This is a genomic window from Kordia sp., assembly GCF_050633145.1.
Classification (GTDB): domain Bacteria; phylum Bacteroidota; class Bacteroidia; order Flavobacteriales; family Flavobacteriaceae; genus Kordia.
Genome location: NZ_JBOEFY010000023.1, coordinates 57,672 through 173,014, shown reverse-complemented (window position 1 = coordinate 173,014; position 115,343 = coordinate 57,672). Strand labels below are relative to the sequence as shown.

Annotated in this window: 100 protein-coding genes (2 of these 100 cut by a window edge); 54 read left to right on the top strand and 46 right to left on the bottom strand. The window is 34.0% G+C overall.

Translation table 11 applies throughout. From position 1 onward, the window contains the following. Both ACRBBL_RS12115 and ACRBBL_RS12110 read left to right on the top strand, forming a co-directional pair. Positions 1 to 30, top strand: the final stretch of a protein-coding gene (locus ACRBBL_RS12115) for a sensor histidine kinase (RefSeq protein ID WP_431369320.1). 1,035 nt of this gene lie to the left of the window's left edge; only the last 30 of its 1,065 coding nucleotides appear in the window; its start codon lies off the left edge, out of view; its stop codon occupies positions 28 to 30. Then, positions 20 to 724, top strand: a complete 705-nt coding sequence (locus tag ACRBBL_RS12110; protein ID WP_431369319.1) for a LytR/AlgR family response regulator transcription factor — start codon at positions 20 to 22, stop codon at positions 722 to 724. Before ACRBBL_RS12115 ends, ACRBBL_RS12110 begins: the two co-directional genes overlap by 11 nt. 37 nt (positions 725 to 761) lie before the next feature. Here ACRBBL_RS12110 and ACRBBL_RS12105 read toward each other — a convergent pair whose 3' ends face one another. The 3 genes from ACRBBL_RS12105 to ACRBBL_RS12095 form a co-directional block, all read right to left on the bottom strand. Continuing rightward, positions 762 to 1,262 (bottom strand): hypothetical protein, encoded by a 501-nt coding sequence (locus ACRBBL_RS12105; protein WP_431369318.1) that lies wholly within the window; start codon positions 1,260 to 1,262, stop codon positions 762 to 764. Positions 1,263 to 1,330: 68 nt separating this feature from the next. Beyond that, positions 1,331 to 2,044 (bottom strand): alpha/beta fold hydrolase, encoded by a 714-nt coding sequence (locus ACRBBL_RS12100; protein WP_431369317.1) that lies wholly within the window; start codon positions 2,042 to 2,044, stop codon positions 1,331 to 1,333. 217 nt (positions 2,045 to 2,261) lie between these two features. After that, complete coding sequence (locus ACRBBL_RS12095; protein ID WP_431369316.1) at positions 2,262 to 5,120, bottom strand: VPS10 domain-containing protein; 2,859 nt, start codon at positions 5,118 to 5,120, stop codon at positions 2,262 to 2,264. A gap of 641 nt (positions 5,121 to 5,761) precedes the next feature. Here ACRBBL_RS12095 and ACRBBL_RS12090 point away from each other — a divergent pair. From ACRBBL_RS12090 to ACRBBL_RS12080, 3 genes are all read left to right on the top strand, one after another. Further along, positions 5,762 to 6,319 (top strand): carboxymuconolactone decarboxylase family protein, encoded by a 558-nt coding sequence (locus ACRBBL_RS12090; RefSeq protein ID WP_431369315.1) that lies wholly within the window; start codon positions 5,762 to 5,764, stop codon positions 6,317 to 6,319. 87 nt (positions 6,320 to 6,406) lie between these two features. Next, positions 6,407 to 6,763 carry a hypothetical protein gene (locus tag ACRBBL_RS12085; RefSeq protein WP_431369314.1) on the top strand — a complete coding sequence of 119 codons (357 nt, stop codon included), beginning with the start codon at positions 6,407 to 6,409 and terminating at the stop codon, positions 6,761 to 6,763. A gap of 72 nt (positions 6,764 to 6,835) precedes the next feature. Then, positions 6,836 to 7,216, top strand: a complete 381-nt coding sequence (locus tag ACRBBL_RS12080) for a plastocyanin/azurin family copper-binding protein (protein ID WP_431369313.1) — start codon at positions 6,836 to 6,838, stop codon at positions 7,214 to 7,216. Between the two features lie 92 nt (positions 7,217 to 7,308). Here ACRBBL_RS12080 and ACRBBL_RS12075 read toward each other — a convergent pair whose 3' ends face one another. The 5 genes from ACRBBL_RS12075 to ACRBBL_RS12055 all read right to left on the bottom strand — a co-directional run bounded on the left by ACRBBL_RS12075 (position 7,309) and on the right by ACRBBL_RS12055 (position 11,371). Further along, positions 7,309 to 7,899 (bottom strand): hypothetical protein, encoded by a 591-nt coding sequence (locus ACRBBL_RS12075; RefSeq protein WP_431369312.1) that lies wholly within the window; start codon positions 7,897 to 7,899, stop codon positions 7,309 to 7,311. A 34-nt stretch (positions 7,900 to 7,933) separates the two neighbouring features. Continuing rightward, positions 7,934 to 8,554, bottom strand: coding sequence for a hypothetical protein (locus ACRBBL_RS12070; protein WP_431369311.1), 621 nt, complete (start codon positions 8,552 to 8,554; stop codon positions 7,934 to 7,936). Positions 8,555 to 8,751: 197 nt separating this feature from the next. Beyond that, on the bottom strand, positions 8,752 to 10,044 hold the full coding sequence (locus ACRBBL_RS12065; RefSeq protein WP_431369310.1) for an aminopeptidase P family protein: 1,293 nt from the start codon (positions 10,042 to 10,044) through the stop codon (positions 8,752 to 8,754). 121 nt (positions 10,045 to 10,165) lie between these two features. After that, positions 10,166 to 10,726, bottom strand: coding sequence for a hypothetical protein (locus ACRBBL_RS12060; protein WP_431369309.1), 561 nt, complete (start codon positions 10,724 to 10,726; stop codon positions 10,166 to 10,168). A 60-nt stretch (positions 10,727 to 10,786) separates the two neighbouring features. Further along, the gene (locus tag ACRBBL_RS12055) at positions 10,787 to 11,371 is read right to left on the bottom strand and encodes a Crp/Fnr family transcriptional regulator (RefSeq protein ID WP_431369308.1); all 585 of its coding nucleotides are present in this window, start codon (positions 11,369 to 11,371) and stop codon (positions 10,787 to 10,789) included. A 241-nt stretch (positions 11,372 to 11,612) separates the two neighbouring features. Here ACRBBL_RS12055 and ACRBBL_RS12050 point away from each other — a divergent pair, with 241 nt between their 5' ends. Continuing rightward, a complete protein-coding gene (locus tag ACRBBL_RS12050) occupies positions 11,613 to 12,218 on the top strand; it encodes a hypothetical protein (RefSeq protein WP_431369307.1) in 606 nt (201 codons plus the stop codon). Positions 12,219 to 12,350: 132 nt separating this feature from the next. Here the strand turns inward: ACRBBL_RS12050 and ACRBBL_RS12045 are convergent, their stop codons facing one another. The 3 genes from ACRBBL_RS12045 to ACRBBL_RS12035 all read right to left on the bottom strand — a co-directional run bounded on the left by ACRBBL_RS12045 (position 12,351) and on the right by ACRBBL_RS12035 (position 15,174). Beyond that, on the bottom strand, positions 12,351 to 13,196 hold the full coding sequence (locus ACRBBL_RS12045) for a helix-turn-helix domain-containing protein (protein ID WP_431369306.1): 846 nt from the start codon (positions 13,194 to 13,196) through the stop codon (positions 12,351 to 12,353). A gap of 124 nt (positions 13,197 to 13,320) precedes the next feature. After that, entirely contained in the window at positions 13,321 to 14,613 is a 1,293-nt protein-coding gene (gene brnQ, locus ACRBBL_RS12040) for a branched-chain amino acid transport system II carrier protein (RefSeq protein ID WP_431369305.1), read from the bottom strand. Then, positions 14,614 to 15,174 carry a hypothetical protein gene (locus ACRBBL_RS12035; RefSeq protein WP_431369304.1) on the bottom strand — a complete coding sequence of 187 codons (561 nt, stop codon included), beginning with the start codon at positions 15,172 to 15,174 and terminating at the stop codon, positions 14,614 to 14,616. 9 nt (positions 15,175 to 15,183) lie between these two features. Between ACRBBL_RS12035 and ACRBBL_RS12030 the strand changes: the two genes are divergently transcribed. Together ACRBBL_RS12030 and ACRBBL_RS12025 are read left to right on the top strand one after the other, a co-directional pair. Further along, positions 15,184 to 16,005 carry an alpha/beta fold hydrolase gene (locus ACRBBL_RS12030; protein ID WP_431369303.1) on the top strand — a complete coding sequence of 274 codons (822 nt, stop codon included), beginning with the start codon at positions 15,184 to 15,186 and terminating at the stop codon, positions 16,003 to 16,005. Positions 16,006 to 16,251: 246 nt separating this feature from the next. After that, positions 16,252 to 16,491, top strand: coding sequence for a hypothetical protein (locus ACRBBL_RS12025; protein ID WP_431369302.1), 240 nt, complete (start codon positions 16,252 to 16,254; stop codon positions 16,489 to 16,491). 335 nt (positions 16,492 to 16,826) lie between these two features. Here the strand turns inward: ACRBBL_RS12025 and thiL are convergent, their stop codons facing one another. After that, positions 16,827 to 17,885 carry a thiamine-phosphate kinase gene (thiL, locus tag ACRBBL_RS12020; protein ID WP_431369301.1) on the bottom strand — a complete coding sequence of 353 codons (1,059 nt, stop codon included), beginning with the start codon at positions 17,883 to 17,885 and terminating at the stop codon, positions 16,827 to 16,829. Between the two features lie 89 nt (positions 17,886 to 17,974). Between thiL and ACRBBL_RS12015 the strand changes: the two genes are divergently transcribed. From ACRBBL_RS12015 to ACRBBL_RS12000, 4 genes are read left to right on the top strand one after another with little or no spacing between them, the layout of a single operon-like run. Beyond that, the gene (locus ACRBBL_RS12015) at positions 17,975 to 19,402 is read left to right on the top strand and encodes a choice-of-anchor B family protein (RefSeq protein WP_431369300.1); all 1,428 of its coding nucleotides are present in this window, start codon (positions 17,975 to 17,977) and stop codon (positions 19,400 to 19,402) included. A 35-nt stretch (positions 19,403 to 19,437) separates the two neighbouring features. Then, positions 19,438 to 20,691 (top strand): choice-of-anchor B family protein, encoded by a 1,254-nt coding sequence (locus ACRBBL_RS12010; RefSeq protein WP_431369299.1) that lies wholly within the window; start codon positions 19,438 to 19,440, stop codon positions 20,689 to 20,691. A 3-nt stretch (positions 20,692 to 20,694) separates the two neighbouring features. Beyond that, the gene (locus ACRBBL_RS12005) at positions 20,695 to 22,086 is read left to right on the top strand and encodes a hypothetical protein (protein WP_431369298.1); all 1,392 of its coding nucleotides are present in this window, start codon (positions 20,695 to 20,697) and stop codon (positions 22,084 to 22,086) included. After that, positions 22,086 to 22,844 (top strand): MbnP family protein, encoded by a 759-nt coding sequence (locus ACRBBL_RS12000; RefSeq protein WP_431369297.1) that lies wholly within the window; start codon positions 22,086 to 22,088, stop codon positions 22,842 to 22,844. The genes ACRBBL_RS12005 and ACRBBL_RS12000 overlap by 1 nt, the downstream gene beginning before the upstream one ends. Before the next feature lie 10 nt (positions 22,845 to 22,854). On the opposite strand, the gene ACRBBL_RS11995 is transcribed toward ACRBBL_RS12000, so the two are convergent. Together ACRBBL_RS11995 and ACRBBL_RS11990 are read right to left on the bottom strand one after the other, a co-directional pair. Further along, complete coding sequence (locus tag ACRBBL_RS11995) at positions 22,855 to 23,463, bottom strand: response regulator transcription factor (protein ID WP_431369296.1); 609 nt, start codon at positions 23,461 to 23,463, stop codon at positions 22,855 to 22,857. Positions 23,464 to 23,470: 7 nt separating this feature from the next. Then, on the bottom strand, positions 23,471 to 25,333 hold the full coding sequence (locus ACRBBL_RS11990; protein ID WP_431369295.1) for a tetratricopeptide repeat-containing sensor histidine kinase: 1,863 nt from the start codon (positions 25,331 to 25,333) through the stop codon (positions 23,471 to 23,473). A gap of 195 nt (positions 25,334 to 25,528) precedes the next feature. Between ACRBBL_RS11990 and ACRBBL_RS11985 the strand changes: the two genes are divergently transcribed. The 5 genes from ACRBBL_RS11985 (at position 25,529) to ACRBBL_RS11965 (ending at position 33,501) form a co-directional block, all read left to right on the top strand. Then, complete coding sequence (locus tag ACRBBL_RS11985; protein WP_431369294.1) at positions 25,529 to 26,143, top strand: T9SS type A sorting domain-containing protein; 615 nt, start codon at positions 25,529 to 25,531, stop codon at positions 26,141 to 26,143. 95 nt (positions 26,144 to 26,238) lie between these two features. After that, positions 26,239 to 27,249: a hypothetical protein gene (locus ACRBBL_RS11980; protein ID WP_431369293.1), complete on the top strand. Its 1,011-nt coding sequence runs from the start codon at positions 26,239 to 26,241 to the stop codon at positions 27,247 to 27,249. 165 nt (positions 27,250 to 27,414) lie between these two features. After that, positions 27,415 to 29,934 carry a T9SS type A sorting domain-containing protein gene (locus tag ACRBBL_RS11975; RefSeq protein ID WP_431369292.1) on the top strand — a complete coding sequence of 840 codons (2,520 nt, stop codon included), beginning with the start codon at positions 27,415 to 27,417 and terminating at the stop codon, positions 29,932 to 29,934. A gap of 151 nt (positions 29,935 to 30,085) precedes the next feature. Further along, a complete protein-coding gene (locus ACRBBL_RS11970) occupies positions 30,086 to 32,875 on the top strand; it encodes a sensor histidine kinase (protein WP_431369291.1) in 2,790 nt (929 codons plus the stop codon). Beyond that, a complete protein-coding gene (locus ACRBBL_RS11965; RefSeq protein ID WP_431369290.1) occupies positions 32,872 to 33,501 on the top strand; it encodes a response regulator in 630 nt (209 codons plus the stop codon). The genes ACRBBL_RS11970 and ACRBBL_RS11965 overlap by 4 nt, the downstream gene beginning before the upstream one ends. Positions 33,502 to 33,570: 69 nt before the next feature. On the opposite strand, the gene ACRBBL_RS11960 is transcribed toward ACRBBL_RS11965, so the two are convergent. Continuing rightward, a complete protein-coding gene (locus ACRBBL_RS11960; protein ID WP_431369289.1) occupies positions 33,571 to 33,759 on the bottom strand; it encodes a class I lanthipeptide in 189 nt (62 codons plus the stop codon). Positions 33,760 to 33,948: 189 nt separating this feature from the next. Here ACRBBL_RS11960 and ACRBBL_RS11955 point away from each other — a divergent pair, with 189 nt between their 5' ends. Next, positions 33,949 to 35,019 (top strand): cytochrome-c peroxidase, encoded by a 1,071-nt coding sequence (locus ACRBBL_RS11955; protein ID WP_431369288.1) that lies wholly within the window; start codon positions 33,949 to 33,951, stop codon positions 35,017 to 35,019. A 213-nt stretch (positions 35,020 to 35,232) separates the two neighbouring features. On the opposite strand, the gene ACRBBL_RS11950 is transcribed toward ACRBBL_RS11955, so the two are convergent. Further along, a complete protein-coding gene (locus tag ACRBBL_RS11950; protein ID WP_431369287.1) occupies positions 35,233 to 36,261 on the bottom strand; it encodes a LamG-like jellyroll fold domain-containing protein in 1,029 nt (342 codons plus the stop codon). A 448-nt stretch (positions 36,262 to 36,709) separates the two neighbouring features. On the opposite strand from ACRBBL_RS11950, the gene ACRBBL_RS11945 reads away from it, so the two are divergent. The 5 genes from ACRBBL_RS11945 to sufD all read left to right on the top strand — a co-directional run bounded on the left by ACRBBL_RS11945 (position 36,710) and on the right by sufD (position 41,240). Continuing rightward, positions 36,710 to 37,039 carry a HesB/IscA family protein gene (locus tag ACRBBL_RS11945; RefSeq protein WP_431369286.1) on the top strand — a complete coding sequence of 110 codons (330 nt, stop codon included), beginning with the start codon at positions 36,710 to 36,712 and terminating at the stop codon, positions 37,037 to 37,039. A gap of 168 nt (positions 37,040 to 37,207) precedes the next feature. Then, positions 37,208 to 38,656 (top strand): Fe-S cluster assembly protein SufB, encoded by a 1,449-nt coding sequence (gene sufB, locus ACRBBL_RS11940; RefSeq protein ID WP_431369285.1) that lies wholly within the window; start codon positions 37,208 to 37,210, stop codon positions 38,654 to 38,656. 20 nt (positions 38,657 to 38,676) lie between these two features. After that, complete coding sequence (locus ACRBBL_RS11935) at positions 38,677 to 39,126, top strand: hypothetical protein (RefSeq protein ID WP_431369284.1); 450 nt, start codon at positions 38,677 to 38,679, stop codon at positions 39,124 to 39,126. Between the two features lie 32 nt (positions 39,127 to 39,158). Further along, on the top strand, positions 39,159 to 39,911 hold the full coding sequence (sufC, locus tag ACRBBL_RS11930; RefSeq protein ID WP_431369283.1) for a Fe-S cluster assembly ATPase SufC: 753 nt from the start codon (positions 39,159 to 39,161) through the stop codon (positions 39,909 to 39,911). Positions 39,912 to 39,920: 9 nt separating this feature from the next. Next, entirely contained in the window at positions 39,921 to 41,240 is a 1,320-nt protein-coding gene (gene sufD, locus ACRBBL_RS11925; protein WP_431369282.1) for a Fe-S cluster assembly protein SufD, read from the top strand. A gap of 67 nt (positions 41,241 to 41,307) precedes the next feature. On the opposite strand, the gene ACRBBL_RS11920 is transcribed toward sufD, so the two are convergent. From ACRBBL_RS11920 to ACRBBL_RS11905, 4 genes are all read right to left on the bottom strand, one after another. Next, a complete protein-coding gene (locus ACRBBL_RS11920) occupies positions 41,308 to 41,844 on the bottom strand; it encodes a hypothetical protein (RefSeq protein ID WP_431369281.1) in 537 nt (178 codons plus the stop codon). A 53-nt stretch (positions 41,845 to 41,897) separates the two neighbouring features. Next, the gene (locus ACRBBL_RS11915) at positions 41,898 to 42,716 is read right to left on the bottom strand and encodes a hypothetical protein (protein WP_431369280.1); all 819 of its coding nucleotides are present in this window, start codon (positions 42,714 to 42,716) and stop codon (positions 41,898 to 41,900) included. A 66-nt stretch (positions 42,717 to 42,782) separates the two neighbouring features. Then, positions 42,783 to 43,319: a DUF2589 domain-containing protein gene (locus ACRBBL_RS11910; RefSeq protein WP_431369279.1), complete on the bottom strand. Its 537-nt coding sequence runs from the start codon at positions 43,317 to 43,319 to the stop codon at positions 42,783 to 42,785. Positions 43,320 to 43,697: 378 nt separating this feature from the next. Then, a complete protein-coding gene (locus tag ACRBBL_RS11905) occupies positions 43,698 to 45,041 on the bottom strand; it encodes a serine hydrolase domain-containing protein (RefSeq protein ID WP_431369278.1) in 1,344 nt (447 codons plus the stop codon). A gap of 295 nt (positions 45,042 to 45,336) precedes the next feature. Here ACRBBL_RS11905 and ACRBBL_RS11900 point away from each other — a divergent pair, with 295 nt between their 5' ends. Beyond that, positions 45,337 to 45,606, top strand: coding sequence for a hypothetical protein (locus tag ACRBBL_RS11900; RefSeq protein WP_431369277.1), 270 nt, complete (start codon positions 45,337 to 45,339; stop codon positions 45,604 to 45,606). 18 nt (positions 45,607 to 45,624) lie between these two features. Continuing rightward, positions 45,625 to 45,891, top strand: a complete 267-nt coding sequence (locus tag ACRBBL_RS11895; protein WP_431369276.1) for a class I lanthipeptide — start codon at positions 45,625 to 45,627, stop codon at positions 45,889 to 45,891. A 61-nt stretch (positions 45,892 to 45,952) separates the two neighbouring features. Here ACRBBL_RS11895 and ACRBBL_RS11890 read toward each other — a convergent pair whose 3' ends face one another. The 8 genes from ACRBBL_RS11890 to ACRBBL_RS11855 form a co-directional block, all read right to left on the bottom strand. Then, a complete protein-coding gene (locus ACRBBL_RS11890) occupies positions 45,953 to 46,813 on the bottom strand; it encodes a helix-turn-helix transcriptional regulator (RefSeq protein WP_431369275.1) in 861 nt (286 codons plus the stop codon). 151 nt (positions 46,814 to 46,964) lie between these two features. Beyond that, positions 46,965 to 47,876, bottom strand: coding sequence for a hypothetical protein (locus tag ACRBBL_RS11885; RefSeq protein WP_431369274.1), 912 nt, complete (start codon positions 47,874 to 47,876; stop codon positions 46,965 to 46,967). A 221-nt stretch (positions 47,877 to 48,097) separates the two neighbouring features. After that, positions 48,098 to 50,689 carry a DUF4132 domain-containing protein gene (locus ACRBBL_RS11880; RefSeq protein WP_431369273.1) on the bottom strand — a complete coding sequence of 864 codons (2,592 nt, stop codon included), beginning with the start codon at positions 50,687 to 50,689 and terminating at the stop codon, positions 48,098 to 48,100. A 9-nt stretch (positions 50,690 to 50,698) separates the two neighbouring features. Beyond that, positions 50,699 to 51,091 carry a hypothetical protein gene (locus ACRBBL_RS11875; RefSeq protein ID WP_431369272.1) on the bottom strand — a complete coding sequence of 131 codons (393 nt, stop codon included), beginning with the start codon at positions 51,089 to 51,091 and terminating at the stop codon, positions 50,699 to 50,701. A gap of 113 nt (positions 51,092 to 51,204) precedes the next feature. Then, the gene (locus tag ACRBBL_RS11870) at positions 51,205 to 53,085 is read right to left on the bottom strand and encodes an OmpA family protein (RefSeq protein WP_431369271.1); all 1,881 of its coding nucleotides are present in this window, start codon (positions 53,083 to 53,085) and stop codon (positions 51,205 to 51,207) included. Positions 53,086 to 53,106: 21 nt separating this feature from the next. Continuing rightward, the gene (locus tag ACRBBL_RS11865) at positions 53,107 to 54,024 is read right to left on the bottom strand and encodes a PorP/SprF family type IX secretion system membrane protein (protein ID WP_431369270.1); all 918 of its coding nucleotides are present in this window, start codon (positions 54,022 to 54,024) and stop codon (positions 53,107 to 53,109) included. Between the two features lie 51 nt (positions 54,025 to 54,075). Further along, a complete protein-coding gene (locus ACRBBL_RS11860) occupies positions 54,076 to 58,347 on the bottom strand; it encodes a gliding motility-associated C-terminal domain-containing protein (protein WP_431369269.1) in 4,272 nt (1,423 codons plus the stop codon). Positions 58,348 to 58,439: 92 nt separating this feature from the next. After that, a complete protein-coding gene (locus ACRBBL_RS11855; protein ID WP_431369268.1) occupies positions 58,440 to 59,402 on the bottom strand; it encodes an endonuclease/exonuclease/phosphatase family protein in 963 nt (320 codons plus the stop codon). Positions 59,403 to 59,486: 84 nt separating this feature from the next. On the opposite strand from ACRBBL_RS11855, the gene hflX reads away from it, so the two are divergent. Beyond that, positions 59,487 to 60,698: a GTPase HflX gene (gene hflX / locus ACRBBL_RS11850; protein ID WP_431369267.1), complete on the top strand. Its 1,212-nt coding sequence runs from the start codon at positions 59,487 to 59,489 to the stop codon at positions 60,696 to 60,698. Positions 60,699 to 60,761: 63 nt separating this feature from the next. On the opposite strand, the gene ACRBBL_RS11845 is transcribed toward hflX, so the two are convergent. Next, entirely contained in the window at positions 60,762 to 60,959 is a 198-nt protein-coding gene (locus ACRBBL_RS11845; RefSeq protein ID WP_431369266.1) for a hypothetical protein, read from the bottom strand. A gap of 408 nt (positions 60,960 to 61,367) precedes the next feature. Between ACRBBL_RS11845 and ACRBBL_RS11840 the strand changes: the two genes are divergently transcribed. The 4 genes from ACRBBL_RS11840 to ACRBBL_RS11825 all read left to right on the top strand — a co-directional run bounded on the left by ACRBBL_RS11840 (position 61,368) and on the right by ACRBBL_RS11825 (position 62,393). Continuing rightward, positions 61,368 to 61,544: a hypothetical protein gene (locus ACRBBL_RS11840; protein WP_431369265.1), complete on the top strand. Its 177-nt coding sequence runs from the start codon at positions 61,368 to 61,370 to the stop codon at positions 61,542 to 61,544. A 175-nt stretch (positions 61,545 to 61,719) separates the two neighbouring features. Next, positions 61,720 to 61,881: a hypothetical protein gene (locus tag ACRBBL_RS11835; protein WP_431369264.1), complete on the top strand. Its 162-nt coding sequence runs from the start codon at positions 61,720 to 61,722 to the stop codon at positions 61,879 to 61,881. 44 nt (positions 61,882 to 61,925) lie between these two features. Further along, on the top strand, positions 61,926 to 62,096 hold the full coding sequence (locus ACRBBL_RS11830; RefSeq protein WP_431369263.1) for a hypothetical protein: 171 nt from the start codon (positions 61,926 to 61,928) through the stop codon (positions 62,094 to 62,096). 105 nt (positions 62,097 to 62,201) lie between these two features. Next, positions 62,202 to 62,393 carry a hypothetical protein gene (locus tag ACRBBL_RS11825; protein WP_431369262.1) on the top strand — a complete coding sequence of 64 codons (192 nt, stop codon included), beginning with the start codon at positions 62,202 to 62,204 and terminating at the stop codon, positions 62,391 to 62,393. A gap of 59 nt (positions 62,394 to 62,452) precedes the next feature. Here ACRBBL_RS11825 and ACRBBL_RS11820 read toward each other — a convergent pair whose 3' ends face one another. From ACRBBL_RS11820 to ACRBBL_RS11810, 3 genes are read right to left on the bottom strand one after another with little or no spacing between them, the layout of a single operon-like run. Continuing rightward, positions 62,453 to 63,766, bottom strand: a complete 1,314-nt coding sequence (locus ACRBBL_RS11820; RefSeq protein ID WP_431369261.1) for a hypothetical protein — start codon at positions 63,764 to 63,766, stop codon at positions 62,453 to 62,455. Between the two features lie 29 nt (positions 63,767 to 63,795). Next, the gene (locus ACRBBL_RS11815) at positions 63,796 to 64,512 is read right to left on the bottom strand and encodes a response regulator transcription factor (protein ID WP_431369260.1); all 717 of its coding nucleotides are present in this window, start codon (positions 64,510 to 64,512) and stop codon (positions 63,796 to 63,798) included. Continuing rightward, a complete protein-coding gene (locus ACRBBL_RS11810) occupies positions 64,512 to 65,906 on the bottom strand; it encodes a sensor histidine kinase (protein WP_431369259.1) in 1,395 nt (464 codons plus the stop codon). The genes ACRBBL_RS11815 and ACRBBL_RS11810 overlap by 1 nt, the downstream gene beginning before the upstream one ends. A 364-nt stretch (positions 65,907 to 66,270) precedes the next feature. On the opposite strand from ACRBBL_RS11810, the gene ACRBBL_RS11805 reads away from it, so the two are divergent. Further along, on the top strand, positions 66,271 to 68,670 hold the full coding sequence (locus ACRBBL_RS11805) for a DUF5916 domain-containing protein (RefSeq protein WP_431369258.1): 2,400 nt from the start codon (positions 66,271 to 66,273) through the stop codon (positions 68,668 to 68,670). A gap of 9 nt (positions 68,671 to 68,679) precedes the next feature. Here the strand turns inward: ACRBBL_RS11805 and ACRBBL_RS11800 are convergent, their stop codons facing one another. The 9 genes from ACRBBL_RS11800 to ACRBBL_RS11760 form a co-directional block, all read right to left on the bottom strand. Continuing rightward, entirely contained in the window at positions 68,680 to 69,912 is a 1,233-nt protein-coding gene (locus tag ACRBBL_RS11800; RefSeq protein WP_431369257.1) for a tetratricopeptide repeat protein, read from the bottom strand. Positions 69,913 to 70,042: 130 nt separating this feature from the next. Then, a complete protein-coding gene (locus tag ACRBBL_RS11795) occupies positions 70,043 to 70,981 on the bottom strand; it encodes a DUF3078 domain-containing protein (RefSeq protein ID WP_431369256.1) in 939 nt (312 codons plus the stop codon). A gap of 246 nt (positions 70,982 to 71,227) precedes the next feature. Next, the gene (locus ACRBBL_RS11790) at positions 71,228 to 72,151 is read right to left on the bottom strand and encodes a DUF3078 domain-containing protein (RefSeq protein ID WP_431369255.1); all 924 of its coding nucleotides are present in this window, start codon (positions 72,149 to 72,151) and stop codon (positions 71,228 to 71,230) included. A gap of 196 nt (positions 72,152 to 72,347) precedes the next feature. After that, positions 72,348 to 72,863 (bottom strand): DUF2480 family protein, encoded by a 516-nt coding sequence (locus ACRBBL_RS11785; RefSeq protein ID WP_431369254.1) that lies wholly within the window; start codon positions 72,861 to 72,863, stop codon positions 72,348 to 72,350. 4 nt (positions 72,864 to 72,867) lie between these two features. Beyond that, positions 72,868 to 73,194: an iron-sulfur cluster assembly protein gene (locus ACRBBL_RS11780; RefSeq protein WP_431369253.1), complete on the bottom strand. Its 327-nt coding sequence runs from the start codon at positions 73,192 to 73,194 to the stop codon at positions 72,868 to 72,870. 1 nt (position 73,195) lies between these two features. Next, positions 73,196 to 73,618, bottom strand: a complete 423-nt coding sequence (locus tag ACRBBL_RS11775) for a SufE family protein (protein ID WP_431369252.1) — start codon at positions 73,616 to 73,618, stop codon at positions 73,196 to 73,198. 51 nt (positions 73,619 to 73,669) lie between these two features. Continuing rightward, positions 73,670 to 74,128 carry a hypothetical protein gene (locus tag ACRBBL_RS11770; RefSeq protein ID WP_431369251.1) on the bottom strand — a complete coding sequence of 153 codons (459 nt, stop codon included), beginning with the start codon at positions 74,126 to 74,128 and terminating at the stop codon, positions 73,670 to 73,672. 93 nt (positions 74,129 to 74,221) lie between these two features. After that, the gene (locus tag ACRBBL_RS11765) at positions 74,222 to 75,277 is read right to left on the bottom strand and encodes a zinc metalloprotease (protein ID WP_431369250.1); all 1,056 of its coding nucleotides are present in this window, start codon (positions 75,275 to 75,277) and stop codon (positions 74,222 to 74,224) included. Positions 75,278 to 75,545: 268 nt separating this feature from the next. Further along, positions 75,546 to 76,757 carry an aminotransferase class V-fold PLP-dependent enzyme gene (locus tag ACRBBL_RS11760; protein WP_431369249.1) on the bottom strand — a complete coding sequence of 404 codons (1,212 nt, stop codon included), beginning with the start codon at positions 76,755 to 76,757 and terminating at the stop codon, positions 75,546 to 75,548. A 263-nt stretch (positions 76,758 to 77,020) separates the two neighbouring features. On the opposite strand from ACRBBL_RS11760, the gene ACRBBL_RS11755 reads away from it, so the two are divergent. From ACRBBL_RS11755 to ACRBBL_RS11650, 22 genes are all read left to right on the top strand, one after another. Then, a complete protein-coding gene (locus tag ACRBBL_RS11755) occupies positions 77,021 to 79,504 on the top strand; it encodes an O-antigen ligase family protein (RefSeq protein ID WP_431369248.1) in 2,484 nt (827 codons plus the stop codon). Positions 79,505 to 79,886: 382 nt separating this feature from the next. After that, the gene (locus tag ACRBBL_RS11750) at positions 79,887 to 80,465 is read left to right on the top strand and encodes a DUF4255 domain-containing protein (RefSeq protein WP_431369247.1); all 579 of its coding nucleotides are present in this window, start codon (positions 79,887 to 79,889) and stop codon (positions 80,463 to 80,465) included. Then, positions 80,462 to 81,280 carry a hypothetical protein gene (locus ACRBBL_RS11745; protein WP_431369246.1) on the top strand — a complete coding sequence of 273 codons (819 nt, stop codon included), beginning with the start codon at positions 80,462 to 80,464 and terminating at the stop codon, positions 81,278 to 81,280. The genes ACRBBL_RS11750 and ACRBBL_RS11745 overlap by 4 nt, the downstream gene beginning before the upstream one ends. Before the next feature lie 52 nt (positions 81,281 to 81,332). After that, the gene (locus ACRBBL_RS11740) at positions 81,333 to 82,913 is read left to right on the top strand and encodes a phage tail sheath family protein (protein WP_431369245.1); all 1,581 of its coding nucleotides are present in this window, start codon (positions 81,333 to 81,335) and stop codon (positions 82,911 to 82,913) included. 77 nt (positions 82,914 to 82,990) lie between these two features. Beyond that, a complete protein-coding gene (locus ACRBBL_RS11735) occupies positions 82,991 to 83,455 on the top strand; it encodes a phage tail protein (RefSeq protein WP_405300167.1) in 465 nt (154 codons plus the stop codon). Then, positions 83,445 to 83,882 carry a phage tail protein gene (locus ACRBBL_RS11730; protein ID WP_431369244.1) on the top strand — a complete coding sequence of 146 codons (438 nt, stop codon included), beginning with the start codon at positions 83,445 to 83,447 and terminating at the stop codon, positions 83,880 to 83,882. Before ACRBBL_RS11735 ends, ACRBBL_RS11730 begins: the two co-directional genes overlap by 11 nt. Positions 83,883 to 83,994: 112 nt before the next feature. Then, the gene (locus ACRBBL_RS11725; RefSeq protein ID WP_431369243.1) at positions 83,995 to 84,165 is read left to right on the top strand and encodes a DUF5908 family protein; all 171 of its coding nucleotides are present in this window, start codon (positions 83,995 to 83,997) and stop codon (positions 84,163 to 84,165) included. A 12-nt stretch (positions 84,166 to 84,177) separates the two neighbouring features. Continuing rightward, the gene (locus ACRBBL_RS11720; RefSeq protein ID WP_431369242.1) at positions 84,178 to 84,849 is read left to right on the top strand and encodes a hypothetical protein; all 672 of its coding nucleotides are present in this window, start codon (positions 84,178 to 84,180) and stop codon (positions 84,847 to 84,849) included. Positions 84,850 to 84,854: 5 nt separating this feature from the next. Then, positions 84,855 to 86,651 (top strand): type VI secretion system tip protein VgrG, encoded by a 1,797-nt coding sequence (gene vgrG, locus ACRBBL_RS11715; RefSeq protein ID WP_431369241.1) that lies wholly within the window; start codon positions 84,855 to 84,857, stop codon positions 86,649 to 86,651. A gap of 247 nt (positions 86,652 to 86,898) precedes the next feature. Beyond that, on the top strand, positions 86,899 to 87,198 hold the full coding sequence (locus ACRBBL_RS11710) for a PAAR domain-containing protein (protein WP_431369240.1): 300 nt from the start codon (positions 86,899 to 86,901) through the stop codon (positions 87,196 to 87,198). Further along, positions 87,191 to 87,622: a GPW/gp25 family protein gene (locus tag ACRBBL_RS11705; RefSeq protein WP_431369239.1), complete on the top strand. Its 432-nt coding sequence runs from the start codon at positions 87,191 to 87,193 to the stop codon at positions 87,620 to 87,622. Before ACRBBL_RS11710 ends, ACRBBL_RS11705 begins: the two co-directional genes overlap by 8 nt. A gap of 8 nt (positions 87,623 to 87,630) precedes the next feature. After that, entirely contained in the window at positions 87,631 to 92,376 is a 4,746-nt protein-coding gene (locus ACRBBL_RS11700) for a hypothetical protein (protein ID WP_431369238.1), read from the top strand. Then, positions 92,376 to 95,258, top strand: a complete 2,883-nt coding sequence (locus tag ACRBBL_RS11695) for a hypothetical protein (protein WP_431369237.1) — start codon at positions 92,376 to 92,378, stop codon at positions 95,256 to 95,258. Before ACRBBL_RS11700 ends, ACRBBL_RS11695 begins: the two co-directional genes overlap by 1 nt. Further along, positions 95,251 to 99,465: a contractile injection system tape measure protein gene (locus ACRBBL_RS11690; protein ID WP_431369236.1), complete on the top strand. Its 4,215-nt coding sequence runs from the start codon at positions 95,251 to 95,253 to the stop codon at positions 99,463 to 99,465. The genes ACRBBL_RS11695 and ACRBBL_RS11690 overlap by 8 nt, the downstream gene beginning before the upstream one ends. Before the next feature lie 136 nt (positions 99,466 to 99,601). Next, positions 99,602 to 101,965, top strand: coding sequence for a hypothetical protein (locus ACRBBL_RS11685; RefSeq protein WP_431369235.1), 2,364 nt, complete (start codon positions 99,602 to 99,604; stop codon positions 101,963 to 101,965). Between the two features lie 18 nt (positions 101,966 to 101,983). Beyond that, positions 101,984 to 102,841 carry a hypothetical protein gene (locus ACRBBL_RS11680; RefSeq protein ID WP_431369234.1) on the top strand — a complete coding sequence of 286 codons (858 nt, stop codon included), beginning with the start codon at positions 101,984 to 101,986 and terminating at the stop codon, positions 102,839 to 102,841. 46 nt (positions 102,842 to 102,887) lie between these two features. Beyond that, positions 102,888 to 103,811 carry a hypothetical protein gene (locus tag ACRBBL_RS11675; RefSeq protein WP_431369233.1) on the top strand — a complete coding sequence of 308 codons (924 nt, stop codon included), beginning with the start codon at positions 102,888 to 102,890 and terminating at the stop codon, positions 103,809 to 103,811. Next, positions 103,801 to 105,156: an ATP-binding protein gene (locus ACRBBL_RS11670; protein WP_431369232.1), complete on the top strand. Its 1,356-nt coding sequence runs from the start codon at positions 103,801 to 103,803 to the stop codon at positions 105,154 to 105,156. The genes ACRBBL_RS11675 and ACRBBL_RS11670 overlap by 11 nt, the downstream gene beginning before the upstream one ends. A gap of 12 nt (positions 105,157 to 105,168) precedes the next feature. Then, a complete protein-coding gene (locus tag ACRBBL_RS11665; RefSeq protein WP_431369231.1) occupies positions 105,169 to 105,675 on the top strand; it encodes a hypothetical protein in 507 nt (168 codons plus the stop codon). Positions 105,676 to 105,707: 32 nt separating this feature from the next. After that, a complete protein-coding gene (locus tag ACRBBL_RS11660; protein WP_431369230.1) occupies positions 105,708 to 106,865 on the top strand; it encodes a DUF4157 domain-containing protein in 1,158 nt (385 codons plus the stop codon). A 103-nt stretch (positions 106,866 to 106,968) separates the two neighbouring features. After that, positions 106,969 to 108,741, top strand: a complete 1,773-nt coding sequence (locus tag ACRBBL_RS11655; protein WP_431369229.1) for a DUF4157 domain-containing protein — start codon at positions 106,969 to 106,971, stop codon at positions 108,739 to 108,741. Between the two features lie 83 nt (positions 108,742 to 108,824). After that, on the top strand, positions 108,825 to 109,661 hold the full coding sequence (locus ACRBBL_RS11650; protein ID WP_431369228.1) for a DMT family transporter: 837 nt from the start codon (positions 108,825 to 108,827) through the stop codon (positions 109,659 to 109,661). Here the strand turns inward: ACRBBL_RS11650 and ACRBBL_RS11645 are convergent. From ACRBBL_RS11645 to ACRBBL_RS11635, 3 genes are all read right to left on the bottom strand, one after another. Continuing rightward, a complete protein-coding gene (locus tag ACRBBL_RS11645) occupies positions 109,654 to 110,304 on the bottom strand; it encodes a response regulator (RefSeq protein WP_431369227.1) in 651 nt (216 codons plus the stop codon). The genes ACRBBL_RS11650 and ACRBBL_RS11645 overlap by 8 nt on opposite strands. A gap of 11 nt (positions 110,305 to 110,315) precedes the next feature. Further along, on the bottom strand, positions 110,316 to 112,235 hold the full coding sequence (locus ACRBBL_RS11640) for a tetratricopeptide repeat-containing sensor histidine kinase (RefSeq protein ID WP_431369226.1): 1,920 nt from the start codon (positions 112,233 to 112,235) through the stop codon (positions 110,316 to 110,318). Between the two features lie 159 nt (positions 112,236 to 112,394). After that, positions 112,395 to 112,577 carry a hypothetical protein gene (locus tag ACRBBL_RS11635; protein WP_431369225.1) on the bottom strand — a complete coding sequence of 61 codons (183 nt, stop codon included), beginning with the start codon at positions 112,575 to 112,577 and terminating at the stop codon, positions 112,395 to 112,397. A gap of 371 nt (positions 112,578 to 112,948) precedes the next feature. Between ACRBBL_RS11635 and ACRBBL_RS11630 the strand changes: the two genes are divergently transcribed. Continuing rightward, the gene (locus ACRBBL_RS11630) at positions 112,949 to 113,899 is read left to right on the top strand and encodes a hypothetical protein (protein ID WP_431369224.1); all 951 of its coding nucleotides are present in this window, start codon (positions 112,949 to 112,951) and stop codon (positions 113,897 to 113,899) included. 15 nt (positions 113,900 to 113,914) lie between these two features. Here ACRBBL_RS11630 and ACRBBL_RS11625 read toward each other — a convergent pair whose 3' ends face one another. Continuing rightward, positions 113,915 to 114,724: an endonuclease/exonuclease/phosphatase family protein gene (locus ACRBBL_RS11625; RefSeq protein WP_431369223.1), complete on the bottom strand. Its 810-nt coding sequence runs from the start codon at positions 114,722 to 114,724 to the stop codon at positions 113,915 to 113,917. A 201-nt stretch (positions 114,725 to 114,925) separates the two neighbouring features. Further along, positions 114,926 to 115,343 carry the 3' portion of a DUF2911 domain-containing protein gene (locus ACRBBL_RS11620; RefSeq protein WP_431369222.1) on the bottom strand. It continues 158 nt past the right edge of the window, so only the last 418 of its 576 coding nucleotides appear in the window; its start codon lies beyond the right edge, outside the window; it ends in the stop codon at positions 114,926 to 114,928.

Genomic DNA, 115,343 nt, shown 5'->3' with positions numbered 1-115,343 from the left:
ACATTAAATACTGTAGTTCATGAAAGTTAAATGCTTGCTTGTAGACGACGAACCGTTGGCAATTAAATTGCTAGAGAATCATATTTCAAAAATTACTTCTTTTGAAGTAGTTGCTACCTGTAATAATGCTATGAAAGCATTGGAAATACTGAACACGCATGAAATTGATTTGTTGTTTTTAGATATTAAAATGCCAACCATTACAGGAATCGATTTTTTAAAATCCTTACGCAATCCGCCAAAGACTATTTTTACAACTGCGTATCGAGAATATGCTTTGGAAAGTTATGATTTGGACGTTGCCGATTATTTATTGAAGCCCATCACTTTCGATCGTTTTTTTAGAGCTGTGGAACGATTTTACAGAGATATCAAACCGACACAAATTACCGTTGCTACTCCTAAAGAAGCAACAGAAACCTTGATTCAAATTAAGTCAGGAACAAAATATCACAAAGTGGCAGTTTCAGACATTTGTTATATAGAGAGTTTAAAAGATTATGTAAAGATTCACACACCTTCAAAGTGTATTGTTTCCAAACAAAAAATTAGCGATTTGGAAGCCGAACTTTCTAAACATGCTTTTTTACGTGTACACAGATCGTATATAATTAATAGCAAAAAAGTAACGGCTTTTACGCCACATGATATTGAACTCAACGATGTAGAAGTTCCTATTGGTGCGAGTTATAAGGAATATGTATTGGCTGTTTTGAAGGAGTAGATATATTGATACTCATAATAAGGAATATCACAAAACTTTACCTTTCTTCTTGCTCCACAAACTTCGTACTCAAATACACTTGTTTCCATTTTCCATTTTCATAGCTTCCTACTTTGAAATTATAGGTTGCATCATCTACATATTCCCACATATCGGTCACAACCGAATTCCCGTATTTATATTGATACACAATGTTTTTTCCTTCTGCAAAAACGGTTCCTTGCGTCAATCCGCCAAAGACATCAAACTCCCAAAACTTGATGGTTTTTGTTTCCTTATCAAATTGTCGGATACCATGATTTCGCGGTCCTAATTTGGTTTGCGCTTTGTCTACAAATCCAATCGATTCTGCAATGACTAACTTTTTATCTAAGGAATATGTAAATGTAATTTCTTGCATGAATTTAGTTCCATCGCCCCATTCTCCTTCTGCTTTCCATGTTTTTGAAACTAGATTATCAAATATGGAAAGTTCTGATTTTTGTCCGAACGATAGTGTGGAAATAAAAAACGTTATAAGTACTAGTATTGTTCTCATGCTATATGTTTATGTAGTAATTAAAGCTATAATAATTTCATCCAAAATCAAAGTAATATCTAAAATCTTCAATATTTTAAAAAAAACCGAAGCATACTTTCTCGCACCAAATTAGGCATTTCTAACGGAATCATGTGTCCGCAATTTTTAAGTACCGTAATTGTCGCTTTTGGTATGTTTTGTTGTGTATACTTTACATCATCAATCTTCACTAATGCATCTTCTGTAGCAGCAATCACATGAATTCGAGTTTGTACTTGTTGTAGTTTTTGGGTTAAATCGATTCGTAATGAAGTCGCTTTCAATTGGCGAATCAACACTTCTTTTCCTAAGTCAGCATCCATGTCTTTTATGACTTGAATCAACTCGTTATTTTGATGATTTTTAGGATGGAGAAACTGCAATGCTCTTGCCGTAGAAATTCCTTTGTATTTGTGTTTCTCTAGAAAGTCAATTGTGTTTTTTCGGAGTTGTAATTCTTTTGCACTCAAACCATTTGCAGAAGCCGCAATGACAATCATTTTCTGAATTCGTTTTGGATGTGAAACTGCAAAGTGCATTGCCGCATACGCGCCCATCGAAAAGGCTACTACAAAAGCGTTTTCTTCTAAAATATCATCTAACAACACAGCTATTTCATCAAAAGAAGTTGCTGGAGTTGTGTCTATGAATATACAATCAAACTGTGTTAATTCTGCCACAACAGCATTCCACAAAAGTGGTGTACACATGGTTCCAGAAAGGAAATAGAGTTTTTGTTTTGTCATTTCTATAGCTTTCATTTTTTTCTTGATAAAAAAACGAAACAAAAAAATCAAGTTTGAGATAGGAAATTGCTCCGCATCGTTCACATCTGAAGTTACATGCTTGAAGCTACGCTTCGCAATTCCACTTCGCTGTTCTCTATTTCTGACTCAAACAATAAAATCAAACAACAGTTAATCTATTGAAAGAAAATTTAGAAAATCATATATAAATTTCTGTACCTTACTTATAAATTTACTCTATCACTAATTCAGTACTATCTTTTCCTCCATTTCCAGAAATTTCAATAGTATACGTTCCTTTTGGCAAGTAATACGCACCGTTTTTCTTTTTTGGAATAGAAGCATCTTCATTCTTTTTCAAGTACTTTTTACGTCCTTTTTCCGTAATACTCAAATCGTAGTTCCAAGTGTTAAATCCTGCATCAGCATTCATTATATCATCGTTCATGACAACACCGCTATCAGAAAGTACTTTTATGGTAAGTCTACCCGCATTTTTCGTATGGAAATAGATGTTTTTTTCTGGCACATTTGGTTGTAACCATTTGCTCCAAGTTGATCCCCAAAATGGACGATGACGAATATTTTCAGTTTCAAATACATGTATATCTTTTGCTGTAATTGCATCGTCTACTTGTTGTAAAACGGCAATGTTTGCTTTGTAAATAGAACGTCCGTGTGTTCCAATAAGTAAGTCTTTTGCTTGTTTTTGCACTACAATATCATGCACTGCTACATTTGGTAAACCTTTATGAAAAGGTTGCCAAGAAGCTCCCATGTTTAAAGAAGCATACGCGCCATTGTCTGTACCAACATATAAGATGTTCTCGTTTGTCGGATCTTCTTTAATGACGTTTGCTGGCGAATCTGGAATTCCGTTTGCAATGTTTTTCCATGTTTGTCCGTAATCATCAGACATGTACGCATAACTTGCAAAATCGTCCCAACGATAACCATTTAAAGTCGCATATACACGTTCTTTTTTGTGTGATGAAGCAATGACACGCGAAACCCATAAATCTTTCGGTAATCCGTTAGAAATATTTTGCCAATCGCCACCGCCATTTTTTGTTACGTGAATCAATCCGTCATCACTTCCAACATAAATTAATCCGAATTGGAAAGTTGATTCAGAAATACTTGTCAAGGTTCCGTACGCTACATTTCCTTTTTTTCCACCTTGTGTTAAATCGCCCGAAATAGTTTCCCAATCGTCTCCTTTATTTAAAGATCTGTGCAATTTGTTTCCTCCTAAGTATAAAATATCTTGATTGTGAACCGATAAATGAATTGGTGTTTGCCAGTTGAATCTGTATGGTGATTCTCCAAGTTCGTGTTTTGGTTGAATGTATGTTCGACCACCATTTTCACCACGATCAATTCTGTAGTAATTTCCAAATTGATATCCTGTGTATACAATGTTTGGATTGCGATTATCTACTTGCACTTGCATTCCGTCGCCGCCCATAATTCGTTCGTACGGATATTTTCCTTCTTCATGCCACTTTACAGAAGCTTTGTAGTTATTTGGACCTACCCAAACACCATTATCTTGCAATCCACCATATACTTTATAAGGAGTTTGTTCGTCTGCATAGATTGCATAAAACTGTCCAACAGAAGGCGAATTACACTTGATCCAACTGTCTCCATTATCATACGAGATATTGACACCACCGTCATTTCCGTTAATCAAATGATTTGGATTGTTTGGATTTACCCAAAGTGAATGATGATCTACATGCACATTTTCTCCATTGATAGATTTGAATGTTTTTCCACCATCTTGCGAACGCAAAATTGGAACACCTGCAATGTATATTTGAGCTGGATTTTTTGGGCTTACTCGAATCATTCCGAAGTAATACCCATACGAATACACAACGTCATCTAAATAACCGTCATGTGTTTTTTTCCATGATTTCCCACCATTTGTGGTTTTAAAAATTTGCGCTCCAATTACTGGTGTATCAAATAATAATGAGTTTGCATTTTCTAGATATTTTGCTAAATCAACAGGTTTAATAGTTCCTGCTCTTACCAATTGTTTTACATTTTCGGCTCTGTATTTTTCTTGAAAACCGTTCATTTTCAAGTATGTGTTTAGTTTTTTATCTACTAGGTTTAAAAACGTTGAAGAAGACATGGTTTTAAAGTCATCTTTTGTCAATGCTTTAGAATCGCTTTTCTTTTTCTTTTTGGCTTCACGCCTGAATTGACTGTCGTGAAACGCATATACCGTTTCATCATTGTATACTGCCAATCCAATTCTTCCCACGCCATCACCTTCTGGAAAACCAGCTTTTTCGCTTACTTTTTTCCATGTAGTTCCTGCGTCTGTACTTTTATAGATTGCTGAATTGATTCCGTTCCCCACAAAATTCCATGCTTTACGATCGCGTTCCCATGAAGACGCATATTGCACATTGAAGTTATTTGGAGAAACTGCTAAGTCTACAATTCCTGTATCGTTATTGATGAATAATGTTTTGTTCCATGTTTTTCCGCCATCGGTTGTTTTGAAAATTCCGCGTTCATTATTTGACGAATATAAATGACCTAAAACAGCAACTACAACTTCGTCTCCATTATTCGGATTGATTACGATTCTACTAATATGATGCGAATCTAATAATCCCATGTTTGACCAATTTTTTCCGTTGTCCGTACTTTTTAGGATTCCGATTCCTGCGTACGACGAACGCGAAGAGTTGTTTTCTCCTGTTCCTACCCAAATGGTTTTTGAGTTCCAATCGACTGCAATATCACCGATGTTTTGTGTTGGCGAACTGTCTAAAACAGGTTCAAAGGTTGTTCCGTTATTTTTCGTGTACCACAATCCTCCTGAAGCATACGCCACATAGAATTCGGTTGTATTGTTTGGATTTACATCTAAATCGACCACACGACCACTCATTATTGTGGGACCAATGTTGGTGAATTCGATATTCTTTACGGTAGAGTTTTCCGTGAGTTTTGCTTTCTCTTTGAGCGCATCTTGCACTTTAGCTGCCGAAGTCGGGTTGCTTTGTGCAAAGCTAAATTGTACTAAAAAAAGAAATAATACGGTGCGTAAAATTTTAGGTTTCATGGTTGGGTATGGTTTAGACTTTCAAAGTACTCAATGTTGTAAACTTGGCAAAATTTTGCTTGTTATTTTAACAAATGAAGAGGTATTGTTTTGAATTTCATGATAGACTTACTTAGACTTCTTTGATTATTAGACTTGCTAGACATGTCTTTGCGAAGAGTTTACGACGTGCAATCTGTTTCTATAGTAGCAGATAGCTACACTTTGTTCGCTATGACGTTTCGTTCACGCTTTTTTGAGTTTTTAAATTACATCATCTGAGCTTGACACATATATATTATACCTAAAAATCTACGTGCAAAACACATCAAAAAGGCTAAAAATCCAATACAAAACCTATTTGTCCAATTCTTAGGAACTTTTGTCCATTTCTTGACATGTCTTTACGCCGCATCTTTGTACTGTAATTAGAAATCAACGTTTCGACAATGCTAAAAGCAAGACATTATAAGATTCAATTTTTACAATGTTTAGTCGAAAGAAAAATCAAAAATTATGAAAGACATACAAAATACAGTTTGCCCAAATTGTTGGGGATATCAAGAGTACGATGAGCAACATCCAGAAAGACAAATCTGTAATTGCAAAAATTAAAACAAACACATTTAACAAAATAAAAAATTATTAAAAACATAGAAATTATGAGCACACGAATTGAAACATTAAACCCAGAAACAACAACAGGAAAGTCAAAAGAATTATTTGATGCAGTACAAAAGAAATTAGGATTTATTCCAAACCTTATTAAAGTATTTGGAAACTCTCCAGCAACTTTACAATCATACTTAAGCTTAGGTGAATTGACAGCTAGTGGAAACTTTAGCAACAAGTTTAGAGAGCAATTGGCATTAGCAATCGCAGAAGAAAACTCATGTAACTATTGCTTATCTGCACACACTGCAATTGGAAAAATGAACGGATTGACAGAAGAGCAAACTGAAGCAAGTCGTCAAGGATTGGCAAGTGATGCAAAAATACAAGCTGGTTTACAATTCGCACAAAGCGTAACAAAGAATAGAGGAAACGTTTCTAGTGAAGAGTTGGCAGCAGCAAAAGCAGCAGGATATAATGACGGAGATATTTTAGAAATCGTATTAAACGTAGTTTCTAACACATTGACAAATTATGTAAATCATATTGCTGAAACAGAAGTTGATTTCCCATCAGTAGAAGCAGGAAAATTTTCAGTAGCACACTAACAATAGTAAAGTGAATTTCCTGAGTTTTTAGGAAAAGATTCAGGAATTCACATTTAAATAATTAATAACAATAAAAAACAACTAATTATGGAAGACCAAATAAAGAAGAATTTAAAACACGTTCACGAACTTTTATCAAAAGGCGCTTTTATTGAAGCAATGGAAACATATTTACACGATGATGTAGAGTTGAGAGAAGCGAATGGAACACCGAAAAAAGGAAAGAAGTTTAATGTAGATTTTGAACATGATTTTATTAACAATCAGTTAGAAGAGTTTGTACGATATGATGTAAAAAATCTTGCTGTAAACGGAAACCATTCTTTTTACACAGCAGAAATGGAGTTGAAGATGAAAGACGGAAGCACAATGCTTTCTGAGCAAGCAGTTGCTACTGAATGGAAAGACGGAAAAATTTACAGAGAACGTTATTACCACGCATAAAAACAGTATTTAAAAACTAGAATACAATTCAATAATTACACAAAAAAAATAAATTTTAAAAGAAGAATTACAATGAAAAAATTAATCGCAATTTTAGTAGTATTCGTAGGATTTTCAATAACTACGCAAGCACAAAATAAAATGATGAAGAAAAACGTGAAAACGGTTTCTTTACAACAAACTAAAGGAGAATTTACACAAAAATCAGTTACACTTTCACCAGGAACGTATGTTTTTGAAATCGAAAATACAGGAGTTGGACATGATGTAGGATTTGTGTTAGCGCCTAAAGGAAAAACAGACGCAGCAAACCACATTAAAAACGCTTATGTAACGGAAGTTGTAAAGAATGACACAACTGGACACTCAAAAGAAGTAACGCTTAAAAAAGGAGAGTACGTATATTTTTGCCCGCTTAACCCTACACCACAATACACCTTAATAGTAGAATAACTATTATTGTTTTTTCATGATTGATAGTGAAAAGCACGCCAATTGGCGTGCTTTTTTTATGTATTCAAAATTAATATACTGAAGTAATTTGCTTATTTTTCTATATGAAGTTGAATGTCAAATCCGTTTAATTTTTTGCGAACCTCATCAATCTTTTCTTGCAATGTTGTTGGATTGATTTTTAAGTCGGGAAATATAGTAGCGTCAGGTTTTATAGTCAATTTTGTATAATCTTTATTTTCATCGCTTCCGCAGATAGATCTCGTTTCGGTTTTTCCTTCCTTAAATAAAAACTCTCCTTTTTCTCCGTTTGAATAGGTGCGCAATTTGCACCATTCGGAAGCGGCGTTGATTCGTATCAAACCAATCAATTCACCTAGACCAGATTCCTGAGCGCTTTTCTTCCAAAGCGGTACAGATTCGGTAATTTTCAACAAAGTAGCTTCAGCTTGAGTTATATCTCCATCATAATCTTCATAAATTTCTAAAGACATTCCTACATTAAATTCAATAGAAAAATGATCAACATACAAGTTCACCGAAATATTTGTGCTGTTTTGATCAATTGCATATTGAATAATTTCTAGCGGAATAGAATCGAGTGTTTTTTCCTCAAACAACGTTTTAAAATACATTTGCGGACGCATGCGAATGTGCTCAGATGGTTCAATGTGACGAATCATACTATATATCTTTTTTTCATATACTAATTATGTATTAAAATCGATTGTGCTTTTTTAGAATAGCATCATCAAAAGCAATCATGGTGTATATTGGATCGAAGTTTAAGTTTTCAATTTCTGGTAAAGCTTCTGGATCAGGTTCTTCAATAGCTAGTATGCGAACAGTTTTATCTTTGAAACTTAAAATTACATCCGACAGAAAAGGGATATCATCAATTTTCTGCATTAAAAAGTGAATGTCTTCAATTTGTTGACCAATGAATTCTTTCCAACCATCAGATGTGGAAGCATCAACCCATTTTGAATGACTATCGGGTGTGTAACGTCCAGAGCGTTTTAAAAAAGTAAGAACTGCTTCTTCTCTATTTTTTATGGCTTTTTTAGCGTCATCAAAATACAAATGATAGCAATAAAATACCGTAGGATCATCATCCAACCAAACCCAACTGATCCATTGTTCATTGGAAAGCTGTATTAATACCGCTTCATCTACTAAATGGAAACCATTAGATTCATGAGGACGATTTGGATAATTGGCAATGACATAATGCACTTTTTCAATCGTTTGCCCAATGACATCTTTTTTCTTCCTTTCTATGGATAAAGAGGTTTCTTGATGAATTGAAATTGCATTTTCTAAATGTGTTATTGCCATAAAATTAGTGTTGACTTTTGAGTTTCAAATTAGTGAAATTCAAGAAAAAAAACAGTCTTTAATATCAAATATTTGATATTAAAGACTGTTTTAAAATTTTTCACAAAAGTAGTTTATTGCTATTTAGCAGTTCTCGATACAATTTTCATGGGAAAATCACTCGAACTGACGTTTTGAGGATCAAAACTTACAAACAACTATCGATTCATTAAATCTTCAATTTCGTCTACTTCGATAGGAATGTTACGCATTAGGTTAAATGGCTCTCCAGTTTCCTGAATTACTACATCATCTTCTAAACGAACTCCAAAACCTTCTGCTGGAATGTAAATTCCTGGTTCAACTGTAAATACCATATTTGCTTGCATTGGCTCCGTTAAAATTCCGTAGTCATGTGTGTCTAATCCCATGTGGTGAGAAGTTCCGTGCATGAAATATTTTTTGTATGCTGGCCAATCTGGATCTTCGTTTTGTACATCTGCTTTATCTATCAAGCCAAGACCTAACAACTCGGAAGTCATTAATTTTCCAACTTCTACATGATACGCAGCCCAATCTGTTCCGGGAACCAACATTTTTGTTGCTTCATTTTTCACACGATTTACCGCATTGTATACTGCTTTTTGACGCTCAGAAAAACGACCAGAAACTGGAATTGTTCGTGTCATATCACTTGCGTAATTTCCGTATTCTGCACCGACATCCATTAAAATTAAATCGCCAGCTTTACATTGCTGATTGTTTTCAATATAGTGCAATACATTTGCGTTGTTTCCAGCTGCTACAATTGGTGTGTAAGCGAATTTTTTAGAACGATTTCTTAAAAACTCATGCATGAATTCAGCTTCAATTTCATATTCCCAAACACCCGGTTTTACAAAGTTTAAAATTCTACGAAATCCTTTTTCGGTAATATCGCAGGCTTTTTGTATTAAATCTAATTCTATTGGGTCTTTTACAGAACGTAAACGTTGTAAAATAGGATTGCTTTTTGCTACGTTGTGTGCAGGATATTTTCCTGTTAACCATTTTGTAAAACGATCTTCGCGTGTTTCTGTTTCTACATTGGCACGGTAATGTTCGTTTGTGTTTATATAAACCGTATCACATTGCGTCATGATTTCAAACATGATTTTTTCCATGTCTTGCAACCAATACACCGTTTTAATCCCAGAAGTTGCCAAAGCGGCTTCTTTTGTTAATTTTTCACCTTCCCAAACGGCGATATGTTCGTTGGTTTCTTTTAAGAATAAAATCTCGCGATGCTTTTCTTTTGGACAATCTGGAAATAAGACTAAAATACTTTCTTCTTGATCTACACCACTTAAATAAAAGATATCTCTGTGTTGCTCAAACGGCATGGTGCTATCTGCGCTAATTGGGTAAATATCATTCGAATTAAACACAGCCAAACTACTAGGTTTCATCTGTGCCATGAAATTCTTTCTGTTTTTTATAAACAAGTTGCGGTCTATTGGATCGTATTTCATTTCAGTAATTTTAATTGATTTACCTCAAAATTAACCAAACAAAAAAATAATCATGTAGCCAAATGGCACTTTTTTATTGTAACGATATGTTAATTTGAAATTACTGAATTTGATGATTTAACTATAATAGTGTCAGTTTGCAATATCCTTTGATAGTATAGTTCACTTCATCTTCGAGTTCTATTTCTTGATAGAGTTCCTCAGTATTTACAACTTGTAGCGTGTTTGAAGCTATCGATTTAAAATCTTTATTTCGAATAAACGCATGATAAATAGGATTATTATCACCCATAATCCAGCATTCATTGACACCAATATCTTTCGCTATTTCTGTATGTATTGAAATTAATTTTTCTAAGATTTCTGGGTATTCTATAATTGCTAAGTTGGCTCTGACAACACTCCATATTTCGAATCCATCATTTCTAAACCTCAGCACAATACCTTCCGATAATTCTAGTGCAGCATGTATAGTAGGTAATTTGGGTCTTTGTGAAACTTTTTCATCATTCAAATACCACTGAGGAAGCGCTTTTGGAATTTCTAAAAAACCTTCTGATAGCATTGTGTTATAGCATTCTTTTATAGAAGTATATTCTTGATTTTCAATTTTATCAATTACATGACTCATTGTTTCGTGAAACTCATTCAGTGGAAAAATTGCGGTAATGTTTACGCCCATAGTTTTTATAAATTCTATTTAGTTATTTTTTGCAGTTATCCATCAATTGAAACTGCAAATTTACTTCACAGATTTCCGAATACGACTCATGTGTCGCGATGAAATTCCTAAAAAGGAAGCTAAATAATGTAATGGTACTTCTATGAGTAATTTTGGCTCATTACTAAGCAGTTTTTTATAGCGTTCTTCTGGAGTTAAGGTCAATAAATCGATGCGATAATCGTCAATTCTGTAGATTTGATTTTCTATTAAATTGTAGTAAAATTTATTAAAAGCGATATTATTTTTTAATAAATACTGAAAATCTTTTTGCTCAATAACAAACAAATCACAATCACTAATGGCTTTCATGTTTTTGCGTGATGGAATTTGATGCATAAAACTTTTCAATGCCGCTGTGGCGGAATTTTTTAATGCGAGATAGGTTGTTTTTTCTTCACCTTCAACCAAAATAGTATGCTGTAAAATGCCGCTTTCAATAAAGCAGAAGTACTTGCATATTGTTCCTTCTTCTACAAAAAGTGTATTCTTTTTTAGATGCAAATAGTTGAACCTTTCCAAAATCACAGGAATTTGGTCATTCAAAGATGCATCTTTAATGAAGGTTTTTAAGTATAGTTCAAAATTTATGGTAGATACGCTCATATATTTTAAAATAGGAGCGTAAAATACGAACTATTTAATTTGAAAATGAATTTGTAATAAAAAATAGTGTTGAGAATTGAGTTGTGAGTATTGAGAAGTTTCTTATGAAGTTCAGTAATAAAAAGTAAAGACTAGCACTAATTTTAACTTTTAAGCAGACATCAAACCGAGTAAAACGTAGCTTTAATTCATGTCAATTACAGCAAGATCATTATTTTAGCACAAGAAATTATTATTACAGATGAGAATATTATTAATTATACTAATCATATCATTTTTTTCTAGTTGCAAGACAAATAAACAAAGTTTTACAGGTAGTATTAAGTTTTCTACTCAGTTTTTACCTCCTAAAAAGCCTTCTAAAGATCTTACAATTTTAAGAGAGATGTATGGCGATAGCTTACTTATGGTGTACCAAAAAAATGGAGATTACATACGAAAATATCTAAATAATATAGACCCGAATATTTATCTTCAATCTTTTGATGCCGCTATTGGTAAAGTATATTATAAAAATAAAAAATTAGAGGTGACAGATTCTGTAGATGTAACTGTTAATGGAGTAGAATTGATAAGTGTTAAGAAAATTGACAATGAATTGATAATGGGATATGATTGTGACTGTTATGAATACATTGCGTTTTTCAGTATGATTAATCAAGACATAATTTTAAATTTTTGTTACAGTTCTGAAACACCTTATTTGAATCCTAAATTATATAAAAAGCATGTAGACTTCTTTATAAGTGACTTTTTTGAAAAATCAAATAGACCTTACCTGAAGTTTTCTACGGAAACCGAAGAATTTAAAGCTATATATACTGCTACATCTATCAATACTAATTGATTTAAAATGAATTTGTAATAAAAAATAGTATTGAGAATTAAGTAAAGGTCGTTTTAGTTTAGAAGCAGATTGCTTCGTCATACTTTCTCGCAATGACCTTTCTAACAAATCTAACAATCCAAGAAGTCTAATTTACTTCTTATGTTCTGCTTTAAAATTCAGTGGAGATTTTTGAATGGCTTTGGTAAAAAAACGTGTAAAATATGCTGGATCGTTAAAACCTAAATCAAAAGCAATTTCTTTTACAGATTGTTCAGAATAGAGCAATTGACGTTTGGCTTCCAAAATGATTCTATTCTTAATAAAATCGCTTGGCGTTGTAGTTCCGAGTTTTTGAAAATGCTTGGTGATGGATTTTGGTGAAATCCCCAATCGATCTGCATAAGCTGAAACCGAATGCATTTGTTTGAAGTTTTGTTCTACCAATACACTAAAATCTTTGTAGAGTTTCGTTTCTGTTTCTTCTTTCACTACAAAATCTTCTTTCTTTACACGAACCGAATGAATGATAAACTGTTTCAAATAGGTTTGCAACATATCATATTGTCCCGAGTTTTCATTGTTGAATTCTTCAATCAAATCTTCCAAAATCAAACTCAAACGCTGTATATCTTTTGGTTTTGGTACTACAAAAGGTGTATCGTACACATTATTAAACAAGACTCCATTACATGAAATTTCTTTGTCATGTGTCTGAATGCAATAAAAGTCACGTTGAAACGAAAGTTTATACGCTTCTTTAATTTTCTCTGAACTTACCGAAAACACTTGTCCTGGCGACAAAAAGAAGATGATATTTCCATCAAAGGTATATTCTTCAAAATCGATATGATACGTTCCTTTTCCTTCCTTAATCCAATAAATCGTATATGAATCTACTTGTTCGGGTTTGTTGACAACACAGGCTTTTTCAAACTGTACAACACTTAATGAAAAAGTATCTTGATATGTATAGGTTGTAATATCTTGAACTGCCATGAATGATTGTTTCTTTGTTTTATTTAGATTGATGCGTAATTGGTCGTAAAAAGTGGAATTTACTTAACTTTTACATTTCGACTCCGTTCAATTTCAAAATTTTTGAAATACGAAATTGCGTCTTTTATTCCAGCTTCTTCTGAAACATTCCCACCAATACAAAAGTTAGTAATGCAGGTAAAACCCACGCAAAATCATGTGTTCCTAGCGGCATGGTTTCTCTGAAGTGTAGTAATAAACTACTGTTTGGATAGAAGTAAGCAATCGCATCTATCAGTCCAAAAACAAATGTGACCAAAACCACCATTTGATATACAATAGGTGTCGCAAATTTCTGTGATACTACATTTAAAAAGATTAATACAATGGCAATTGGATAAATGAATTTTAATATCGGAATGGCAATAACAATGATATCATGAAAGTCTAATTGTCCAACACCAACTCCTAATAAGCAAGCTACGACGGCAGTAATTACATACGCATTTTTTGATTTCTTAAAGAGTCCTTTAAAGTAATCGGCCGTTCCTGTAGTGATTCCGACAGCAGTCGTAAAACAGGCCAATGCCACCAATACACTTAAAAAGGCAGTTCCGATGTTTCCTAACGTTGCCAAACTGATTCCACGTAATAAAGCTGCACGTTTATAATCAGTGCCTTTACTCATATCAATTTCAATTTCATTGCTAAAGTATGAACCTAGCAGTATCAAACCTGCATAAATAATGAACAATCCAATACCAGCAATCCAACCCGATTTGGCAATGAGTTTTTTCTTTTCTTCAAACGAATCGTGTCCTTTTAAGTTTAATGAAATTATAATTACTCCACCAACTACAATGGCGCCAATAGCATCAAATGTCTGGTAGCCTTCTTTTAGTCCGTCAAATAAAGGTGTTTCAAAAATAGAAGGAATCAAAGCTTCATGTGGCATACACAAGCCAATTCCGATAATAGTCAATAAAATAAGGACAATAAGTGGTGTTAGAAATTTTCCAATAAAGTTGAGAATCTTTGTTCTATTCAACACAAAAACCAATACCAATGCAAAATAAATACTGCTTGTTAATAAAGCACTTGTTCCAAAATTGGGGAATATAGAAATTTCATGTGTTGCTGCAGCTGTTCTTGGTGATGGAATTGCCACTGAAATTATATAGATAATGATACAAAATACAGTACTAAATATTGGAGATACTTTTTTTCCAAAATCGTACATCGTCCCTTGCAATCGCGCATGCGCAAGTATTCCAAAAATAGGAATGACAACGGCTGTAATCATAAATCCGAGTGTTACCCAAAACCATTGATCGGTAGCTTGATATCCTAATAATGGTGGTAATAGCAAGTTTCCTGCACCAAAAAACATGGAGAATAAGGCAAAAGAGGTAACAAAGAGTTCTTTATTTTTTGACATTTATGTGATTTTTTTAATTCCAGCAATCAATAGACTAATGAGTACGTATAAAATTGCTAAACCAATATTTATAAATTTAATCATAGCTGTAACAAACGCAAGTGTTGACCAATGCGACTGTAAATCGTCATAAAATAGCTGCAGTAAAGCAAAATTTTCTACCATATCTAAAACGCCTGCATATACAACCATTCTAATCATGACAATTCCCAATCGGTAGCCTAATGTTTCAGGATTTTTCCAAATAATTCTTCTCACGCGATGAATCACTAAGCACAATAGAAATGCATAGGCGATGATAAATACGTAATCGAACCACAAACTCCATTCTGCAGATTGCATTGCGCCTTCGGTAACTTTCCAAGAGTCTAAAATTTGTGTGCTACAATCAAGTGTTTTTGCAAGTTCGAACGAAATAATTCCCAAAGGAGCCACTTCATTTTTTAGTAAAGTATCAAAATACATCATGCAACTTGCTGCCAATAGAAAAGTAGTAATTGCTAGGAACAGCAATTTTTTTTCGGAAGCAGGCGAAAGTTTTTGAAAAGTAAACGGTAACATTTTTGATGAATGGTTTTACAACTAACGAAAGATACATATTTTTGCGACATGCAACAGTTTGTAAGCTATAAAAATATAGAAATTGCCTATACCGTTTCGGGTAAAGGAAATGCTTTGGTGTTATTGCACGGCTTTTTAGAAACGAGTACAATGTGGCAATCATACGTTGAAGCTCTTTCTAAAACTAACAAAGTCATTACGATAGATTTATTAGGTCATGGAAAAACGCCGTGTTTGGGATATATTCATACGATGGAAGAAATGGCAGAAACCGTTTTTGCTGTTGTAAAGGAATTAAAGTTGCGCAAAATTCACTTGGCAGGACATTCTATGGGCGGTTATGTAGCGTTGGCTTTCGCCGAAATGTACCCAGATTATGTAAAGGCTTTGTGTTTGATTAACTCTACTTCGCGTGCCGATAGTGAGGAGCGAAAAGTGAATCGCGATCGTGCTATTAGAGCTGTGAAGTATAATCACAAGCAATTTATTCGTATCTCTGTCACAAATTTATTTCGACCAAAAAATCGTAAAATCTTCGCTGAAACAATCAAAAAAGTCAAAAAAGAAGCTTTAACAACTTCCTTGCAAGGAATTATTGCTGCTTTGGAAGGCATGAAAATTAGAGAAGACAGAGAAGTATTGTTGCATTTTTCGCCTTATAAGAAAATGATGGTTATTGGAAAACGTGATCCAGTATTGAATTTTGAAGATTTGATTGATCAAACAAAAAATTCAGAAGTTGACGTTGATATTTTCCCTGACGGACACATGAGTCATATTGAAAATAAAGACGATTTACTATTTTCATTGAATCGATTTGTAGGAAATTAACGTTCCATCACCAAAGCTTATCTTAATAACACTACTTTTTAAACACAAACAATCTTACAAGTAAGAAAATTCATTTTACATATTGAAGAATTTTGAGATTAAAACTAAAGAATTAATTTTTATTTTACCGTTTAACTTTAAAAAAAAGTGCATTTCATCTAAAAAAATAACCTTTTCATCGGATAAATGTTTTGATTTATGTATATTAGTTGTGCCCAAAAAAAATTACTTAACCTACTTACCGCCATGGATCATATGAGTATAAAAACTACTTTTTCACTCGGAAAACTATACTGTAACTTCTTCGGTCATCGTTACCGAGTAACAAAAAAAGTAACTTCGCACATCAACGAATATCAATGTATGCTTTGCAATTGTGAAGCTACTAATGATGATAAAGGAAAATTGACACAATTAACACCTCAACTGAAAGACATTAACGAGACTTTAGTTTCGTTTCATAAAAAGAAGAATCCTGCTTTTTAGACGTACTTAGACTTTTTAGATTTTTAGACGTGTTAGAAACCGTCATTGCGAAAAAGCGTGACGTGGCAATCTGTTTCTAAATCTGAAACTTTAAAAGTTCTTAGAAAACATCTTGATTCTTGACTCTGAAAATCCTGATTCTTTTTTCTACCACGAATGCAAGAATGTTTTGGCTTGTTTATCGGCACGAGTTACAAACTCGCTCTACCACAAATGTTGAAATTGAATCTGAATTTAAGACGAATACCTCTTACAATTCAAATTTGATCATGCGTGATTAAATAATTACACTATTTTCTTTGATCACAGCCATTTCAACATTCATAATTAAAAATTTACAATTCTGAATCAGAATCCATAGCATTCCATCCTTGTGCTTTCAATGGAATTTTTGTATTTGCTCTTGTTACTAAATGAATACCTTCACTTTCTTGTGTCATGTGACCAATCACGGTAAGATTTGGATTTGCTTTAATTTTTGGAAAATCTTCTTGACTTACAGTGAATAAAAGTTCATAATCTTCTCCTCCACTTAAAGCAACCATTGTACTATCTAGTTTGAATTCTTCACATGTAGAAATTACTTGTGGATCTAAAGGAATTTTATCTTCATACAAGTTACAACCAACACCAGATTGCTTGCACAAATGCATGATTTCGGAAGATAAACCGTCACTAATATCAATCATAGACGTTGGTTTCACTTCTAAATCGTGTAATAAAGTTGGAATATCTTTTCGAGCTTCTGGTTTTAACTGGCGCTCAATAATATAAGAATACATGTCCAAATCTGGTTGATTGTTTGGGTTTACCTCAAATACCGATTTTTCACGTTGCAATACTTTCAATCCTAAAAATGCACCTCCAAGATCGCCCGTAACGACTAATAAATCGTTCTCTTTTGCGCCATTTCGGTATGCAATATTTTCGTCTTCTATTTCACCAATCGCGGTAACGCTAATGAGTAATCCTTTTGTGGAAGAAGTAGTATCACCACCAACAACATCAACATTGTAAACTTTTGCTGCTAACTGAATTCCTGCATACAATTCTTCCAAAGCTTCCAAAGGAAAACGATTGGAAACGGCTATCGAAATGGTCACTTGCGTTGCTGTAGCATTCATCGCATAAATATCAGATAGATTGACTACAACAGCTTTGTATCCTAAATGTTTTAGCGGCATATAACTCAAATCGAAATGTACACCTTCTACAAGTAAGTCTGTAGAAACAACTACTTTTTTCGATTTAAAATCTAATACAGCAGCATCATCTCCAATTCCTTTCACTGTAGAACTTTGCGTAATTTTAAAGTTTGCTGTTAAATGATCTATCAATCCAAACTCTCCCAAACTTGCTAATGATGTTCGTTGTTCATCCTTGTCTTTTAACATGCTGTAGTAGTATTTATTAAGTTAAAATTGTATTTTAGTCCGCAGTTTTTAGCCTCGATCCCATTGAAAACGCAAAATTAGCCAAAAAAATGACACGTATTGCACGAAACCTACTCTTTGTTCTTGCACTTTTTAGTATTTGTCCATCTATAGCCCAAATCGTTCCTTGTTCAGGCGGATTTGCGGGTTCATTTCCATGTGATGGTTATGATTTACTATCCAATTTACCAAAATCTACTTTTAGTACCAGAGACGGAAGTGATATTTGGGGCTGGACAGATTCAACTACAAATAAAGAATACGCACTAATTACCTTTGAAGATAAAACTTGTTTTGTTGATGTTACCGATCCTGTAAATCCAATATACTTAGGAAACATTCCAACCAATGCTGGTGTACATTACTGGAGAGATATTAAAGTATATAATAACTACGCATACATTGTAGCCGATAATGTGGGAAATCATGGAATGCAAGTATTCGATTTAACACGTTTGCGCAATGTGACCAACGCTCCAGAAACATTTGTACCTGATAACATTTTGACAGATGTAGGAAGTTGTCATAATATTGCAATTAATGAAGCCACTGGTTTTGCCTATTTAGTAGGTTGTGACACCTTTAGTGGAGGACCGCATTTTGTAGACCTTTCCGATCCTGCAAATCCTGTTTCTGCTGGTGGATATTCTACTGATGGATATACACATGATGCACAAATTGTAATATACAATGGTCCTGATACAGAGCATCATGGAAAGGAGATAATGATTGCTAGCAATGAAAATGAAATTGTGGTTTTAGATGTTTCCACGAAATCTTCTGTAGTACGACTTTCAAGAGTTGATTATACAGATGTTGGATACACACATCAAGGTTGGTTATCTGAAGATCAACGTTATTTTTATCTCGGTGATGAAACTGATGAAATTGATTTTGGATATCAAACAAGAGGTTTGGTTTTTGATTTTTCAAATTTAGACAACCCAACTTTTTTAACCTCATTCACTGGAAACTCCAATGCTATTGACCACAATTATTACACAAAAGGAGACAAATTATATCAAGCCAATTATACTGCTGGATTGCGAGTTTTAGACATTGCCAATCCCATGAATGTTACTGAAATTGGCTATTTTGATACGCATCCAGAATCTAACAACACTACTTTTTTCGGAGCTTGGACTGCATATCCATACTTTGCAAGTGGAAATATTATCATCAGTGACACAGATAGAGGTCTTATCATTATTAGAGATAGCAGTACTTTAGGTACAATTGAAGCGCCAGTTTTTGATTTTATGATGTATCCGAATCCTGCGTCCAATAATACCATGATTAGAGCTGGACAAAACATGTTAATACATACAATACAAGTTTTTGATGTCTTAGGAAAAGAAGTTGCTAAACATGAAAACATCAACGAAATTCTGTTTCAATTGCCACTCTCAAAATTACCGTCAGGTATGTATGTTGTAAAAATAAATGATACTACTTCTCAAAAATTAGTTGTAAATTAAGGAGTTAGTTTCATATCACAAAAAAAGCATTGCAGATGAAAAAGATAAAAAAATGCTTTCTCATTATTGTTGCACTAAGTATTTATGCTTGTGCAGATGATGATAGAGATTTAATCCAAGTAGGAGAAATAGCAAACTCAGTAGCTTTTCCTGGTATCACACTTTGTGAAAATGGTTTTGCTGGAGAGTATCCATGTGATGGTTATGACTTAATGGCTCATATTCCGTTGACAACTTTTGGAGCTATTAGAGGAAATGATTCTTGGGGTTGGACAGATCCACAAACAAATCGCGAATACGCACTTATTGGTACCGATGAAAACGCTTGTTTTGTTGACATTACCGATCCTGTAAATCCTATATATTTAGGAAACTTACCAGCACAAACTGTAGCTAATAATTGGCGAGATATTAAAGTATATAATAATCATGCATTTATTGTAAGTGAAGCGCCTGGTCATGGTATGCAAGTGTTCGATTTAACTCGCTTGCGAAATGTTGCCAATCCTCCAGAAGTTTTTACTCCTGATGCTTGGTATGATGGTTTTGGAAGCGCTCATAATATTGTGATTAATGAAGAAAGTGGATTTGCTTATGCAGTTGGCGCCATGACACTCGATGACACTATATTTTCTTTTGGTGGTGGACCACATTTTATAAACATTCAAAATCCAACAAATCCTGTTGCAGCTGGCGGTTACCCTGATGATGCATATTCACACGATGCACAAGTAATTACCTATAACGGTCCAGATACAGAACACATAGGAAAAGAAATTTTAATTGGAAGTAATGCCAATGAAGTTGTTATTGTTGACATTACCGATAAAGCTAATCCGATTCAATTATCAACAATCGATTATTCTAATATTGGCTATACACATCAAGGTTGGTATACTGAAGATCAACGCTATTTTATTTTAGGTGACGAATTGGACGAACTTAACTTCGGATTTAACTCAAGAAGCATTGTATTTGATTTGGAAGATTTAGACAATCCAAGCGTGCAAATGTCGTATGTAGGTCCTACTGCTGCTATTGACCATAATGGATATACAAAAGGTGACTCCTATTTCTTGGCAAATTATACTGCTGGTGTTCGCATCCTAGATATTTCAGGTATTGGTAGTGGTGTAATTCAAGAAGAAGGTTTTTTTGATACGTATCCTACAAATAACGATGCCATTTTTAGAGGTGCTTGGAATATATATCCATACTTTGAAAGCGGAAATATTGTCGTAAGTGATATTAATTCAGGTTTATTTATCATCCGAAAAAATAATGAGTAATTCATGACGCAGCACAAAACATTTTATACAGTTTTTACAGTTTTATTGTTGACTTTTCTTGTTAGTTGCTCTTCAGATGATAGCAATCCAGCAGATACAACAGATACTAGTGATTCAGTTGCTTTTCAAGGAGAAATCGATTGGGTTAAAACACTTGGTGGTACACAAGAAGATACCGCACAAGATATTACCATAACTGCTGATGGCGGTTATGCCATTGTTGGTTATACCGAAAGTATAGACGGAGATATTACCGACAATGCTACAGAACAGAATAACTATTGGGTTGCACGCTTAGATGCGGATGGAAATTTGCTTTGGAGTAAAACCTACGGAGGAACAGCAGATGATCGTGGTGAAGCTATTAAGACAACTTCCGATGGCGGATTTATTATTACAGGATATAGTCGTAGTGCCGATGAAGATGTGAGTGCAAATAGCGGTTTTTACGATCAATGGATTGTAAAGTTAGATGCTGGCGGAAACATTCAGTGGGAAAAAAGTTTTGGATTCTCTGGAAGCGATCAAGCGTTTGACATTATGCAAACAAGCGATGGCGGTTATTTTACAACAGGATTTTTAGACGTTACCGCTTCTGGCGGAGATGGAAATGTTGGAAAACCCAGTGGAAATAATGAAAGCTTTATAAACCCTAAGCATGGTGTTGGAGAATTTTGGTGTCATAAGCTTGATGCGAATGGAGATGTTGTATGGAGTCGCTATTTTGGTGGAACTAACAACGATCGCTCTTACTCAACTTTAGAAACAAACGATGAAAATTTTATCATTGCAGGTTCGTCAGAAAGTGATGATTTCGATATAACTAACAGTCAAGGAAGTTATGACTTTTGGGTTGTAAAATTGAGCAACACAGGCGATTTAATCTGGCAAAAATCCTATGGCGGTTCAGGAATTGAAATTGGGTATGATATTACTAAAACGAACGATGGGAATTATCTCGTAGTTGGTGATACAAGAAGTACTGATGGAAACATTTCTAATTTAAAAGGTTCTGCCGATTTCTGGATTATTAAAATTAGTGATACTGATGGTTCTTTGCTTTGGGAACGTACGTTTGGCGGAAGTGATTTTGAATCGGCTCGCGGCGTAACACCATTACAAGATGGCGGATTTGCTATTGTAGGAAGCGCCAAAAGTGACAATGTAGATGTAAATTCCAATTATGGTCAAAATGATTTTTGGGTTATCAAAATTACAGATACAGGAAATCTAACTTGGGAGAAAAACTTTGGCGGATCGCAATTAGATATTGCATTTGCTATTGTTGAAACCAACGATAAAAAACTAGTCGTTGCAGGCAGCACACAAAGCAACGATGGTGATATTACACAAAATAAAGGCATCAAAGATGCGTTGATTCTAAAAATAAAGTAATGAAAAAGATCACATATATATTCTCACTAACAACACTTTTACTTGCATCATCGTGTAGTAACGATTCTGATGCAATAGAAACCTCAGCAATTGAAATCACCTTTGACAATCGTATTTCGGCAAGTCAAGATTTAGATTTAGGAACGACTGTTTACATGAATCAAAATAATGAGAGCGTTGTTACGAATGAATTAAAGTATATCATTTCAAACATTGCTTTAATTCAAGACAACGGAACCGTTTTCGAGTACCCAAAAGAAGATTCATACTTTGTCATAAACGAAGAAGATTCAAGCAGTTTGACTTTGAGTTTGACAGGAATTCCAGTTGGGAACTACACACAAATTTCGTTCGGAATCGGTGTTGATCAATCAAAATATCCGCTAGATGGTGGCGTACTAAACTTTATTCCACAAGCAGAAGCAACAGGCATGTTATGGAATTGGGCTGCTGGTTACAAATTCATTAAGTTTGAAGGAACATTTACACCACAAGGCGGCACGGAAAGTCCGTTTGCAATTCACGTGGGAAGTCATGGTCAAAACTTAGACAACTATAAATTTGTAACGCTTCCATTAGCAAATACCATCAATATTTCTGCTGGAAATACAGCTTCTGTAACCGTAGAAGCATATGTTCAAAGTATTATTGATGCTACAAATCAAATTAAACTAGAAGATACAAGCGACATACAAATTGATCCTGTAAACGCACCTAGAATTGCTAAAAATTTGGAGAGTACGTTTAGTGCAGAATAGCTAACGAAACTTAACTAACATAGCCAAAATAGATTGCTTTTTTTATCAAACCAACCGCACTGTTCACTTGCAACTTTAGAAAGATATTTTTCTTGTGCGTTTCAACCGTATGTTTACTTATAAATAACGTATCTGCTATTTGATCGGTTGTGAGTTCTTGCGCAATCAATTGAATAATTTCTTTTTCTCGACGTGTGATAATTTTTTTATTGAATTCTAATTCTTTGTTCGACGATTTATAATCATCATAAAAATAAGATTCGTTTTTAATGATAATATGATGAATAGCTTTGATGAGTTCGTCAAATCCAGTTTCTTTCAATAAATAGCCATCTATACCTTTAAAAGATTGTATTTGCTGAAACATACTAACAACTAATATCTTTAAATTTGGATACTGTTTTTTTATAATTTTCACAAATTCCAATCCGTTCATTTCTGGCATTGAAATATCGGTGATTAATAAATCTGGAGTATTACTTTTTAAAAAGGTCAACGCATCGGAAGCATTGTCTAACACCTTCAATATTTCCATGTCGTCTTGTTTTGACAACACATTTGAAATTCCATCCAAAAACATTTTGTGATCGTCTACAATAACGAGTTTTATCTTAGTCATACATCAGTTAGTTATCCATGGGAATTTCAACAATTACGCGCGTTCCTTTACCTAATTGCGAATCGAATGTAATGACTCCATTAATTATTGTTACGCGTTCTTTCATATTCTGAAATCCAATGCCTTTATGTATAGTTTTAGCATCAAAACCCGTTCCATCATCTTCATACATTAAAATTAACGAATCAGAATGTATATTTATAGACACATCTACTGTTTCTGCATGCGCATGTTTTGCAGCATTATTGAGTAATTCTTGTAAAATACGATACAGATGATGCTTAATTTCACTATCTAAAAGCAGTGCGTTTTCTTCAGGAAAAACCGATATGTTAGTCGAAAAACGATTTGAACCTTCGTATTGTTCCTTTAAATCCAGTAAGAGCGAAACGATATCTTTATCTCTAAAATAGTTGGAACTTAAATTATGAGATAGAATCCTCAATTCTTTAAATGTATTTGAAAGTGATTGATTGATTCCTTTAATTTCAGAATTATGTAGTTCAGAATTAATCTGCGTTAAGCGTAAATTCATTCCTGCCAATTGCCCGCCAATACCATCATGCAATTCTATAGCAATACGATTCCGTTCATTATCTTGTCCGTCAATCAATGCTTGAATTTGTTTTATTTCTTGTTCTTTTTGTAGTCGTTCTTTTTCCTTTATATGCAATTGAGCTTCTTGTTCTCTAATGGTTCGCTGTGTTTTTACACGATGTTTATAAAACAAGATCAAGATGATTAAAGGAATTGTTAAGATGATACTCGAAATTATAATCCAATTTCTGCGTGTAGCTGCTAATTCATTTTCTTTAGCTAATAAGGTAATTTGTGTGTCTTTCTTTTCTACTTCATATTTTGTGCGGATTTCGTCGAATTCTTTGGATTTTTGGATAGTAAATAAATGTTCGCTGAGTTCAATATATTTTTCTTGGTACTCATACGCTTCTTTAAATTGATTGTTATGAAAATAAGGTCCAGAAATTAACCAATACGCTCCACGCATTTGATTATCGTTTAGATATGGTTTATATTCTTTTATGGCATTTTCGTAAGTTCGTATAGCTTTTGGAAAATCACCTACTTCCTCAAAATAAATTCCTTGAGACATTTTTACAAAATATAAGGTCCCATAATCATGTACTTCAGATGCGATTTCTTCTGTTTGGGTCAAATACTCTAAACCTACTTCATACTTCTCTATATTCATATAAAGATCTGCTAAATTTGAAAGTACAACACCTTCCATATGTCTATGACCTATTTCATTAGCAAGTGCAATGCCCTTTTTATAATAATGAATAGCACTATCTTTTTGGATATTGAAAAGTAATAGCCCTTTAATATTATAACTATTGATGAGTTCTTTTTTGAAATTATTTTTTTCTGCTATTTCTATAGCTTTTTGTAGCTCTTCAAATGCTCTTTCTTTATCACCTTTTGTTCTGTATAATAAGGTTAAGCTATTATAAATTCCACTTCGTTGCTGAAGAAGCGAATGCTGTTCCGCAAGAAGCATTGCCTTTTCATGATAGGTAATTGCTTTAGTATAGGCTCCATTTCTTTTCGACAAAGACCCTAATCTATTATACAAAAGTGCTTGTTTTTTATAATCACTTAGTTTTTGCGCATATTTTAATGCTTTATTCGCATAAATAAATGACGAATCATTTTTCTTTTGTTTCGAATAAATTTCACTTAAATTGAAATATGATTGCAGCAATAAATTATCATCTTGGAGTTTCTCGCTTTTATTTACACCTTCTAATGCAAGTAATTTAGCTAGCTCAAAATCGGTATGTAAAGCTTTTGTAAATCGCTCATGTAATACCGTAATCGAATCTAGATTCTGAGCGAAACTGGATAGCACAGTAAAGTAAAGAGTTATAAGTATATATTTAGGAGGATTCAATAAGCCTTATTTAATGTTTCTACAAAAATACCATAAATTCGGTATGGTTTTACATTACTTTTATCTTGAATTTTATAGCACCCTTAATTTAAGGAAATAATCACTATTTTATAGTTAAGTATTTCTGAATAATCACTAAAAAATTGCAAACAGATGAAACAAATTAATTTTCTTTTACTGAAAGCAACATTCATACTCGTCTTTATGTCTAGTATGCATGCGCATTCTCAAATTTTAACTACGCGTTGTGGAGAAGACTTTCACGGTTTTGGACATGCACATCAAAATTGTGACGGTGACATTATAATAACCTCTACTTATAATGAAGGTACCATAGGTACTGTTTTCGCGGGACTTATACATTCTGACAATGGAAGCATCAGAATCATTCCTGGTTACAGTAAAGTAAAACTTATTGCTGAGTTTCCTAATGGTCATGGTCCTGAAACACATAAAACAAAAGCAGGAGGTAATACTGGTAATACTGGTGACGGTTTAGGTAGACCAACAAATCAGAATGAATTAATAGTATCTACTATTAACGTTTCTCCTAACCCAACCAAGAGTGTCGTTTCATTTTCAAGTAACGCCTCTAAAATACAAAAGTATAGTATTTACAACATGTATGGCATTAAAATTATAGAAGAAACCATAGAGCCAACTACAAGTTATAGTTACAATCTTAAACATGTAAAAGAAGGAGTTTATGTACTCAAGCTACAACTAGAAAACGGGGAGCAAATTACCAAAACCATTGCTAAGAATTAAAATATACCAAATTCATGGGATGGTTTTACTCAACCAAATTTTAAACATTTGTAACACACATAAAAACACGTATTAATAACATTAAAAAATATATTATGAAAAAAATAATTTTACCATTAGCATTACTAATTACTGGATTGTCTTTTGGACAAATCAGTACACCACAAGGAGCAGTTACTGCGACCACCAATAACACAGGAAATACAGCAGACAATGTTGGTATTGGAACCACAACTCCTACAGCAAAATTACATGTATTTAACGGAGATCAATCTTATGGAGCCATACTTGCAAATAGTACTGAAGCACCTTTCTCTCTATATACAAAGACTTTAGATAGAGTTATAAATACAGAAATGTTTAGACTTGGATTAAAGTACAATACTGATGAAAATAATGGATTTATTTCCTTTTATCGAGGCGCTGGAACTTTCGGAGGCTTTTTAGGTTTTTCTACAAATGGTATAGAAAGAATGAAAATTGACACACAAGGTAATGTTGGAATTGGCACAGCAACACCAGAATTTAAACTTGACGTAGCTGGAAGTGCAACTGTAAGTCAATATTTTAGATTAAGAGACTTTGACGACCCAACTAACAATTCAGCTACATCTTTAACTAGAGTAATTTCTAGAGATGGAAATAGCATGTTTTGGAATGGCGGTGTTGTAATGGGACAATATGCTAATGATGCTATAGGTGATTTAGGAGAAGGGAATTTAGTAGTGCAAAATAAAATAGGTGTTGGCACATCCAATCTTTCACAAGATAGCGCTAAATTACTTGTAGAAGGAAAAATTCTTTGCGAAGAAGTAGAAGTGATACAAGACGTATTACCTGATTATGTATTTCAAAAATATTATACAGGGACTTCTGCCTTAAAAGCAGATTATGTAATGCCTACACTTGAAGAAGTTGAAGCGTTTACCAAAACAAATCATCACTTGCCTAGCGTACCTAGTGCAGCCGAAGTAAAAGAAGAAGGCATGCAACTAAAAGAAATGACTACTATTTTACTTCAAAAAGTAGAAGAGCTTACCTTATACACCATAGAGCAAGAAAAGCGTATCAAAGCTTTGGAAGCAAAATTGGCAGCGAAAAAGTAATTCATACTACATTTTTTTTCGTTTTTAGTAAAAGGCTGGTTAATCATTCTAATTAGCTAGCCTTTACACTTTTCATACATTTTAAAATACACTTTCACTTAAGTCTTTTACACTTAGGTTAGATTCCTATTGCCTATTCACAACACCAAATAAAATTACAAAATCATGAAACTTATATATAAAATTACATTCATTATACTCTGGCTAAGTACCATTGCCGTAGCGCAAGAAAAAGATCCTAGAATGGCGCAAATTGCATCTGTAGAACAAGAAATAAACGTATTCATCGCCGCTCATATTGACAGTTATCAAATTCCGCAAAAAGAAATTGATGCATTGCTAAATAACGAGGACCATCATAACCTATCAAAGGAAGAAGCAAACGACATCATTCTAAATATGAAAAGAAGTCGTTTACGTGATTTATACTTTGAACAACATCCCGAAAAACGCGATGTATACATCTCTAAAAAGCCAGCGATTCAAACCAAACAACTCTGTAATGATGGAGGATTTGAAGGAGCAACACCATTACAAGGTTACAGTTTCTTTAATTATACTGAAACAATCGCAGGATTCGATTCTTGCAATATGCCACTAGAAGCTGGGACTCCAGCTATACCACCAACATCTATTAACGATTTTAATGCCGACTATACCATTGTTAATCAAGGAATTGATCCAGAACTATGGTCTGATGGCGTTAGTGTCCGTAGAACTTTTAATAATTCGCCACAGGCAATAAAATTAAACAAATCTTCTGGAGGTTTTGATGTAACACACATGCAACGAACTTTCAATATCAATGAAAATAATTTAAGTATCAATTTTTCTCTAATCCTTGAAAATCCTGCGGGTCATCCATCACGACAACCTTTCTTTCGTATCCGATTATACGATGCTAATGGCAATATTTTCTTTGAACGATGCATCATATCCGATCCAAACAATTGTATCTTTACTGCTGTAGGATCAACACTTTACTCAGATTGGCGCTGTATTAATATTGACACTCAAAACTTAATTGGACAAAATGCTACGCTAGAATTCTCCATTGTTGATTGTGGTCAGGCTGGTCATTATGGAACCGTATATATTGATGAAATATGCAATACTACATGTACTACAAGTGCATTTGGTGATATTCAATTAGATCCTGTAAACTTAAATTGCCCAACAGCACCCTTTCAAGTATGTGGTTCGTTTTTAGCACCTTTATGTACTACTGACCTACAAAGTCTTACACTAGATGTGATAGACCAAACAGGAAGCGTGGTCAATACCTTAACAAACCCTGTCATAAACCAACAGACCAATCAGTTTTGTTTTACTGTTGATCCTAGCGATTTTGGAGCAAATCCTGTTGGCAATTATGAATTTGAAGCGATTGCAAATTTTAATACAAGTACAGGTTTTATAAACACCATCAATGATTTATCAGCAAACGTAGGTCCAGATGTAGCCTTCAACAACTGTCCAGATCCTTGCGAAGTTATTATTCCTAATATTGCGATTATAAATGCTATTGACGGATGCAACGCCACTTTTACAGGAAGCAACAATGGTACAAACTGTCCAAACCAAACCTATTTATGGGAAGTATTCCTTGACGGAAACACAACTCCAGTCTTTACCTCAACAAACACAAGTTTTAATGAAACCGATTTTGACTTTACCCAAGCAGAAGGAAATTATGTAGTACAATTAACCATTACAGGCCCTACAAACTCTGCTTCAACCTCAATCAATTATAGTTTGTCAGATGATTGTTATGCAGATCCATGTATCGATGATTTGAATGCTTTAATCATAAATCAATTAACGCTTACTTGGGATGATATTGCCACTTCTTACGACTTACAGTTTGCTTCAGATAATAGATGCCATGATTTTTATACAGATTCTAGTACTGAAGTTACAGTTAGTTACAATAATTTGACCACAAACGTCATCGATTTAAATACAGTATTTAATGATCTAAGAGCCTTATCTAATAATTTTAAAGGCTTTAGATACAGAATACGAACTAATTGTGGCGAATGGTCCGATTGGTGTTGTATTGATATAACAAGTGGTCCTATTTCAGGTCTTACTTATTTTGAAACTCCTTACCCAGATTGTTTCCCTGGAAATTCGTGTGATAATTTTGATCCTTTAGCAACCCTAGTTTCTCCAGATAATGATGTAAATAGTGTGAGTGGAGATATAAATTACGACACCTACGTAGCTATTACAGCAACTAACAAGATTGAAGCTACGTTTACTTCAAATTACAGGGCGAGTAATTCTATTCGATTATTACCAAGCTTTCACGCGAAAGACAATTCAAACTTTAGAGCGTATATAGCTAACTGTACCGATGAAGTTGTAATTACACCACCTTCAGGTAGAAGTAGCGCTACACCTCAAAATGAGTTTTTGCAAGAGAAGAACATGGGCGAATTATCTACTGTAAAACTCTATCCGAATCCTACGAAAGGAAATCTAACTATTGAAAGTTTAGAAGCCATAGCATCATGGGAACTCATCAATGTGTATGGAAATTCTATTCGTAAAAAACTAGTACGTGATGAATCGCTTAAAAAAGAAGCACTGAACGTAAGCAACTTAGCAACTGGTGTTTATTTTGTAAAAATCACATTAAAAAATGGAAGCGTTATTACAAAACAATTAATTAAAGATTAATCCAATTGATTTTAATATTCATGAAAAGAATCGTCTAAAGTAAATTTAGGCGATTTTTTTATGCTTGTATGCCTTTCTTACAAATACTACAAAATGTAGTACTACAACTGTTGCATTATTCCTATTTTTAAGGAAACGTACGTTTCCTTACATGAAGAAAACCATTTTATATATCCTTTTTCTATTAAGCAGTTTTGTCCTCAATGCGCAATATTGGACAAAGCAACATTACAATGTAGAAAATGGGTTGCTTGATAATTACACCTTTGCTATTGAAAAGTTTAAAGGTGAAATTTATATTGCTACCGATGGCGGATTGGTCACATTTGATAATGGTAATTTTAAAGTTCATAATAAAAAAGAAATCCGATATCCTGTTTCGCTACTAAATACAAACGACAGTATTTTATACATCGGTTCTTGGCTTGATGGTATTTTAACCAAAGAAAATCAAGACATAAAAAACATATATACAGATCGTATCAATAAAATTTTAAAGTACAAAGAAAAGCACCTTATTTACAACATTTATCAACGTACAGCTTTCTTAAGTATTAATAAATCAAATCAAGTCGATACTATTATAAATCTGGAAAACAACAACAAAAATAGACGCGCTGCTATTGATAAGTCTTCTATTTTTATAAGTGAAGGAAAGACAATTGATGAGTATTCCTGGAAAGGCAAAAAGAAACAACTATTTATAGAGGAGAATACAGCAATTATTGAAGCATTATGTAGCATTAATGGTTTTCTATTCTTTGGAGATCATCAAGGGAATCTGTCTTGGGTTCCAAAACTAAACCCTACACAAAAAAATACGCATCACTTTGAAAAATCGTATACTATCAAACATATTAAACCGTATAAAAAACAGCAAGTTTTAATACAGTTAAATCATCGTGCAGAATACAATACGGTATACATTCTTACCTTCGACAAAACATATTCAAAAATCATAAAAGCAGAACCAATTCTAACCATAAATAATGGAATCAGCGATATTTTTATTGACCGTGAAACGATATACATTGCGAGTTATGGAAATGGTATTTATAAAATATTTCCTTCCCTTATAAAATCATTTCACAAGAACGATTACCAAATTCCAATCCCTAAGTTTATATACGAAAACAACTCTGGAAATATGGTCTTCACCACCGAAAACGTTTCCTATATTCTTAAAGAGAATGACTCGTTTATTCAACAAAAAAACCCATTTCGACTAAATGATATTTTCGAATTTCAAGAAGAACGCTATTTTTCTTCTTATGAAAATCTCTACAATTCTGACTATAAAAAAATTAGCGAAACACGCGTAAATAATTTTTTAGCTGCAAAAGAAAGAGACACAACATTCTATTCAAACTATATGCTAAGTCGTTATCATAATGGCGTTAGAAATGATATCTATTGTATTCATTATCGCAGAAAAGACAAAAAAATAAATACTGGAATTCTTTTTAACAACATTATTTATGCTGGTACCCAAAATGGCGTTAGAAAATTTTTAAAAAACGAGCTTGACACTTGGATAGAAGAACCCGATTCTTTGTTAGAACAACATTTTAAACAACGTGTTATTCGTAAAATTTTACAGCATAAAAACCAACTTATCATTGTCACACCTTACGAAGCGTATACCTATAACGAACATAAAATTTCGCCCTTGCTTTTTACAAAAGAGGATATTTATATCAATGATGTCTTTATAGATGATGAAAATAGAATCTACTTTGGAACCAACAAAGGTTTTTGGATTTTAACAGATGATTTTCAATATCATTTCAATACAAAAAACGGCACAAATTCAAACAATATTTATTCGTTCTATCAGGACAAAAAAGGAATCATTTGGATGATTTCAGGAAACGGAATCATGGAATTTAATCCAGAGTTACTCGACGTTACTATTCCACCAAAAATAGAAATTCATCAAACAGACATACACAATGATCATGCATTTATTGAATTTAAAAGCATTACACGTCAATTTTCGGAAGCCGTAGTGTTTGCCTATAAAATAAATGATTCCGAATGGCGAGAAACGAAGCGTCAAGAGCTTGAAATGAGCAACCTAAAACCTGGTGATTATACGGTATCTTTTCGCGGAAAACATTTTAATAGCGAATGGTCTTTTCCGAAAACAGTTCGGTTTAGCATTCAGCCAAAATGGTATCAAATTACAGTCATAAAAGTGCTCATTCTTATTGGTGTTTCTATAATTTTACTTGGCTTTTTATGGTATCGCTTACGCGTGATTAAACGCAGAAACGACACCTTATCCAACGAAATTAACCGTCGTATTTTTTTAGAACATAAAGTAGAAAACTTGCGAGAAGAAGTTGCACGTGATTTTCATGACGAAATCGGAAACAAAATTGCATCTGTCATTGGTTTATCTAACAATATAAAACACAGTGAAAAAGTAAATTCGCCCAAAATTGATAAAATAACATCACTTTCCAAAGAAATTTATCATACTGCCAAAGACTTTGTTTGGTCACTAAATCCAAAAAATAATAATATTGATAGTTTGTGTAAATATTTAAGAGATTACGGAGAGAACTTTTTTGATCTTTTTGAGAAAATTGACTTTCTGTACCAAGAAATAGACATTATTCCGGTTGACATTTCATACATAAAAAGCAGAAACATCATTTTAGCTTTCAAAGAAATACTAGCAAACATCATCAAACATTCACAGGCAACAAAAGTAGTGTTCAAAGTACACTTGGAAGGCACTAAATTCACAATTCAAATTCAAGACAATGGTATTGGATTTGACAATCATATTTCAGCCAATGGAAACGGCTTAAAAAACATCCAAAAACGCATGGAAATGATCAATGCCGAAATGCACATTGAAAAATTGGAAGGTGTTTTTTACACATTTATTTTAGACTTACAAGAAGAACTCACCAAAACCAACGAGCTATGAAAAAAAAATATATCTCAATTATAGAAGACAATGCCATCTTTAGAGAAAATATGGTCACGTATATTCAGCAACTTAATAACTATTTTTTGTTAGGTGCCTATGAAAGTTTTGAAACTGCTTTCGAAGATTTTAAATCGGGCAATCATGCAGATATTGTATTAATGGACATTGGATTGCCAGGCATTAATGGAATAGAAGGCACCAAAAAAATAAAGCAGCAATTTCCAAAAACCGAATTAATTATTGTCACTGTTTTTGAAGATAGCGATATGGTTTTTCAAGCATTAAAAGCTGGTGCATGCGGTTATTTAACAAAGAGCTTAGGCTTACCTGAACTCAACAAAGCACTAGAAAATTTGGAAAAAGGCGGCGCACCAATGAGTAATAAAATTGCCAAAATGGTGGTAGAATCTTTTCAATTAAATCATCAAGACAACACCTTATCTAAACGAGAAAAAGAAGTCCTGACTTTACTTGCTAGAGGAAAAACATACAGTACTATAGCTGAAGAATTGTTTGTATCCAAAACTACGGTTCGTACGCATATTAGAAACATTTACCAAAAACTACATGTCAACTCCAAAGCAGCAGCCATTCAATTGGCAAACGAGAAAAAAATGATCTAAAAAAACTCACAGTGCAATCATGTAGACCTAAAACGTTGCAACTGTGAGTCTGTCAATGCTTGTTTAATACTAGCAATACCAAGAATTACAAACGGCACAACGCGTAAAAGACATTTGAGTTGCACACTTGCTTATTTGTGATCTTGTACATGCAAATCCGCCTGAAGCTCCTGCGCCACCTAATACTTGTTCTTCATCTAATCTTGATACTGTTTTCTTAGCTAAGACTAAGCTTTTTTTCAAATTTTGTTTTTTCATAATTTCTATGTTTTGTGGTTTTATTCAAAAGTAGTTTCTAACACAACACTTGGAATCGTGCAAATTGTAGTATTCTTACAAAAAACTACTGAAAACCAATCTTTTAGTCTCAAAACACATCAAGCCAAATAGAGTAAGAATGTTAACATTTTGTCCAATCACAAGACATTTGGTATCTTAGCAATTGCTATGAAATTCAACTATTACATCTATGTATTTGTTGCGCTACTCTTTGTTGCGTGCAAAGACGAACCGTATGAGGAAATTCCCGGACAACAAGTTGGCGAGTTCCAAAATGTACCATTGAATTTTAATGTCCCTTCTAATTTCCCTCCTTTAGTCTATGATATTGAAGCCAATCCGCCAACGGAAACTGGTTTTGAATTGGGACGCCGTTTGTTTTATGAAGGTCGTATGGCTTCCGATAATGTAGTTGCTTGCGGATTTTGTCATATTCAAGAATTTGCATTTACACATCATACACATATTATCAGTCACGGTGTTGATGGCGCGTTGGGAAGCAGAAATGCACAACCGTTGCACAACTTAGCTTTTCAAAATGAATTTACTTGGGATGGCGCTGCCATTCATTTAGACATGCAACCAATCATTCCAATTACGAATGAAGTAGAAATGAACGAAACATTTACCAATGTTATCGCAAAACTGCAAGCACATCCAGATTATCCACGATTATTTCGTGAAGCTTTTGAAAATGGAGAAATCAACTCAGAAAATATCCTAAAAGCTTTATCGCAATTTATGGTAATGATGGTGACTGGAAATAGTAAATATGATAAATTTAGTCGCAACGAAGGAAATGTAACACTAACTGCAAACGAAACGCAAGGTATGCAACTCTTCAATCAAAAATGTGCTTCTTGTCATGCTGGCGAATTGTTTACAGATCAATCCTATCGCAACAATGGTTTAGCCATCGATCCACAATACAACGATATTGGTCGTGCACGTGTGACTGGATTTCCAGCAGACAATTATAAATTTAAAGTGCCAAATCTTCGAAATATTGAAGTCACCTTTCCATACATGCATGATGGTCGTTTTGCTTCTTTAGATGCTGTTTTAGAACATTACCGAAATGGCATCAACAATACCGAAAACTTGGATCCTATCTTTCAACAAACTGACGCAAGTTTAGGAATTTCGATGACAGATGAAGAAAAAGATCGCATCATTGATTTCTTAAAAACTTTAACCGATACTGATTTTATTTTCGATCAGCGATTTTCAGAGTTTTAATTTGGGCGCATCGCCAAGAAAATTGGCGTCAGGTATATGTTGAGCGGAGTCGAAATACTATTCGCTACAATTCCTCATTGCATTCCGGGATTTTCACTGCTATCCTTTGCCAATTCCATTCAAAAAATAAAAATTATGACAAAAAAATAGTAGCAAACAACATACAGTCATTTACTACTATTTATAGGTATTATGGTAAAGAATATTTTATACTTATTTCTTAATAAACTTTAGCGTTCTGTTACCGCTTAACTTTAAGAAATACATCCCATTTGTTAAATTGGAAATAGCAATTTCTTCATTGTTTGCCAAAGTTCCTCTTTTTACAACGGCACCAATTGTATTATAAATTGTATATGCTTCGTTAGCTTTCAATCCATTAATTTGAACAAAACTCTTCGCTGGGTTTGGATACAGGTTTAATCCTTCAGTAGCTGCTGTAAACGTTTCAGTAGATAATACTGAATCTGCTACCGTATGCACCCAATTTGAACAAGGTCCAAGTCTAAAAACATTCCATAAATCACCTGGACGCGAATTTCCTGTATGATCTACTAACTGATATAATATCCAATTATCTGTATCGGGAATTCCTTCATTGCACTTGAAGTATTGAATTAAACCTGTTGAAGCAACATCTATTTCCATGTTCATTCCAATATTAATTTCTGAAACCGTTCTTATAGTATTCCATACTCTTACCTCATCATATGCACCTCCAAAATACGTGTTTTCATATTCAGAACTCGCCAAGCGTGCATCTACATTATTTCCAAATACAGGTGTAATTCCATTAGCAGTAGCTTCCCAATATCCATCAACATACAACATTAATCGGCCTATAGTAATATCAAAAGTAACCGCAACATGATGCCAATTTCCATCATTGATAGCTCTAGCTCCAGTAATTGTAGTCCAATTGTTTGTATTGTTTGCAATTCCAGCAGTCACAAATCCTGTAGTAGCATCTCTTTCTATAAAATACCCTTCTTTTGCCGTTCCACTATCATAGTGTTTAGAATACATGTGTTTTCCTCCATTTCCATTGTCTTTTACCCAAAACTCAATGGTAAAACTATCGTTGTTAGCGTTGGTACCAAAAATTCCTGTTTCAGTTGATCTGTATACTGGCGCAAAGTCATTGACACCATCAAAGCATATAGCATATCCTAAAACTTGTGCATTTGCACTAAAGACGCTCGCTATTAAAAATGTTACTAATAAAATGTAATTTTGTTTCATTTGTTTAAAAATTATAATTAATAATAGGGGTTAAAAATTTATATATCTCTCAATCAAAAAAAGCAGCAATACTATTTTATGTTTTAAAAAGATGGTTCAAATCTAGTATAATAGACAGAAGATATACCAGTGAAATATATCTATTTTAACAAAACAGGTAAAATTACATACAGATTTTTCACACAAAATTGAAGAATTAAAAATTTAGATTTTTTATTGTAAAAAAACGATTATATTTTTTTGTTGAATGCCTGTACTTTTCTAGTTTTTGACATAAAAAGCAGCTATAAAAAGAAAACTTTTTTCCATCACTTTTTTCCAAAATCCAAACAAAAAGATCGTTATCAAAAAATTCTATGCTATAATATGTTATATAAATGTCAGGATTTTTAAAATAAAGCGTCAAATAGCGTATCTTTGCAAGTACGAATTAAATGTAAATTAAAAAATGATAACAGTTTCAGACACAGCCCGTAAAAAAGTAGTCGAACTCATGACTGATGATGGTTTTGATGCTACCAACGATTACATTCGTGTAGGCGTAAAAAGTGGTGGATGTTCCGGACTTTCGTATGATCTTACGTTTGACAATACTAAAGCAGAAGAAGATAAAGTATTTGAAGACAATGGCGTGAAAATTATTGTTGACAAAAAAAGCTTTTTATATCTCGTTGGAACCACATTGGAATATTCTGGAGGATTAAATGGAAGCGGATTTGTTTTTAACAATCCAAATGCACAACGCACCTGTGGTTGCGGAGAGTCATTCTCTTTGTAATACTTAATCAAAGTGAAATGTTTTTAATTCAAAAATTAGAATTACAAACAGCGCTAGTATTGAGAAAAAAACAAGTGCATTTATAAAATATTTAGAAAAAAGCGAGATTAGGTAGAGAGAAAAAAATAAATTTTTCAATCATTTAATCTTTTAATCATATCGAAAGAAATGAGTAAGTATACTGAAGAAGAATTACAAAAAGAACTCGAAACGAAAGAATACGAGTACGGTTTTTATACAGACATTGAAAGTGACACATTCCCCGTTGGACTTAATGAAGATATTGTAAGAGCAATTTCTAAAAAGAAAAATGAACCGGAATGGATGACTGAATGGCGATTGGACGCTTTTAAAATTTGGTCAGAAATGGAAGAGCCAGAATGGGCAAATGTTCAGTATGAAAAACCAGACTTTCAAGCCATATCTTATTACTCTGCTCCTAAAAAAGCAGATCCAAACAAAACTTTAGATGATGTAGATCCTGAGTTGTTGGAAATGTATAAGAAACTGGGAATTTCTATTGACGAACAAAAAAAGCTGCAAGGTGTTGCTATTGATATTGTAGTCGATTCTGTTTCAGTAGCTACAACATTTAAAAAGACATTGGCTGAAAAAGGAATCATCTTCTGCCCTATTTCAGAGGCAATTCAAGATCATCCAGAATTGGTTAAAAAATATATGGGAACTATCGTTCCTACCAAAGACAACTTTTATGCAGCATTAAACTCTGCTGTATTTACTGATGGATCTTTCTGTTACATTCCAAAAGGCGTTCGTTGCCCAATGGAATTATCAACGTATTTCCGAATCAATCAAGCAGGAACTGGGCAATTTGAACGTACGCTTTTAGTTGCAGACGAAGGAAGTTATGTAAGTTACTTAGAAGGTTGTACTGCGCCATCGCGTGATGAAAATCAATTGCATGCCGCCGTAGTAGAACTGATTGCTATGGACGATGCAGAAATTAAATACTCTACAGTTCAAAACTGGTATCCAGGAAATGCAGAAGGAAAAGGTGGTGTTTTTAACTTTGTAACCAAAAGAGGATTGTGCGAAAACAACGCAAAAATTTCTTGGACACAAGTAGAAACTGGTTCTGCTGTAACTTGGAAATATCCTAGTTGTATTTTGAAAGGTAATGATTCAGTTGGTGAATTTTATTCAATTGCTGTCACAAACAATCATCAACAAGCTGATACAGGAACTAAGATGATTCATCTTGGAAAAAACACAAAGAGTACCATTATATCTAAAGGTATTTCTGCTGGAAAATCACAAAACAGCTATAGAGGTTTGGTGCAAATTGCTTCCAAAGCAGAAAACGCACGTAACTTCTCGCAATGTGATTCACTATTAATGGGGAATCAATGTGGTGCACATACTTTTCCTTATATAGAAGCTAAAAATAAAACGGCTCAAATAGAACACGAAGCTACGACAAGTAAAATTGGAGAAGACCAAATTTTCTATTGCAATCAACGTGGAATTGACACTGAAAAAGCCATTGCATTAATTGTAAACGGTTTTAGTAAAGACGTCTTAAACAAATTGCCAATGGAGTTTGCCGTAGAAGCTCAAAAATTATTAGAAATCTCATTAGAAGGTTCTGTTGGATAATCAATTATAAATATTACAAAATGAAAAAAATCTATTTCATCTTCGCACTTAGCTTACTTATAGTAAGTTGTGGTAACAATTCTAAATCTGAAGAAAAAGCGAACGAAACAGACACACAAAATCAAACTGAAACTGAAACTGGTATAACCGCTACACGTACAGTAGGAAAGGTAGACGACACTTTTTCTGGAATGTTTTTATATTTAGAAAGCGATAAAGCTGCAGTACTTCAAACTGCTGGAAGCCAAATGTACGGTATTGTTGTCGACGAAAAAATGCATGCTCTTAATAAGCAATGTCAACAATACAAAACAAAAGACTATGATATGGTTCCTGTTGTTTTTAGAGGCATTAAGAAACCAAATCCAGTAAAAAATGCTTGGAAAGAAGTGATAGAAATCAAAGAAATTCTTTCGGTACAAAAACCAAGCGATGAAGATGGTACTATTATCATCACAAACAATCAATAATTCGATTTAAAAAACATAACAATAGTTTTAGAATGTTACACATAAAAAATCTACACGCAGGTATTGAAGGAAAAGGAATTCTGAAAGGAATTAACCTTGAAGTAAAAGCAGGAGAAGTACATGCGATCATGGGACCAAACGGATCAGGAAAAAGTACCTTGTCATCTGTTATTGCAGGAAAGGAAGAGTATGAAGTTACCGATGGAGAAATTTTTCTTAACGGAGAAAACATTGAGGAGTTAGGTCCTGAAGAACGTGCACATGAAGGTGTGTTTTTATCATTTCAGTATCCTGTAGAAATTCCTGGAGTTTCTGTGACAAACTTTGTAAAAACGGCCATCAACGAAACGCGTAAAGCGAAAGGTTTGGAAGACATGCCAGCAAGTGAAATGTTGAAGAAAATTCGCGAGAAAGCCGAATTACTAGAAATTGATAGAAAGTTTTTATCACGTTCTTTAAACGAAGGATTTTCTGGTGGAGAGAAAAAACGTAACGAAATTTTTCAAATGGCAATGCTAGAGCCAAAATTAGCCATCTTAGATGAAACTGATTCTGGATTAGATATTGATGCATTGCGAATTGTTGCCAATGGTGTAAATAAATTACGTAGCGAAAACAATGCAGTGATCGTAATTACACACTACCAACGTTTGCTAGATCATATTGTACCAGATTTTGTACACGTTTTACACAATGGGAAAATTGTAAAATCGGGAACAAAAGAATTGGCCTTAGAGTTAGAGGAAAAAGGATACGATTGGATTAAGCAAGAAGCAACTATTTAAGGAGCACACATGGAGTTAAAAGATAAATTATTGTCATCATTTATGGTTTTTGAAGATCGTGTAAACCATCAGTCAAAAAACATAAATGAAATTAGAAATAATGCAATTAAGACGTTTCAGCAAAAAGGATTTCCTACCAAAAGAGATGAAGATTGGAAATATACTTCGCTAAATGCGTTATTGAAGCACGATTATACGATTTCTCCACAGAAAGAATCGGCAATTGAATTTAAAGACGTAAAAAAATATTTTATCCACGATATTGATACCTATAAAATTGTATTTATCGATGGAAAATATAGTTCGTTCCTTTCAGAAACAACACACGATGGTATTGATGTTTGTTTGATGAGTTCTGCTTTGAACAAACCGAAGTATAAAATTATTATCGACTCATATTACAATCAAGCTGCAAAAGCAGATCATAGTTTGACTTCGTTGAACACCGCTTTTGCTTCAGAAGGTGCATATATTCATATTCCAAGAAATAAAGTAGTTGAGAAGCCAATACAAATTGTGCATTTTTCTACAGGTAATGAAGCTTCTGTGATGTTGCAACCACGTAATTTGATTGTGGTGGATGAAAATTCGCATGTACAAATTATTGAGCGCCACCAAAGTTTGACTTCAAATGTAGTATTGACAAATTCAGTAACGGAAATTTTTGCAAATAAGCGCGCTATTGTTGATTATTATAAGATTCAGAATGATAATCAGGAAGCTTCTTTGATTGATAATACGTTTATTTCTCAAAAGCAAAGTAGTAATGCATCTGTGCACACATTTTCTTTTGGTGGAAAGTTAATACGAAACAATTTGCAGTTTTTCCAAAAAGGAGAACGTATTGATTCTACAATGAAAGGCGTTACTATTATTGGCGATAAGCAACACGTAGATCATAATACATTGGTACATCATATTGAACCAAATTGTGAAAGTCACCAAGATTATAAAGGTATTTTTGGCGATCGTTCTACAGGAGTTTTTAATGGAAAAGTAGTTGTAGAGAAGGAAGCACAAAAGACCAATGCATTCCAAGCAAATAATAATATTTTAATAGACGATAAAGCAACAATTAACACCAAACCTCAGCTAGAGATTTTTGCAGACGATGTAAAATGCTCGCATGGTTGTACCATTGGTCAGTTAGATAAAGATGCTTTATTTTATATGCGTTCACGTGGAATTCCTGAGAAGGAAGCAAAAGCATTACTAATGTATGCTTTTGCTAATAACGTTTTAGAAAGCGTGAAGATAAACGCCATTAAAACCCGAATCAATAAGTTAATTGCGCAAAAATTAGGCGTAAATTTAGGATTCGATCTATAAAGGAAAGTAAAAAAGAATCTTAAAAATCCCGAAGCAAAAAAGCTTTGGGATTTTTTTTGCAAATAGGTTACAGTTGAATCTCTTCCGCAATAATTCTGTAAATATCTACTTCAGGAAGTAGTGTTTGCAATTGCATTGCTACAGAACTAAATTGCGGATCTTGTCGCAGACGCTTCCAGGTGTTTTTCACATACTGATTAAAGTTTTCTCTTTGCCCTTGACTGTATGCCGCATCATCTTTAACCATTACTAAAATCTGCTGAATGGTTTCTCTTCCTTGCGTAACTTTAGTTTTAATAGGTTCATGTAAACCCGCTAACATTTGGTGTGCATTTTCCAAACAATTTGCTCCAACCATCAATAAATGTCTTCTTCTTTGTGGAACATCTTTTGTTTTTGCCACAAATATTTGATTTCGTAAAATGCTCATACGACTAGATTCTACAAACCCAAATTGCTTCAATACTTCTTGATTTTCTGAAAGCCAACGTTCAATCTCTACTATAAAGCGTGAAGATTTGGAACGAAGCAATTCAGAAATTAGTCCTACTTTGAAAATAGAAGCTTCAAAGAAGGTATTTTTTTCTATTATACTTGTTTTCATTTGTTTGTATTTTGAATTTCTTCATCTTGTTTTTGGCATGAAGAAACGTGAATTTATTCGTAGTTTAATACTTGTACAGCGTTTCCATCATCATCAACATCTGTTGTCCATTCCATTGCATTGTCTGTAATGTTGACTTTGATTTTAATTAAGTTTGATGGATCATTGATTTCCTGTAATTTTTGCGTTTCTACAATCACTGGAAGGTCTTCAATCTCTGGTGATTTTGGTTGCAGATTTTTTTCAATTTCTGCTACCATTGCATCTTGAAAAACAGCTTCTTGCACAAAATTGTCCCCCACAAAAGCATACGATATTTCTGCAAATTTGATAGCTGCCTTATTTGTTGCTACGGAGTAATTGTTTGATGTCGATTCAGATGCATACTCTTGAGTTGTTCTTACGGTAGCTTCTTCTGTGGTTCTAAATGCAGTTTGTGCATCCGTTTGCGTATCTGCTTGTGGCGCAGATTCTATACTGTCTGCTGCCGAAGCTGTTCTTAAACTAGCTGCTGCTTCTGCAGAGTACACCTGTGCTTTTGCTGTTAGTTCTGGTTTAATGCTTTCAAAATACGCTACTTGATCTGCAGTTTGATTTGGAAAAAGATCTGCATTTACTTTAAAAAATGCTGCTTCATATACGTTCTGAATTTCTCTTTCTGTATATTCTCTAGTAACCGTTTGTGTAGCATCAACCGCAACAGGAATTGTTAATTCCATATCTTTGATACGAATATTGGGAACAGAAAAATGTCTTAGCATTGGATTTGCAACATATTCTTGCGCAATGGCTAATGTTTCAATATCTGACTGTACTTTAGCATTATTTACTTCTTTATAAATTTTTCCGATATAGTCTTTTAATGTAATCATGATTTTTGTTTTTTAAGTTAAGGAAGCCTCCGAAGAGACTTCCCCAATTTGTTAGTGTACTATGTTCTAAGATTCTGTAATAGACTCTTCAAGCATATCTAATACACGACTCATTCCTGCTGGAATTTCGTCTTGTACTGCATTAATTCTAATGTTCATACTGTATGAACGTTTAGATTCATCTGAGTACGTGTTTTTCTTTTGGTACGAATAACTTCCTTTGAACTTAAAACGTCCCCAAGCCCAACGTAAACTCAATTCAGCACTTAAATCTAATTTGTGACTAGCTACAGTTTCAACTTTAGTTACACTAGAGATTTTAGCATTAAAATCGATCGTTGTATCAGCAACTCTTAAAAATGGAATTGGAATGATGGTTAACAAAGGTGTTGTTAATGTTACCGATGTTGGTGATCCATCAACTAATTTAGAATATGCGAATGTTACATTTTTCACATTTCCAGATTCATCAAGACCTACTTCGTTGATAAAATCTACTGTTGATAAAGCTGCTGCTGCTTGTGCATCAATAACTGCTGTTAGAGGTTTCCCTAACATTGCGCTAAAATTAATGTTAGCAATTTCATTTGGACTAACTGGCATAATTGTAATTTTTAAAATTGTTTACCTACTCTTTGTAAAAAGGCTTTTCGGCTTTCTCCTTAGGTTGCAAGAAAATAGTCGCGAACAATTTCTTACATCATTTTAAGCTTAAAATTATACTCTTTCGAAAGAATTACAGTGCAAATATACAACAAATGTTTTTATTTTCAAACATATTGCAATTATATTTTATGTATAATTACATAAAATCGGCAATATGTTGGTGTTTCATTCTGTCTATAGAAAATGAAGTAAAAGAGTCTGTATTTATGAAGAATTTGATTGTTTTTTTACATAAAAAAGAGCTGCAATTTACGTAGAAACATAAAGTACAGCTCAATATATATTTGAAGATTTACTGTAGTTACAGTAGTTCTATTATTTTATTGCATTGCATATTCCGCTTAAGAATTTATTAAAATCTGTTCCATCTTTTCCAACTAACCCGAAACGAACAACTACCAAATCTTTAGAAGGAATAATGTATATGCGTTGTCCTTGATAGCCATTTGCAGAATACATATCTTTTGGTACATCTGGATGAAATCCGCCAGCATTAAGCCAAAAGTGTCCGCCATAACGTCCATTAGAAGTTGGTGTTGGTTTGGTGATATAATCTACCCAAGAATCATCAAAGATACGTGTACCATTCCAATCGCCTCTGTGTAAATATAGCAGTCCAAATTTTGCCCAATCGCGTGGTGTTGCCCATCCATAAGAAGAACCTACATAGTTTCCTTCCATGTCTGCTTCAATCAACATAGAATGCATTCCAATTTTATCAATAAATTCAACATAAGGGAAATCTAAGTATTCTTGATGATTGGCAAATTGCTTACGCAAGATTCCTGATAGTAAGTTTGACGTTCCAGAAGAATAATACCATGTTTCATTTGGCTTGCCTACTAATGGTTTTTCTATTTGTGACGCAGTCATGTCTTTTTCAAGAAATAGCATTTTGGTTACATCAGAAATTTTTCCATAATCTTCTTCCCACTCTAAACCACTATTCATTTGTAATAAGTTGTGAATGGTAATAGCATTACGTTCGTCTTTTTTCCAAGCATCTACAGGAGCTTTATCCCATACATTGAGTTTGCCTTGATACTGTAAAACACCATACATAGTGCTCAACAAGCTTTTAGTCATAGACCAACCTAGTATTTTTGAATCTTTATTGAAGCCTTTTGCATATTGTTCTGCAATGATTTGATCTTTGTATATTACTAATACTGCACGTGTTTTTTTGACATCTTCACCATCTACTTCGGCAAAAGCATATTGTACCTCATTTTCAATTTTTGCGTAGTCAATATTGGCAAACGTAGTATCTTTTTGTTTCATGTTTCCGTACGGATACGGTACCATACGAGCAATATTGGAACGAAACGGAATTGGAGTTTCTTGTGTAATATCGTAATCGTCATCAATTAATACACTTCCAAGACCTTTTCGGTATATGGCTTTGCGTTCCATTAATCCATATACAGACGCCGAAGCATATTTTTTTTGTAAATCAACAAAGTCTCTCGCAAAATTTATAGGTGCAAAACTATTATCTGTACTGTCCGTAAAAGCTGGTGCTCTACCCGCTACAAAAACGGAAGAACTCATGTTTTTTGCCGAGTACCCAGAAATGATATTTAATTTCGAATAATTATACGCTACAAGCATTGCAACAATTACGAGTATGACAGCTAAAATTTTTAAGGCTTTTTTCATCTTCTTATTTCTATTTTCTGTTTAACTCTTACTATTTTTTAATTAACACGAGTTCACTTTCAAAGATATTAAAATAAAAGGTATTGAGCTGTAGTAGAACTCTTGAACCTTAAATATTTCTGTTTTTTTCATGATTAATTCAGCAGCTCAAAGAGTGTTTTTCCTAATTAAAAAACAGGAAAAGCACTATAAAAAAGTATTTAGAAAGCTGTTTATCAAATCATTATTTAAAATAACCTTTGTGAAACTGTTACGTAACGGTAAAAGAAGTTTAATTTTTAAAAACTAGAAAACCATGAAAAAAAACAAAAAGAGTTTAAAAAAGTTGACACTGAACAAGAAGGTAGTGTCTAAATTGGAAGGACAACAAACCATTGGAGGTACTGGCTTTACAGTAGTCATTTGTCCTATTGAAACACGTTGGAACTGTCCAATTTTGACGGCAAATTGTCCACAAACATGGATTTGTCCTATTGATACACGTTGGAATTGCCCAATTGACACACTAGCTTGTCCTATTGACACTATAGCATGCCCTATTGATACAGTAGCATGTCCATTTTAATCCATAAAAATTTAAATCATGAAAAAAAATAAAAAAAGTTTAAAGAAGTTGACACTGAATAAGAAAGTAGTGTCTAATTTAGAAAATAGTCAAGTGACTGGAGGAACAATGGTGACTTTAGCCTGTCCTGTAACAATATTTTGTCCAACACGTTTTTGTTTGACAAGATTTAATTGTGAGACATTAAATATTGTTGAATGCGGAACGATTCAATCAGTTGTAGGTCCTGGTTGTGGCGGTTCATTAATAGATGGATGTCAATCTGCTTTAGCTTGTCCTTTCTAAAAAACCAATTTTATAAAACTATAGTTTGGAAGCTGCTGTAAAAGGCAGCTTCTTTTTTTGGTTAACTAGCAAAAGCTTGCAGATAGTTTCGCAAATCTTGGTGTTTTTCTAAAACCATTTTTTTCTTTAGCCGATATTTGTGCGTACGAACACTTTCTTGATTGATGCCTAGAATGAGCCGAATATCTTCATTGGACATGTTCATTTTTAGGTAACAACAATATTTTAAATCTTTAGCGGTAAGACACGGGAATTTAGCACTGAGTTTTTTGAGAAATTCAGGATTTACATTTTCAAAGTAATGTTTAAAATCGTCCCAATGCTTTCGGTCATTACGCGTCATTTTGATAGTGTTCACAATAGCCATTAATTGTGTTTTGGTGGAAGCATCAACATCTGCATATAATTGCTTGATGCGTTCTTTAATTTTGTCTAATACAGCCTTTTTTTGATCTAACTCCAACGTATAACGCGTTAAATCTTTGTTTTGATCTATGGATGATTTTCCTTTTGATAGAACTGTTTTTGACGAAGAAACTCTTTCTGTTTTTTTAATCAATTTTAAGATACCAAGTATGTTGGTTACTAAATTGTTTGATTGCATACCATATTCAAACGACTGTGTAAAAACTACTAAATTGTCTCTAATTTGTAATTCTCGGTGTTGATTTCTAGTTCGCAAACATAACATAGGAATTGAAAAGTCTCGACTGTAAGATAATAATGAGTTGATTACATTTTGATTGTCTCTAAAACTCAGAATAATTAATGCTGGTTGAATTGATTTTGAAAGCTGTACAATGTCTGACACGCGTGTAGCCGTAATAAAACTATACTGATTCATTGTTTGCAAGCTTTTTAGTATTGCAGCTAATGAAGCAGAAGTATCACTTCCAATAAGTATATTTTCATGCGTAGTCATCACTATATTTATAATTTCTAGGTTGTAATAGTGCATTATGGGGAATCACATCAAAACGTATATTTCAAAAGTAAAATTAAAAGACTTAAAATAATACGGTAGAAATACTTGGTTTTTGACCTTTGAGTGTTAAATCTTTGATTGATTGTTTTTAATCAACAATCTTTCCCATGTAGATTTGAGATCTACCTTCTCCGTCATTCTGTGCCCAAACCATTTTTGAACCATCTGGTGAAAATTTTGCATGTTGTGCACCAAACTTAGGATTACTTACAGGAATTATAGATGGCGATTGTGGGTTTAGTAAATCTACTTTTCGTATAAATATTTGTAGTTTTTGTGAATTTGAATACGCTTCAAAAGCCATAACAGTTCCATTAGGGTTAAACCAAGGCGCGCGACCAATAGTTCCTTTAACTGGATCTGAAAATACCACAGGCGTATTATTACCAACTTGAAGCAAGATTTTATTTATTTTCTGATTATACTTTCCAGAACCTGCAGGTTGTCCTGCAAAAGCGATTATTTTAGAGTCAGCTTCATTTACAGTTCCCATACCAGACCAATACTTACTGGATGTTAACACATTAGAACCTAAAGAATTGATATTTACTTTCAAAAGTTCTAGTTGTGAGTAATTAGTCATTAACAAAGCAAGTTCATTAGGATACCAAGCAGGATACGACAATTCGGAATCTTTATACCCAGGAACTATTAAATGTTTAGCGCTATTGTTTACACCGTTTTCATCTAAGAGCATAATTCTTGATACAGGAACGGCACCTTTAGGATAAATTCCTGTAAATGCTATTTGATTTGATTTTTGTTTTGGATTCCACGACCAAGAAGCTCTTAAACAACCATACGTATCACTCTTGTAATATAGGTTTTCTGAATTTGAAGCCATCTCAACAATCCAAAATTGTGGTCTTGCAATTCCGCCTCCAGCGCGTTCAAAAAGAACCGTATGTCCATCTGGACTAAAACACGGACGACCATCTTGGTATTTTTCTTTTGAATTGACACCAGTTTGTGTAATTGGGTGAATATCTATAACTTTCATAATATGGAGTGGTTGGTTATCTCAAATATAGAAAGTACACCTGGTTTTAAATAGCGTGTTACTACGTGATTATGTTTTCACGAAAAAGAGCTGTATTACTAGAACCTCAAATACCTCAAACACATTTTTTGAAAGATTGAATACTTGCAATTTTCCTTGCAACACATTTGAAGCTTCTTGCAAAATTTTGACAACTTCGTTCACCTGAAAGCCAGAAGCCATTAGTTGATTTGACTTAGAATGGTTTTATCTGTGATTTTATCATCTTCCGCTAATAAAAATGCCTTGCTTAATACTAACGATAATCCACGATCGCCTTCAAACGGTAAAAAGATATTTTTTGTTTTTTTGTCTTCTCCTCTTGCAGGAACTATACATAGATATTGATCGTTTGGCTCCATTAAAATGTTAGAGCTTCCAATATGAATTTTATAGGTTCGTTTGGTGCCTTTTACGTGCAAAAACTTCCCATCTATTTTGGCAACTTTGCTTATTTTTAATCGTGGCAATAGTTTTTCTAAGATGGCTTTTCTCGTTTTCGCAACTTCGGTTAAATCTCCAAAAGAATAACTTGTCCAGTAATCATTGTATTGTGGTAATCCGCCGTTATCTCTCCATTGCGGATCATTTCCAACACTACAAACTCCCACAAATAAATCAACATCACGCAAAATTTCAGAAAGCACCAGTTTTGGAACATCTAACAAATCCATTACTTCTTGATCTTTTACAAATCGTACTTGATCGGTTGCTATATAATTCCACATTCCTGCATCATTAAATTCATCTTCGGCATTTAGCGTATTAATCCAGAATTGTGCCTCAATACGATGTGCTTTTACTTGAATTTTGGCTATTTCTCCATCATATCCACCATCAAACGCACCTAAAAGTGAATATTTCCATCCACGAACGCTTGTCAATGCATTAAATTGATGTTGCTTTAAGATATGCGCCGCCATTCGGTTGCTATAGGTTTTCGTGTTTACTTCTGCATCTGTAAGTATATACACCTCTCGATATGCTTGCTTTAGCGGCTGTTTTATTTCGAGCGATTCTAGTTTTGTACGCCAAAATAATACACCATCAACAGACTCATGAATAGGATGCCACAAACGAACTTCTGTTTCAGCTGTAATCCAATCTAGAACGGTATCTTCTTGAGTTATCCATTGATTATTTATGTATAAAGCAGTAACAAAATTTTCTCCTTTTTTAAATTGCCATAATAGCTTTTTTGCGATAAAACTAACTAATCCATGATTTAAGTAATGTTTTGTGAAGCTTTCATAGCTCCAAATGCGATTGTCTAAATATGTACGATCAATTCGGTCGCGTTGTGCGGTGAGGTATTTTTTAATTTGCGCTACTTCACTTTTTGCCTTTTTAAGTTTTTGCGAATGCTTTGCGGAACTCTTTACAAATGCAGGTGTTGTTTTTTGTGGTTTCCCGTCAGGCTTTCGCCAGATGAGACTCACTTTGCCTAGTTCTTGTATGCCTATTTCTAAAGTATAATCGTCAAAAGTATATGTTTTTGCACCATCTTCCAATCCAAAATGTGGAATGGACAATTCTTCTATTTCAGAGGAAGAAATACCTAGTTTTACAGAAGCTGCTTCAATGTATTTTTCAATTAGTTTTCGCGTGTTGTTTTGTTTAATTTTAAGTTTTAAGCGCGATAGATGACTGATTCCTTCCAATCCTTTGGTGTTTCCTAATACATACATACACGCATTTCCAACACTAGCCGCAGTTGGACCAACACCAGGAATTTTTTTATAACAACGTTCCGCAAGTTTTGCCACTAGACCTAGCGTATTTGTATCATGAAATTTCGCCAAACTCCACACTAACCCTTTTAGAAACACAGTGCTTTTTTCGTGTAAAAATTCGTAGTCTGTATAATCATATACTTCACCATTTCCGTAGTCATATTGTTTTGCGGTTTCTATTTCTTTGAGTTGTATGACATATTCCAACCACGGATGTACAGTAGCTTTGTATTTGGCAATTCCGATTTCGTCAATGATTGCACTTGTATTTTTTAAGAAGCGCTGCGCAGGTTTTCCGCTGGATGCTTTGGTAAATAGATGAAACAGTTGATAGAAGTAATCGCGTAGATTTTCTTCCATTGCAAGAACTTCAGGATTGAACATTTTCCCAAATCGATCGTCTACATGTGTGTATGGAAGTGTTTTTCCCGTTGTATTTTGACCGTCAAAAAGTATTTTTTTGAGTTTTGTTTCTACTTTGTCTAAATCTGCTCCCCAATAAATGTTTTTGTTTGCCATTGCTGGAGATGCAAGAAATTTTTCTATGTATGCTTTCCATTCAGGAGATACTCCATTTTTCTTTACGCTTTTTTCTATTTGTTGTACAGCATATCCGATAGGCCAATTTGAAAAATGTATAATGTTTTTCTTAGAAGCTGATGAAACTTCAAAGAAATCCATCAGTTTGGCAAATTCTGCTGGTTCATATTCAAGATTGCTACGCAGTAATGCCGTTAGTAAACTATCGCATATATTCCGTGTCGTACTTTCTACATTTGAAAGCGATCTTAGTGAAACTTTTTTGAGTAACGCTACATTTTTCTCAGCTAGATATTGGACAAATTCTTTTTTGAAAGTCGCTTCTTTTGCTTTGAGCACTTTGTACGATTTCAACTTTGAATACGGTATTGAATAAGTGTATCCTTCTAAAAAAGCTTCTTGCCTAATTTCTATTAGTTGATCCTTGTATATTGAGCTTTCTAAAGCATCTTCTTCTTTTTTAGCGCCAAAAAAATTCTTTAAACTATCTGTGAATCCCATATTTTCAATTTATCCTCCAACTAATGGTGTGAGTTTTACAAAGCTAACTGTGGTTGTTTTTGTGACTAATACTTGCTGCTCTAAACTTTCCGATTGCTGATTGTCTATTAAAACGAAAAAGCCATTGTTTTGAAATGCATCAAGTGCGATAAATGTTTGCTGTTCTGCATCAATTTTAGCGTGCGTTTTTTTGAGCTTGTAACCGTTCAATGTTTGTTCGGATGCAGTTGGGCGAATAAAGCCTTTAAAGTACTCAGGAAGCTTGTTATTGTAGGCTTCTACTTCTGCTGTTACGCGTGCGATTATGATATCTTTTACCGTAACTATTTCACTTTCAACAGCGATTTGTATTTGATTTAGAATATCGCCCGTAAGGGATTCATCATTAATAGTAATTGTCATAGAAATGATTTTTAATAAACTTACTAATTTTGAGTTATACTTGAAAGTGTATTGCATAAAAAAACCTGCAACTACAGGAGTTACAGGTTTTAATATATTATATGTAATTGTAATTAGTCTTTGCTTACAATAATGAAGTCAGAACGACGGTTTTGTTGGTGTTCTTCGTCCGTACATTTTTTACAGTCAATTAATGGAGCGCTTTCTCCTTTTCCTTCACTGCTTAAGCGCGAAGCATCAATTCCGTTAGAGATGATGTATTGTACTGTAGATTTTGCTCTTCTTTCAGATAAACGCTGATTGTATGAAGCTGGACCTCTAAAATCAGTATGTGTCTCTACTTTGATAACCATGTTTGGATATTTCTTCATTACAGAAACTACTTTATCTAATTCAAATGCGCCATCTTGTCTAATGTTGTGCTTATCGAAATCGAAAAAGATAGGATTTAATACGATCACTTCTTCTTCAATGATTTCTTCAATTGGAGCTAATGGAATGTCTACAGATCTTTCTGGATTGTCTCCACTGTTTACATCTACTTTTTCAGGAACATATCCTTCAATACTAGCTTCTAACTGAGAAGACTTGTCACATTCTACTTTGAAAACTACTTTTCCTTCTGAATCTGTAGTTTTTGCTCCAACACTATTTCCTTGGTCATCCGCTAAAATAACGTTTGCTCCACTTAATACAGCGCCAGTTTCTTTGTCAGTTACTGTAATTACATAATCAACATCACAAATAGGATTGATTAAGTTTACTTCGTAGATGTCATCACTTCCTTTTCCACCATCACGGTTAGAAGCAACGAATCCTTTTTTAGACTCTTCATCAAACGTAAAAGAGAAATCATCTGAATTACTGTTTAATGGTGTTCCTAAGTTACGAACTGCACCGTAAGAACCATCTTTTACTCTTGCAGCAAATACATCTAATCCTCCAATACCTAAATGTCCATCAGAAGAAAAGTATAATGTATTGTTGCTACTCATGTATGGGAAAAATTCTCTTCCTTCAGTATTGATATCACCTCCTAAGTTTTCTGGTTCTCCGAAAGATCCGTCACTATTAATAGCAACTTTGTATAAATCAGATTGTCCTAAACCTCCTGGCATATCAGAAGCAAAATATAATGTTTTTCCATCAGCACTTACCGCTGGATGTCCTACAGAATACTCGTCATTGTTAAATGGAACTGATTTTACATTGCCCCATTCTCCACCTGACATTGTTGCTGTATACAAGTTTAATGTTCCTTTACCGTCTTCATCTTTTTTGAATTTACCATCATAGTAATTTTCACGAGTAAAGTACATTGTTTTCTTGTCTGGAGAGAAACTTACAGTTCCTTCATGATATTTTGTATTGATATCATCCGATAGAGAGATTGCATTAGATAATTCTCCGTCTCCATCATACGAAGCCATATAAATGTCTAAGTATGGTTGATCGTTCCATCCATATTTTCTTCCACCATCACGCGTAGACGTAAAGTATACTGAGTTACCAGCTGAAATAGCTCCAAAGTCAGAATTTTTTGTGTTGATTTCTGAATTTTTCACTTCAAACTTTGTCACTTTCGCTAAGATTTGCGGAATGTAATTTGGATTTTTGTTGAATGCAATTGCTCTTTTATCTCTTGGCTTTGCATCTGCAAACTTTGCCATCCATTCGTTGTGCTCTTTGTATTTTGAGTTCGCTTTAAGCATTTGTGCATATTTGTAATATACATCTGCTTTTTTGTTTCCTTCAGAAATACTTTGTCTGTACCAACGTTCGGCATCTTTTGTTTTAAAAAGATTATAATAGCAGTTTGCTAATTGTTCGTATACGTAAGCATCAGCTTCTTCAATGGCAATTTCTTGATATTCTTCAGCCGCTTTTACATATTCAAGCCTGTTATAAAGCTTGTCTGCTTTTTTAGTTCTATCATTCTGAGCAAACACATTTGAAGTTGCTAGAACGAGAAGTAATATATATAGTTTTTTCATTGTTTATTGGCGTATTAGGTTTTAGAAATATCTTGGCGAACGAGAAACTTTTCTTGGGAAGTATAAATCAAATAATAAGAATACTTCGTGCGATGCACTTGCAACAGAAGAAATTTCTGAAGTTACCGCATCATAGGCATAACCTATACGTAATCTCGGGTTAATCGCAAAGTTGACCATTCCACTGAAAGAGTCATCCAAACGGTACGAAGCTCCAATTTCAAATTTTTCATAAAATAAGGCATTCAAGTTCAAGTCAAATGATGTCGGTGCATCAAATGCAGACTTTACTAAGAATGACGGCTTAATTTTGGTATTTGGAGTTGCTTGGAATACATAACCACCAGTAAGGAAGTAATGTTGTATTTCTGAACCATACGCTCTACCATTAACGTCTAAGTGTTTTCCTTTTAAAAAGTTAGGAACAGACAATGCTAGATAGTAATTATCAGAATAGTAAAAAAGCCCAGCTCCTAAGTTAAAGGTTGTCTCATTTACATCACTAGAAAAGGCTTCATCTCCTTGATCGATTAGTGTTGGGTTTACTTGAGACAACAATCCAATGTCATGGAATGTAAGTCCTCCTTTTAGTCCAAACGCTAATTTATGAGCGCCTCCTAAGTTTAGTGTGTATGCAAAGTCAACGTAAGTATTGGTTTCTTTTACAGGTCCAATTTGATCTGAAATTAAAGACAATCCTAGTCCAACGTTTTTACCGACTGGCGAATGCCCAAAGAACGTAAACGTTCTTGGGGCACCGTCAAATCCGGTCCATTGATTTCTGTATAATGCTCCTAAAGATATTCCTTCTCTAGATCCTGCATACGCAGGATTGATAACTGCCATATTGTACATGTACTGTGTGTACTGTGGATCTTGCTGAGCAAGAGATGGTAGTGAAAAAAGTAATACAAATAGTGCGATATATAAGTTCTTCATGATATGATGTAATATTATTTTTAAGAATTTAGATGTTTAATTTTAGGGAAACTATTTGTTTAGATAAATCCATCCGTTCTTAGCTTCTCCATTTTCAAGTCTCAATACATAAAAATAAGTTCCTACTGGCAATTCATCATTATCATTTGTTTGACCTCTCCATTCATCCGTATAGTTATTCTTTTTGTAAACAGAAAGACCATGAGAATTAAATATTTCTAATTCTTGTACTCTAAATGCTGCTAAATTCCATGTGTCATTTAAGTTATCTCCGTTTGGTGAAATTCCTTGTGGGAATGAACACATAGAGTTGATAACCGTAAATGTTTGAGAACTTGAACAACCATCTGCAGTAGTGATTGTTACTGTATATTCTCCATCATCAGTTGCAATGAATTGCTCTCCATCATTGTTAGATGATGATCCACCTGACCATTCATACGTAACAGTTGCAGGATCAAATCCATTATTTAATGGAGATACAGTAATTGTATATTCATCATTGATACATTCTCCTTCTAAACCAATATTTGCTGGATCGATTTGCATTAACACTGAAACATCAAAACTACCTGTTGAGTAACAATTAGTATCCGTATTTTCGAGACGGAAGTATACTGTTCCACCTGCGCTTGTATATACTGTTGGATCTGCAAGCATGTTTGTTCCTGCTTCTGCATCAGCCATTGATTCATAATATGAAACTACTAAAGGATCTGTTGATCCGTTAATTATTGGCGCATCTTGAGTAGTTAAATCAAAATCAGCTACACCATCAAGGTCTTCATCACATACTTCTAATGTATCTATAGTTCCAGCTACTGGATTTGTTTGTACTGTAACTGTAACATCATCTGTTAACGTTACTAAAGATCCATCAGCTAGCGCATATGTTATAGATGCTGTATATGTAGTGTCTTCTGTAGGTGATACTGTAATATCTGTATCATTACTAATTACGTTTCCATCAGCGTCTAACCACTCAAATGTATAGTTTGGAGTTCCTGCTGGCACAAATCGCCATAATTCTTGTTCAGTTACTTCCCAAACACCATTGTTTCTTCCTGCAGGTGCATATCCTACTGTTCCTCCAGCATTTTGAATACCAACAATAGCAATACCACCATCATTCCAAGTTGGGCAGAATGGCTTTTCGATTAAGATTACATCAATAACATTTGAAGATTCATATAAAATGATCTGTTGTGTTGTCATGATATCATTACATCCAAAGTGAGGTACTTCAAAGAATGTTGCTTTAAATTGACGAGAAGGTGCAGTACCTACTATAGCATATTCAATATAGTGATCTCCAGCTACACCAGGATCAATATCATGGAATGCTCCGTGAATTGCATTATCAGGAACGTTTGGCGTAGGAAGTAAATCTCCTGGCGCAAAGTTCCATGGACAAAATGCTCCTGGATCAACAGGGTCAAAAGAAATTAATCCATTTGCTCCAATTGAAAGTTGCGTATATGCAGTTCCAAAATAATTGAATGTAAATCCTATGTCAATAGCAGAAGAATATCTATCATCTAATGTAATAGAAGTTGGCTCTCCTGTTAGGTTATCTGGTGGACATTGTAAGTCACTAATTGTATATACACTTGTATCAGACGTTATAGAACTTGCCATAAATGTAGCAGATAAGTCTGTAGAAGTTACGTCACATGTTTGTAATTGATCGTATCCTGCATTGATAATACCACAAGCTTGATCTGGACAGAATGCTTGTGTTTGTGGATCACTTGTTAATACACAGTTTGTATCATCGGTATCAGCTACTGTAAATACTACTGGTGTTGTGTTTGGATATGGTCCAAATGTATAGATTCCAGGAGCATCAATTACTTGTGGAGCACTTCCAAAGTCATCAGAAATTGTAACAGTTACAGCATCTCCTGTATCTGAAACATTAACATCAACTAAGAATTGTTCTCCTTCTGCACAGTCTTCAACAACTGTATATGTTGCTGTTGGTCTGAAACATGTTAAACATTCTGCAGTCCATTCCCAAGTAGTTCCGTTTCCAGAAGCACAACTTGTGAATCCTCCACTGTTTACTACCATAAAAATATTTCCAAGCGTAGATTCAACTACTAATCCAGTTAAATCTCCGGCGTTATTACCTTCAAATAAAACAGCACCTGTAGCATCTGATCCATCATAAATTGTAATGGTATCAAAGTCATCTACAATTGTTCCTGCTGTAAATGTTAATCTTACAGGGAATCCTGAATCTGAAGTAAATAAGAATGTATTGTCATCGTTGTTTGTATAACAGTGACTTACCATAATTGGTCCGTCAGCACAAACTAAGTTGAATATTTGATTTGGATCAGGTCTTGTTGTGAAGCTTTCTTCAGTACATCCTGTAGCCAATCCATTTCCATTGAATGCTAAAATTGTAACGTAATACGTTGTATCGTATTCAGTATCTAATGCAGCTGGAAGCGTATTTACGACTCCAAGAGTTCCATCATACACATCATTACCTCCAGGAGTTGTTCCTACAGTAACTACATATCCTGCTGGGTTTCCAATTGCAGATCCCCAAGTAATATTTTCATCAATTTCAACAGCAGTTGCGCCATTTAAAGGAGATGTTAATGATACACATGATGGCGGTGCCAATGGATCAATACATCCTACGATGAAATCCCAAGGCTGAATGTTAGCACTTGTTTGACAACTTACAGAACCATCAGGAGTTACCTCAATGATGATACTATCGCCAGTTGATTCTGCAGCAATTCCTGCTAAATCTCCACCGTTTCCGTAACCTGTATATAATAAAGTTGTTCCGTCAGAATCGTAAATGTTTAACTCATCCCAGTTGTTTTCAACATTACCTGAGTTAAAGCTTACTGCAAGATTGTTACCATTAGAACTTCTGTAGCTAAAACGTGTTGTTACACCACTTGTATAACAGAATCCTACATTATTTAATGGTGGACCACTACAATCAACAACGATAAACGGATCGTCTCTAATAGTAAAGCTTTCTTCAGCACAACCTGTAGCGTTTCCGTTTGCATTGTAAGGTGTAATTGTTACATATATAACTGTTGAGAATGGCATTGTTCCTGGATCGTATGTATTTACTAATCCAACGTCAACTGCATTTGCAATATCTGTTCCACCTGGAGTGGTACCAATAGAAACTAAATATCCTGTTGGAGCGCCTGTTGCAGTTCCCCAAGTAATATCGTCTTCTTCATTAATATCAATTGCTCCATCCGTAGGTGAAGTTAAAGATACGCATGTTGGTGGAACTGTATCGTCCACACATGATACTGAGAAATCCCAAGGTGTATATCCTTCTGACTGACAACCAAAGATTCCATCAGATTGAATCATGATTGTAATTGAAGTACCTGAAGTTTCAAACGAAAGTCCTGCTAAATCTCCAGCATTTCCGTATCCGTTGTAAAGTTCAGTAACACCATCAGAATCTAAGATGATTAATTCATCCCAGTTATTTTCTACTTGTCCTGCATTAAATACAACTGCTAAGTTTGAACCATCAGAACTTGAGTAGTTAAACATTGTGTTGTCATTGTTTCCATAACAGAAACCTGTGTTGTTTACTGGAACTCCAGAAGCACAATCAACAGGTGTATTTGGATCGTCACGTGTTGTAAACACTGACTCTGTACATCCAGTTCTGTTTCCGTTTGCATTGTAAGGAATGATTGTTACGTAAATATCACTAGAAAAAGGGAGTGTTCCTGGATCATACGTATTTACCAATCCTGCATCAACCATGTTTGCGATATCTGTTCCTCCTGGCGTAGTTCCAATAGAAATTAAATATCCCGTTGGTCCACCTGTAGCTGTTCCCCAAGAAATGTCACTTTCTTCGTTTACATCTACTTCTCCTGCAGTTGGTGCAGTTACTGCAACACACGAAGGTGGTTGCGTAGTGTCTACACAAGAAACTGTAAAATCCCAAGGAGTGTAGCCGTTACCAGTACAGTTTACAGAACCATCAGAAGTAATACCAATTGTAATGGTATCTCCTGTAGATTCAAAAGAAAGACCTGTTAAGTCTCCCCCTGCTCCATAACCGCTATAAATTTGTGTTGTTCCGTTAGAGTCTGTGATGACAAGTTCATCCCAGTTATTCTCTACTTGTCCGGCGTTGAAGATGACTGCCAGTGGCGATCCATCACTACTTGTGTAAGTGAAAGATGTTGTATCATTATTTCCATAACAGAAACCTGTATTATTTACAGGACCCACAGCACAGTCTACTGTTTGTGAATATGATAACGCACTGAAAAATGTCACCATGATCAACAAGGTAATTTTTTTCATAAAAAAGTTGGTTAATAGTTAGTAGCCCTAAAAATAGTAAAAAAATATAAACTTAACTTTACTTTAACACTTTAGTTGAAAAAAATAAAGGTTTAGCTATTAAATTTTAACCGTATATAAACAGGAAAGTGATCGCTGTAACCGCCTAGATATTTTCTACCTGCATAGGTTCTAAAAGGGTTGCCTTTGTACTTTCCTTTCCATTGTGTTAAAAAATGTTCGTCAAATATATCTGCGGAAGCAAAACTGTGTGTATTTTTTTTATAATCGAAGAAGTTGGTCGTAAAAATGATTTGGTCAAACAGATTCCATTCGCCCTTATAATTTAAACTCCCTTTATATATTGTTAATAGTTTTTCCATTGGATTGTACAAACTAGTATCCATTAAATGTCTTTGAACACTGTCACTTGTAGGATCATCATTAAAGTCTCCCATAATAATAATGTGTGGATCTATTTCTTCAGATTGAATGTAATCTATTTTTTCGCGAACTGTTTCTGCTGCTTTAATTCGCTTATGAGATGTTTCGTTTGCGCCGTCTCTACGTGAAGACCAATGATTGACAAATACATGAATAGGTTCGTTATTTAATAATCCTTTTACATATAATGTATCACGTGTAAAATCGCGATTTCCTTCATCATCATATAATAGAATAGGAATTGATTCTGATTCGAGCACTTCAAAGTACTTTTTTTGGTATAATAAACCGACATCTATTCCGCGTTCGTCTGGCGAATTGTAATGTACAAAGTCATACTCATATTCCGAAAGCTGTTTTGATTCAATTAAATCATTCAACACTCTTTTATTTTCTACCTCAGCAACTCCTAGTAATACAGGTGCATTTTTAGCATCTTCTGGTCCTAAGTCCGCAATAGCAGAACCAAGTTTGTAGATTTTCTTTTCATAACGTTTTGGAGTCCAATTCCGATCCGATTGTGGTAAAAAATCATTGTCAAGAATATACTTATCATCTTCTGTATCAAATAAGTTTTCAAGATTGTAAAATGCAACTGTATGATATTTATGTATCGTGTCTTTTTTCTCCATAAGTACTATAAAAGTCTGTTTATAAATATAAAAGTACTAAAATCAAAAAAGGAAATGTGTAACTTTGTCTTTTTAATTTTATTTATGATAGAAAAGAAAACAGTTGCATACGAGCGTGCTGTATTGATAGGAGTGATTACAAAAGAACAAGATGAAGTCAAATCTAAAGAGTATTTGGACGAGCTTGAGTTTTTGACATACACTGCAGGCGGTGAAGTTGTAAAGCGATTTACGCAGAAGATGGAAGTTCCTAATCCAAAAACATTTATTGGAACTGGAAAAATGGAAGAAGTAGAGCAGTTTGTAATGGCCAATGATATTGGTTCCGTAATTTTTGATGATGAATTATCGCCTGGGCAACAACGAAATATTGAGCGTTTATTAAAGTGTAAGATTATTGATAGAACAGGATTGATTCTGGATATTTTTGCACAACGCGCACAAACAAGCTATGCACGTACACAAGTAGAACTAGCACAGTATCAATATTTGTTACCACGACTAACTGGTTTATGGACGCATTTGGAACGTCAACGAGGAGGAATTGGAATGCGTGGACCTGGAGAAACAGAAATTGAAACAGATAGACGTATTGTACGTGATAAAATTTCATTGCTTCGAAAAAAGATGAAAACGATTGACAAGCAAATGGCGGTACAACGTGGAAATAGAGGCGCTTTAATCCGTGTAGCATTAGTTGGATATACCAATGTTGGAAAGTCTACTTTAATGAACGTGATTAGTAAGAGTGATGTATTTGCCGAAAATAAATTGTTTGCTACGCTTGATACTACCGTGCGTAAAGTAGTGATTGGAAACCTTCCTTTTTTACTGAGTGATACCGTAGGATTCATTCGTAAATTACCAACTCAATTAGTTGATTCGTTCAAAAGTACACTCGATGAGGTTCGAGAAGCCGATTTGTTATTGCATGTCGTAGATATTTCGCATCCAAGTTTTGAAGATCATGTTGCTTCTGTAAATCAGATTTTAAGTGAGATTAAAAGTGCAGACAAACCAACAGTGATGGTTTTTAATAAGATTGATGCATTTACACACGAAACTATTGATAGTGACGATTTGGTAACCGAAAAAACCAAAGCACATTATACATTAGAAGACTGGAAAAAAACGTGGATGAATTCATCTGCGGAAGAAGTTTTATTCATCTCAGCCATCAACAAAGAAAATTTAGACGAGTTTAAACGAAAAGTATACAATGTAGTACGTGAAATTCACGTAACACGTTTTCCATATAATAATTTCCTCTATCCTGACTATGAAGAATTAGGGTAATTATTTTAATATTATATAAAAAATAGCGGATAGTAAATACTATTCGCTATTTTTTTTGATTCATTAAATTGAACAACCACCAGCTACTTTTGTAAAATCACACAGAGCCCATGTATCGCAAGTTACTTCTGTATCAAGAATTGTACAAATTCCTCCAATACAAGAAAAATAAGAAGGAGCTGGAGCAGCGCCTCCTTTTAATTCGAGATTAGAAATAGATTTCTTATTAAGATTTAATGATTTGAGATTCTTTTTTTTCATAATGATAAGTTTTAAAATTAATAACACTACAAAGCAATAGCGAAACAGTATCATAAACAATCTTCATAAGTCGTATTTACGTAAAATACGAGCGTAAAAAGAGAATTTAAATGAGTATAAGCGAAAAGTATATAATGTAGTACGTGAAATTCATGTAACACGTTTTCCGTATACTAATTTCCTCTATACAGGATCAAAAAAGGAGATAATTGCAATTATCTCCTTTTTTGTTTACATTTATTCCAATATAAGAAGCTAACAGCTTTATTTCCCAAGATTGTAATTTTCCCTTTATTTTTTTAAACTGATATTGTATTGTATGTTTTCTATCCAAGAAAATGTATTGTACAACGATATTACGTGGAATCCGAAAAACGTACGAGTAGGAACAATTTTAAAATTTACAACATGAAAAAAAGTTTAAAAAAGTTAGTGTTAAACAAGAAACCAATTTCTAACTTATCTGAACAAATAAAAGGCGGTTTTAAACGACCAGACGACGATACTTCAGACACCTATACAACAGGACCAACTGGACCAACTGCAATGACAATGTGTTACATCTGTCCAGAAAGAGAAAGATAAGCCTATCAAAACAACCAATACAAACCCTGTTTACATTCATAACTCAGACAATATAATAGCACTATTTACTAACCAAAAAACAAAGAGTAATTTTCTTCTATTCTTGAGTAACAATTAAAAAAAAGTGCCACTACTTTGTAGTTATGAATATGAACCTTAATTAAAATTCAAAACCATGAAAAAAAATTTAAAAAAATTAGCGCTTAACAAAAAGGCAGTTTCAAACTTAACAGAAAAAATTAAAGGAGGATTAAGAAAAGAAGGAGATAGTTTCCCAACAAACGATCCTACTGCAAATACAGGATGTTTTGATTGCCCACCAACAACAATACGCTAATATCTTAGTGTAAAATAGTATAATTATTAACCAAAAATAATACAATGAAAAAAAGTCTAAAAAAACTACAACTTAACAAAAAAGCAGTTTCAAGTTTAACTACTAAAGTAATAGGAGGATTGCGTAGAGCAGACAAAACAGGTGGTCCACTTACCTGTACAGATCCGACATTGAATACAATGTGTTATCATTGTCCACCAAATGAAGAACGCTAACAGTATATAAACGAGTTGTTTTTTTATTCTTGGGTAACAATTTTAAAAAAATACAACTTCTTTATAATTGAAAGAAAATTTTGAACCATACTAAAATTTAAAATCATGAAAAAAAGTTTGAAGAAATTAGCATTAAACAAAAAAGCGGTTTCAAGTTTAACCGTAAAAACTATTGGAGGAAGAGCCGGTAAGTCTGATGACATTTTAAGTTGTACAGATCCAACAAAATTAACTTGGTGTTACCATTGTCCAGCAGATCCTATTGATTATCCAACTGATCCAGCTGATCCGTACTAGTAGTATCAAAAAAACGAAAAGAGTCTGTGAAAATAGGCTCTTTTTCATATATATTAGTATCAATCTTCTTCAATCCAAGTACCAACAATTCCTTTTTTCCCTAAACTATAGCCCAAACGATAGCTTCCAGCTTTTTTCATTTCAATATACTTTCCTGGCGCAGGAATAATTCCGTTATCGCGAAGAATGGCATTATATGCTGCCACTTTATCTTTTGCCAAACGAGTTCCGTTTTGTGTGATGCTACTTCCATCAATCAATAGTTTTACAGCTTCATCTGTAGAAGCGATATATCCTTTTTTATGCAAGTCGTTGAATACTTTTTTAATTTTCGCATTTAAACCAATCACAACAATATGATTGTCTTTTTTGTAAAATGAAAAATCGGCGTTTGACTGTATGCCAGCTTTTTGAAATATAGTGCTGTACTTTCTTTTTTGCGTTTCCGACAATTCTGTTCCGTTAACATACATGTGTTCTTTTTCGGTCGTAAATGTCACTTCCGAAGCAGATTTGATTAATTTATCTTCTAGCAAAGAAGCTAATAAGTTCTCTTGTACTTCTGGCCAAATCCAATTAAGATTTGAACCAGAAGTTGTTGTATATGTTGTTTTAGGATCGTCTAATAAGCGTTTAATATGTGAACCAACGCCACCTTTGTGACGCGCTTTTTCTTCTAAGCGTTTTGCTTCTCGCTCAATACGTTTTGCTTCTCGCTCAATACGTTTTGCATCAAGTTCCATACGTTTATGCTCTCGTTCTACTTGTCGTTTCTCACGCTCTTTCTCCATTTCTAAACGTTTTGCATCGCGTTCTATTTGACGTTCCAAGCGTCTTGCTTCAAGTTGCATACGATTGGCTTCTCTTCGCATACGATCGGCTTCACGTTGCACACGTTCTCTTTCAATATTGGCAGAACTTCCTGAAACAATAATTTTCACATCTTCTCCTAATGCTTCAAATTTTTCAACCAATTCAGGAGAAGCTACATTTAAATCTAAAGTAATTCGCAAACTTTTTTCTGTCAGTTTTATATAATATACCTTCTCGTCATTACTCCATTTAGAATATCCTTTTTTGATATTCACGTTTTTTCCGCCAAGTGTTTTTTCTATTAAGTTTTTAAGTTTCGAATGTCTGTTTTTGGGAAACCGTGCACGAAGCTTATAATCATCTTCTGTATGACTTATAGAAATTGAAGTGCTTTCATTATTATCACTACTTGTTGATGAACTACTATAGGTCGATGATGAACTTGAGCTAGAACTTGAACTCGAACTCGTAGATGGTGGCGTTGGTGGCGTTGGCGACTCTTGTGCCTGTCCTAACTGAAATGCTAGGATAAGAATTATTGTGATGAATATTTTTTGCATGTTTTCTAATTTTTTGATGATTGTTTAAATTAATCTGTGATGATTTTAAAAGTAAGCCCAACACCACGTGTACTTTCAATGGCAATTGTGGTATCTTTCTTAAAATATTTCCGAAGTCGGCTAATGAATACATCCATGCTTCTTCCCGAAAAGAAATCATCATTTCCCCAAACATTTTCAAGAACGTCTTCTCGTTTTACCATTTGGTTTTTGTGATCGTAGAAATACTGAATAAGTTGCGCTTCTTTCTCAGTAATTCGCTGTATTTCTCCATTGAATTTTAATTGATAGTTTACGGTATCAAAAACATAATTTCCGATTGCATATTCCTGTTCGTTTTTTGATGAAATGCTCGTTTTTTGTGCTCGTTTCAATATGTTTTGTAAGCGTAACACTAAAATATCTGCTTCAAATGGTTTGACGATATAATCGTCGGCTCCGAGTTTTAATCCTCGTATTTTATCTTCTTTCATCTTTCTGGCTGTCAAAAAGATGAATGGAATTTCTGGATTGTGTTGAATCACTTTTTCCGCTAATGAAAAACCGTCTAGTTTTGGCATCATTACATCAAACACACAAATATCAAATGCATTTTCGCCTTGATGTTCGTCTGCAGTAAAAAGCGTAAAAGCTTCTTCTCCATTGACTGCCCATGTCACATCAAAATTGTGAATCATTAAGTATTGCTTTAAAATACTTCCGAAATCATAATCGTCTTCTGCTAGTAAAACCTTGGTTTTTTGCATTAGTTAATTGGTATTAATATGGTAAAAGTGGTTCCTTTTTCTATTTCGCTTTGCACTGTAATTTTTCCTTGATGTGCATTTACAATCTGATTTGTATAATACAAACCGAGTCCAAGTCCTTTTACATTGTGTACGTTTCCGTGACTTACTCTGTAAAATTTATCAAAAATTTGTGCTTGATCTTCTGTCGCAATTCCTTGTCCGTTATCGGTAATTTGAATGCTATATTCGTTGCTTTTAAGCAATGTTTCTATGATAATTTCTGTTTGATCGTTTCCATATTTTACTGCATTCTCCAAAATATTGAATAGCGCCGTAGTAAAGTGAAACGTATCAATACGCAACAATACTTCTTCTGTACACACATTATTAATAATGCTAAGTTGACGTTGCTGTGTAGACAATTGAAAATCGGCAATTAAATCAGTAAAATATTCATTGTCTACAACTGTATCTTTCGACAATACAATATCATTAGCACTTAAACTATTGGTCAATACTTGGTCAATGAGTTTTTGCAAGCGCGTATTTTGTCTATCAACAATATTTAAGGTATGATTAAATGCTTCTGAAGAATTGCGAATTTCTTCATTTTTTAAGGTTTTTGAAGCCACACCTAAGGTTGCCAATGGTGTTTTTAATTCGTGTGTAATATTGTTGATAAAATCTGTTTTGATTTCAGTAATTTTCTTCTGATTGATGAGGTTTTTTATTGAATAATAAAGCAATCCAACCACAAACAAAAAGAGCAATACTGAGCATATTAATAAGGTTGCCAAACGGCGAAATACTATACTTTTCCAGTCCGTAATTAAAATAACATCTTTGGTTTTTAACTCTACGTCTACCGTTTTTGTAAATACACTATCATTTTCTTGTACAACAAAGTCAAACTCAGTAAACGTGCGCGAACTCTTAATTACATGTGAATCTTCATCTTGAAAATCTTCTCCTAAAACAGTTCCGCTTTTTTGTGATGCTAATGGAAAAATAGTGTCATTTGTTTGCCCATTAAATACCACAATACTACTTACTTCACGTTTGTAACGAATTTTATATCCTAAATTAATCGCTTTCAATTCTTTATTGTAACGCTCCATATATGGTGCATTGATGCTGTCACCTTTGATACGCATTCGGCGAATAACTTCCGCTTTGGTAATGCGTTTGTTTTCGTAATCACCTAAATTGGTACGTAAATCTTCGCCCAAAATATCTACCAATGAATCCAATTCTGGATGATTGTCTATATCAGAAATTGCATTATCTGTTTCTTGTATAAACGCACGCTTCTTTAATTGATATGCATTTTCTACCAAATACGCTTGAATTCCCGATAGCGCAATCAAAGTAGCAATAGATGCAATAATTAATATGGTGATTTTGTTTTTCATTTAATGGTTGTTGGTTTGTTATTGACCAGTTTGGCAGTTTCAACAATTCAAAAGTAGTCATTCGGGCATTTGTAGCCATAAAAAACGGCATCGTTAACCGATCATTAACCTAAAAAGCTTCTGAAACACCTGTATTTGTTAAGGTTTCAATTCTATGTTAACGAAACCTGCGCGTATGTTAAAAACGCTTTAACTCCTCATTAACTTCTGCTTAACCTGTTTATCGCGCCAACTTTTTCACATTTGCAGCATCAATCAACGAACAAACGACCAAATGAAATGAGCTATAACAATCAGTTGCTACCAATCAAAATAATTGCACGCGAATTCTATTTGACCTAAACCCAAAAATAAAAACGACCAAATGAAACATATTACTATTTTTTATTGCTGCTTGCTATTTAGCATAACATTATACGCGCAAAAATCAGTTCAAATTCATAAAGTTTCTTCATCAGTTACTATAGATGGTATTGCAGATGAAACCGATTGGAAACAGCATATAATAGCTGGAAATTTTACACAAACACGACCTGATAATGGAAAACCATCTACACGAAAAACTGAAATTGCAGTGTTGTATGATGACAGTTATTTATATGTGTTGGGAATTATGCATGTCAATGATAAAACTGAAATTAACAAACAATTAAGCGCACGTGATAATACAGGAAATGCAGATGTTTTTGCTTTACAGATTGATCCTTTTGGCGAAACGCGAGAAGGCTACGATTTTACCGTCACTGCCGCAAATGTGCAAACCGATTTAAAACTGAGTCAAAATAATAGTTACGACAACTTTAATGTGGTTTGGGAAAGCGCTGTACAATTGTATGATGACAAATGGATTGTTGAATTTAAAATTCCGTTCAATAGCATTCGATTTCCAAAAGAAGCGATGCACAATTTTAAAATCAATTTTCAACGTGTTTCTACAAAATTGAATGAAGAATCGTATTGGAGTCCTATAAAACCTGAAGTTGATGGTTTTTTAAATCAATTTGGGCGTTTGGAAGGTTTGCCAAAAATTACACCGCCGTTAAATTTATCATTATTGCCTTTTGTTTCTGTCGTGAACGAGAAAAGTCCTGATGGTACAAGCAACACAAACTTTAATGGCGGATTGGATGTAAAATATGTACACGACAATTCGTATACTATAGATGCTTCTCTCATTCCAGATTTTAGTCAAGCGTTGTCTGACAATCAAATTTTTAACTTATCGCCGTTTGAAGTACGTTTCAATGAAAACAGGCAATTTTTTATTGAAGGAACCGAGATTTTTGACAAAGGTGGTTATTTGTATACACGTAGAATTGGTGGTGTTCCCATCAATAAAAACAATATTTCATTGGGTGAAAACGAAGAAATTACCAACAATCCAATTGCTTCAAACATCATCAATCTTGTGAAGATCACAGGGAAATCGTCCAAAGGTTTTTCAATCGGAGTGTTAAACGGAGTTACGGCAAAAAGTGAAGCTACGATTTACAATACGGAAACCAACGAGTTTCGAAACGAACAGACAAATCCGTTTACCAATTATAATGCTTTAGTACTCGATCAAACCTTAAAAAACAATTCATCCATCACCTTTTTAAACAATTCCGTTTGGCGAAGTGGAAAAGACTATGACAGTAATTTTTCAGCTTTATTATTTCGTGGATATACTAAAAACAGAACCTATTCTTTGTCTGTGAAAAAAGCAGTTTCTCAGAAGTATTTTTCCGATCAAAAAAACGAATTCGGGCATCAATATTACGCGTATGCATCAAAAGTAAGTGGAAATTGGACAGGTGGAATTTCGGCGAATTTGTACGATGAAAAATTTGATAATAACGACTTCGGATTTCTTTCTAGAAACAATCAGTTTTCGCTTCGTGCAAATCTAAATTACCAAAATAACAATCCTAAAAAATGGTTCAATCAGTATTCTGTAGGAATCGATCATTCGCAGCAATATTATTATAGTTTGTTTGAAAAAGAATTCGCGTATTATAAGCTTTTAGGCGATGCTACTTTAAAAAATAACAGCGTGTTTTTTGGCTCATTTGCGTTTATAGAAAAGCGCCAAGATTTTTTTGAACCACGTACCAAAGACCGTCACTTTAACAAACCAGCGCAGTTAGAATCGTTTTTGGAATACCAAACCAATCGGAATAAGAATTTTTCTTTTGCAGGCTATGTTGTGTATGTGAGTTCGTTGAATTCAAAAATATTTTCAGATGAATTTATTGCTGGCTACGGATTGCGCGCCCAGTTAGGACAACATGTTTCCTTATATTTTAGTCAAGATATAGTGAATGTTGCAAGCAATGCAGGTTTTGTAACTCGTGAAAATGATGATTTGATTTTTGGAAAACGAAGCCTTAAAGAATTGACCAATACTTTTGAAGCGAGTTACGCTGTTTATTCCAAATTAAGCATGAATTTGCGTGTGCGTCATTATTGGATTCAAGTTGATTATGACGATCAGTTTTCACTGAATAACCAAGGGAATTTAGAACGCAATAATTATACAATTGATCCAAATGATTTTGACGATAATTTCAATTCATTTACGGTTGATTATACCGCAAGATGGCAATTTGCACCTGCAAGCGAATTGAGTTTTAATTATAAGTTGGGTGCAAATTTATTTAACAATCAAATCAGTTCGAGTTATGGAACCAATTTGAAAAATACGTTGCAACAAGATAATAGCAATACCATTTCGTTGAAAATGACGTATTTTTTGGATTTTAATCAGTTGCGAAAATTGTAACTAGAAGTATCAGTTGTTAAAAAACTTTCTGCATTGTTGTATAAACTCTAAAACGTCTTTGTCTCGATAAGGAAATGCATCTTCATCAATATATGTATCGATTAGGTTCATGAGTTTTTTGGGCGTTTCCTTATCCATTTTTTCAAAAAGATCATTCATTTCATATACGCACATGATTCGAAAAAAATATACCATATTTACTTCTTCATCATTATTAATATTGACATATTTTGTCATTTTAACCATTTTGATCAACGACTCCTCCGAAACTTTAAATGCTTCTTTATCTGCTTTTGTAATAGCTAATTTATCAAGAACCAATCCTTGCGCAAGGGAATCTTCTAAACTCAAGCTTCCTTCTTTATTAAATCCTATGGTAAAATAGATATCTCTTTGGAATTTGTTCTGTTTTAAGAAGCTTAACAAAATTCTATTTCCACGTAAAAGATACTCTCCATAGCTAGGTTTAAGAATCCACGAAAAATCACCAATTGTAATTTCCTTATCAGTCCACTCAAGATAATTAATCGTTTGAAGTTCTTCTGATGACATTCCGAAATCGATACTTTTTCTATCCAAAAGATACTCAGGGTACCATGTTGAATTTAACAGCTCAACATCAATGACTGTGACATCGTTTCGTATGTTTTCAACGGTTTGTAAAAAATACAGTGAATATGTTGGGATATCACCTGAAGAGAGCAATACGGCATCTTTACTACAGGTTAGCAATCTTTCTTTGTTTAATTGAAGTGTATATGTATTAAATCCGCCTCTTTTTTTAGCTTCTTTGAACGCCCATATTGCAGAATCTTTTTTTTGTTCATACAAATACTTTATTGCTAGAGAACCCCATTCTGCTGCTATTTTATCATAAGGATTAAGTCCTATGATTTCCCCAGAGTATTTAGGTGTCAATTTTATAATTTCCTCAAATTGCTCACTTGCTTTCATCACAAGATCGAGATTTGTATGAATCATGTCGTTAGCGTCATAAGAGTTTTTTTGACCATAAGCATATCCTAAAAAATACCTTGCTTCCGTATTTTCTGGGTTCTCCTCCACCTTTGCTTCTATGTCTTTGACAAATTTTGAATAATCAATTTTGTCATACTCTTCTTTGGTAAGACTTCCAATACGTTTATATTCTTTTTTTATTCTATTGTCTAATTCTTGATCCGTTGTTTGGCCATAAATATTTGTGATAAAAAGCGCAATTAAAACAACTAATATCTGTTTCATTAATGTTGTTGTTTTTAAATTCTAAATTAATTTTAATAATGATAAGAATTTAGGTTTTTGTTAAAGATATTGATTTCCGTCTGTGTAAGAAAGTGAAAATTTAAAAAAGATAATACGCCATTTTATGTGATTAAAACCCATAATTCACACCCAAACCAAGTACTTCACGTGTTTGAAATCCTCGGAAGGCATTATCGTCGTAAATGGTTTGAAAGTTGATGTTTGTAGTTAGGTATTTATTGATTGTCATGACTACATTTACATTGTAATCAATGTCTACATTTTCAGGCTTTTCCAAGTAATTGGAATATACATTTAGAATGTTTTCTAAAACAATATTTTTAAGCAATGTAAATTTGTAATAACCAGAAGCGTACATGCCCAATTCGTAACGAATGCTTTCGTTTTCCGCAACTCCAAAATATTCTTCATTTGGTAATGTGAAGTCTTTATCTACAATCGTGACTTTAGAAGTTCCCGGTGCAATATTAAATTTGAGATCGTCCTTCTTTTTCCATAAAACTCCAGGTCCAAACGAAAGGTATGCTGGCGAGAAAGTATTGGTATGTTCCATTCTAATTTCCTTTCCGTTTTCGTCAGTATCATAACGAAATCCTTTGGTAATTTGTGTCTTAAAGTTTAAAAAACCTGAGTAAAACCAATAGTTTTCTCCTTTTTTACCAATTACCGAGTTTAACTCAAAACGATCGTCCGTTTTTCGGGTAAACTCACTGTTTTTAGTTTGCGTTAAACCATAAGCAACTACTATTCTGCTGTCCCAATCCCAGTTTTCTCGGTGGTAATTTAAATCGTAATTAAAACCTAAAGTACCCGAAATACTGTTTTCTCCACCAGCTGCCCAATTGGAAAAAGCTGCTTGATTAAAAAGAAAAGATACATTTCCTTTAGATCGCCAACCTTTTGGGATCGTATCTTTTACAGTAGCAATTGGTTTCTGTATAGCGACTGATTTTTGTATAGCAGCTTTTATAGCTGTTGGTTTTTGTAATTCTTGCGCTTTAGCTGTAAATCCTATCAACAGGAAACAAAGAGATAGCAGGTGTTTCATTTTATATCACAAATAAGTTGGCAAAAATAAAAAGTATACATCTTCAAGACAAGTTCTAAACTCTAAAAATTAAATAATATTGAGATATTTTAAAACGTCATAACGAACAAATTGAAGCTATCTGCAAGGCTAAAAACAGATTGCCGCGTCATTCTTCCTCGCAATGACATTTCTAAATCAAAATACCTGAAACAAAAAAAAGCGTCTCCATTAGGAAACGCTTTTGTATAGTATAAAAGGTAGTTTTTAAAAGTTGTAGCTTAATCCAACTGTCCAGTATGATTGTAATTTATTGTCAACATTGTCAAACGTTGTTCCTACGTTTCCGTTGGCAAGGTTGAAGTTTACTGCTTCTTGCTTGTTTTGTCTTAAACCAAAGTCAAAACCAACTCCAATCATTTTCCACAATGTGTAGCTAAATGAGTTTGTCCATGTCCAGTTTGAGTAATCACTACTTTTGTAGCTTTGGAACATTGATAAGTTTGTTTTGAAGTTAATTGCACCAATACTTCTTGTATAATCTGCAACGATTTTTGCACCTAAAGAAGATTCGAATACTGTATCATTATCACTAAATACAAAGTTGTAGTTTAATGGGTGAATTACTACGATTAAGTTTGTAATTGGTGTCCAAGTAGCACCAACACCCAAGTCTAAATATCCAGGATCGTTAAAGTTGCTTAAAATCGTAGTTCTGTATTCTGCCAATCCAGAAATTGCGAACTTCTCACTTAATTTACGTCCGTATAAAGAGCTAATGTTAAATACATCTGTAGCTTCTCTAAACTTATCGCTATCTGTTGGATCGTCTGTATTATCAAGCTTTACCCAAGATAAGTTTACATTTGCGCTGTTGTTCCAGAAAAATTTCTCTTGATTTAAGTTTGCAAAAGCATTTACTGTAAATCCGATGTTTCCTGAAGCGTTGTTAGGAATTCCTTGTGCATACCAATTACTGAATTCTGAAATGCTTCCACCAATAGTTCCGAAAGCTCCTTTTCTCCATCCTGGAAGTGCATCAATTTGTGCTTGAATAGCATTTGCTTCTCCTTGTAAAGCATCAGCAGCAGCTTGTTTTTCTGCTTTTTGAGCTTTTAATTCTTCTTTCGTTTGCGCATTCATAGAACTCATTCCTAAACATAATGCGATGGCAAATACGATTTTTTTCATTTGTTTATTTTTATTAGGTTAAGTTGTCGTTTATAATTCGCACGCGTTCATATCGGTTATTAATACTGTATTGTAATGCGTATTATATGACAGTTGTTTTTTATTTTTTGCGATGGCAAATATACTTTTTGCCTATCAGTTCACAAAAATATTGCAAAATATTTAAATCATTAACAATCAGCTAATTAAATATTATTTAGGAGAGTTTCTTTTTTTTGTAAAGTGGAACTGACGAACACGCTTCGCCATACATAATGCTTCTAGCAACACCTTGTAGTTTGTTAATCATCATCGTGTAAGCATTGTCTGGTATAGGTTTGTTGGCACAACCTTTTATAATAACAGGTTTGTCTTGATAGTCAGAAACGTCTAAATTGTTGATGATATCTTGGTAAAGAGAGGTTTCTAAATTCTCTAAGGTGCCAATTATTACTTTTTCGACAAAAGGTGCCAAATGTACGCTCACCAACATATATGCCCATGCAGGGATAATAGCGTCCGTACTACAACAAAGCGCTATGTACTGTCCTTGGTGTTGCGACCAATCATATTCGGCAACATATTTACGGAATTCTTTTTCGCGAAGAATTAAGCCTTCCATAAGCCAACCAGAAATATCAAAAAGTGTACGTTCACCTGAAGGATAGTAATCTTCCAGATTGAATGTAATTAATTTGCTTTGTGCAACTCTATTGATAATTTCGTCTGCCATTGTTTTATAGTAAACCTAATTCTAATTTTGCTTCTTCACTCATCAAATCTTTGTCCCAAGGCGGTTCAAATGTAATTTCGACAATAGCACTATTCACTTCTTTAAGCGATTTTACTTTTTCTTCTATTTCTAGCGGAAGCGTTTCTGCTACAGGACAATTTGGCGATGTTAAGGTCATTAAGATTTTTACATCTGAGTTTTCATTTACAAAAACATCATATATTAATCCTAGTTCGTAAATGTCTACAGGAATTTCTGGATCGTAGATGGTTTTTAAAACTCTAACTATTTTTTCGCCTAAAGCGTCTGTATCTATGGTGATTTCTGACATTTTAATTTAATTGTGTTTGATACGCAATTGCGTATAACTTTAGTTGTTTAATCATGCTTACCAATCCGTTGGCTCTTGTTGGTGACAAATGCTCTTTTAAGCCTATTTCATCAATAAAATCAGTATTAGCATTAATGATAGCAGCAGGTTGTTGGTTTGAAAATGCACGAATTAAGATCGCAATAATTCCTTTCGTGATAATGGCATCACTATCAGCCGTAAATACCAATTTATCATCTTGCATTTCACCATGAACCCAAACTCTACTTTGACAACCTTTAATTATGTTTTCGTCTTTTTTCAAGCTTTCATCAATTAAAGGAAGTGATTTTCCAAGATCAATCATGTATTCGTAGCGCTGCATCCAATCATCAAACATGCTGAATTCGTCTACTATATCGGCCTGTATTTCTTGTATCGTCATTTCTTCTTCTTTTACACGATTGTTTATTTAGACGCAAAAATACAACAACTATTACGGTTTATCAACTGCTTTTGCCATTGCTAGTATTTTTGAGACAATTGCCATTAGTTCTTTGGGCGGATTTCCATGATCAAAAGAATTTAAAGATACTTCAGTATCCTTATATTTTATTGTTAAAACAGCATGTGGTGCGCCATCATGTAAACGTTTTGAGGATGGTGCTTTGAGTGTTTTTAACTTTTCGGCATCAACTTTTTTCAAAAGAGCTACGATTTCATTCCAGTCTTCTTCACTGCAATCATACGTATTGTATTGTTTTTTATTTACATCTTTTGTCGTCTTTAGAGCAATTTTTGACACTTGTACTTCTTCATAAAAGCCTCTTGACATTGCTTCATAGGTTACAATAATATCATCTTCAGCAGTTTTTATAGCTTTCTTTTTCGTCTCTTCATCATTACAACCATTCGTAAATAATGTGAGAGAGAATAATACAAATAGGTATTTCATAACTAGTCTTTTTAATTCTGTGACATAATGATACAAAAAAAGACGCCAATTATGGCGTCTTTTCTATATTAAATTTAGCACTTTATATGTGAATTAGTTCACTAAACTTTCTCTTGCTCCACCTGGTATTAACACACCACGCATTCTGCTTTTTTGTCCATCAGTAAACATGTTCATACAAGCATCATCTGTATAATCCATATAGTTCATAGTCATGTCCGTAGAACGACAGTGAGTTGTTGGAAATGATGGGCATCCGTAGTTTGGTCTGTCTGAAGTTGGAGTGTCAGAAACAAAATCATCTCTGTTACATCTTCCGTCTCCCCAAATGTGACGTAAGTTTAAGTAGTGTCCAACTTCGTGAGTTGTTGTTCTTCCTCCGTCAAATGGAGCAGCAACATATCCAGTTGTTCCAAAATATTGTGGAGACATCACAACACCATCAGTAGCAGAGTTTCCTCCTGGGAATTGTGCATATCCTAAGATTCCTCCTCCAATGTTACACACCCACATGTTTAAGTGAGTAGATGGTGTTACTGGTGGATATGATCCTTTTACAGCATCATTAGTTCCCCAAGAAGTTCTAGAGTTTGAATGTCTAAATACTCCCGCTAATGTAAATTGAATTTCTGTATCAGCAGCTACACCTGCAAAAGTAGAAGGTGTTTGGTTCGCATCATTATTTGCTCTTCTAAAATCGTCATTTAAAACTGCCATTTGCGAATTGATTTGCGCATCGCTAATGTTCTCGTTATTGTTGCTATATACTACATGTATGTATACAGGAATTGATACAACGCCTAAGTTGTCAGTTGGAGGTGGAGTTCCGCCGCCACCGCCGCCGCCGTTTCCGCCGCCGCCATTACCATTACCATTACCATTTCCTGGTTTTTTAGCGATTGATCTTTCTCTGTACTTTTTCTCAATATCATACATTCTGCTATATAAATCAGCATCTTTGTCAAGTTGTGCATTTAGTTTTTGCATTGTAAAACATCCACCAGCTGCTTTTTCAGTGTTTTCTGTGTATAAATAGAAATCACTCATATCTGCTCCTTGCTCTTCTACGTTTGTGTTTGCAGTTTGGTCATCACTACAAGACACCATAATTGTCGCAAGCGCAATCATGCTTAGAAAAATTTTCTTCATAATTTTCTTATTAAGTTTTATTCGGGTTAATGCGGCAAATATATCTATAATTGTGAATTATTTAACAAAACTGCTAATTTTTTAGATGAAATGAAATTATTTAAGCATTTTGTTACATATATAACAATTTGTAATTGTTTTTTTACAAGTGAAGAACAATAGCTTTATCGGTGAAATACATAGGTGTATTTTCAAATTCAAACAAAAAAAAAGAATCGACCAATGGATCGATTCTGTAGATTAATGGTTATTTATGTGTGTTTATATGTTACAAAAGCATCATTTTTGCTTTTTTGACTGCTTCAATAAACGTGTCAATTTCTTCTTTGGTATTGTAAAAAGAAAAAGATGCTCTCACGGTTCCAGGAATTTTGTAGAAATCCATAATTGGTTGTGCACAGTGATGTCCTGTACGAACAGCAATTCCAAGTTTATCTACTATAGTTCCAATATCATACGGATGAACATTTTCTATGTTAAATGAAATTACCGCAGTTTTTGCGCCTGTTCCATAAATAGTTATATCGCCAATAGCCAATAATTTTTCGGTAGCATATTCCAACAATTCATTTTCATAAGCTGCAATTGCCTCAAAACCTATGTCATTCATATAATCTAGTGCAGCTCCAAAAGCAATGACGCCGCAAATATTTGGTGTTCCAGCTTCAAATTTGTGTGGCAAGCCTGCATACGTTGTTTTTTCAAACGTTACTTGATCTATCATTTCTCCGCCACCTCTATAAGGAGGCAATTTGTTCAACCATTCTTCTTTTCCATACAGTAAACCAACACCTGTTGGACCACAAATTTTATGTGCAGAAGCTACATAAAAATCTACATCCAACGCTTGCACGTCTGCTTTGATATGTGGAGAAGCTTGCGCACCATCAATTAAGACAGCTGCACCAACTTCATGTGCTTTTTTAATGATAAATTCTATTGGATTGATAACTCCTAATGCATTTGACACATGATTACAAAAAACCAATTTCGTATGCTCGTTCAACAAAGACGCATACGCTTCCATGTCTAATTGTCCGCTTTCAAACATCGGAATCACTTTTAAAACTGCGCCAGTATGTTCGCATAACATTTGCCAAGGCACAATATTAGAATGATGTTCTAAGGCAGATACAATAATTTCATCTCCTTTCTTTAATAAGGAAGAAAAACCATTTGCTACCAAATTGATGCTATCTGTTGTTCCAGAAGTAAGAATCATTTCATGCGGTTTTGCCGCATTAAAATGTTGTTGAATTTTTATACGCGCTTCTTCATACGCGTCTGTTGCTTCCTGACTTAACGTATGCACACCTCGATGTATGTTTGCATTGTAATTCGTATAATAATCTACAATGCAATCAATTACTTGTTGTGGCGTTTGCGAAGTTGCCGCGTTATCGAAATATATTAAGGGTTTTCCGTTTACTTCTCTATTGAGAATTGGGAAGTCTTTTCGTATCTTTTGAATATCTAACATGCGTTCATTTTCTAACCGTACAAAGGTACTAACTATTCTTATAATGTATTGTCACTTTTTACTAGAAATCAGTTGTAATTGTAACAGCAATCAACTCTCTTTTATGCATTTAATCGGGTTTCTATGATTCTTTAGAAAAACAATTTATCAGATTTCAAGATTTTTCTCGTAATTTGTTCAGCTAGCGACATTATTGTAGTCGGTGATATTCATTTGACTTACAATTTGAAAATTAGTATTTTTCTTGACGTAAAATTGAAGCAATGCCAAAAAACCAACCTAAAAAGAATACCATTTCCCAAAAAAGTCAATTGCCAAATCAGCTCATCATTGCACATATTTTTTTACTGTTGTATTCAGTATCATGTCTTGTTCCGCTGTTTAATGCTATGGATTACGACGCACCACAATGGTTATATATGTCGTTATTGAATATAATTTCATTGATTTTTATATTTAAAAACAACTCATTTTTTCAAGCATTCAATCTAGAAAAAAAAGCCAAACTCTATATGGGCTTATTAACTGGATTTTTCACAATAGGTTGCTTATCCATGATTACAGCAATTAATGTGAGTGAAAGTTTGGTGCATTTATCACGTTTTGTCAATATTGTTGTTGCCTTCTTTTGTGTATTTACTTTCGTTAAGAAAGATCCAAAACTATTTTTCAACTTTGCCTGTAAAGTTTCTATTTTTATAGTATCCTTTTATGGCTTTCGTGCTATTGAGTACTTCTTTGGATACTCAGACATGATACGATCACTTGAGTTTGTAAATGGTCTTCGAAGCGGATTTTCGAGCATTAATATCTATACAGCATTTCTTGTAATTCAATTGCCATTACTTATTTATGGTTTTCTTTATTTTACTAAAATTTGGAAATATGCTTCAGGAGTTGCAGCGTTAATAGGTATAATAGCCTTATTATTTGTTGGTTCAAGAACTGCAATGCTTTCTTTATCATTTATATTTTTAAGCTCCTTAGGTTTTTTACTATTTGGAATCATAAAGAAGAAAGATGCTGTAAGTATTAAAAAAGAAACTATCATTTTAGCAATTACACCACTTTTAGCTATTTTTTTAGTGTTGAATGTGAATAGAGTTGACAAAGGTTCTATGAATTCATTGAGTGATATTTTAAACCCTAAAAACCTTGATTTTTATAAAGGAAGAAGCCTTGCTCAAAACACTGTTTCTACTAAAGAAAAAATGATGCCTATCAATGTTACTGTTAAAAAGAAATCGAACCTAAGTTCAGGACGTTTTTCATTATGGGCATTGGCATTTCGCAACTTTAAGAAAAGTCCAGTTTTAGGTGTTGGTTACGGAAATTATAAAGCTGTTGGAAAAAGAGAGCATTACCAAAATTTTTCGAATAATAAAGGAGCTTTTGCCAATCCGAGACGTGCGCACAATGATTTCTTGGAAAAACTAGCAGAAACAGGAATTTTTGGATTTTTATTCTATGTTGCGTTATTTGTAATGCCATTGCTATGGTTTATTGGATTGATGCGAAAAGAAAAAGAATACGAAATTAAATGGATGTATTTTGCTATTTTTCTGGTGTCAGCTGCTTATACCTTAGATGCTCTTTTAAACTTTCCGCTAGAGCGACCGCCAGTTCAGTTTTATTTTATTTTAATGGTAAGTTTTATTATCGCTTTCGCTGGAAAGGAAAAAAAGAAAGAAGCTGCAGTGCAAAACAAGAAGTTAACTTATGCAGCATTTGGTGCGCTGTTTTTATTCAGTCTTGCAAGTACGGCTTCTAATTATGCAATATTAAGCGCTTATCAATTGCAACGAAATCTTCGAACCGATTTAATGGGGAAAACTCTTTTTACTGATCAGAAACTTCGAAATGATTTTGAAAATGTAAAACAACAATGGACAAACTATCCACAGTTAAGTTATGTGGGCACGGTAAATAATGTGTTTTTGGCAAACTATGCTATTAAAGCTAAAAGGTATGATGAGGCTTTAGAGATTTTAGATAAGTCAAAATCATATAATACAGATGCTTTATTAGTAAAGGCTTTTAAGGCTGAAATTTATCTTAATGTGAAAGATAATATAGATAGTGCAAAGTACTACTCTGAACAAGTTTTCGATATTTACCCAGCATTTAAAACCAACTATTATATGCTGAAAAAAATCTATGCAAAACAAAGAGATACTGCTAGTTTAATACGTGCAATGCATCGCTATTCAAAATACAATCCAAGAGATTTGAATGAATGGAAAACCAAAGCAAATACTATTTATGAGTTTACCAAAGACAGCGATTTAATGTTGAAAGTACTAGATACAGGAATTGCATACAACACCTATAGTGAAAAGTTAATTGATGCAAAAAAGGAAGTTTTAGGCAAACTAAATTTTAAATCGTTTTTAAGCAAAAAAGAAGTAAAAGCGAAACATCAAGAAGCGTATGATTTCTTTGCAAAGCAACAATATGGGAAAGCAAGAATCGTGTTTGAAGAAATTTTAAAAACGAATCCAAGAGATTTTCTATCCATTCAAAACATTGGTATTATTGATTTGGTGAATAAAAACTATGAAGCAGCCATTAAAAACTTAGCACGCGTTATTAAGGCACGCGCATTTAAAGATGGAAAAGCAGAATACAGTCGTGGATATTGTTATGAGCAATTAGGTCAACTTGAAAAAGCAAAAGAAGATTACCGTGCTAGTAGAGCCAAAAAATATCCTCAAGCCATGGCACTTGCACCATCTAAATATGAATAGGATAATTAAATAGTACTGACATTAACCGTATTCTATTTTTATAAAAGAAGTTATTTCATAGCAACATTTAAGAGTCAATATCACATACCTTTTAGTCAAATTTAAGCGTAGAAAAAGCTTAATTCTCAATATTTCCATATCTTAACAACAGGAAGTATTGCTGACCACTTCATGCCAAAAATTTAAAATTACGTACATGGTAAACTGTGCGCGATACACAGTATATGTATACGCAAGTTTCCATTTGTCTACGTTTTGTCTACGGAAAATTTCGTACACGTACAAAATGTGCATAAATGGTATACGCTTACTTCACTAAAAACATTCATTCTATTATTAATTTTAGCATGTTACAAGCTAGCTAACCAAACCATTTACCAACATGATTGAAAAAGCACTTCAATTTACAGAGAAAGCACTCAACCAATATGTCAAAAAGAAATTTGGCTTGGATGAGGACATCGTTATCATCAATCCTATTATTGATCAAAACGGAGTTGTACCCGCAAAAAACCAAAACAAAATTATCATTTCATTGATTCACGTTGAACAAGAAACTACAAAACAATTCTACAACAGAAATCAAAAACTAGACAATGGCAACTTTGTAAGAACACCTCTTGGACATCGGTATAATTTATTCACACTGATTACTCCAAATTTTGACGATTATATAGAAGCCTTAAAGTTTTTAGATGCTTCTATTCAGTTTTTTCAAATAAACGAAATGATTGACGCTACCAAAAATGCAGAAATTCCTCCCGAAATAGGAAAATTGGAATATGAGTTTCAAAAAGGAGAAAATTATATGCAAATGCAAAATCTATGGACAGCACTTGGCGCAAAATATCAACCATCTATCATTTATAAAGTTCGATTGGTAACAATTACTTCTGATGAAGTAGAAGGGTTTGATACAGGTATTATTAGCATTAATACAAACGCAGATGAAAAACCATGAGCACAACGTATACATCTTTATGTAAAGTAACCATATCGCACTCATATTATGCGTCAAACATTTGTGAGTGTATGATATATGATGCAAGTACTGAAACAAAAAGTGTATTTACTAAGTATGGACTTGTGTTGCGAAAAACCCAAAGTGGATTTGAATTGTACAGCGCAACCAATCAATCTATTGAAACGTACCTCAACTATATTACACAAGTTTCTGGGCAAACAGCTTTTGAGTTTCTTGGAATGACTACCGATCAAAATTTTTACAACTTCACCAACATTCCTATCAATGAACTTGGCGTACTAACGTACATAAGTGATCAAACCGTAAATGATGCTTCAAGCACTAGCATTCAACTCAAAGAAACGTTTGTAGAAGCAGCTTCTACTCAAAATGCACTCAGCATTACTATAAAATTTGAAGACATTATTCGTTTGCAAAAAACAAACAATCCTATTGAATATAGTATCCAATTACAAGCACGTGAAACACAGTGGATTTATTACATCATTAACAACACCAATCAAGAATACAATCAGCTCGAAATCGAAAGTACAGACGAAACTATTCAGTTTACCAAAACAGCTGAAATTACCTTACAAAATGGCGATAAAGCATTGCCTTTTTCATCACAAACAACCAAAATTCCATTAAAAAATGAAGTAACCTACACATTCAATTTAATCAACACAAAAAAAAACATTGCAGGCGAACGAAAGGAAATCGTAATGAAAGGATTGCCTATTCCTAACCCTAAAAATTTACAAATACAAGACGACCATACAATAGCATCGTTGATATATGTATATATCTAGCATGCCTTATTAAATAATTATAAAAATTAACACGAACTAATAACTATGTTTTATGAATTTATCAACCATTAAATCTCCAGGGGTTTATATCAATGAAATAAATGGTTTCGGAAACTCGGTTGTCCCAGTGGCTACTGCCGTTCCTGCTTTCATTGGATATACACCGCAAGCCATGTACGAAGGGAAATCGTATACGAATGTGCCAACAAAAATTACATCTTTTTCAGATTTTCAGGCAATTTTTATGCTGCCAAATCCAGCAGCACCGGCAGATCCAGCAAAACAGTACAGTCCGCAATACTATCTAGTAGCAGAAAAAAGTCAACCCGAAAAAGGTGACTATATGCTCATAGATGGTACGTACTACTCTATTGTACCAGATCCAAACACTGTGTACTATTTATACAATAGCATTCGTTTATTCTACGAAAATGGTGGAGGAGACGCATATATTGTATCTGTTGGAGGTTACGGAGCCGGATCGGGAGCAGGTATGACACCAGGCGACCAAATTGTAAATCCGAATGTACAATTAAACGATCTTGCAAACGGATTGGCATTATTAAAAAACGAACAAGAACCAACCATGTATATCTGTCCAGAAGCAACTTTACTTTCTGTGGCAAACAATGGAACTTTAATGCAGGAAATGCTATTACAAGCAGAAGAAATGCAAACTGCAGTAGCCATTTTTGATATTATTGGAGGAAGAAATCCAGATCCAGTAATGTGGATGGATGATATTACAGCATTCCGTGACAACACAGGAGCTAACGGATTAAACTACGGAACTGCATATTATCCATTCGTTGGAACAACAATTATGCAGACATCCGACATTGATTATACCAACCTTTTTGGAGGAGATATCAAACAGTTAGAACCTTTATTAAGTCCAGCTGACAATCCAAATCAAACGGTAGAAACGATTATTGGAAACATTGAAAATCCTTCGGGAACACCGTTAACGGTAAGTCAATACAACAATTCACTAATTACAGCAAGTAAAACTTATAGCTCTATTATCAATCATGTATTGAGTGATGCAAATATGTTACCGCCGAGTGGTGGAATGGCTGGAGTAATTACGGTAACTGACAATGAAGTTGGTCCGTGGCAAGCGCCTGCAAATACGTCTATGGTTGGTGCAGCATCATTACCAATAAAACTATCAGAATCACAACAAGGAGGCTTAAACGTAGATGCCGTTTCTGGAAAATCGATCAACGCGATTCGTTTTTTCAACGGACTTGGAATCTTAATTTGGGGTGCACGAACTTTAGATGGAAACAGTTTAGACTGGCGTTACCTATCGGTACGAAGAACGATGAATTTCTTAGAGCAATCGTGTAAACTTGCAGCGCAAGCCTATGTATTTGCACCGAATGATAAAAATACGTGGGAAGGCGTAAAATCTATGATTGGAAGCTTCTTAACTGGTATTTGGAAACAAGGAGGATTGCAAGGAGCAACAGCAGCAGCAGCTTTTTCTGTTGAATGCGGATTGGGAAGTACTATGACTTCAGACGATATTTTAAACGGATTTATGAATGTAACTGTTAAAGTTGCAGTAGTTCGTCCGGCAGAATTTATTGTACTGACATTCCAACAACAACAAGCGACTTCTAGCTAATAAATGGTATAACCTAGAATTGCAACAGTTAATCTTATAAAAAAAACAAAAAAATAACTCATTAAAAACATAATATTATGGCAGATGATGGAAGTAAAGAAGGCGCAACCTGGCCCATGCCAAAGTTCCGATTTGAAGTAGATTTAGGAACTGAAATGAAAGGTGTCGCATTCCAAGAAGTTTCTGGAATGGACGTAGAAAATCAAATTATAGAATACCGAAAAAGTAATAGTACTCTTTTCTCTACCGAAAAAATGCCAGGCATTGTAAAGTATGGAAATGTAACTATGAAACGTGGCGTATTTGTTAACGATAATACATTTTGGAAATGGCATGCAGAAATTTCTATGAACACAATAAAGCGTAGAACCGTTTTAATAAAACTATTAGACGAAGCAGGAAAAGTAACAATGCAATGGCAGCTTAACAATGCTTGGCCAACAAAAATTACGAGTACCGACTTAAAATCTGATGGAAACGAAGTAGCTATTGATACCTTAGAAATTGCTCACGAACAACTAATTATTACAAATGGATCATAGTGATTATCCTGTTGGATTCTATTTTTCACTTTCGTTTGAAGGAGAAGATGCGGCTTTTAAAGAAGTCTCAGGAATCAGCAAAGAACTCGGTGTAGAAGAAGTGGCTAGCGGTGGAGAAAATCGATTCAAATATCGATTACCAACCACAAGCTCTAGTAAAAATCTTGTACTCAAAAGAGCTATTGTCCCAACAGGATCAAAGTTAATTACTTGGTGTGCCAATACGCTCGACGGCGGATTGGCTAATGCAATACAGACACAAGATGTATCAGTCGATTTACTTGATAATGAAGGAAAAGTATTGATGAAATGGACGTTTCACAATGCCTATCCTATAAATTATTCGGTATCCGATTTAAAATCGCAAGAAAGCGAAATACTGATTGAAAGTATTGAATTAGCATACACGTATTTTAATATTCAGTAAACTACCTCAGGACAAATTTGTGAGGTATGAACAAGGAGTTCACCTAAAATATAGAGGCAAGCTTCAAAGCATTTTAAATCTCGATTATCGAGAAAACTATACATCTCAAATTATGCCAATAGAAATCAGAGAATTAGTCATCAAGACAGAAATAAAAACTGTTCATGAAAATGTACATACAAAGCGAAACACGTATGATGCTTCCCTATTAAAAAATGAAGTATTAGAAACCTGTAGACGCATGATTTCAGAAGCACAAAAACGAGAAAAGTACAATCGATAAACCAGTACGATTATGGCATTAGAATACATGAAAATAACAGGATACAAAGATGAGAACTTTACGCAAGCAATCTCTGGCGATCCGTACAATCTAATGATCAATCCAGAATCTATAAAATGGAGTCGAAGTATTGAATACAATGAACAACAACCTATAGATACGAGTTCTACGTCTCAAAAATACAAGCATACACCAAGCGACAATCTCAGTTTTGACATTGTCATTGATTGTACTGGTATTGTAGATACAAAACGAACCGATTTAAACAAGGAAATTGAAGCCTTAGAGGACATTGTATACACATACAACGGGGACATTCATAGACCAAATTTCGTAAAAATACAATGGGGAAGCGATTTGGTATTTTACAGTGTATTAAAATCGTTTGATACTACCTATACATTATTCAAACCAGATGGAAGTCCGCTGAGAGCAAAAATCTCATTAAGCTTCGGAAAATATATTTCTGCCGACAAGCGGAAAAAAGAAGACGATGAAAGTTCTCCCGACATTACACATTTGGTAGAAGTAGTACAAGGTGAAAGTTTACCACAATTATCAAACAAAGTATGGAATACACCATACAATTACATTCAAGTTGCTACATACAACGATTTAAACAAATTTAGACAATTAAAAGGTGGACAACAATTACTATTTCCACCAATCATAAAACCAACATAAACTACATGAGTGCATCAACAACAATTACAAGCGGAGGTTTAGTCACTTTCGATATTAAAACCAACGGAAGTGCAATTCCAGACGCAATGGACGTACAATCAATTGAAGTCGAAAAAGGCGTCAATCGTATTTCGATGGCAAAAATTGTCATCATTGATGGAAGTCCAGCCGACGAAACTTTTAGCGTCAGTTCGTCAAGTACATTTGTGCCTGGAAATACGGTTACTATTGAAGCTGGTTATGATTCTAAAAACGAAACAATTTTCACAGGAATCATTACCAAACAAAGTATTCGTATTCACGGTGCCGAAGGTTCTGTATTGGTTGTTGAATGCCGTGATGAAGCTGTAAAAATGATTGTTGGGCGTAAAAGTTTAACCTATTCCAAAAAGAAAGATAGTGACATTATGAGCACCATTATTGGAAATTATGGATTGTCTGCTGATGTTTCTGCTACTACGACAGAATGGCCTGAACAAGTGCAATACTATGCAACCGATTGGGATTTTTTACTCGCTAGAGCGGAAACTAACGGCATGATTGTCACAACACTCAATGGAAAAGTGTCCGTATTTCCACCAGATAATGATACAAGTTCTGTATTAGAAATTGCGTATGGAAACAATCTATTGGAATTTAACGCTTCTTTAAATTCCGTAACACAATTAGGTTCGGCAAAAGCAACTTCTTGGGATTTTACACAACAACAAACTACTTCGGGAGAAGCGTCAAGTAGTTATGCTGGCCCAGGAAATTTATCGTCTAAAAAACTCTCGGAAGTCGTTGGACTTTCCGATTATGAATTGCAAAGTACTGCACCAATACAAGAAAGCGATTTAACCAATTGGTCAAAAGCGGCATTGGTAAAAAGTGCATATGCTAAAATTCAAGGTGATGTAAAATTTCAAGGAAGTAACTTAGTCGATCCAGCAAAATATATCACACTTGCAGGATTGGGCGATCGTTTTAATGGCGATCATATCATATCAAATGTACAGCATGTTATTGGACATGGAAATTGGGTTACAGAAGTTTCCATAGGCTTGTCTCCTATTTGGTTTACAGAAGAACCAGATGTCATGGCACCGCCAGCTTCTGGTTTATTACCTGGCGCACAAGGATTATTCAATGCTACCGTAAAGAAAATGTATGAAGATCCAGACAGTCAATACCGTGTATTGGTAGATATTCCGTTGTTTGATCCAAATGGTGAAGGATTGTGGGCACGATTAACAAATTTCTATTCCACTTCTGGCGCTGGTACATTTTTTATGCCTGAAGTTGGTGATGAAGTCGTGGTAGGTTTTTTGAATGAAGATCCTCGTTATCCAATCATTTTAGGAAGTATGTACAGTGCTGACAATAACAAACCGTTTGATGGTTTAGATCCGAATGAAAAAAATACCATAAAAGCATTTGTGTCTAAATCGGGAATTAACATTCAGTTTGATGATGAAAATAAAGTGCTTACGCTAGAAACACCAAGTAAAAATACCGCGATTTTTAGTGATGAAGACAAGCAAATTACCATCAAAGATCAAAACAATAACAGCATTGTAATGTCTGAAAGTGGAATTACCATCAAAAGTGACAAAGATATCACCGTCCAAGCCACGCAAAATTTAACGCTGCAAGGCGATCAAGGTGTTACCATTGAATCATCTGGTGGCGATGTCCAAATAAAAGGACTAAATATCAAAGAAACCGCACAAATGCAATACTCCGCAGAAGGAAGTATGACGGCATCACTTCAAGGTGGAACGGAAACCACTATTAAAGGAGCGATGGTGATGATTAACTAAGTAGGAATTAGGTTTTGGGGATTAGGGATTAGTAAGTTTCTCAACAACCTTTTTAATTCAAAACCAGCAACTAACAAAACGTCACTTCGAGTGATTTTATATCACATCGAGCATAGCGAGATAGATAGAAAATTGTATCGAGAAGTACTTTGAAATAAAGAGGTATTGGGGATTAGGTTTTAGGCATTAGTAAATTTCTTAACAACCTTTTTACTTCAAAACTAACAACTAACAAAAAAACAAAACTATGCCACCAGCAGCAAGATTAACCGATTTTCATGAATGTCCAATGGTAACACCAGGACTTCCTCCAATTCCGCATGTGGGCGGACCAGTAATTGGACCAGGAGAACCCACCGTACTAATTGGCAAATTACCAGCCGCACGTGTGGGCGATATGCTCGTTTGTGTTGGGCCACCAGATTCAATCGTAAAAGGTTCAGCAACCGTAATGATTGGCGGAATGCCTGCCGCACGAATAGGAGATTCTACCGCACATGGCGGATCAATTGTTTTAGGAGATTTTACAGTGATGATCGGTGGATAATAATTTAACAAACATACAAAAAGAGTTTCTCGGTTCGGGTTGGTCATTTCCAGTGACATTTTCTGCTGAAAATAATCAACTGCAACTCACAAAGTATGAAACCAACATCAATGAAATGATCAATTTGATCATGCAAACAACTTTTGGAGAACGTCCATTTACGCCACAATTTGGCTCAGGATTACAGACATTTTTCTTCAAAGAAATGCGCCCAACATTACAAGGTGAAATTAGAGAAGCTGTAAAAACATCGCTTCTAAACAACGAACCAAGAATAAAAGTAATAGCCGTTGAAGTTGCTTTTGCAGATTTACAAAACGGCTTGGTAGAAGTTACTATCGATTACATGTACAATCAAACCAATACAAGACACAATTATGTATATCCTTTTTACATAAAAGAAGGAACCAATTTACAACGATAACCTAACAAATGAGTCAATTTAATCAACATACAACGATGGCAGCACTAGAAAAAGCTTTAGTGCCAAATCCGCGTTTGATAGATGGCAGAACGGAAGCTGACAACTTGCGTTTACTAGCTGACTTTGCCTCATTGTTTAATTTTTACGATCGCACCAATACCATCAATGGAAATTGGTCTCCATTTTTACTAAAAGATCCTGTTTTTTTAGTGGCTTCAATTGCCAAAACTTCGTTTCAAAAAGCATATTCGCTGTTCATAAATACCTGCTTGCAACTAGAAAAAAGTCTGGAAATTGATCTCAATACGCCATCTATTTCAAACGGATTCAATCAACTTTTTGATCAGCTTACTTCTGTATTTCGAACAATTGAACGATGGACGTATTATATGCAGCAATCTAATTTGGAATACAATCTTAAAACCTATGTCATTCAGCAAGTAAAAGAAAAACAGAGTGCAATACTTTGGGCACTTTTAGCTTTAAGAAGTGATCTTAACCTCAATCAAATTATTCCAAACATAAAACCTGTAAACACGTATCTTTTTGAGAATTATGACGAAAAAATATGGAAAGAAAGTAAAGGAAAAACTCCATATTGGGAACTTCTAAACCTAAAATACACACCAAAAGGCGACTATGTATATTTCTTTTTTAAGGATTTTATGGCGTATGTGGAAGATCTCAAAGCTTCGCTAAATGGTTCGCACTTGAATCTTACTGAGAAAATTATCACTAAAATCATAGACGCTTTTATTGCCTTACAAAAAACCATAGCAATATTCTTTGAGAAAACAGTAGCAATACTTGAAAAAGTAGTGACATTTGTGGAAGATGCAATCGAATCACTATTCGAAATAATTGAAAAAATCATAGACGAATTAAACACAAAAATTCAAGATTTTAAAGGTGACGAGGAAAAAACAACTACAATACAACATATACTAACCGATTTAAATTCTCTTCAAGATACACTCAAAACCAACACAAAAGAGTTTTCATCCGAAGACTATAAAAACCTGGTTGATACTATTTTAAAAGAATTAGAAACCATACTTGTTACGCTTGCTTCATTTGTGTTAGAATTTGGAGAATGGTTGTTTGCAATCGTAATCAAATTTTTTGAAACTGCTGTTGATGTTGACATCAAAATTAGTAAAATATTATACGACATTCTCAAAGAAATCATCAGTTACATCTTAACCAAACAAGTACGATTAGATATTTTTAATGGTCTAAAAGGAACAGGAAAATCTTTATTTACATTTTACAGTAAGTGTATTTCGTATGCAGGTACTGAGTTGAAAACGATACAAACTGTGCCTGGCCATTTTCCTGATACTATTCTATTAAGAACGTTTACAAGTTTGATGAAAATTTATCAAGCACAGATGAATTCATTATCTGAGAAACATCTAAACTTCTATTACAAGGATATTTTAAAACAAACACCTAACAGCGTTTCACCAGACACCGTTTTTGCAAGTAGCAGTTTGGCAAAAAAAACCGCTACCTATCAATTAGCAAAAGGAACTATTTTTACTGCGGGATTGGACGCAAACAAAGCACCAATTTTATTTGAAACACTGAATAAAACATCGTTAAATCCTGCAAAAATTGTCAATGCGTATACACTTGCTCAAACACCGTTAGATACGTACAATTCCGAACTGTATTTACAAAATTTGTCGCCTGTAAATGTAGTTGCTAAAGATGAAGCTGGCGCGATTAAAAGCTGGAAAACATTTGGTTCTACACAAACACCACAAGGAACCAAGCAAGAGTTGGCATTTACGATTGCTTCTCCTATGTTTTATTTGGCAGAAGCAACATTAAGAACGATTACGCTCAACTTTACATTCGAAAACGATGATGCAATTATATTTTCACAACCTGATTTCGAATTCTACCTAAGCACTGAAAAAGCTTGGTTTAAAGTTCCTGCGTCAAATAATCTTTCATATGTAATTGTAGAAAATCAAATTCAGCTACAATTAAATCCAACTGATCCAGCAATTAGTGCATTTACCAAAAATCCTGATGGATATTCAAGTGAATGGCCATTGCTTAAAGTTGTATTTCCAGGCTATACAGAATCGATCTCATCACTAGCAATTGCGACACTAGATATTACAGTGAGCGCAGAAGAATTGCAAAACTTTCAATTGTACAACGATTTTGGGCAACTAAATCCTAAAAAACCGTTTCAGTTATTAGGTGGCGCACCCAAAGTGAATCAGAGTTTTATGATTGGAAATGCTGAAATTTTCAGCAAGCCTACTACAGACATGTATTTTTCTCTAACGTGGAATCCGTTTGCACCTAATTTTAACTTTGCCGATTATTACGTAGCGTATAATAATTATTTAAACAATATATACTCAGGCACACCAATAGATGTAGAAGCATTAGTAAAATTACTAGACACAATTAAGACTTCGCAAAGCACTTTCTATACAAGCGTAACCAACTCAGAGCAAACACTATTTACAAAATTGGCAAATTCGAGTACGACATCGACTGATGCTGTAACAGCAATTCAGGGCAATCAAGCCGATCTACAAACTTTGGTGAACAAGCAAAAAAAGGTTTTGCAAAAAATGCCAGTTTCGTTGAGTGCAACCATGACTCAAATTATCAATCTAAATCAAGGCATGCTAACTGCATTGAATACATTGCTTACTACATTGAAAAATGATATCTCATCTGCGGGAAAAATAGATGAAGCGACTGTAACAGCAGCAAAAAGCAATATTGACAACGAAATCAATTCCACAAAAACAAGATCAGGTCAAAACATTGCGGACGAACAAAATGCTTTACTTTCAACGGTTGCGCCTGAAAAAAAATCGTTTTTAGGAAAAATTGCTGGTTTATTTAACAAATCTGAGAATAATAAAGTATTGGAAACGTATACTCCATATTTTTCAAACACTTCGTTTATCATAGATTTTCAAGCCTTACAAAACGGTGTATGGAATTCAATAGATACTTCTATTTCAATGACAGACAGTGGAATTTGTAATGTAGCTACTGTACCGCTCTTTTTAAAATATAACCAACCTGATAATTGCAGTGAACTAAGCATCAACGAAACGCTACAACCTACGAAAGAAGTACAGTTTTTAGGATTAACACCCAATCCTGCTACTGTTGATGTAACATTGCAACAAAAACCTTTGCAACTTACAGAAACAACAACTACAGGTTTTATAAAAATGAAACTGTCCGATCCAGCCTATGGTTTTGGAACCGAATTATATGCAAAAGTAGTGGCTGCTATTGCCTTATTTAATGCGCAAATTATTGCAGAAAAAATCAAAGATTCCGATGACGAACAAGCGTTGGTTTCTCCACCAAATATTCCGTTTGTGCCCATGGTGAGTGCATTTCAAGGAAGCTATTCGGCTTCAGTTAGTTATGATTTTTCTACAAATGAACAAAGCTATCCACTGCAATGCTTTTACAATACTCCTTTTGCAAATTACAAAGTGTATGACACTACTTTAGACGAAAAAATAATCGCAAAAAATACAACCTTAGGAAGTTCTCCTGCAAGAGATGACAAAGGTGTTATTACTCCATTAACAACGCTTCCTATAGTGCCAACTTTTACATCTCAGGGACAACTATTTTTAGAATTACAAGATTTGATTGTACCCGCGAAAGTGAGTTTTTACTTTGAATTGGCACGCGCTTATACAGAAACAACACTAACAACGAAACAAGTAAACTATTCCTATTTAAGCTGTGATGGCTGGAAACCACTAACGTCTATTGCAGATGACACAAATAGTTTTACCTGTTCGGGAATTATCACTATTGATATTCCAGACGATATTACAACCGTACACGATACTGTTGAAGGTACAAATTATTGGATTGCCATTGGTACTACGAACAATCTTGATGATTTCCCTGAAACCTCTTTTTTAAACACCAACGGATTTACATTACAACGCATTGTTGCGTCAACTGATTTTTCGACAGAAACGCCACAAATTTTGGCAAATGTAATTACAAGTCCGCAAACTGCTATTCCAGAAATTGCTTCCACTGTACAACCATTTGCTTCGTTTGGAGGCAAAGCTGCGGAAACCAATACACAAATGAATTCGCGCGTAAGCACAAGACTCAAAACAAAAGATCGCTTGGTGACGATTGAGGATTATTTTAATGCAATCCGATTGGAATTTCCTGAAGTGTACTATTCGAAATCTATTTACGACAACACCAAAAAACAAGCGTTTACCTATCTCATAAAACGGGTAGCAGATGCAACAGAAACCAATGCCTTTCAACCGCTTTTAAGTGAATGTAAAGAATTGGAAATTCAACAATATATAGCCGAACGTGTCTCGCCTTTCGTAACTGTTTCTGCAGAGAATTTCACATTGAATTACGTGCAAATTACCGCAACCATTCAAGTGCAGCCTGGCGAAGATGTCACTACTGTAGAAAAGGAAGTCAACAACGGTATCAATATATTTTTATCGCCTTGGATTACAAGTGCGCAAACGCAAATTACTATTGATAACGGATTGAATACGGCTCAATTGGCAACATTCATCAATAGTTATGATAGCATTTTAGAAGTGACTGAAATTTCGTTTCAAATCGGTACAAAAAACTTTGACACAGGAGCAATTGAGTATTCAACAGAAGCTTTACAGGAAGTAGCATCAGCAGATGGAATTCTATTAGTTCCATCATTAAATAACACCACAAAAAACAGTTTAATCACATACCAATAATGGCGCAAGAAAATTACATAATAGACACACAACTTCCTTTGGAGCTCGATTTTAAAGCGCTCAAAGCAGAAGGTCTTGCGTACATTCAGAAACATAGTAGTAACGAGTGGACCAACTTAAATCCGAGTGATCCTGGCGTAACTATTTTAGAGCAGTTATGTTATGCGTTTACCGAACTTGGGTATTGCGCAAATTTTCCTATAAAAGATATCTTGACAGATAAAAATGGAGATCTTACAATTGACAATCAGTTTTATCTTCCGCAAAATATTTTAACCACTTCGCCCATTACTGTGAATGATTACATAAAGTATATTATTGATCAAATTGCGAGTGTGAAAAATGTAGTTATCATACCATCTTTTTTAAAATTCCCTTTTGTAAATGGTTATTACACAGTGTATTTATTATTAGATCCGAATGAAAAAGATACAACTACAACTGATGCATCAGATATTAACAAAGTCACAGAAAACGAAACTTTTTATTTACTAAACAGTTGCCGAAACGTAGGTGAATTATTTTTAAAACCTATTGTTTTAGCTCCAAAAGAATATACCATTACAGGGAAATTAATATTGGAATCAGATGCTGATTTTAATTCAGTAATGTCTGAAATTATTCAAAATATAAATGCATATATTTTTCCTGATGTTGTACAAACAGGTTATGACAAATTAAAAGAAAAAGGTGCTGCCACAAACGATATTTTTAATGGTCCAACCTTAGACAACGGCTGGATTTCTTCGGAAAGCATTCAACCAAAAAAAGACAGCATTCAAGCTTTTGAAATTACCAAATTGATCCAAGAAGTACCTGGTGTACAATCTATTTCAGGAGTTTCTTTTACATGCGGTACAAAAACCTTGTTACCTACTGCTACATGTTGTATAAATGAAATTTTAACTTTCAATTTTTCACAATCATTAGTAAACGAAGCCGATGCATCAAACCTCCAAATAAGTACACAAGGAAAAAGTTTAAACGCATCACTCAACATGTCGTTAATGGACGAATTGGCAATGATGCAACAAACAGATTCCCAAGTAAATGAAGTTGCTTCAGTACAAATGGCTCCAGCAGTTCCAACAGGAAAATATAGAGAAATTACGAGTTATTATTCAATTCAAAACACATTTCCAGAAGCGTATGCCGTTGGCTTAAATGCTACAAATGATTCCATGCCAGCATATCAAATAGCACAATCGCGACAGTTAAAAGGGTATTTAAGTTTATTTGATCAGGTATTAAGTAATCAGTTTGCGCAATTGGCAAATATTGACAAATTATTTTCGTTCAAAAATGCTATTACAGGAGCGCCTGCCGATTTGGAACATTACAACAATATTAAAACTCCAGAACAAAAAGCAAATCCAGCATATCCTGCGCCGTTCGAAGTATTTTCACCAACCTATTTTTACCAATCGTTGTATGAAAGTGTACCAAATGCAGCGCCTTTATTACGAGACAACAGTATTTTTAATTTTGGACCTGTTTCAGAATCAGATGCTACGTTGGCTCATAAAAGTTGGTTGGCATATCAGGACGATCCGTACAACTCGTATATGTATGGCTTGTTAGTCTATAACGAAGATGATACCGTGAATTTGCAACGTAGAAACGACTTGTTAGATCACTTATTAGCACGTCATGGTGAATCGCCTTTAATTATGGATACGTTGATATATGGCACTGTATATTCTGGTGATTTCTTAAAAGATCGCGTCATTATAAAAAGCTTATATCTACAAAACTTAACGCTTTTATCGTACAATCGCACCAAAGCATATAATAGTATCGGTGCATTGCTATTAAATGATTTTGTACTTACAATCACTGCAGAACTCATTGACTACTTGGAAAGTAATAAACCACTTGAAACAGAAGAAGAACTAAGTCAACTAGTTACTGATATTGCTCGCGAGGAACAACAACAAATAGCAACTTTTAAAGCAACATATCGTGCTCGAAAAATGTTGCGCGATATTTTAACAAAAAACTATAAACACGAAGGTTATTTTGAAACAAATCGAATCAATAAGGAAGAAAAAATTACGTCGCTCGATAATTTAAATTACACAACAATCTCACTAAAAATTAGCATGTTGTTAACGCTAAAACCGTTATATATCAATTTTGTTCAAGACACGTTAGATTTTAATCCAATTCTAAAAACTCCAGACGAAATTTCACTTGCATACGAACAAAGTGAAATGGCAATATGGTTGCTTACAGAGCGAAAAGGCATGATTGCCATTGAAACAAACCTATTATTACAATCGGGAAGTTTTCAAATATATATTGAGATAGATGCTATCTATTATAGTTTAGACATACTATTAAATTATACTGATTTCATTGCACTTTCGGCGGAATTAAACACAATGCCAACACAAGACATTAAGGACTTCTTACTAATTATAAATATTGATTACACACTAACAACTATAGACGATCCTAGTACGCTTAATGATGCCACCTTTACACCTATAGAAAGTACACCATATGGCTGGACTGCTACCGTGAGTTGGAAGAACGATCAAGGCGCTCAAAACACAATGTTCATTACAGATTCGTTTTTAGCAAATACATTGCTTTGGATGTTTCCAGATTACATTCCAGAACTCGCTACTCCCGATTGGCAACATCGTCTCACCTATTTTATGGAAAGTCAGTTGCCTATTCAAATTACAGCACGTCCGATGTACGCAAGTGAAGACAATTTAAAAACCGTAATTCCACAATATGTAACTTGGTTTAACGCCAATATTTACAGTACAACAACGCAAAGTATAGATGAAACTGCAGTAACAAAAGCCGCAGCAGATTTAATTACGACACTCAGACAAATTTCAAACAATCCAGCACCAACAAATGCATAGTCAAGGAGCACATATCGTCACACGTTGCCAATGGAACACAGCTTTCGATTCCAAAAGGCTTGCGCATCAATTACAAACTGATATCAGTTCGTGGAGTGCGTATAAGATGAAACGTGTAATTACCAGTGTTTTTGACAGTATTTGTCCAAAAGGTCAAACCTTAAAAATTAAAAAACTAGCAGTCGATTTAGGTACAATTACCTACGAAAACATGCTGAGCGAACTTCCAGTACGCTTGGAAGAAGCATTGCGTATTGCTTTGTATGACCTTATTATGTACCCAAAAAACGGTGACAAAACCTTAGAAATTGTACATGAAGATATTGCACAAGTACATGTACTTCGCGATTTTTTACAGCAAGGAATGTTGCCTTGGAATTATCAAGAAACCTACGGAACAGCTGTACAAATTATGCGTTCACAGTTAACAAACAATCGTTTGGATGTGATACAAATGATTCAAGAAATTGGAAGTTCTGAAAATGTTCGAAAGCGTATTGCTTGGCAGTTTCCAGATGTTATTATTAAAAAAATTATTGCGGGATTAGAACCGAATAACCATCAGCAGATTATTAATTTTTCGGATGAATTTGTCAAAGTTCAAGAAAAAGAAACCATTGTACAAACGAGTACAAACGATCTAAAGAAAAACATCTGGTTGTGGATTTTAAATTATCTATTTACAGAACGCGGTACTATTTTTAACAGAATCAGTTTTGTGAGAAGTACGGTAACACAAATGGCACATCATTTTAATCTTTCGTATGATGTGATGATTGAATTGATTGAAAAAGCAATAGAACGTGCTGCTGAATATTCTCAAATAGATAAAGGCTTTATCGCAATTTTAAAATTATTATCAGATGAATTACAGAATACTTCTTTTTCACGTGTAAAGACCGAAAAACAAAAAGAAAATTTTTGGGTAAAAGTAGCAACTTATTTCAATTCGGAAACGGCAAGAAGCACCAATGTTCAGAAAAACGAATTCAACGAACTGGTAATTAATCTATCAAAATTAGATACTCCTCGTTTTCAAAAAATACTATTACATATTGAACAAAAACCAACGATATGGAAAGCCGTTTTAAAAGACTTGATTCCTGCCGCGATTGAAAATTTATTTTTAGCATTGGCGCCTTCACAGTCTAAAAACGTGTTGACTCAAATTTCATTTTTATCAAAACTACCACAAACAAAACATGTAAAAGTGCAAACCCTAGATTTGTATACTTACGGAATTGAGTTTTGTGTTACCAATCAAAATACATCTGTTGCCAAAAATGCATTTTTAGATTTTGTCGTTGAGAGGTTAGCCAAAAAACAACAACAAACCAAACTGACAATTTTAGATCATTTTGTTGTGTCAAATGTAAACAACACACAAAAGAAAACTAGCTTTATTTCTTTGTTTAAAGAGTTGAATACGCTGTATCAAAAAGAAATTACAAGCACAAAAACATTTACTTCCAATGAAGCTTTACAACAAGTTGTGTTGCGTTATGTTGCAGAAATTGAACAAACAACAAATTCAACAAATACCATTCAAGAATTAGAAAAAGCAATTCAAAAGTGGATTTCAGCTTCGCCTGTACAATTTTGGAAAGTTGTTCAAAAACTAGAAAAAACATCAAAAGTAACTGTTCATATTACAGCTTTGGTATCTGCATACGGAATGGAACGGTTTTTAAAAGCTGTTCAACCAGAAAGTTACACATTGTTGACAAAGATTCAGCAAATAATCAATGAGTTAATCACAAAGCAACCGAAAAAAGCAAGCGCGTTGCGTGCCATAAAAAATGTATTAATTACTATAGGTTTTGAAGTTCTTTGGAAGCATCCAAAAACAAATACATCAACATTTTTCACTCAACTTTTACAGCACTTACAAGAACAAGAAAGTAGCATTCGAGTTTCTAAAGCAGACATTCAAGAGGTAATTCAATTGCTATTAAAAACATCAAAAACAAGATCGCTTTCATGGTCTGCACGCGAATTTGCTTCCATTCAAAAACACTATAAAATTCAACTTGCAAAAACACCAATAGAAGAAGTTGTCGAACAGATTCAACAACCAAATCAGCAAGTATATGTTGCCGAAAGTGTTTCAAAATTGGTCCGTGCAAAAAAGATCGCTTCGCGCGAATTCAAAGCCAATGAAACTAAGTTAATTACATATCTTGTTTCAAACGGCGTACAAATTCGCACACGCTTAATTTCTACATTTTTAAAGAAAATAACAGCTACAAAAACAACCATTAGCAGCACGCAAATTGAGTTGATATTACAAGATCTTTTTTGGCAATCGTTGGTAACATATCAACTACATCGTGGTAACGAGCGTCGTTTTGTATCGCTATTTGAAAAAACAGTACTACAAACATTTCCATCGCTTGAAGCGAAACCGAAAAAAGCATTGAAATCTGTTGTAAAAACGAAGACAGTCCCAACAAAAATTCAATCGTTACAGACACCGTATCATATTTCGATTGTTGCATTGTTTGAGGCGCTACATTCTAACTTAAAAACCGCAAAATCAGAAATTACCATTGCTAAAAAAAGCTATACATTTTCAGCATTGTTTGTAATGGCATTAGAAACATCGCCTTCAAAAATACGAACGATCATTCAGGAAACTACCATTGCTAAAAAACAACTTGATTTTATAAACGAAACCGTCAAGCTTGAATCATTTTTGCTATTAAATGCGAATGATGCTTCTAGCGCACAATCGGACGTTTTTAAGTCAATTTACACATTATTTACTATTGCAAAACAACTTGGAAACTCACAAATAATTACAGCTTTACAACGTATTTTTTGGAAGCAAGTTGTGGAATTCATTCAAGGAAAAAAATCTACTAAAGAAATTGTAGTAACACTTACGCAAATTACATTTGATGCGCTTTCTGAAATTGCAACATTAGATCAAATTACCATTGTAAAACACATTCAAAACAATACAATTGTCATTCCTAAACTACTTAAAACCATTTTAGTAGAAAGGCATCGCATTTTTGAATTGATTAGCGAACATACACAAGATGTTTCACTTTCGGAAGCGATACAAAAGTGTGTAGAAACGGAAAAAGTGGAATTATTAAGTCAGTATCTCATCACGGAATATGAAATTCCAACTTGGTTTTTACACAAAGAATCCTACAGTTATGAACGCGTAGTCAACGAATTAATCGCACAAAAACCATTGATCGTTTTAAAAACACTTCGCAGTCAGCAAATTTCGGAAACACAGTTGCTCAAATTTGTACAAACGGTTCATTTTGAAACGCTAATTACAGCGTTGACAAAAGTATATACAGCACAGCAAAAAGAACTCTTGGACATGCGTAAACTGTATGAGAATATAGCTTTTGTAAACATGCGTGGAATTTCCACAAAAAATTTACAAGAAATCATTATCAAAAAAGTAATTACTGCTTGGCAAACTTCCAATTGGTCTTTGATTACAAGTACACATATTTGGAATGAACTGTTATGGGAAACTTGCGGAAAAAAAGCGGTAGAACAGCAGGATTTTCTCAAAGCAATTGGCACGATTAAAACCATGTTACCAACAGCATTATTAGTCACATACAAAACTTTGGTACCATATGATATATCATCCAAAAAAATAATAGAAGAACACACATATAAAACTCAAAATAAAACAAATATGAATACAGAATCAGCTTCATTCCCCGAAGAAGGCGTTCCTATTCCAAATGCAGGATTGGTACTATTAAATAACTATTTTTTAATGTTACTTGATCGTTTAGGAATCGTAAAAAACAAAGCTTTTATATCTGATAACGTGCAGTTGGATGCCATACATTATTTACAATATATCGTAACAGGACTTACCGAAACTGAAGAGTCGTTGTTGACCTTAAATAAAATTTTAGTTGGGCTTCCGCCGAATGTACCTGTGAAGAGTAGCATAGAAATGAGCGAAGATCAAAAACAACTTATTGACGGAATGATTCAGGCTGCAATTCATCATTGGACAGCTATTGGAGATACCTCAACCAATGGTTTTCGTGGAAATTGGTTGGTACGAGACGGAATTTTGCGTGAAACCGAAGACCGTTGGGAACTGACGGTAGAAAAGCGAGCGTATGATATTTTAATGCTAAAATCACCTTTCTCTTTTTCAATCATAAAATTACCGTGGATGGAAAAACCATTGCACGTTACTTGGCCATTTTAAAAACCTATAAAACCATGAATACTTGTACAAAACCATCAAAAATAGACAGTAGTTAAAGCTGTTATCACACACAGAAAAGAAGCGTAAACCTATAAAACGGTTAAAAAATTAATTAACAAACTAAAAAATAAAATTTATGAATTCTTACAATGAAAATCTACATTCGAGTGTCGTTTCGTCATTGAACGAGCAAGAATTAGAATTACAAAAAGTAAAGTCGGAACAAGATGCGTCTATGTTTTCGCTTTACTATGCACAAGGCGATCGAATTACAACGGCTGAAAAGGTAGAAATTATCAACAAAAAGTATGCTTTTGAACAAAAAGTACACGAACAAGCAATTTCAGACAGTGATTTGTCTACCAATGTATTGGCTTCTTCTGAAAATGTAAAAGCATATACCGCAAAATCAGTAAGTAATACAGCTGTAGCTGCCGCAAACGTTCAAATTGCAGCAAATGCTATTTTAAAACTAACCAGCGATGCAGGAAGCATTTTTAGTATTGTAAGTGCTGCTGACTTTGGCACTGAAATTTACACTCAAAGTAAAAATGCCTACGATTTAATGAATATTACTGCATATACCGCAGAGATGACATCACAACACAGTATGGAAGCTTCTCAATTAATTGCAGAAGTATCTTCAAATACATTGGCCGATAAAGCAACAAGTACAGATGCTGCTGTAAAAAACTTATTGAGTGTTACGTCGGCACAATTTGATGCAACGACTCAAGAACTCAGTTCTGAAAATGAAAAACTAGCTACTTCAAACACTAATGAGAAAAAAGCAGAAGGTGCTTTAGAAGATATTAGTGTTGCCCGCAATGCTACATTTCAAGCCTACCAATTAAATAACTCCGAATTAAATTTAGCCTTAAACGTTGTTGTTCCTATGTCTGTTGGCGATGCTACCAACTATACGGTTTCATTTTTTCCATATACAAGTCCTTTTACAAAAGATGAAAATGGTAATATTATAGCTAATGATAGTGCTCCAGCTAGTGGATATCCTGTACAAGATTACTACATCATGCTGGTAAAAGATAGTAAGAGTGACACATTTTCTGTAAACAATGCAGAAGAGATTGTAGATAAAGGCAATCGACGTAGGTTTTATCAAGTATCACCAAAAACTTCTATCCTTCCTTCTACTACGGCTGAAAATCATACCATTATTGACTTTTCTACTTTTGAAGCGCCAATAAAACAAAAAATTTATACGTCTCAATTAGTAGATACTGATGGTGATGCTATGAATTTAGGTGATAATTATGTAGTTGTTGTCTTTGCAGTACTAGAAAATAGTTACAAAAAAATAATCAACACGTTTGATGATTATATGACAGCACCAAGCCGAAGGTTTACATTGGAAAATAGACTAAACCGAGTTAGCGCAAACAACATAAAAGCTATTGGTGGAGATACACAGAAAGTCATCACAGTTTCAGACAATACAACTACTGGAGATCTTACTGTTGATGAAGAAGAAGTAATTGCTGTTGAAAAAATTAAGTTTCAAGTCTTGGAAAATCCGAACTATGAAGTAGAATATCATGGATTGTTTTTACCAGATAACACCAACTTAATTAAAGGTTTATTAACTGTTGAAGGTTTAGTTGATCTTGAAAAAGAAACTAAAACAATAGAAGATATTGCCGACGAGTATGATCCTCAAATTGAAGCAAAGAGTGAAGAAATTAATTCATTAAACTCAGAAATTTCAGGATTAGAAACACAGGTGAATGAAAATAATCAAATAATCAATGATCCAAGTACAAGTGCTACAAAAAAGAAAAAAGCAGAAACACAAAATGAAAAGTTAAATACCTCTATTACTGCCAAAAAAGCAGAGGTGACTAAACTAGAAGCTGAATTGGCATCGCTAGAAGCTACCAAAGAGGCAAAAATAGAAAATGCTACAAACCAAGATCACATAAAGCCAGGATTCTTCTTTAATTTAACAACTGCCGAACAAATTCCTGCTGGAAGTTATACACCAATTGATAGAAGTGATCCAGACACACCACAAACTGTTTTTAATTATCTAATTAATGAACTAACTGTTGATTTGCAAAAATGGAACGATATCGATTGGGCTACTGTTGATAAAGGAGTATTAGTGGAGGATCTTAAAAACATTATAGAGGATCTTGAAAATCTAGAACTAGAAAAATTCATAGACGATGTCATAAAGTTATTAGAACAAACAATTAGTATTGTCTTGAAGGAAGCAATAAAGGATTTTTCAAACTTTATCAATGATCTTAAATTATTGCATAGTGGTTACCAATTATACACTATGGAATTTGAGATTAAGCCTGAAACAACAGATAATTTTGGAAATCGATTAATCGATCAAAACAACTACGTTCCTGCAATTGTAACAGTTTCAAATAATACGGCAACAATTAACAAGCAGTTTATAAACGCGCTTTCCGATTTTCAAAATACAGCAACATTTACTTATGTAGATCCAAATGCAAACGCAACATACTAAAACTTTAAAAAAAACATTATGAGTCCATTAAATACAACTGTTCCGCCACCATACGGAATTACCGAACGAAAAAAACAAGAGTTAGACCAACTCAAGCAACAAGTAACAGACGTACAAGGTACAGTAGATCAATATCAAGCTATTGTAGACTCTCTTACAGCAAAGTCAAATAAATTAACCTCACAACTTTCCGCCGCAGAAGCTAGCAAAGCGCAAGCATTGAGTAACAAGGATTTGTTAGATACAATGGTAAATGACGCAAAAGATTTGCAAAACAATTCAGAGATTACCTTTGATGCTATTGTGCTTGCGGATGCGAAAATAAAAACGGTTGCTGAAGAAATAAAAACAACGATTAATAATTTAATCTATTCGGCAGAAGTCATCAATAAACTAGCAAACTTAGTCATTCGTAAAAAAGCATCTAATCCGTTAATTTCTGACGAATTGGTAACGATGGTTACTACTGCTGGAACAGATGCAAACAATGCGGTAGCACTAACATTAGTAGCATTACAGTCTGTTTTTTCGGCACAGGCAACTAGTTTAGAATCTGAAGCAGCAATGGCATTACAACTCTTACAAGCTACAAAGTTATATGAGTTTATGATTGGAGAGGAAGTAGATGGCATTCAAAATAATAACATCCCAAGTGCTGAAACACCAACAGATCCAAAAACAACATATACAATTCAATCTTTATTGGATTATGCATATACCGTAACAAGTAACATGTATGATGAAGCCTTAACAGCTTCTAAAGACACCATTAACCAATTGAACGATTCACAAAGTAAGCTTAGTGATGCACAAGTACAACTTGCTTCTTTACAAGCAGGACTTGCCGCAGCAAATGCAGCAGCTCTGGCTTCCTAACTTTCAGTATATTACATGGAATTAATCACCTTAAAATAAAACAAACATGGAAAATGTATTTAAAAGATTTTATCGAAGTTTTTATAATAGAACCAATGGATTTATACCCACAAAACCATTGAATCAAAACATGTATCCAGGTGATTTTTTCCAAATTGTAAATGGAGAACTCATTGTTTTAGGGAACATTTTTAGAAAAAATATTATCAATGCTGATGATGTAGCTTTTGAAAATGGTATAAAACTCAATCCTTCCAGTTGGAATTTTAGTGAAGGCGTTACAAAAGCCTATTCTGGTCGCGATAGCGGACACAATCCTATTGAAGGCGATTTTGAGTTTAGCAAACAATTATTAAATTTTGACGGATTTGGAAGTTTCTTCTTTAAAAGTAGCACTCCCGAATCTGTTAAGTTTGCTAATTGGAGTGATTTTAAAGATGAACTCATTATTAAAATGACACAAACATTGTACTCGTTTCGAGAGCTATATATTGTTACGGAATGTGCAACTACAGAAAATTGGACACTCGCCATTGCCAGTTCTGATAAAGGAGAATTGGAAATTGCCACAGAATCTGAAAACTTCGGATTGGTCGATATTTTTGGAGATTCAAGCGCAAAAACAATTCAAGCAAGAGAAATTGAATTTTACCATCGCGAAGACAAACGGAAACCATCCTTTTTTAAAGCAAAAAAATTAATTGTACAACAAGAAAAACTCGAAGTGTTTATCAGTCAACTTATTAGTGATCAAACAAGAGTCGCTTCTTGGGCAAATAATTTTTACCAATATGATTTTTATCATAATGAGCTTTCGTACAGTCCGCCAATTACCACAAATGCGCAAGCCTGTGTATTAGACATGTTACAAGCCAATCAGCTAAATCCTAATACAGCATTGCAGTATTTTTCTTGGACGAATACGAGTTTAGACGATGTACAAAAGTTTTTTAACTATTATGGAGACTAACTCACATATCATTTCTATTTATGAGGAGATTGATTGGCTTCAAAATGTCATCAATCAAGTCATAAGTAGTTATTTGCAACATGAAAATGCTGGAGAAACACATTGGACAGAAATTGCAATGCCCGATCTTTCTGAAGTAGATTCACCTTTTGCAAATACTGTAAATACGTGGAATTTGACCAACTTAGAGCGCATTGCTTTGATTTTGGCAATTACACCACACATTCAACCAGAAGCATTAGATGTTTTTTTTGGCCAGAATCGAATATACAATCGAGGATTTACAGAATTTGGCGGTGTTATCGACAAAAGTCATAGTGGTTTTTTACCCACAGGACAAACCTTGTTATTTCTTATTACAGCGCTTAACCCGGAGTGGCGACTGCAAGTGCTTTCTTTTTTTGAAAATGATCATATTTTTCAGAAAGAACAAATTTTAGACATTGAATCTACAGAACAGTATTTACCAAGATTCAATGGTGTTTTAAGTATCAATCACAGATGGTTACAGTATTTTATTACAGGAGAAAAACCAAAGCTAGAACATAGCATTACATTTCCTGCACAAAAAATAACGACCAATTTAGAATGGGATGATATCGTATTAAATCCAGATATTATGGATCAGGTAACTGAACTGAAAACTTGGTTAGTACATAAAAATACTTTACTAGATGATTGGGGATTGTCTAAACATTTAAAACCTGGATACAGAGCTTTATTTTACGGACCTCCAGGAACAGGAAAAACGCTCACTGTTTCTTTATTGGGAAAGAATTTAGGTTTGGATGTATATCGTGTTGATTTGTCTATGATTGTTTCTAAATATATTGGAGAAACTGAAAAAAATCTATCGCGCATTTTTGATACAGCAGCACACCAAAATTGGATTCTGTTTTTTGATGAAGCAGATGCTTTGTTTGGAAAACGTACAAAAGCAAATTCGTCAAATGACCGACATGCCAATCAGCAAACAGCTTATTTATTGCAACGCATTGAAGATTTCCCTGGATTCATCATTCTAGCTTCCAATTTAAAAGCAAATATGGATCAGGCATTTTCAAGAAGGTTTCAATCCATCATACAATTTAAAATGCCTTCTGTGGAAGAACGCATGTTATTGTGGCAAAAAGCATTTTCTGGAACCTGTACGCTCCATCCAGATATTGACCTATACACTATTGCAGAAAATTATGAATTAACAGGTGGCGCCATTATTAATGTATTGCGTTATTGCGCACTCGCTACAATTCAACGTGGAGACACAATAGTACAGAGACAAGAATTAATTACAGGAATTCGAAGAGAATTAAAAAAAGAAAACAAAACCATTACACAACCTTAAAATAGTTCTTGTATGGATGTTAAAAAATATAAACACAAAGACGCACATTACCAATTATTGGTGATGCATTCATGGCGTTATGAAATTCCACAGGAACAGCGAAATATTATCATTGCAGAAGCACTGAATAATTGTACTGTAGATAAAGACTTCCATGTATATGGATACTTAATTACAAACAGACGTGTGTTTTTAATTGGAAAAAGCAATACGACACCTTTTCAAAAAGTACTACATTATTTTTATAAAAAAGTGGCTTTGGGAATTATTAGATATAAAACTCATGAATATCAGGAAAAACATCTTTTAGAATCTAAGGTGCATCATAATCTATTTACAGAATACCCTTTTTACAATACATCCATTCGGGAATCAATTACAGGACATAAGGTTGAATTTCCCTATTACGATCCAAAATTAAAACGGCTTCAAGATTATATTCATCATCATAACTATTGTTCTGCATTGGATTATAGTGGCGGAAAAAGTCCAGTTATTGTTCATCAAATAGAAGCCTAATCTTAGTAAAACTGCCAAAAACCAATCCTATCATGAAAACACATCTTACTAAAAAATCTGGAGAAAAAAACCAACAAAAAGCTGCTGCGCATCAAAGCAAAAGTGTTGCTCTTGAAGATAATCGTCCGATGCCAATCATTCAGCAGAAAAAAAATAATACAGGATTGCCCGATAATTTAAAATCAGGAATGGAAAGTATGTCTGGTCATTCTTTAGATGATGTAAAAGTACATTACAATTCGTCAAAACCAGCGCAACTCAACGCGCATGCGTATGCACAAGGGAGTAATATTCACCTAGCTTCTGGGCAAGAAAAACATTTAGCACATGAAGCTTGGCATGTGGTACAGCAAAAACAAGGACGCGTGCAGCCAACTACAACTATTTCGGGAACAAAAGTAAATGATGATGTCGGTTTAGAAAAAGAAGCTGATGCAATGGGCGCAAAGGCATTACAACGGAAGACAAAAACAACAGCAACGATATCGTCTGTCAATAAACCATCTACAATTATACAACGAGCAAAGCATATTGGTCAATACTTGGCAAAAGAAGATGGAAATGTTCGAAATGCAGCGCATAGTAAAATAGGTACATATAAAAAGGGAGATGCCATAGAAATTAATTCTAGTCACATGAAGAAGTTTACATCAGGAATTCTTTTTGGAAAAAAGGAACACGTATACGGCACTGTCAATGGAGCTACAGGATGGATTGTTGAAAATAATATTGGAGGATGGCAAGGTCATCTTGCGGCACCAGCTCACGTTAATGGACCAGCCAAACTGTGGACAAATCAGCCATCTAGGTTTACTTCTTTCAATACATCAAATAATAAAGGAAACTCAATGTATACAGTCACAGCACATGATTTGTATCGGTATGCTCCTGTAAATAAAGACCCATCAAGACACGCCTTGGATCAAGTTTATCACGATTCAAAAAACAGACATGTCGCTTTTACCAGCGACGGTGCTGCTTTAGCCAAACTACACGATCCAGTTTTTAGAACAGGTCCTGTCACTTATGTAGGCGGTCATTTGATTGCTGATGATGGAACGAAAAGAATAAGTATAGCTGTACAGTTAGCTCCAGCTTTAGGACTTACCGTAATAGATTTTAATTACGATCCGGTTACAAGAAGCATATCTGGCAGGCATGTTGGACATGCAGTAGCATCTCTAAAATAATACATCTTAAAATACCCAGAAGATTGTTAAGAGTTTAGAACTAAAATGGTTTTAAGATAGCCATACAAGGTAAAGTTTACCATTCCAATATCATAAATGCAAAATGGAACATCAACTTATCAATAGAACCAAAGAAAAAGTACAGCAAACTGCCGCTTCACATTTGAATATTCATTCAGATCAAAAAGGTCGTTTTTCTTTAGAAGATAATCGCGCTTCTTCTGTCGTTCAGCAAAAGCAAGTTGATAAAATACAAGGAACTACCATCCAAAAAAAGAAAAATAATACAGGATTACCAGATAATTTAAAATCAGGAATGGAAAATATGTCTGGTCATTCTTTAGATGATGTAAAAGTGCATTACAATTCGTCAAAACCAGCTCAACTCAATGCACATGCATACGCGCAAGGAACTAATATTCATTTGGCTTCTGGACAAGAAAAACATTTAGCACACGAAGCTTGGCATGTGGTACAGCAAAAACAAGGACGTGTACAACTTACAAAAACAATCGCTGGCGCAAAAATTAATGATAATGTTGGTTTGGAAAAAGAAGCTGATGTGATGGGCGCAAAAGCGTTGCAACGAAAGGAAATTGTTGAAAAAAAGTTCGATTTAACTAAAGCGACTCAAGTAAACACTTCGCAATTTAAAATAGCGGCTCCAACTTCAGGAAAAATAATACAGCGATTACAAAAACATGCTATTAAATTTATTGAAGCTAATAATTTAGGAATTGAGTCTTCTTCTGTAGCAGTAAGCACTTATATTAACAATACCAAAAACCCTAAACATTTACGATTAGGTTTATTACGTGCATGGAATATAAAACAAAAAGGAATGCATTTCATTCATACTCCTGCTGACTTACATCCAAAAAGCACAAAGTTTTCTCCAATGGAAGATTTGAGCGGTTGGAACTCTGATGATGAAGATGACGTAGATATGACAACTGTTATTGGCAACAAAGAGAAAAGTAAAATTGATTTACACCGTACAGATCCGACTAAAAATAAAACGGGTGTCTCTGAACTTAGTATGTTTGATGCCATTCGTATGGGACGCCAAGCAAATAAACGTGATGATTATAGTAATTTACCATTTTCTATTAATCTTGGAGGGAAACATCGTATAGAATACGATAATCCTGGGACCAAGGATATTTATGCTACTCCTCTTCATAGAACAGGCAAAAAAGATGGGAAAACGTTTAAACGTTCAGGAACTAGTTCTGATTATAATTGGGATAATTTGAGTAAAAATCTTGATCGTAGGAACTATAAAAATCCAAGAAGAGTACAAAAACGTATGCTTCGATTTTTATTGAGAAAAGGAATAAAAATAGATCTTGATCAACATATCGCAGAAGCAATTGCTGCTATGGGTTCTGACTTAATGAAAGGTAGTAGAGGTGGTCGCCATTATCTAAAGAAAGCTTATAGAAAAGTAAAAAGAAGAAAGAAGCCTTATACCTTTTCACGTCTTTTTTCTGGTACGAAACCAATTTATAAACCTGCAGCTGAAGGAGGAAGATCTTTGGTTACCAATAAAAATGAAGAGCTTAAAATAGAACATGATGCTAATTTATTACTCAATGTAAATAATTGTTTGATTAATGCCATTTCGCTAGCTGCACATGGAGCAATGCCCAATTTAGGGCAACTGATGAATATTAGAGAACAAATTGGAAGTTATGGCGATATGCTATTTGCTGCGCCGCGAATTATAACAATTATTAGGAATGTACTAAATATACAAAATCCAATCACGGTAGTATACGGAGATAGACCAAATGAAAACTTTGCGGGACATGGAAACCTACTAACCATATACCACGTTAATGGAAATCATTTTACCAATATAAAACCCAAATAAAAATCGTGTAATTTCCAGAATATTAAACATGACTACATTCATAAATGTCTTATTTTTGTGACCTCTAAAAAATCGCAAAATTTATGCTCAAAAAAGCCATTCAATTTATGATAATCAGCGCCATTGGCTTTGCTTTTTTGAATGCAATTGTAAAGTATTTGAGTGATTTTAATGCCTATCAAATTGTGTTTTTTCGATCTATTGGAACGTTATTTTTTACGATTCCATTACTTCTAAAATATAATATTTCCATGCTTGGGAATAAAAAAACATTGTTAGTACTTCGCGGAGTTTTAGGTGTTACGTCTATGTCATTATTTTTTATGTCTATCAAATATTTACCTATCGGATCGGCAGTTTCATTGCGTTACATCTCTCCTATTTTTGCAGCGGTTTTTGCAGTGTTCATTCTAAAAGAAAAAATAAAACCCATACAATGGCTCTTTTTCCTCATTGCATTTGGTGGTGTCGTTGTTTTAAAAGGATTTGATACACAAATTGATACAACCGGACTTCTGTTAGTGCTGGCTTCTGCATTTTTTAGCGGTTTGGTGTTCATTATTATTCGTAAAATTGGTTCGCACGACCATCCGATTGTCGTCGTTAATTATTTTATGATGATTGCACTAATAGCTGGCGGTATTTTATGTATTCCGTATTGGAAAACACCTGTTGGTTGGCAATGGGCATTATTGTTAAGTCTTGGTGTTTTTGGGTATATTGGACAGCTTTATATGACGAAAGCCTTACAACTTGCCGAAACCAACAAAGCTGCTCCATTAAAGTATATTGAAGTTATTTTTACCATGCTCATTGGACTGAGTTGGTTTCACGAATCGTACACACTTTGGAGTTTGCTTGGTATTGTTCTAATTGTCATCGGATTGACTTTGAATACGTATGTGAAGGCAGCTAAATAAGTCCTAAGTCTTTAATGATTGATACTAAATGTGTCGTGTTTTTGGCTCTAAAAACGATCTTCAATGCATTCAAGCGTTTTTCTACCGAACTTGTACTGGTAAACATAATTTTACTAATGTCTTTTTGAATGTGTCCGTTAGATAAATGAATTAGAATTTCAATATCAAAATCGTTCAGTTCTGTGATGTCTTTTTTTGTTAAAGCTGGTCGTGCATCAGGCGATAAATATGTATTTCCTTTGTAGACTTCTTCGATGCAAATGAGCAGTTCGTCCAAACCATTTCTTCCTTTGCACACATATCCGTTTAGTCCAACTGTTCGGATCAATTTTTTTATTTTGGAAAAGCGTTTTTCTATAGAATAAATAATAATTTTAGTGTCAGCGTCCGTTTCTCTAATTTTCATAGCGAGTTCATCTCCTGAACGTAATTTTTGTTCTCTATAGTCGCTTTCAAAAGACAAATCGGTAATCAACAACTCATAAGGTTCTTCATCCAAAATTGCTTTTTTATACTTTAAATACGCATCATCACAATATTGGACTAGTTCTAATGTTTCAATTTCTAAATTTTCATTTAAGAAGGAAATAATACCTTCATTGATTCCTTTTAAATCTTCGGCTACTAATATTTTTTTAAACATATACAGATGTATTACACAGGAAAAACCATGCTCAATTTCAATCCTTTTCTAGACTCTGAATCAAAATTAAGCGTTCCCTCTGCACTCTGTATACGGTTTTCCATATTTAATAAATCTCGCTTTGAAGCTTTGATAAACGGAAGTCCAATTCCATTATCGGAATAATGTATACTTAGCTTCTTATCTTTGCTAGAAAATGTAAGCACAACTACCGTAGCTTTGCTATGCTTTTTCATGTTTACCATAAGTTCTTGCAATACTCTATATACTACTATTTTTATGTATGTTTCAGTCTTTTCCCAGTTTGGTTGCTCAATATCTTTTATAATAATTGCGGTTTCGTCTGTATTGTAATCTCCTATCATTTCGCGCAGTCCATCCGTATAATGATCTCCTGTATCAATACTATCATGTTCATGCGAAATATTTCGCGTTCGCACGTAAATATCTTCTACTTGATTTATCACTTTACTCGTTAATCCTGCTTTGTTTTTTAATACTTTTTGCAAAACTACCATCACATTATATACATCATTTGCAAGCTCATCGTGAACCTTTTTTGAAATGCGTGTTTCGGTATTATATACTTCCAAAATCTTTTCGCGTTTGTGCTTTTGATATAAGAAGTACACAATAAAAGCAGCAATAATAACGACTAACATTGCAAGTACTCCGTTAATTATTTTTTGAGTTTCTTGTCTTTCGTTTTCACGATCTTTTTGATCGTTTTCTTTTTTAAGTCCAATATTATCATATTTCGTCTGCGCAAATCTACTCTGCACTTTTAGATTGACTTCTCGCAAGCTATCTTGTAGAAAAATATGTCGATTTCTAAGTTTTACATTTTTAGGTTGAGCCATCATCATAAAATCTAAAACATCTAACTCAGCTTCGGGCATTGGAATTTTTTTAGAAAGTGCAATTGCCTTTTCTCCGTAAGCCAACACTTGCACTGCATCCTTATCTGTATAATATTCTGCTAAATGCGTGTAACTTGCTACCAAGCCTAAATCGTCATTTTGAGCATTTCTTAATTTTACAGCATCTAATAAATCTTCTAAAACATCTGAATCACTATTTTTTAACCATTTTGTATATGCCAGATTATCTTTAACACGAGCTTTTTCTTTTAAGTTTTTAGATTGAATTAAGGGATTTTTTAAAACCTCAGTCAACAATTTTATGGAAGCATCATATTCTCCCATATCAGTAAAAAGTATTGCTAGGTTATTCTTATACGTTAATCTATCAATATCATTTTTTGTAGTTGAAATAGCCTTTTTATAGTTTATAATTGCTTCTTCATACCGCAGCAATTCACGTTGGTTTTTAGCAAGTACACTATATAAACTTGCTATATTATCTTTATTGTTCGAATTTTCAAGATAAGACAAGGCTTCTACAGCAGTGCCTTCACTTCCGTTGTAATCATTTCTGTTTTTTTGAATGATTGCCATATTCTGAAGACATTCGCCCACACCAATACTATCTTTACTTTTTAAATATAAATTTTTGGCTTCATTATAATTACTAAATGCATTTCCTAAGTTTTTTTTCAGTTCATTTTGGTATGCTTTAAGTCTATAGTACTCTGCTTGGTATTTTGTATTATTGAGCTCTTTTGCTACTTTCAGTAAATGTGAATTTGCTTTTTCAAAATCGGCATGTTTCCCTTTTGTTGCATACTCTAAAGCTTTTAGGTATAGTATGTACATTGACTGTTTGGTACTTACATCGTGCTTCACAAATAAGTCATATACCACATTTAAATATTGCTCTTTTTTATCCTTATCAATATCTTCTCGAATACTTTCTTGGTAATAGAAATTGATCGAATCTTTTACGGAAACCAATTCTTTAGATTGATTTGTTTGTTGGGTACAGGAAATACAAAAAGAAATAAGCAGTAGAAATAAAACATGTGTATACATGTTAAAACGGTAGTTGCAATACATGAATCTTATTTATTAGAAAAAATCACATTAAATATAAGAAACTATTTACACAACAAGCAATTCATTATGGACTATTCTTGTAAAATGAAATCACCTGAAAATTTCTCTTCAGGTGATTGACTAGTTTTATATGGATTAACCTCCAACGTTTGGTGGTGGCGGTGGCGGTGGCGGAGTTGGTGGTGCTGGTACATCTCCATCATCTCCTCCTGTTCCTTGCAATTCTATATTTTCCTCTTCTGCTAACGCTTCGGGCGTACACGAAACTGTGTACAAACTCAAAAATACGATAGCTGCAATTATGGACATTTTTTTCATAATCCTCGTATTAAATTTTGAATATTGAATGGCCAGTCCAAGACATATGTATTGGATGAATTATCACTCTGATAAGGCCATTGAAATACGCGGTGTATTTCGCTTGGGTGAGAAGAGGAAAGTTGTAAATACAGAAGTTTCAAGCGTACTTCTCATTACTATTCACTAACTGTTTTTATGGCTTTCCGTAACAATAAATTTTGCGCATTTATTATGTTGCAATCACAATAAGTTATTTATTGTTTGAAGTAAATGTATAGTGTAATTAAACCCTGATTATCAAGTAATTCCGAAGATTCCGAAAATACTTTTGGAATTACGAAAATCCCGAAAGGATTCCGAAGAATTCCGAAAAAAAATGATTGTATGTAATGAGAACGATTAAGACTTACAGTGAAGAAATTTTAAAGAAATACGAAGAAAAAGGAGTTTTACTAGAACCAACACGTACAGATATTAAAGACAAATGTATTGTTCGCTTCTTGGAAGGAAGTCATGTAAAAGATGAAGAGTTTTTACGGCTTTTTTTTAAAGTAAATCGCGAAGAAGATTTGTTGAAAATAATTGAAAGTACAGATCCCGAAAAGTTCAGAACTGTTCAAAATTTTTTGCTTAGAAATACAGGTTCAACAAGTAGAAAAAATTTAAACCTGATTGCTTGGCTTATCGATTTTCAACCAAGACCTTATGCTCTGTATCGAATGCAGGAAATTCAATCTAAAAAAGAAGAAAAAGGAAATACTGCAGGAGATTTAGAAACTACTACTATTGACAAACCACTGACTTCTACAAAAGAAAATGCTCCCAAAGTTGATGAGTTCAACTCAGAAGTAACTATATATTCAAAAAAAAGATATTGGATTGCAGTGAGTTTTATGATCTTTTGTATGTTTTTATTTTATGGAGTATATAATTTTACCCCTCAAAAGAAAACAGCCAACGAAGAAAATTTTCAGAAAGAAGCACACATGACAGATACGCGTCAACAATGCATGGCGTGGAATGGAGAAACATACGAAATAACCGATTGCACCTACAGCGCGCACCCACAATACAGAACCAAAGTGATTGTATATGATTCGTTTATTCAAAAGAATTTAAAAAAGGTAGAAGTCTCCATCAAAACCCATTTTTTTGCAGCAGATACTGAAACACCACTAATTTGGTATTACAAAATTCGTCTAAATACGTACGAGTATTTTACTGCCAAAGCTGTACATCCTATTTATGGTGATTCGCTCAAAAAAATTACAAAGTATCATATTGAAAACCATATTCCAAAATATAAAAATGAAGAAAAGTCGTTTTTAAAAGAAGATTAAAAATACAATCGCTACTTAAAAAGTAAACTGCAATTCTACAGGCAAATGATCAGAAATATAACGGGAAGTTTTTAAGTTTTCGCAAGCCTTTACAAAGTCGATAACTTGCTGAGAAACGGCATTGATTTTTGCTGAAAAGAAGATATTATCTACCGAACAACTTAAATATGAATTTTGTTCGCAGTTTCGTTTGAGCGTTGTTTTTTCAATTAAATGTGTTGGTTTAAATCCTGCTTGTTTAAAATTATCAAAAACAACTTCATCTTGAGATAAGTTGAAATCGCCTGCCAAAATAAATTTAGAATCTTTGTAGTTTTCTTGTACATAATCAAGCACATATTTTATTTCTTCACGCGGATCTTTTAAATAAGATTTTGCATGGTAATTCATCACAAAGAAAGAAGTGTCATCTACATAAAATTGAACAATAAAAGGTTCTCTATCAACATTTTCATCTAATTCTTTTACAAGAGTGCCTTCCTTTCCTCTTTTAATTTTAATATGCTCGTTTTTCCAAATAATAGCGTACCGTTCTGTCATATATTCTGAGCTATTTGTTTTATCGCTCAACAAATAATCCCAACTTTCACCTTTAGACTCTAACACCTTCTTAAGTCTTGCTACAGCTTGCCTTCCGCCATAACCTGTTACCACTTCCTGAATAGCAATAATATCGGCATGCTTCACAATTTCTGCAATCGCATTCATTTCTTTAGCATTCTTTGTTTTTCCAAAATATTGAATATTCCAGGTCACAATAGTCAGTTTTCTTTTTTGAGCAATCGCAACTGTAGTACATAACAAAAAAAGGGTAAGGTAGCGCATATCGTTTTAGTTTTATATAGCGAAATTAATCGCCATACACACATTCCTTATTACGGAATTCCATACATATTTTTAGGTGTTGTAGGAAAACAAAAAAGCACCTACGCAAATGCGCAAGTGCTTTTAAATTCAATTAAAAAATCTAAACTAAAAATTGAATAATTGCTTTCTTTATTGTGGGTTTACACCTAAAAAAATAGTTTACTTTAATGTAATTGGAAACTCTGCAACAGTGGTATCCCAACCTATTTTTAAATGTGCAACATTTTTACTTTTTTCATATAATACAATTGATAATTGCTCAATTTCTTTATCACTTTTTTGTGTTGGAACAGTAATACTTGCTACATCTTTAGAAGCGTCGTATGAATAATTTCCCCATCCATCATTTTCCGAATTGATTTTTAATGTCCATGAATCTTTCGTTGGAATAATAATTACTGAATAACGTCCTGCCTTTACTTTTGTGTTTCCAACCATTACGTCTGTCATAAATAAGATTTCAGTAGATTCGTTAGCACCAACTCTCCAGGCTTTTCCAAACTTTAATAAGTTTCCAAAAACTTCTCTTCCTTTTTTATAAGGTCGTCCATAAACTACTCTAATTTTTGGTGTCAAT

Excerpts from the sequence above, each read along its gene's own strand:
- ACRBBL_RS12110 (WP_431369319.1), top strand. The coding sequence starts at position 20 with ATGAAAGTTAAATGCTTGCTTGTAGACGACGAACCGTTGGCAATTAAA.
- ACRBBL_RS12105 (WP_431369318.1), bottom strand. The coding sequence starts at position 1,262 with ATGAGAACAATACTAGTACTTATAACGTTTTTTATTTCCACACTATCG.
- ACRBBL_RS12100 (WP_431369317.1), bottom strand. The coding sequence starts at position 2,044 with ATGAAAGCTATAGAAATGACAAAACAAAAACTCTATTTCCTTTCTGGA.
- ACRBBL_RS12095 (WP_431369316.1), bottom strand. The coding sequence starts at position 5,120 with ATGAAACCTAAAATTTTACGCACCGTATTATTTCTTTTTTTAGTACAA.
- ACRBBL_RS12090 (WP_431369315.1), top strand. The coding sequence starts at position 5,762 with ATGAGCACACGAATTGAAACATTAAACCCAGAAACAACAACAGGAAAG.
- ACRBBL_RS12085 (WP_431369314.1), top strand. The coding sequence starts at position 6,407 with ATGGAAGACCAAATAAAGAAGAATTTAAAACACGTTCACGAACTTTTA.
- ACRBBL_RS12080 (WP_431369313.1), top strand. The coding sequence starts at position 6,836 with ATGAAAAAATTAATCGCAATTTTAGTAGTATTCGTAGGATTTTCAATA.
- ACRBBL_RS12075 (WP_431369312.1), bottom strand. The coding sequence starts at position 7,899 with ATGATTCGTCACATTGAACCATCTGAGCACATTCGCATGCGTCCGCAA.
- ACRBBL_RS12070 (WP_431369311.1), bottom strand. The coding sequence starts at position 8,554 with ATGGCAATAACACATTTAGAAAATGCAATTTCAATTCATCAAGAAACC.
- ACRBBL_RS12065 (WP_431369310.1), bottom strand. The coding sequence starts at position 10,044 with ATGAAATACGATCCAATAGACCGCAACTTGTTTATAAAAAACAGAAAG.
- ACRBBL_RS12060 (WP_431369309.1), bottom strand. The coding sequence starts at position 10,726 with ATGGGCGTAAACATTACCGCAATTTTTCCACTGAATGAGTTTCACGAA.
- ACRBBL_RS12055 (WP_431369308.1), bottom strand. The coding sequence starts at position 11,371 with ATGAGCGTATCTACCATAAATTTTGAACTATACTTAAAAACCTTCATT.
- ACRBBL_RS12050 (WP_431369307.1), top strand. The coding sequence starts at position 11,613 with ATGAGAATATTATTAATTATACTAATCATATCATTTTTTTCTAGTTGC.
- ACRBBL_RS12045 (WP_431369306.1), bottom strand. The coding sequence starts at position 13,196 with ATGGCAGTTCAAGATATTACAACCTATACATATCAAGATACTTTTTCA.
- brnQ (WP_431369305.1), bottom strand. The coding sequence starts at position 14,613 with ATGTCAAAAAATAAAGAACTCTTTGTTACCTCTTTTGCCTTATTCTCC.
- ACRBBL_RS12035 (WP_431369304.1), bottom strand. The coding sequence starts at position 15,174 with ATGTTACCGTTTACTTTTCAAAAACTTTCGCCTGCTTCCGAAAAAAAA.
- ACRBBL_RS12030 (WP_431369303.1), top strand. The coding sequence starts at position 15,184 with ATGGTTTTACAACTAACGAAAGATACATATTTTTGCGACATGCAACAG.
- ACRBBL_RS12025 (WP_431369302.1), top strand. The coding sequence starts at position 16,252 with ATGGATCATATGAGTATAAAAACTACTTTTTCACTCGGAAAACTATAC.
- thiL (WP_431369301.1), bottom strand. The coding sequence starts at position 17,885 with ATGTTAAAAGACAAGGATGAACAACGAACATCATTAGCAAGTTTGGGA.
- ACRBBL_RS12015 (WP_431369300.1), top strand. The coding sequence starts at position 17,975 with ATGACACGTATTGCACGAAACCTACTCTTTGTTCTTGCACTTTTTAGT.
- ACRBBL_RS12010 (WP_431369299.1), top strand. The coding sequence starts at position 19,438 with ATGAAAAAGATAAAAAAATGCTTTCTCATTATTGTTGCACTAAGTATT.
- ACRBBL_RS12005 (WP_431369298.1), top strand. The coding sequence starts at position 20,695 with ATGACGCAGCACAAAACATTTTATACAGTTTTTACAGTTTTATTGTTG.
- ACRBBL_RS12000 (WP_431369297.1), top strand. The coding sequence starts at position 22,086 with ATGAAAAAGATCACATATATATTCTCACTAACAACACTTTTACTTGCA.
- ACRBBL_RS11995 (WP_431369296.1), bottom strand. The coding sequence starts at position 23,463 with ATGACTAAGATAAAACTCGTTATTGTAGACGATCACAAAATGTTTTTG.
- ACRBBL_RS11985 (WP_431369294.1), top strand. The coding sequence starts at position 25,529 with ATGAAACAAATTAATTTTCTTTTACTGAAAGCAACATTCATACTCGTC.
- ACRBBL_RS11980 (WP_431369293.1), top strand. The coding sequence starts at position 26,239 with ATGAAAAAAATAATTTTACCATTAGCATTACTAATTACTGGATTGTCT.
- ACRBBL_RS11975 (WP_431369292.1), top strand. The coding sequence starts at position 27,415 with ATGAAACTTATATATAAAATTACATTCATTATACTCTGGCTAAGTACC.
- ACRBBL_RS11970 (WP_431369291.1), top strand. The coding sequence starts at position 30,086 with ATGAAGAAAACCATTTTATATATCCTTTTTCTATTAAGCAGTTTTGTC.
- ACRBBL_RS11965 (WP_431369290.1), top strand. The coding sequence starts at position 32,872 with ATGAAAAAAAAATATATCTCAATTATAGAAGACAATGCCATCTTTAGA.
- ACRBBL_RS11960 (WP_431369289.1), bottom strand. The coding sequence starts at position 33,759 with ATGAAAAAACAAAATTTGAAAAAAAGCTTAGTCTTAGCTAAGAAAACA.
- ACRBBL_RS11955 (WP_431369288.1), top strand. The coding sequence starts at position 33,949 with ATGAAATTCAACTATTACATCTATGTATTTGTTGCGCTACTCTTTGTT.
- ACRBBL_RS11950 (WP_431369287.1), bottom strand. The coding sequence starts at position 36,261 with ATGAAACAAAATTACATTTTATTAGTAACATTTTTAATAGCGAGCGTC.
- ACRBBL_RS11945 (WP_431369286.1), top strand. The coding sequence starts at position 36,710 with ATGATAACAGTTTCAGACACAGCCCGTAAAAAAGTAGTCGAACTCATG.
- sufB (WP_431369285.1), top strand. The coding sequence starts at position 37,208 with ATGAGTAAGTATACTGAAGAAGAATTACAAAAAGAACTCGAAACGAAA.
- ACRBBL_RS11935 (WP_431369284.1), top strand. The coding sequence starts at position 38,677 with ATGAAAAAAATCTATTTCATCTTCGCACTTAGCTTACTTATAGTAAGT.
- sufC (WP_431369283.1), top strand. The coding sequence starts at position 39,159 with ATGTTACACATAAAAAATCTACACGCAGGTATTGAAGGAAAAGGAATT.
- sufD (WP_431369282.1), top strand. The coding sequence starts at position 39,921 with ATGGAGTTAAAAGATAAATTATTGTCATCATTTATGGTTTTTGAAGAT.
- ACRBBL_RS11920 (WP_431369281.1), bottom strand. The coding sequence starts at position 41,844 with ATGAAAACAAGTATAATAGAAAAAAATACCTTCTTTGAAGCTTCTATT.
- ACRBBL_RS11915 (WP_431369280.1), bottom strand. The coding sequence starts at position 42,716 with ATGATTACATTAAAAGACTATATCGGAAAAATTTATAAAGAAGTAAAT.
- ACRBBL_RS11910 (WP_431369279.1), bottom strand. The coding sequence starts at position 43,319 with ATGCCAGTTAGTCCAAATGAAATTGCTAACATTAATTTTAGCGCAATG.
- ACRBBL_RS11905 (WP_431369278.1), bottom strand. The coding sequence starts at position 45,041 with ATGAAAAAAGCCTTAAAAATTTTAGCTGTCATACTCGTAATTGTTGCA.
- ACRBBL_RS11900 (WP_431369277.1), top strand. The coding sequence starts at position 45,337 with ATGAAAAAAAACAAAAAGAGTTTAAAAAAGTTGACACTGAACAAGAAG.
- ACRBBL_RS11895 (WP_431369276.1), top strand. The coding sequence starts at position 45,625 with ATGAAAAAAAATAAAAAAAGTTTAAAGAAGTTGACACTGAATAAGAAA.
- ACRBBL_RS11890 (WP_431369275.1), bottom strand. The coding sequence starts at position 46,813 with ATGACTACGCATGAAAATATACTTATTGGAAGTGATACTTCTGCTTCA.
- ACRBBL_RS11885 (WP_431369274.1), bottom strand. The coding sequence starts at position 47,876 with ATGAAAGTTATAGATATTCACCCAATTACACAAACTGGTGTCAATTCA.
- ACRBBL_RS11880 (WP_431369273.1), bottom strand. The coding sequence starts at position 50,689 with ATGGGATTCACAGATAGTTTAAAGAATTTTTTTGGCGCTAAAAAAGAA.
- ACRBBL_RS11875 (WP_431369272.1), bottom strand. The coding sequence starts at position 51,091 with ATGACAATTACTATTAATGATGAATCCCTTACGGGCGATATTCTAAAT.
- ACRBBL_RS11870 (WP_431369271.1), bottom strand. The coding sequence starts at position 53,085 with ATGAAAAAACTATATATATTACTTCTCGTTCTAGCAACTTCAAATGTG.
- ACRBBL_RS11865 (WP_431369270.1), bottom strand. The coding sequence starts at position 54,024 with ATGAAGAACTTATATATCGCACTATTTGTATTACTTTTTTCACTACCA.
- ACRBBL_RS11860 (WP_431369269.1), bottom strand. The coding sequence starts at position 58,347 with ATGAAAAAAATTACCTTGTTGATCATGGTGACATTTTTCAGTGCGTTA.
- ACRBBL_RS11855 (WP_431369268.1), bottom strand. The coding sequence starts at position 59,402 with ATGGAGAAAAAAGACACGATACATAAATATCATACAGTTGCATTTTAC.
- hflX (WP_431369267.1), top strand. The coding sequence starts at position 59,487 with ATGATAGAAAAGAAAACAGTTGCATACGAGCGTGCTGTATTGATAGGA.
- ACRBBL_RS11845 (WP_431369266.1), bottom strand. The coding sequence starts at position 60,959 with ATGAAAAAAAAGAATCTCAAATCATTAAATCTTAATAAGAAATCTATT.
- ACRBBL_RS11840 (WP_431369265.1), top strand. The coding sequence starts at position 61,368 with ATGAAAAAAAGTTTAAAAAAGTTAGTGTTAAACAAGAAACCAATTTCT.
- ACRBBL_RS11835 (WP_431369264.1), top strand. The coding sequence starts at position 61,720 with ATGAAAAAAAATTTAAAAAAATTAGCGCTTAACAAAAAGGCAGTTTCA.
- ACRBBL_RS11830 (WP_431369263.1), top strand. The coding sequence starts at position 61,926 with ATGAAAAAAAGTCTAAAAAAACTACAACTTAACAAAAAAGCAGTTTCA.
- ACRBBL_RS11825 (WP_431369262.1), top strand. The coding sequence starts at position 62,202 with ATGAAAAAAAGTTTGAAGAAATTAGCATTAAACAAAAAAGCGGTTTCA.
- ACRBBL_RS11820 (WP_431369261.1), bottom strand. The coding sequence starts at position 63,766 with ATGCAAAAAATATTCATCACAATAATTCTTATCCTAGCATTTCAGTTA.
- ACRBBL_RS11815 (WP_431369260.1), bottom strand. The coding sequence starts at position 64,512 with ATGCAAAAAACCAAGGTTTTACTAGCAGAAGACGATTATGATTTCGGA.
- ACRBBL_RS11810 (WP_431369259.1), bottom strand. The coding sequence starts at position 65,906 with ATGAAAAACAAAATCACCATATTAATTATTGCATCTATTGCTACTTTG.
- ACRBBL_RS11805 (WP_431369258.1), top strand. The coding sequence starts at position 66,271 with ATGAAACATATTACTATTTTTTATTGCTGCTTGCTATTTAGCATAACA.
- ACRBBL_RS11800 (WP_431369257.1), bottom strand. The coding sequence starts at position 69,912 with ATGAAACAGATATTAGTTGTTTTAATTGCGCTTTTTATCACAAATATT.
- ACRBBL_RS11795 (WP_431369256.1), bottom strand. The coding sequence starts at position 70,981 with ATGAAACACCTGCTATCTCTTTGTTTCCTGTTGATAGGATTTACAGCT.
- ACRBBL_RS11790 (WP_431369255.1), bottom strand. The coding sequence starts at position 72,151 with ATGAAAAAAATCGTATTTGCCATCGCATTATGTTTAGGAATGAGTTCT.
- ACRBBL_RS11785 (WP_431369254.1), bottom strand. The coding sequence starts at position 72,863 with ATGGCAGACGAAATTATCAATAGAGTTGCACAAAGCAAATTAATTACA.
- ACRBBL_RS11780 (WP_431369253.1), bottom strand. The coding sequence starts at position 73,194 with ATGTCAGAAATCACCATAGATACAGACGCTTTAGGCGAAAAAATAGTT.
- ACRBBL_RS11775 (WP_431369252.1), bottom strand. The coding sequence starts at position 73,618 with ATGACGATACAAGAAATACAGGCCGATATAGTAGACGAATTCAGCATG.
- ACRBBL_RS11770 (WP_431369251.1), bottom strand. The coding sequence starts at position 74,128 with ATGAAATACCTATTTGTATTATTCTCTCTCACATTATTTACGAATGGT.
- ACRBBL_RS11765 (WP_431369250.1), bottom strand. The coding sequence starts at position 75,277 with ATGAAGAAAATTTTTCTAAGCATGATTGCGCTTGCGACAATTATGGTG.
- ACRBBL_RS11760 (WP_431369249.1), bottom strand. The coding sequence starts at position 76,757 with ATGTTAGATATTCAAAAGATACGAAAAGACTTCCCAATTCTCAATAGA.
- ACRBBL_RS11755 (WP_431369248.1), top strand. The coding sequence starts at position 77,021 with ATGCCAAAAAACCAACCTAAAAAGAATACCATTTCCCAAAAAAGTCAA.
- ACRBBL_RS11750 (WP_431369247.1), top strand. The coding sequence starts at position 79,887 with ATGATTGAAAAAGCACTTCAATTTACAGAGAAAGCACTCAACCAATAT.
- ACRBBL_RS11745 (WP_431369246.1), top strand. The coding sequence starts at position 80,462 with ATGAGCACAACGTATACATCTTTATGTAAAGTAACCATATCGCACTCA.
- ACRBBL_RS11740 (WP_431369245.1), top strand. The coding sequence starts at position 81,333 with ATGAATTTATCAACCATTAAATCTCCAGGGGTTTATATCAATGAAATA.
- ACRBBL_RS11735 (WP_405300167.1), top strand. The coding sequence starts at position 82,991 with ATGGCAGATGATGGAAGTAAAGAAGGCGCAACCTGGCCCATGCCAAAG.
- ACRBBL_RS11730 (WP_431369244.1), top strand. The coding sequence starts at position 83,445 with ATGGATCATAGTGATTATCCTGTTGGATTCTATTTTTCACTTTCGTTT.
- ACRBBL_RS11725 (WP_431369243.1), top strand. The coding sequence starts at position 83,995 with ATGCCAATAGAAATCAGAGAATTAGTCATCAAGACAGAAATAAAAACT.
- ACRBBL_RS11720 (WP_431369242.1), top strand. The coding sequence starts at position 84,178 with ATGGCATTAGAATACATGAAAATAACAGGATACAAAGATGAGAACTTT.
- vgrG (WP_431369241.1), top strand. The coding sequence starts at position 84,855 with ATGAGTGCATCAACAACAATTACAAGCGGAGGTTTAGTCACTTTCGAT.
- ACRBBL_RS11710 (WP_431369240.1), top strand. The coding sequence starts at position 86,899 with ATGCCACCAGCAGCAAGATTAACCGATTTTCATGAATGTCCAATGGTA.
- ACRBBL_RS11700 (WP_431369238.1), top strand. The coding sequence starts at position 87,631 with ATGAGTCAATTTAATCAACATACAACGATGGCAGCACTAGAAAAAGCT.
- ACRBBL_RS11695 (WP_431369237.1), top strand. The coding sequence starts at position 92,376 with ATGGCGCAAGAAAATTACATAATAGACACACAACTTCCTTTGGAGCTC.
- ACRBBL_RS11690 (WP_431369236.1), top strand. The coding sequence starts at position 95,251 with ATGCATAGTCAAGGAGCACATATCGTCACACGTTGCCAATGGAACACA.
- ACRBBL_RS11685 (WP_431369235.1), top strand. The coding sequence starts at position 99,602 with ATGAATTCTTACAATGAAAATCTACATTCGAGTGTCGTTTCGTCATTG.
- ACRBBL_RS11680 (WP_431369234.1), top strand. The coding sequence starts at position 101,984 with ATGAGTCCATTAAATACAACTGTTCCGCCACCATACGGAATTACCGAA.
- ACRBBL_RS11675 (WP_431369233.1), top strand. The coding sequence starts at position 102,888 with ATGGAAAATGTATTTAAAAGATTTTATCGAAGTTTTTATAATAGAACC.
- ACRBBL_RS11670 (WP_431369232.1), top strand. The coding sequence starts at position 103,801 with ATGGAGACTAACTCACATATCATTTCTATTTATGAGGAGATTGATTGG.
- ACRBBL_RS11665 (WP_431369231.1), top strand. The coding sequence starts at position 105,169 with ATGGATGTTAAAAAATATAAACACAAAGACGCACATTACCAATTATTG.
- ACRBBL_RS11660 (WP_431369230.1), top strand. The coding sequence starts at position 105,708 with ATGAAAACACATCTTACTAAAAAATCTGGAGAAAAAAACCAACAAAAA.
- ACRBBL_RS11655 (WP_431369229.1), top strand. The coding sequence starts at position 106,969 with ATGGAACATCAACTTATCAATAGAACCAAAGAAAAAGTACAGCAAACT.
- ACRBBL_RS11650 (WP_431369228.1), top strand. The coding sequence starts at position 108,825 with ATGCTCAAAAAAGCCATTCAATTTATGATAATCAGCGCCATTGGCTTT.
- ACRBBL_RS11645 (WP_431369227.1), bottom strand. The coding sequence starts at position 110,304 with ATGTTTAAAAAAATATTAGTAGCCGAAGATTTAAAAGGAATCAATGAA.
- ACRBBL_RS11640 (WP_431369226.1), bottom strand. The coding sequence starts at position 112,235 with ATGTATACACATGTTTTATTTCTACTGCTTATTTCTTTTTGTATTTCC.
- ACRBBL_RS11635 (WP_431369225.1), bottom strand. The coding sequence starts at position 112,577 with ATGAAAAAAATGTCCATAATTGCAGCTATCGTATTTTTGAGTTTGTAC.
- ACRBBL_RS11630 (WP_431369224.1), top strand. The coding sequence starts at position 112,949 with ATGAGAACGATTAAGACTTACAGTGAAGAAATTTTAAAGAAATACGAA.
- ACRBBL_RS11625 (WP_431369223.1), bottom strand. The coding sequence starts at position 114,724 with ATGCGCTACCTTACCCTTTTTTTGTTATGTACTACAGTTGCGATTGCT.